Genomic DNA, 115,343 nt, shown 5'->3' with positions numbered 1-115,343 from the left:
CACCGTCAGATTGGCGCTGCCGCCCTCATCCTGGAGGGTGCGCATCAGCACCGCGGCGGGCTGGCTGGTGATGTCCCGCAACAGCAGGAACGGCAGCAGGAAGTTGCCCCACGCCTGCACGAACGACCACACCACGATGGTCGCGATTCCCGGCCGGGCGATGGGAAGCACCACGTGTAACAGGATCTGTCCGGGCGAGGCCCCGAACACCCGCGCCGATTCCTCATACGAACGCGGTACCGCGTCGACGAAATCCTTCAGGATGAAGATCGCCGCGGGCAGCATCCCACCCGCGATCACCAGCGCGGTGCCGTACTGCGAGTTGATCAGCCCGAGCTGGTACATCATCACGAAGATCGGCACCATCGCCGCAGTCCCGGTGACCACGCTGGACAGCAGCAACAGCACATAAAGCAGCACGTCCCGCCCGGGAATCCGGACGCGTGACAACGCGTATGCCGCACACGCAGCCAGAACCGTGGTGATCGCCATCGCGAGAACGCACAGCACCAACGAGTTCCAAAGCGAAGTCAACGCGTAAGGATGCTCGAACGTGGCCGCGATATTGTCGAAAGTCCAGTCCGGCCAACGAAATCCGATACCCGGCCTGCTGTCGAACGGGGCACTGGCCAGCCACAGCATCGGGATCGCGAAAAACGCCAGCACCACGGCGAAGAACACCGAGTAGCCGATCCGGCGCAGCACGAAGGAGGTCACGCGCGCCTCCGCAGCAGCCGCAGGTACACCAGCGCGACAATCAGGTTGACCAGCAACAGCAGGAACGAGATCGCCGAGGCGTAGCCGAGCAGGCCAGACCCCAGCGCCTGCTGGTAGATGAACACCGGCAGCGTCTCCGACGCGTGGTTCGGGCCGCCCGCGGTCAGGAGGAACGGCGTGAAGTCGTTCGCCGTCCACAGGCTGATGAGCAGCGTGTTGGTCAGCACGTGCCCACGGATATGCGGGAACACCACGTCCCGCAACGTGCTCAGCGTCCCGGCGCCGACCATCCGCGCGGTCTCCAGCTGCGACGGCGGCACCACAGCCAACGCCGAGCTGTACAGCAACATCGAGAATGCCGTGCCGCGCCACATGTTGAACACGATCAGGCTCGCCATCGGGTACTCGACAAGCCATGCGATGCCCGGCGTGTTCAGTAACGCGTTCAGCGTGCCGCCGTCACGGTCCAGCACCGCGATCCAGAGATACGCCACCACAGTGCTCGGCAGAATCCAGGCGAGCAGGACAAGTCCCTCGACGAGCCGACGCAGCCAGCGCTTGGCACCGCGCAGGGTCCACGCCAGCGCGAAGCCCAGGATGTTCTGGCCCAGCACCGCCGAGAAGAGCACGAACAGCAACGTCAGCCACAGCGAGTTGCCGAACAGCGGGTCGGCCAGGGCGCCGGTGATGTTGCCGGTCCCGACCATCCGCGGATTCACCGACGACGGCCCGGTCAGGGTGTAGTCGGTCAATCCGATGTAGATGCTCCACAGCGCCGGGAACACCAGGAAGATCGCGATCAGCACCAGCGCGGGCGCGACGAAGCCGAGCGCCCGCATACGCCCCAGCCCAGCGGAGTCGGACGCGTGACCGGCCCGCCGTTTCGCGGGCACGGCCGCGATGTCAGCCTGTGGCAACGTTGGCCTCGCCGACCGCCTTCACCACGGCCTGCTGGTAGGCAGCCGCGGCCTCATCGGGGCTCTTGCCGGTCACCACGTCCAGCGTGGCCTGCTGCAGCGCCGCTGAGACCTGCGTGTACTCGGCCAGGCCAGGCCGATAGCGAGTGATCGGCAGGACCTCTTTGGACACATACGTGAGCATCGGATCGGCCTTGAGGACCTCGTCGTTCACGTCCGTGCGCGTGGTCACCTGCGGGGTGCTGGACACGCGCGCCTTGGTGGCGTCGAACGAGTTCATGAACTGCAACAGTTCCCAAGCCTGCTGCGGGAACTTGGTGTTCGGGTTGATCACCCGGACGCTGCCGCCGGACATGCTCACGAAGTCCTGGCCGCCGACGCCCGCACCCGGCTGCCTGGCGGGGATCTTCGCCCAGCCGACCGCCGTGTCCCGGTCGGCCATCTTGGCGACACCGTTGGCCGGGTTGATCACCGCACGCCAGAAGTAGTCGCTCTCCAGCAGGATGCCGATCCTGCTGTCGGCGAACTGGCTGAACGACTTGTCCCGGCCCTTGGCCTCCTGCTGCAGCAACGGGTCACCCAGGCGGCCGGAGTAGATCTTCTGGTAGAGCCCGAGCGTGTCCTTGATGTTCTGGGTCGCGCCCTGCCACTTGCCCGAGTCGTAGATCGGCTTGCCCGTGCCCACGAGGACAGGCAGAACACCCTGCATGCTGGCCGCCTCGGTCATCGCGGTGCCCGCGTTGAGCTGGATCGGCACGATGCCCGGGACGGCTTTGAGCTTCTCGCCCGCCGACAGGACGTCGTCCCAGCTGCGCGGTTGCCAGTCGGCGGGTAACCCCTCCTGTGCGAAGAGCTTCTTGTTGAAGTACAGGACACGGCCGTCAGTGCCGACCGGAATGCCGTACCTCCTGCCGTCGAAGTCGGCGAGCGCGGCGACCGCCTGAGGGATCTTCGACCAGCCCTCCCAGGTGTCCACTTTGTCCTTGCCGACCAGGTCCGCCAGCGGCCTGGCCTGGCCCGCCTGCGCGAACTCGCCCAGCCAGATGCCGTCGATCTCCTGGATGTCGGCGCCACCACCGGTCTTGAGGTCCAGCGCGACCTTGGTCTTGTAGTCCTTGTCGTCCGCGCCGTTGCCCTCGAACTTGACCGTGGCGGTGACGCCCTTGGCCTTCTGGGCCTCGACGAACTTCGGGATCACATACTCTTCGGTCCACTTGGCGATGTTCGCGTTCTTGCCGCCCGCGATCGCGTTGGAGCTGATCGTCAGGCTGAACTGCTTGACGTCGGCGTTCTGGCCGGTGCTGGTCTCGGCGGGTTTGCCGACACATCCCGCAGACAGCACAGACAGCACAGTCATGACCGCCAGCAGGGGTAACAGGGGCTTAAGTCGCATCGTCGCGCCTCCCATGTGAAGATTTGACCAACACCGCTGACGGTAGGTGGCCCGTATCCTCTGCCAGATATTGATCAATGACAAGAGACCCGATCCGGCCCGTTCGGGCGAGGCCGTGCGGGGTTGCACGCGTTGATCACTGTGACGAGGTAGCGTCTCGAGTCGTGGTAGCCCCCGATCCCGTGGATGTCCGCCTGCTCAGCCTCGTCGCCGAGACGGGCCGGGCGGCTGTGCACGAGGTCGCCGCCCGGATGGGAATGGATCCCCGGGAGGTGGCCTCCCGGCTTGTCGCGCTGTCCGCCAACGGCCTGCCCTTGGTGGTGGGCGTGGAATGCGACCCGAACGGGATCCGTGCGGCGCTCGCCGCGGTCGCTCCGCCCGGCGGATACCCGTCCACCGCGTATCCGGTGCAGGGAACCCCCTCTGGCGCCTACCCGATGAGCACCCCATACCCGAACGCAACGCCCTCAGGGCCCTACCCGCAGGGCACTCCGTCCGGCGTGTACTCGACTGGCACCCCGTCAGGTGCCTACTCGGTGAGCACACCGTCAGGGCCTTATCCGACATCCGGGGGCCACCCGGCAGTCACGCCTTCCGGCCCTTATCCGGCCCCAGCTCCCTATCCGGTCAATGTGCACGCCGGGCTGCAAGCCGGGTACGCCCCGCCGCAGTACCAGCCCCCGCAGCCGTTCCCGCCCAGCCAGCCCGTCCCAGCTCAGCCGCCCGCGCCGCCGGACCCAGTGATGAGCACGTGGGGGCCACCCCAATCGTCCTCATGGGCACGCGGCGACCAACCGGCCGCTGCTGCCGCTGCCGTCCAGGTCCAGCAGCAAACCCGGCCGGTCCGCACGGTCCAGGCCCGCACCGGCAAGGTCGGCGGCACCCTCGAAGCCGAAGGGCTGGACGGCGAGCTCCTGGCGATCCAGCTGGTCGAACTGGTCGACCCCGCCGACTTCCTCTTCACCGCGGCCGGCTACCGCCTGCAGGACGGCGAACGCTCGGTGGTCGTGCACACCGAGATGGTCAACAAGGGAGCCCAGCCCTTCAACTCACTGCCCGACCTCTACCTGGTGCTGATCACCAAGGACGGCCAGACCGTCTCCAAGGCGCCCGTGTCGCTCTCCTCGCGCCCGCCCCACCGCATCGGCGTCGCCCCCGGCGAGACGGCCGGCGGCCACACCGTCTACGTCCTGCCCGAGAATTTCGAGGTCACAGCCATCCGCTGGAGCCCCCGTCCGGACGACAACAGCCGTGCGCTGACCTGGACCGTCGAGCTCTGAACCGGCAGGCTCCCTGCACGTTTGAGCCCGATCAGGACTCGGAGCGCAGCCGTCCCAGTGCGGTCGTGAGGTCTTCGGGATAGTCGCTGGTGAACTCCACCCAGCGGCCGTCCGAGGGGTGATCGAACCCGAGCGCCCGGGCGTGCAGCCATTGGCGCGTGACGCCGAGCCGCTTGGCCAGTACCGGATCCGCACCGTAAGTCAAGTCGCCGACGCATGGATGACGCAGCGCAGAGAAGTGCACCCGGATCTGGTGTGTACGTCCCGTCTCCAGTTTCACCTCCACCAGGGAAGCCGCCCGGAAGGCCTCCAGCACCTCATAGTGGGTCACGCTCGGCCGTCCGGACGCGACCACCGCGAACTTGTAGTCGTGCTTCGGGTGCCGGTCGATGGGGGCATCGATGGTGCCCGACGTCGGGTCCGGATGCCCCTGCACAACCGCGTGATAGATCTTCTCCACCGTGCGTTCCTTGAACGCCCGCTTGAGAACCGTGTAGGCATGCTCGCTCTTGGCCACGACCATCACGCCAGTCGTGCCGACGTCCAGCCGGTGCACCACACCCTGCCGCTCGGCCGCGCCCGACGTCGACACCCGCACGCCGGCCGCGGCCAGCCCGCCGATGACCGTGGGCCCGGTCCACCCTGGGCTCGGATGCGCCGCCACGCCCACCGGCTTGTCGACCACGACGATGTCGTCGTCCTCGAACAAGATCTGCAGGCCGTCGACCGGGACCGGCATCAGCTGGACCGGACGCTCCGGCGCCGGCAGCGTCACCTCCAGCATCGTCCCGGCCACCAGCCGGTCGGACTTGCCGGCCGGCCTGCCGTCGATCACGACGTCACCGGACTCGGCGATCGCCGCCACGGCCGTCCGGGACAACCCGAGCAGCTTGGACAGCCCGGCATCCACCCGCATGCCGTCCAGGCCGTCGGGAACTGGCAACGTACGCAGATCACTCACTGGCCGAGGCCTCCGGTTTCTTGTGCTTGGACCGGCGGCCGTCGTACTCGTGCCCGAGCAGGGACAACACGACGATCAAGATCCCGCCGGCCACGATGCTGGAGTCCGCGACGTTGAAGACCGGCCAGTACTCACCGTTGGGACCGAACAACGACACGAAGTCGACCACATGGCCACGCAACGGCCCGGGCGCCCGGAAGAACCGGTCGACGAGGTTGCCCAGCGCCCCGGCCAGCACCAGCCCGAGACCCACGGCCCAGCCGGTCGAACGCAGCTTCGGCAGGATCCAGATGATCGCGACCACCACACCCACGGCGACCAGGGCGAGCACCCACGTCATGCCGGTGGCTATCGAGAACGCGGCACCCGGATTGCGGACGATCTGCAGGTAGACCAGCCCGCCCAGGACCCGTACCGGCTCCTGGCCCTCCAGTTGCGCCAGCGCCACGACCTTGGTCACGAGGTCCAGCGCGAACACCACCACAGCCGTGCTCAGCAGGATCAATGCCTTGCGCGGTGGCCTGGGCTCCTCCGGGTTGCTCTCGGTACTCACCGGTTCATTGTCCACGTAACGTCAGAGCAGCCGAGACAAGGCCGGTCTCATACGCCACGATGATCAGTTGCGCACGGTCACGCGCCTCGATCTTCGCCAGCAAATGACTGACGTGCGTCTTCACCGTCCCGTGGCTCACGTGCAACTGCTCGGCGATCTCCGCGTTCGTCAGCCCCCTGGCGACCAAGGTCAGCACCTCCAGTTCACGCTCAGTGAGTTTGTCCAGTTCATGCGCTGCCCGCCGCGGCTCCGGCCGCCTGGCGAACTCGTCGATCAACCGGCGGGTGACCGTCGGCGCCAACAACCCCTCACCAGCCGCGACAGTCCGGACAGCGGCCAGCAGATCGGCCGACGGAGCGTCCTTGAGCAAGAAGCCACTGGCTCCGGCCCGCAGCGCGGAGTAGACGTAAGCATCGAGGTCGAACATGGTGAGGATGAGCACCCGCACCGACGGCTGTGCGGCACAGACCAGCCGGGTGGCCTCGATGCCATCCATCTCCGGCATCCGAACATCCATGAGCACGACATCAGGCTGCTCCCGTGCGGCCAAGTCGACCGCCTCCTGCCCAGTACCGGCCGCCCCCACCACGCAGAGATCCGGCTGGGCATCGATGACAGCCTGAAAGCTCTCCCTCAGCAACACCTGATCATCAGCAACAACAACACGGATCATGTCGCACACTCACCCCTGACCACATGCACACACGAATCACCCCACCCTTCATTGCCCCAATCCTTGCTCAGTACCGCTCTCCTGGTCGACGGCCCTTCCCCGCGCCAACGACACCACGGCCCACCAACGCATACAAGGTCAAGGGTCGTTCAGCCTATCGCGGCCCGGAATGTTTCCGGAGGCGGTGGGGCTGATGCCTCCGCACGAGTGCGTGTCGATAACTGTTGCCGTACATAAGAAATCCCGGGAAGGCTAGACATTGCCGGTGCTGCCGGCGTTTTCGCCTCAATGAATAGGCACACGTTTATCGGGTCTCCCTTGCGAAGAAAGCCGCCTCAAAGCCTGGACGGATCCATTCGGTCGTTGATCGGTGGCCAGGGTGACCTGGTCGTGCCCGTGGGGCAGGTGCAGCAGCAGGCAGTACCGGCTGCTGCGCTCGATCAAGGTGGCGATCGCCGAGCCGACGATCAGATCGCCTTCCCAGTGCCAGGGCACCGCCCAGTCGGCGGCCTTCGCAGGCCGCTGGCTGATCTCGACCAGATCCAGGATCCGCGGCGGCCGAGCCGCCCGGGCCTGGGTCTGCCAGCGGGGTTAACCCAGCGCTCGCCCGGTGCGCAGACACTGGGTCAGCTCTCGGCGCAGCGCACCCCGGCCCTGCACGAACAGCGACTGATAGATCGTCTCGTGCGACACCCGCATCTGCGGCTGGCCGGGAAACTCGGTGACCAGCCTGGCCGAGATCAGCTCCGGTGACCACCGATCCTCCCAGCGCGCCCGCGCATACTCCCGCAACCGGCTACTGCCCGGATCGGCCAGCTTCGCCGTCTTCGGCAGCCGCGCCCGCTCTCGTGCCGCAGCGTCGGCCACATACGCCGGATACTGCTCCCTGCCACCATTACCAGCCAACTCCGGTGGTTCTCCGTCCACAGTGTCGCCAGCTCGGCCTTCTTGTCGGTGGGCAGTCCATCGAGGTGTGTCCCGGCGGCGATCTTGGTTTGCGCGGTTGAACGGCGGATCGCCGAGTCCACTGGTGTCTGCGGTAGCTCAGTCATTGTGCTTCTCCATAAGGTAAACGAGCCTGGAGGCGGAAGCCTCTTTGTGGTTGTGGGCCGGCGGCGAATGTGCCGCCGTACATCATCACTCGCTCCCGGATGCCGATCAGGCCGTGGCCGGCTCGGCGAGGGAGCGTCCGGCTGCCAGGGCCATCGTCGGTCACATCGATCCTTACCTCCTTTCCGTCCGCCTCAACCACGATCCGGCATCTCGCCGGGGCCGCGTGCCTGACCACATTGGTCAGTGCTTCCTGCACTATTCGATAGACCGACAGCCCGATGCCCTCCGGTAATCGCTCCACGCCACTGGTTTCCAGCTCCACGCGGACGCCTGCCAGTCCGGCCCGCTCGGCCAGTTCGGGCAAACCGTTCGGGCCTGGCGCGGGTGTCAGTTCGACCTTGGTACTGCCGCCTGCTCGCAGCACGCCGAGCATGTGCCGCATCTCGACCAAAGCGTCACGTCCGGTCTTTTCTATGACACGTAATGCTTCCCGTGCCTGCGCCGGCTGTACGTCGACCAGATGGTTGGTGACGTCGGCCTTCACCACCATCAGTCCCATACTGTGTGCGATCACGTCGTGCAGCTCGCGCGCGATTCGCAGCCGCTCCTCGGTAACCGCGCGGTCGGCTTGACGGATGATGTTCGCCCGGCGATCACGTACTGTCCGGCCGAGCGTCCATGAACCACCCAGCCCGGCCAGCCCCACACTGATCAGCCCCAGCGTGGACCAGGTTTCGCGGATGGGCAGGGCCATCGCGACGAGCAACAGCATTGTCACGCTGACCAGAGCGATCCACAGTGTGGGCTCCCAGTTCGGTCTGCGTGCGGTCAGTGCCACAAGGTAGAGCGCAAAGGAAGGAGCGACAAAGGGATCACCGAGCATACCGAAACACAACGCGACTGTCGCCACGGCGAACACCCATAGGAACACCTGCCACGGCCAGCGCCTGCGGGCCATGAGCGGCAAGCCCATACCTGCCGCGAACAGCCACACCAGCCAGTCCGGCTGCTGGAACAGCTCCGTCGTCGCCAGGGGCGAGCCGAACAGCAGCGTGTAGGCCACGGCGCCCATGACGTCGAGGCTGTACCACTGCCGTTTCGAGAGCCCGTTGTAGAGCGGGCGGACATCGATTTCGTCCACGCCTGGCGACGCTACTGGGTGGGTCTGACATTTCGCGTCTGCCGCGAGATAGAGATCGAGGATCTGTCTGGCGGCAGATGCGCCGACCAGCCTCCACGCGGGAACGTGGACAGCGTGATCGAGACGACGCGCCTGACCAAGCGCTACGCAACCACGACGGCGGTCGACGAGCTGACCGTACAAGTAAGGCCAGGTCACGTGACCGGCTTCCTCGGCCCGAACGGCGCCGGCAAGTCCACCACGATGCGATTGTTGTTGTGCCTGGCCGCGTCCACGTCCGGTGAGGCGCTGGTCAACGGCCGCCGCTACGACCAGCTGAGCCACCCCATGCACGAGGTCGGCGCCCTGCTCGACGCGAACGCGGTCCATCCTGGACGGACAGCGTTCGACCACCTTCTCTGTCTGGCAAGCACCAACGGCATAGGAAAGTCGCGTGTGGTGTCCATTATGGAACAGGTCGGCCTTGCGGGCGTGGCGCGCCGCCGGGTCGGTGACTTCTCCCTCGGGATGCGGCAACGTCTCGGGATAGGCGCGGCGCTGCTCGGCGACCCCGGCGTGCTGATGCTCGACGAGCCGGTCAACGGGCTGGACCTCGACGGTGTCCGGTGGATCCGCAGGCTGACCCGATCCCTTGCCGACGAGGGCCGGACCGTACTGGTCTCCAGCCATCTGATGAGCGAGGTGGAGCAGACCGCGGACCGGCTGCTGATCATCGGCCGCGGCCGGTTGATCAGCGACACCACAGTCGATGAGCTGACACGCCGGTTCTCCCAGGGGGTGCTGGTGCGTTCACCGCGGGCGGCCGATCTCATCGCGGTCCTCACCGGTGCGGGAGCGGACGTCGAGCAAGACCCTGCCGGTGGGCTTTGCGTGCGGGGGCTGGAAGTGGCCACGATCGGCGATCTTGCCGCAGAACATGGCATCGCGTTGTACGAGGTGACTTCTCGGAGCGCGTCATTGGAAGAGGCGTACATGGCGCTCACCGCCGACAGCGTCGACTACCAGGCTGGGGAGAAGTAAATGAACGGGATTCTCGTATCCGAATGGTTGAAGATGCGATCGGTCAGGTCGACCCGGTTCGTCCTGGCTGCCGTGCTCGGTACAGCGGTGCTGGGCATGGTGCTGGCCTGGGCGTGGGGGCAAACGTGGGACGGAATGTCACCCGAGGGCCGGACTCGCCTCACATCCGGCTCGATCGAAGACACCACCGCGCCGTTGATCCAGTTATGTCTTGCTGTACTGGGCGTTCTCGCGATCACCGGTGAGTACTCGACCGGCCTGATCCGGACAAGCCTCACAGTCGCGCCCCGGCGTGTGACCGTGCTGGGCGCCAAGGCGGCTGTGGCCGCCGTGGTCGCTCTGCTCGCCGGGCTGCTGGTCACTTTACCGACGTACTTCGTGGCCCACTCGATTCTCGCGGACCGTGGATTTCCCGGCTATGCGAGGCCGATCTCGGCGGAGTTACCCGGACTGATCCACTCGTCGGTGCTGGTCATGGTGATCGCGCTTGTCGGACTGGGCCTGGGCACGGTCTTTCGATCCACGGCCGGCGCACTGTTCACGGTGGTGGCGTTGTTGTTCATCCTGCCGATCTTCGTGCGGTTCCTGCCCGGGCCGTGGGACGACCGGGTCAGTTCGGTGCTGCTGCCGAATGTGACAAACCCATTGGTGTCAGCCGCTTACGTCGTCGTGGCGCTTGGTGCGGCTGCCATCTCGATTCGCCGGAAGGATGTGTGACGAAGTGCGGAACTCACTCGCAGCCGAGTGGCTGAAGATCCGGTCAGTACGGTCGACGTACTGGATCCTGGCCGTGGTGATCGGGAGCGTGCTGCTGGGCGCGTGCTTGGCTTGGCTGGGTGCCCGGGGATGGGACGAGTTATCGCCCGACCGCCGGACCCGGTTCCAAGCGCCCGCGATGGAGCAGGCAATCCTCCCGTTGGCGCAGCTGTGCGTGGCAGTCCTGGGCGTTCTCGCGATCACAAGCGAGTACACGACCGGCACCATCACGAGCAGTCTCACAGTCCGTCCGCAACGGATGCGCTTGGCAGCCGCAAAGATCGTGGTCGTCGGCAGTGTCGCTCTCGTGGCAGGACTCGTCTTCCTGTTCGGCACATTCGGCGCAGCCCGGTGGATCGTCGGTGATCGGCCGCTGTCACCCGGCTACACCACATCGGTGTCCGAGGAGATCCCCATGCTGCTTGTCACCGGCCTTGTCATGACAGCGACGGCGCTGATCGGGCTCGGATTCGGCGTCATGCTCCGGTCGGCAGCCGGTGCCATCTCGGCCGTCGTGACTTTGCTGCTGTTCCTGCCGATGGTGAGCCGATTCGTCCCCCAGCCTTGGGATGTTCGACTGTCGTCCGTGATGCTGCCCAACCTGGCTGAGCACATCACCCACGGTTCATGGGCAGCAGCGACCGCGCTTGTCCTGTACGTCGCAGGCGCGTTAGGAGGTGCCGCAATACTTCTGAAGCGCAGGGATATCGCGTGATCTGAGCTTGAGCTTGGCCAGAGTTCACCGGTTGAGAAGTCCACCGGCCGAGGTCACCGCTCGTTTCCGGTGTCCACCAAGTTGTTTCGCCATCAACCAGCATGAGCACGCCCGGCCCAGAACCGGGCTGAGAGAACAGGAGAGTGAACTATGCTGCTGTGTCGTGCAGGAAACGCGCCTCGACATCGACCGGATCCAGGCGGCCCGACGGATGATCGACCCGATCTTCCTCGACACTCCGCTGTATCGCTGCGAGGCGTTGGAACCTGGCCTCGGGTGCGCAGTGAACATCAAGCTCGAAACGGCGAACCCGGTCCGTAGCTTCAAGGCCCGTGGCACCGAGCTGGTCGCCAGCCTGCTCGCCGACAGCGGCTCACGAGACGTGGTGTGCGCGAGTGCGGGCAACCTCGGCCAAGCTCTCGCGTGGTCCGGCCGGGACCGAGGGCTCAACGTCACCGTCGTGGCATCCCGCCACGCGACGGTGGCCAAGCTTGATCGCATCCGTGCGTTGGGCGCCCGGTTGGAGCTGGTGGACGGCGACCACGAGCTGGCTCGCGCGCGGGCGGCGGCCATCGCGCAGCACCAAGGCATCCGGCTGGTCGAGGACAGCCTGGACATCGAGACCTGCGAGGGCGCGGCGACCATCGGCCTGGAGCTGGTGGACACCATGCCGTCACTCGACGTTGTCCTGATAGCCCTCGGCGGTGGGGCGCTGGCCACCGGTGTAGGTCATGTGGTGAAGGCCTTGGCACCTGGAGCCGAGGTGATCTGCGTCCAGCCATCAGGCGCACCGGCGATGACGCGCTCCTGGCACGAGCGGCGCGTCGTCACCACCGACTCGACCGACACCATCGCCGACGGCGTGGCCGGCCGGTATCCCATCCCGGCCGTCCTGGACGACCTCCTCGTGGTCGCTGACGACGCTGTCCTGGTCCAGGAGGCATCGATCATCGCCGGTATGCGGATGCTCCTCGGCCATGCCGGCCTCGTCGTCGAACCGTCGGCCGCGCTTGGCATCGCGGCGATCCTCGAAGACCGCGACCGCTTCGCCGGCCGGCACGTGGTCACCATCGTGTGCGGTAGCAACGTCGACATGGACGCCTACCAGCGCTGGGTCGGCGCCTGAGGTTGAGCCGGCCGGCCACGGCGCATCGTGCCGGCGACAGTCGGCAGCAACACCATGATCTCAGCGATCAGCCACAGCACGAGCGACAACGCCAGCGCGGCGATGAACTCACCGCCGCCCTCGACCAGCACCTTGACAACTGCATAGGCCCCGGCTCGCCTGGTTCAGCCGGCAAGGAAGGACGGCAGGGGCCGGGTGTCGTTCTCCGGGACCCAGCGACCTTCTTCGAGGCGGTAGGCAAGCGCCGGTCCTTCGGTCACCAGCGTGCGAAGGGCGTTGACCAGACGGTCGACGTGCTCGGCGGTGCTGCCGAGGCCGAGGCTGGCGCGCAGTGCGCGCTGCTCTGTCGAACCCACCTTCGTGAGCAGGCGACGGGTGGCTATATGGGCGCAGAAGGCACCGTCGCGGACGCCGATTCCGTATTCCGCGGACAGGGCAGCCGCGATCAGGCCGGCGTCGTGGCCGTCGATCGTGAAGCTGACCACGCCGACTCGAGGGCCGTCGAAGATGCTGAGTTCAGCGAGGCCGGGGACATCGCGCAAACCTTTGCGCAAGCGGTGCAGCAGGGCGAGTTCGTGTGCCTCGATGTCGTGCCAGTTCTCGGCGAGGGTCCTGCAGGCGACCGCCAACGCGTGCACGCCGACGACATTGGGTGAGCCGGCCTCGTGGCGTTCGGGCACTGCCGACCAGGAGACGCCGAGCCGGTCTCCCCAGTTGACGACCTGTTTGGTCGCGCCTCCGCCGGCCAGGTACGGCTCGGCGGCCTGCAACCAGTCGGCGCGGCCGATCAGCGCACCCGCGCCGAAGGGCGCGTACAGCTTGTGACCGGACAGCACGACGTAGTCGACGTTCCACGCCTGGATGTCGATCTGGCGGTGCGGTGCGAGCTGGGCCGCGTCCAGCACGACACGCGCGCCGTGCCGTCGTGCGACCTCGGCGAGTTCCACGATCGGCCACAACTCACCGGTCACATTGGACGCACCGGTGAGCACCACAAGACGTGGACCTGTTGGCGCGGCAGCCAAAGCCGTGTCCAGGGCGAGAACCGCGTCGCCCGGTGACGGCGGGGTCTGGATCCGGCGGACCCACGGCCCCCGCCATGGCAGCAAAGCCGCGTGGTGTTCGGTGTCGAACAGCACCACAGCGGTCGTCTTCGGCAGCGAGCGGGCCAGCAGATTGAGGGAGTCCGTGGTGTTACGGGTGAAGACCACCGTGTCCCGGGTGCGGGCGCCGACGAACTCGCGCAGCACGTCACGGGCGCGCTCGTAGACCTTGGTGGAGACCTGAGAGGCGAATCCCGCGCCACGGTGGACGCTGGCGTACCAGGGCAGCAACTCGTCGACGGCGTCCTGCACCGCGCGCAGACAGGGAGCACTGGCCGCGTGGTCGAGGTTCGCGTACTGGATCTGCGCACCGGTGGCGAGCGGGACGGTCAGGCCGGCGCCGGTCACTGCCGGGACCTGGACGTCGGCACAGGTATCCACGCCGTCGAACGAACGTTGAGTTGGCAGTGCGAGCGTCATGGCGGACTTCCTCCGGGCCTCAGGGACCCGTCTTGGAAGGGTCCGCGCTTGCCCGACCACCTTGTGTGGCGGGCCTGGTCCTCACCCGGGGCACCCCACCGCGGTAGGAGGGTTGCCGGCCAGCAAGCCGGGGCTTGACGCTGGCACTCATGACCTTCGTTTCGACAGAGTAGCCGATAGTGGCCGTTCCGCGCGACCGTCTGCCCGCTCAAATGTGCTGCACACCACAGTCCAGGGCGACTGGACAGACCGGGCTCAGTGGCCCTGTTCGCCCCGCCAGCGTGCGAATTTGCCTGCTCGGTCGACGGCCCGGATCCGCCGCTCGGTCGCGGCTCTGGCCTGCCTGGTGGCCACGATGAGGATGTGGTCGTGGGTTTGCAGACGAGTGGTCGGCTCCGGGGTGAAGGCCGATCCGTTGCGTGTGACGAGGCTGACAGTCGCGCCTGGCGGGAGGCGTAGTTCGGTCAGGTAGATGCCGTGCAGCCGGGAGCCCTGCGGGATCTTCACCTGGATCAGCTCGGCTCCCAGCTCGTCCAGGGGCGCCGCGTCGACCTCCATCTCGGTCGACTTGGCGCCCTTGGCCAGGCCGAGCACCCTGGTCAGCAACGGCAGCGTGCTGCCCTGGACCAGGGTCAGCACGATCACCAGCACGAACACCGCGTCGACCAGTGACCGGGCGCCGGGCACGCCTTCACTGAGCGGGATCATCGCCAGCACGATCGGGACCGCGCCCCGCAGACCGGCCCACGACAAGAACACCTGTTCTCGCCAGGGCAGGCGGAACGGCAACGCGGACAGCAGAACCGACAGCGGGCGGGCCAGCAGGAGCAGGACAGCCGCAGCCACCAGGCCGGGAACGATGGCGTCGAGCAGCCGGGCCGGTGAGGAGAACAGGCCGAGCAACACGAACAGGCCGATCTGGGACAGCCAGCCGAGTCCTTCGGCAAACGAGAGCGTGTCCGCACGGTGTGGAAGCTCGGAATTGCCCAGTACCAGGCCGGCCACGTAGGTCGCCAGCAGTCCGGAGGCATGTGCGAGCTGGCCGGTGGAGAAAGCCGCGACGCACACGGCGACCGTCGCGAGCGGGTACAGACCCGTGGCCGGCAACGCGATACGTCGCAATGCGATCGCGCCCAGCCAACCGAAGAGCAGGCCGATCAGGGCGCCCGCCGCGAGCTCGTAGACCGCGAGCAGCGGGACCGTCCAATCGATCACGGTCGAGGTCGAGAGCAGGACGACGGCTATGTACGAGGGCGCGTCGTTGATCCCCGACTCGAGTTCGAGCGAACCGACGATCCGTTTGCTGACACCCAGGCTGCGCAGGACGCTGAACACTGCGGCGGCGTCGGTCGAGGCGAGCACGGCGCCCCAGAGCGCGGCCTGTTTCCAGTCCAGGCCAAGGATGTAGTGCAAACCGGTCGCAGTCACACCGATACTGACCGCTTCGGCCAAAGTGGACAGTGTGATGCCGATACCCAGGGATGGTCGGACGTCTGTCCAGCGAGTGGTCAGGCCGCCCTCGGTAAGAATCAGCACAAGTGCGGCAAGGCCGAGCGCTTTGGTCAGTTGGGCGTCGTCGAAGTGGATGCCAATGCCCGACTCGCCGATCGCGACCCCGATGGCCAGGTACAGCAACAGCGAAGGAAGGCCGAGCCGAACCGACACCCGGACCGCGAGCACGGCCACGAGCACCACGGCAGCCCCGATCCCCAGGGCAAGGGTCAGCCCGTCCACGCGGGCATTGTCGCATCTGTCCTAAGTGCTCTCGGCAAGCAGCATGTTGAGCCGTTCGGCCGCATCTGCCGGTGCGGGCGACAGCTCGATCACCTTGTCGCGGCCCCGATCACCTGCCACAACGGACACATCCCCTTTGCGGACACCAAAAGCCTTCGCCAGAACCGCCCTCAGCCGCTCGTTCGCCTTCCCTTCCACCGCGGGCGCCGCCACCGCGACTATGAGAGCGTTTTCACCCCACCGGCCACCCACCCGATCCTTTCGTGCCCCAGGCTTCACGCGCACACCGAACCGAAATCCCACACCGCATTATCAGCCACCGGACCCGGTCCCGCGCACCATCACCGCAGGCCGCGAACTGGAAAGGCACACAAGAACAAGAGATTCCCGATGAGCTGGACATGGCACGGCCCGGCTCTGGTGACGAGCCGGGCCGCGAGCGGGGATCAGGACAGGGCTGTTTCGATGATCTTCCGGATCTGGGCGACTATGTCGGTGCGGTTCTGTTCGAAGGTGGGGTCTGTCACCAGGGTTGTGTTGTCGGGCGCGAACAGGAGGACCGGGGTGTGGATGTGGCCGCCGGGGGTGGTGAGTTTCAGCGCGTCACGCAACAGGGTTGTGCGGTAGGCGATCTCGTTGGAGAGGTAGCTTCCGCCACCGCCTGCCCGGGCTACTGAGCCTGGAGTCGGGCCTGTCGGGGAGACGACCGGGGTGGTGGTACCTGCGGGGATCTCGGTCACCGATGTGTTGTCGAAGACCGGGAAACGGCCTGATGGGGCTGCGACGATCTTCGCGTAGGGCAAGGTCGTCGGTACGAATTCCGGCTGGGGTGTCACGGTCGGGATGCCCGAAGGGATGGGGATTGCGCTGGCGCGGTTCTCGTTGTCGTTGTCCGGGCCGGTGTGCCAGCGGCCGTTGTAGCGTTCGATGTCGATGCGGCCGACACGGCCCTGGCTGACGGTGGCGAACATGTCGAGTTCGGGCATCGCGCTCAGGAACGTGCGCTCGACTGTGCCGGCCTCGAACGGGCTCCACAGCACCGGGAACATCGCGGTCCGGATCATGGCGGGGCCGGTTGGCGTGCGGAGAATGACACCGTCCAGGGCCAAGGCGTTGGCGCCCGACGGGTTGCTACGCCGGATGTCGCCATCCAACTGGAATGGGTCGAAGCCGCTGACCAGTACCTTGCGCAGGCCACGCCCTGGCGGGAAGGTCACCGCGTCCTGACCGCGGGAACCGGCCTCCAGCGAATTGATCAACGCGGTCCGGGTTCCGGCCGTCAGATTGAACGACGGCCGCCATTGCCGGAGGGCCTTGGTCAGCTGCAGACGAGCCCAGTACAGCGGCCGGTCGTCCGCGCGGGCCAGGTCACCACCAGCGGGGCCACGGCCCTGAACACGGTCCACGGCAGCGCGCCACAGGTTGGCGCCTTCCGTCCGGACCAGCAGTTCGGCTGCATGCTTGGACCGTACGGCGCACAGCAGACGTTCGAAACGAGGGCTGAACCGGTCGAAACCGCTGCGGCGCAGTAACTCCTGTGGCACCGCCAAGTCGATGCGGCGCTCTGACACGGTCACCGCCACAGTGCGGTCGAAACAGTCGGTGCCATCGGTCTGCGCGACCGCGAGCGGTGCCGAAGCGATCAGCGAACCGATGACAATTCCGCAGGTCAACGCCCTACGAAGGACAATTTTCACAAACTCCTCCTCGCGCTCGTCCATATGCAACCAGGACGAGCGCGTGCATCACATGCGCCGAAAGTTCTGGAACGACCGTAGTGTCAGAGGCCGCCGAGGAAGGCCGCGGCCACATTCACGGCCAGACTGGACGTCTTGCCATCCACGACCAGCACGGCGAACGCCACATCCCCGCGGTAGCCGACAAACCAGCCGTGCGCGTTGTCGCCCTGGTTCTCGGTTTCCGCCGTACCGGTCTTCCCTGAGGCGTTGAACTTCGTGAGAGCTGTGGCGGTACCGGACGTGACGACCTCACGCATCATGGTCTGCAGCTGACCGAGGACAGCTGCAGAAGGCGCGTTGTAGCCAGCGACGACCTGGGTTTTCGCGTCGCCCCGCAGCTGCGGGGTGATGGGTCTCTTGGCGGCGACGGTCGCCGCGACGACGGCCATTCCCAACGGCGAGGCCTTGATGTTGCCCTGGCCGATGCTGTCCTCGACGCGCTGCACGATGCTGCCTGCGGGCTCGACCTTGCCGAGTTCGGTGGAGATCCCGGGAATCGAGTAGTCCGCGTTCAATCCGAACTGGTCGGCTGCTTTCTTCAGGTCGTCGGGCTGGAGATTGCCGGCGATCTCACCGAAGGTCGTGTTGCAGGACCTGGCGAACGCGGTCCGGAGTTTCACCGCGCCGAGGTCGAAACCGGCGTTCTTCAGCGTGCGGCCGCCGACCGTCACCTGGCCGGGACACTGGACGCCGGAGTCGAGTGACATGCCCTGCTGGATCGCCGCCGTGGCTGTGATGATCTTGAAGGCGGAGCCCGGCGGGTACAGGCCGTTCAGGGCATTCGACGCGGAGCCGGCCGCGCCATTGTGCGCCACGGCAAGGATGCCGCCGGTCGACGGCTTGATCGCGACGATCATGGTCTCCTGCGTGGCCTTGGCGACGGCGTTCTGCGCGGCGACGGAGACCTTCGCATTGACCGTCGACTTGATCGGCTCGGTCGACGCCGGCGTGGCGGCCGTCCCGAAGAGCGGCTGTCCTACTTCCTTGCCTGCCCCGTCGATGATCGAGATGTGCCGGGTGTCGGTATCGCCCGGCCCACCGCCGCCACCGCTCACCAGGGCCTTGAGCAGCAACGGGGAGATTTTCGGATCGGTGGGCTCAGCCGTCGCGCCCTGCCAGACCATGATCGGGTTGCCGTCCTCGCCGAGCACCGCGGGCTTGCCGGTCTGGCCGACCACCTGGCCGAGCACGGCGATGCTCTGCCCCTCCGCGAGCTGGGGGTGGATCACTGTGGGAGCCCACTTCACGACCCATTTGTCGCCGGTGCGGACCAGGTCCATCGAGCTTTTCCACTCGTTGGCGCTCGATACCGTGATGGTGACCCTGACCGGGACCTTGACCGCCCCGCCATCCGACTGCGCGCCGGTCGTGCCGTCCCGGGTGAACTTCATGGTGCCCGCGGGCACGTTCTTGGCAAGTGCGGCGATCGCCGTCTCCGCGGCTGCCGGGTTGTCGGTCATCGCCGCTGCCTGGGCCGCACTGCCCGCTGACAGGGCCTGCAGGAAGCTGTCGACCACCTGGACCGGTGACGGGCCCGCCGTGGGCTTCGGCGCGGCTGAGGTGGCACTGACCGGTTTGTTCTCCCCCTCCGGCCATAACAAAAGGACCCCGGCGAGGGTGGTCACCACCACCGCCAGGGCCCCGATGATCAGCACGATCCGTCTGTTCTTCGTGTTCACGACGACAACCCCCTGGTGTGAACCATTCCCGCCCGAGGCGAGAATGCCAGAGAGCCGCCGCCGTCGACTACATCCGCGTGACGAACACCCGAACTGTTACACCGTCGCCCACTGTGCCTTCGACCGCGTCATTGCCTGCCGGGCCATAGGAAACGGACTCCGCCAACGTTTCGGACGCGACAAACGACTCATGCGCCCGGGCCGAGGTTTCAACCTCACCGGAGACCTCAAGTACCAATGAGATCCGGTCGGCGACGTCGAGACCGGCCGTACGGCGAGCCTGCTGGACAACACGGACCAAATCGCGCACAAGCCCTTCGGCGGCCAGTTCCGGCGTCACGTCGGTGTCCAGCACGACAAGGCCCGAACCGCCGGGCAGCGGGGCCGCCACACCGTGGTCACCAGTGACCAGGCGCCGCTCGTACTCGCCTTCCTGCAGCTCGATCCCGGCGGCCACGACCGCACCCGATCCGGACGTGGACCAGTCGCCTGCCTTCACGGCCTTGATCACCGTCTGGACGTCCTTGCCCAGCCGGGGACCGGCCGCCCTGGCGTTCACCACGAGCTCGAAATGTCCGTGTGCGGCGACATCCCGAGTCAGCTCGACCTGCTTGACGTTGACCTCGTCGGCAAGCAGGGCAGTGAACGCCTCCAGCACCGGTGCGTCCTCAGAAGCGATCACCAAGCGCGCCAACGGAAGCCGCACGCGCAGCTTGTTGGTCTTGCGCAAGGACAACGCGGCCGAAGCCACCTGACGCACCCGGTCCATCCCGGCGACCAGCTCGTCATCGGCCGGCAGCAGGTCCGCCGAGGGCCAGTCCGCCATGTGCACGGAACGGCCACCGGTCAGCCCACGCCACACCGACTCCGCGGTCAACGGCAGCAACGGCGCGGCCAGCCGGCTCACGACCTCCAGCACGGTGTGCAAGGTGTCGATGGCGTCCTTGTCCCCGGCCCAGAACCGGTCCCGCGACCGCCGCACGTACCAGTTGGTCAGCACCTCCAGGTACTCCCGGACCGAGGCACACGCACCGGAGATGTCGTACGTCTCCAGCGAATCCCGCATCGTCGCGGCCAGATCGTGAGTCTTGGCAAGGATGTAGCGGTCCAGGACGTGCTGACTGTCGACGCGCCACTGCCCCTCGACGCCTTCCGCGTTGGCGTACAACGCAAGGAAGTAGTACGAGTTCCACAGCGGCAGCACCGCCTGCCGGACCGCGTCACGGATCCCGCGCTCGGTGACGATCAGGTTGCCACCACGCAAGATCGGCGACGCCATCAGGAACCAGCGCATCGCGTCCGAGCCGTCCCGCTCGAACACCTCGTTGACGTCCGGGTAGTTGCGCAGCGACTTGGACATCTTCTGCCCGTCGTCACCGAGCACTATCCCGTGCGCCATGCAGTTACGGAAGGCCGGCCGGTCGAACAGCGCCGTCGCCAGCACGTGCAGCGTGTAGAACCAGCCACGTGTCTGGCCGTTGTACTCGACGATGAAGTCGCCCGGGTAGTGGTCCTCGAACCAGTCGCTGTTCTCGAACGGGTAGTGCACCTGGGCGAACGGCATCGAACCGGACTCGAACCAGCAGTCCAGCACCTCGGGTACCCGGCGCATCATCGACTTGCCGGTCGGGTCGTCCGGGTTCAGCCGCACCAGCTCGTCGATCGCCGGCCGGTGCAGATCCGTCGGCCGCACACCGAAGTCACGCTCGAGGTCGTCCAGCGAGCCGTACACGTCCACGCGCGGGTACGCCGGGTCGTCCGACCGCCACACCGGGATCGGCGAGCCCCAGTACCGGTTGCGGGAGATGCCCCAGTCGATCGCGTTGGCGAGCCACTTGCCGAACTGGCCATCCCGCACGTGCCCCGGGAACCAGTTGATCTCCTGGTTGAGCTCGACCATGCGGTCGCGGAACTGCGTCACCGCGACGAACCACGACGACACCGCCCGCTGCATGAGCGGGTTGTCGCACCGCCAGCAGTGCGGGTACGGGTGATCGTAGGTCTCGTGCCGCAGCAGCAGGCCCGCTTCCTTGAGGTCGCGGATGATCACCTTGTTGGCGTCGAAGATGTGCATGCCCGCGTAGGGCGCGACTTCCTCGGTGAACTCGCCGTGCGGGTTGACCGGGCCGATGACCGTGATGCCCGCCTTGTCGGTGACGACCTTGTCTTCCTCACCGTAGGCGGGTGCGATGTGGACGATGCCCGTACCGTCATCGGTCGTGACGTAGTCCGCAGCCAGAACCTGGTGTGCGTTCGCCTGCTGGCCCTCGAAGAACGGGAACGGCGGCTTGTAGCGGCGGCCGACGAGCTCACTTCCCTTGTACCGCGCGACGATCCGCTCGACAGCGTCCTCGCCGAGTTCCCGCGAGTACGCCGCGACGCGTGCCTCGGCGAGCAGGAACTTGCGGCCCTCGTGCTCGACGGTCACATAGTCGACGTCCGGGTTCACGGCCGCGGCCATGTTGCTCGGCAGCGTCCACGGCGTCGTGGTCCAGACGAGCGCCTCTTCGCCGGTGTCCATCCGCAGGCTGACCGTGATGGCCGGGTCCTGCCGGTCGCGGTAGACCTCGTCCATTTTGGTCTCGGTGTTGGACAGCGGCGTCTCGCAACGCCAGCAGTACCACATCACCTTGAAGCCCTCGTAGATCAAGCCCTTGTCCCACAAGGACTTGAACGCCCACATGACGCTTTCCATGTAGTCGAGGTCAAGCGTCTTGTAGTCGTTGTCGAAGTCGACCCAGCGGGCCTGGCGGGTGACGTAGTCGCGCCACTCGGAGGTGAAGCGCAGCACCGACTTGCGGCAGGCATCGTTGAAGGCGGCCACACCGTAGGACTCGATGTCGGCCTTGGTCTTGAAGCCCAGTTCCTTCTCGGCGGTCACCTCGGCGGGCATGCCGTGGGTGTCCCAGCCGAACCGGCGCTCGACGTGCTTGCCCCGCATCGTCTGGAAGCGCGGCACGACGTCCTTGACGTATCCGGTCAGCAGGTGGCCGTAGTGCGGCAGGCCGTTGGCGAACGGCGGGCCGTCGTAGAAGACGTACTCGTTCGAGCCGTTGTCGCCGGCCGGCCGGGCCTCGACCGAGGCCTGGAAGGTCCGGTCGATCTCCCAGTACTGGAGTACCTCGGCCTCGAGCTTGGGAAAGGACGGCTGCGCGGGCACGGTCGCCTCGCCGCCGTGGGTGGCCTTGGGGTACGGCATCGCCGGGTACACCTCTCGCGTTCGTCAACCCAGACGTGGGGACGACAACGCCAGGATTGCCTGACGCGACCGCGGTACCACCCCGCTTGCCCTCGCGCGAGGGCCTCTCATTGACGGCTGTGACGGGCCTACCCGTCCGGTTCTACTGAGACCCCGCGTCTGTGGGACGCGGCGCCCGTTCTTCCGGAGGCTCCCCGGTGATGGCCGGATCTACGCCGTTGGTTCGCTGCCTGTGATCTTTATTGCCCTGATGCTCTCTAGGGTACAAAGCCCGGCAAACGGGTTATGAGCGAGCCCGCCGCCGGGCCGCGAGAGTCGAGTCGGGCGCGCACAGGGCGCACGGCGTGAAGCCCAGGTCCCGGGCCTCGGACACGGGCAATCCCATCGTCGGCCGGTTGTTGAGCCAGGCACACGTCACCAGGTGGTAGCGCGGCCGCTCGTCGATCACGACCACCTCGTCGGACAGCTCGCTGACAGTGAGCACGTCCGTCGCGTCGGTGTTCTCCTCGCCAGGTTCGGTGTCCATGTCGATCACGGGCTCTTGAACCGCGGTGACCGGCTCGTGGATCGCCGTGATCGGCTCAGGTGGTTCGACGGGAAGCGCGAAGGAGCCGGTGCTCGTTCCGAACGGTGGCTCACCCAGCTTCGGCTCGTCGAAGTCCCTGAACGACTCCTCGAACGGATCCGGGAACGCGTCCCCAGAGTCGTGTTGCCGCTCCTGGTGCCCGTGCTGTCCTTGCGCAGTCACAGCCTGCTGTTGCGCGGTCACATCCGTCTCGGGCGGCAGTGGAGCTGCTTCGAACGACGACGGCTCAAAGGACGACTGCTCACGCTCCCGGACGCCCGGCCCGGACGCCCGGTCGGCCGCGGGTTCCTCCCGCGACCGACGACGACGCCTGTTCCGAATCCAGTCGAGCACCAGCAGGCCGGCCGCGACCACGCTGATCAGCACCGAGATCCATGCCCACAGCGTGTTGGCCGTGGTCAGCGCCGCGATCAGCAAGCCGAGCGACGCCACCACGAGCAACAGGATCAGATAAAGCATCTTCGTTACGTCTGCTGACTAGCCGCGGGGCTCAGCCGGCTTCGGCCGCACGCGGCCCGAACGAGTAACCCTGCTGGCTGGCCGACCGGCTGCCCTCCGACGACGGCGGTGCCGCCGGAGCCCGGTCCTCCAGTTCCTGAAGCGAGGACTGCAGCAGGGTCTTCAGACGCGTCCGGTACTCGCGCTCGAAGGTCCGCAGCGTGTTCAGCTTCTTCTCGAGGGTGGAGCGTTCCTGCTGGGCCGAGCCGATCAGCTCGGTGTGCTTGCGCTGGGCGTCCCGCTCCAGCGCCGTGGCCTTCTCCCTGGCCTGCCGCTCAAGCGTGTCGGCCCTGGTACGGGCGTCGTTCAGCATGGTCTCGGCCCGCGTACGGGACTCGTTGATCATGGTGTCGGACTTCGCACGTGCCTCGGAGAGCAGCTGCTCGGCCTTGGTCCGCGCCTCGGCCAGCATCCCGTCGGACTCGGCCTTCGCCTCGCCGGTCAGCCGGTCGGCCATCTCCTGGGCAAGCCCCAGCACCTTGGCCGCCTGGACGTGGTGGTCTCCGCCACCGGCGCCCGGGTTGGTCTGCTCCATCGCGCTCGGCGGCGGAACGGGTGTCAGACGCCGCGACGGCGGCGCCTCGTCAACGACACGGGTGGGCGGGCCGGAGGAGAGGTTCGCCCTGGCGTCATCCAGATCCGCACGCGACGACTCCAGCTGGGCATCCAGCTGCTCGACCTGCGCGCGCAGATCGTTGTTCTCCTCGATCAGCCGGGCGAGTTCACCCTCGACCAGATCAAGGAAAGCGTCCACCTCGTCCTCGTTGTAGCCCCGCTTCCCAATAGGAGGCTTGCTGAACGCGACGTTATGCACGTCAGCGGGGGTCAACGACATCAGATCACCTCACGCACTCACGGCCTGCGGGCACCAGGGTTCCCCGTCACCCCGGATACACCAGTCGCATCCCGATGAACACGACCAGCAGCAGCACCATAATCGATAAGTCCAGTCCTACGCCTCCGATCCGAACCATCGGTATCAACCGACGGAACAGACGGACCGGAGGGTCGGTCACTGTGTAGATGGTCTCCAGCGCAACCGCAACCCCACCCGCCGGATGCCACTCGCGAGCGAACGCGCGGACGAGTTCGACGATGACACGAGCGGTGAGCAGCAGCCAGAACGCGAACAGCACGTACCAAGCAGCGAGAAGCACTGGTTCCACGCTACAACTCTGCCATTGGTCAGCCCCTGCTGGCGAACCCGCCCTCGGCGAGCCGGCGCCGGTCCTCGGCACTGACGTCGACGTTGGGCGGTGAGATCAAGAACACTTTGTTGGTGACCTTGTCCATCGCGCCTCGCATGGCGAAGGCGAGGCCCGCCGCGAAGTCGACCAGACGCCGGGCGTCCGAGTCGTCCATCTCGGTCAGGTTCATGATCACCGGAGTGCCCTCGCGGTAGTGCTCACCAATGGTGCGAGCCTCGATGTAGCTGGTCGGATGCAGTGTGATGATCCGTCCGAGCGGGGTGGCGGCCGGTGCGGACTCCGGCACGGGACGCAGGCGCCCGGCCGGCTCACGGTGCGGTTCCACCGCGAGCGCGCCGCGCGTCGGCGGCGTGTCCCCAGCCCATGCCGGCCGGCCCCTGCCCCGGTCGGATGGCTGGTAGTCCTGCTCCTCCGCGTCCTCGCGGAAGCCGGAACGACGCCGGCGACCGGCACGATCCGGATACGGAGAGTAGTCATCCTCGAGGTATTCCGAGCGGTAGCCGTCAGAGCGGTACGACGAGTAACGGTCGTCCTCGCCCTCGTACTCCTCGTCTTCCGCCGGGACCATCCCGAAGTAGGCCTTCAGCTTCTGCAGCGCGCTCATGCCTGTGTGCCTCTCCTCCGCGATCCCCGACACGTCATGCGGATTGCCCAATCCAAGTCTGTCCAAAACCGCCAGGGACCGGGCCGTGAATCGCACTCAGGGTGAGGTTAACGGCCGCTCCCCTAGCAGAGCGGTTCCGACACGCACGCAGGTGGATCCATGCGCGATGGCGGACTCCAGATCGGAGCTCATTCCAGCGGACATCTCGGTCACTCCGGGATGATCGTTACGGGTCTGTTCGAACACCTTTGCCAGCAGGTCAAAGGCTTGATCCGGAGTCCAGTCAAGCGGAGCGACGGCCATCAGGCCACGGAATTTCAGTTCACTCTTGTGGGCTACCCCATCTGCCAGGGCCGCGACGTCGGCGACCGGGCACCCGCCGCGGGCCGGATCGCCGTCCAGTGAGACCTGGATGAGGACCTCGAGTGGCGAGTTTCGGTCACCCGCTGTCAGCGCCGCGTCGACCGCCCGGGCGAGCGCGTCGACCAACCGGGAAGAGTCCACGGCTTGGGCCACGGCGGCCCACCGGGCCACCGAACGGGCCTTGTTGCGCTGGATCTGGCCGACCATGTGCCACCGCACATCGACGCCAGGCAGCAGTTCACCGACGGCCCGGGACTTCGGTCCGGCTTCCTGATCACGGTTTTCAGCCAGTTCGGTCAGCCCCAGCTCAGCCAGCAGCGCGGCGTCCGAAGCCGGGAAACGCTTGGTCACCGGAAGCAGCCGGACCTCGCTCACAGGCCGGTTGACCTGGGCACATGCCCGTTCGATACGATCTTGAACAGCCCGCACCGCGGCCGCCAGCTGATCACGGCGCCCGCTCATGCCGGATCGACCCATGTCAGGGCGGCCAATCGCCCAGTGGTCCCTTCCCTGCGGTGACTGAACAGCGAACGGTCCTCCACTGTGCATCGGGGATCGATCCCGACCTTGCCGACACCGATCGCGGCGAGCTGTTCCCAGAGCCCGGCCCGAAGATCAAGCCCGGGTGTTCCCGACCGGGTCCGGCTCGCACTGCCCGGTAGGTGTTTCTCTACATCAGCCTGCATGTCGGCAGGGACTTCGTAGCACTGGCCGCACACGGATGGGCCGAGGAGCACCTCGATCCGATTCATGCGTGCCCCTGCATCCTTCATCGCCGAGAGGGCCGCAGGCAATACACCGACCCGAGCTCCGACGCGCCCCGCATGGACGGCACCGACAACACCGGCCTCAGGATCGGCGAGCAACACCGGGACGCAGTCCGCGACGAGCACCGCGACCGCGATGCCCGGCTCGGTCGTGACCAAGGCGTCAGTCGCTTCGGCGGGCATGGAGCGCGGGCCGTCGACGGTCGTCACGGTCCGGCCGTGCACCTGCTCCATCCAGACGACGTGGTCCTCGGGCAGTTTCAGGTCACGCGCGAGCCGCCTGCGGTTGGCGGCCACGGCCTCGGGGTCGTCCCCGACGTGATCACCGAGGTTGAACGAGTCGTACGGCTTGGCGGAAACCCCGCCGGCCCGCGTTGTGACCACACGCCTGATCCGCAAAGTCCTACTCCCAAAAGACTCGTGAGTGGCCGGCCCTGGTTCCGGGCCGGCCACTCACGAGGATATTCAGATCAGCGGCGCATGAACGGCGGCACGTCGACCTCGTCGTCCGGGTCGTCGGTCACCGGGACCGCACGGCCGGGCAGGTGGCCTGGCCTGGCGTTCTCCAAACCGGTGGCGCGCTGGCCGGGCAGGTTCGGGTTGGCCGGCCGCTCCGACCGCGGAGCCGCGTACTGCGTCGGCGGCTGCTGGATGGTCGACGGCGGCGTGTACTGGGTCGTCGGCTGGACCGGTGGGGGCGGCGGCTGCACCGGCGGCGGGGGCGGCTGGATCGCCGGCGTCACAGGCTGCGCCGTCGGCGTGGCCGGAGCCGCGGGACGCGTGACCTCACCGGCCTGGGCGGTCGCGGTGGTGCTCGGCGTGCGGGAGCCGACGACGGTCGGGTCCAGCTTCTTGTGCGTCGGCGTGCCACCGTCGAAGCCCGCTGCGATCACGGTCACACGGACCTCGTCGCCGAGTGAGTCGTCGATCACCGTTCCGAAGATGATGTTGGCTTCCGGGTGCGCGGACTCCTGGACCAGCGACGCGGACTCGTTGATCTCGAACAGGCCGAGGTCCGAGCCACCGGCGATGGCCAGCAGGACACCGTGTGCGCCGTCCATCGAGGCTTCCAGCAGCGGCGAGTTGATCGCCTTCTGCGCCGCGGTGACCGCACGGCCCTCACCACGGGCCGAGCCGATGCCCATCAGCGCGCTGCCCGCGCCGGACATGACGCTCTTCACGTCGGCGAAGTCCAGGTTGATCAGACCGGGCGTGGTGATCAGGTCGGTGATGCCCTGGACACCGGACAGCAGCACCTCATCCGCCGAGCGGAAGGCGTCCATCAGGCTCACGCCCACGTCGCCGAGCTGCAGCAGCCGGTCGTTCGGGATCACGATCAGGGTGTCGCACTCGTTGCGCAGCTCGGTGATGCCCTCTTCGGCCTGCCGCGCACGGCGCTTGCCCTCGAAGGAGAACGGCCGGGTCACGACACCGATCGTCAGCGCGCCGAGCTTGCGCGCGACCGACGCGACGACAGGCGCGCCACCGGTTCCGGTGCCACCGCCCTCGCCCGCGGTCACGAACACCATGTCGGCGCCCTTGAGGACCTCTTCGATCTCTTCGCGGTGGTCCTCCGCGGCCTTGTGGCCGACCTCGGGATTGGCACCGGCACCCAGGCCGCGAGTCAGCTCGCGGCCGATGTCGAGCTTGACGTCGGCGTCCGACATCAGCAGGGCCTGCGCGTCGGTGTTCACCGCGATGAACTCGACGCCTTTCAGGCCGACCTCGATCATCCGGTTGACAGCGTTGACCCCGCCGCCGCCGATACCGACGACCTTGATCACCGCCAGGTAGTTGTGCGGGGGCGTCATCGGTTCCGCCTTCCTCCAGTCATAGGTTCACACGTGGATACGCCGTCTGCGTCCGGCGGCCACGCAAACCCTCAACCTCAACCAGAGATTCAGAGTCATGTCAACCCCGTACGTCCTCATGCTGGACGGTAGGGACGGAACGTGCTTCGGTCCAGCAGCCACGCCGTGTGTGACGAAAGCCGATGCCCGACGATCACTCGCCCGAACCAAATTATCCCGGTTTCCCGTCGTGCGCACGGCGAGTCTCGTTATCCGGACACAGTCGGCAGATCCGGGGCGGCGACGTCGAAGACCTTGCCCGGCCGGGTCAGGATCGCGGCCAGAACCAGCGCCTTGCGCCCCGAGTCGGCCGCGTTGCCCCACTTCACCAGCCGGCCGTCGTTGAGTTTGAGCTGCACGTCGCCCGGTGTCTTGGCGGCCAGCGTGACCACGCGTTCACGCAGCTGCGGCGGGATCTTGCCAAGCACGTCGACCACGGCCCGGGTGGCCGGGTCCTCCGGCGCGATCCTGGCCACCTCTATCGAGGGCAGGCCAGGTGGCGCCTGCGGCACGACCGCGTAGTCCCGGCCGGTGCCGTCCACCATGTGAGCGCCTTCCGGGCTCAGCGCGTACGCGACCGGATTGCGCTCGGCCACCGTGATCTCCACGGTGCCCGGCAATGACCGGTTGACCTCGACATGCGCGACCCTGGGCAGCGTCGCCACCCGGGCAGCGATCTCGTCGGTGTCCAGGCGGAGCAATGGCTTGCCCATCTCCACGGCCGCGACCTTGCGCACCTCGTCGGGGGTCAGGCCTTGTGCGCCATGGACTTCCACATCGCTGGCCCCGAGTACGGGGGTGAACAGCACCACGTACACCAGCCCGACGATGCCCAGGAACACCAGCAGCACCGTCCACCGGCGCATCAACGCGCGGCGCCGCGTGGGCCTCAGCAGTTCACGCTTTTCCCTGCGCTCGCGAGCCGCCGCGCCCGCACTGCTGGCGGGGCGGCGGCTTTCCGGGCGCGTGGGACTCGTCATTTACGGTCCAGCGCCGCAATCAGCTCAGGACCGAGCGACGTGACGTCACCCGCACCCATCGTCAGCACCAGATCTCCGTCGTTGACGAGCGAAGCGACCAGATCCGGGACCTTGTCGAACGCGGGCTCGTAGTGCACGTGCTCCTTCTCCAGCGGCACGGCATCGGCGATCAGCGCGCCGGAGACGCCTGGCTCCGGGGCTTCACGCGCGCCGAACACGTCCAGCACCACGACCTCGTCAGCCAACGCGAGCGCCTCGGCGAACTCCTTGGCGAACATGCGAGTCCGCGAGTAGAGGTGCGGCTGGAACACGACGAGCACGCGGCCACCCGCAGCAGCGGGCCGTACGGCGTGCAACTGCGCGGCGACCTCCGTCGGGTGGTGGGCGTAGTCGTCGTACACGCGAACGCCGTGCGAACGGCCCTTGAACTCGAACCGCCGCCGGACACCGCCGAACGCGGCAATGCCTTCCAGCAAGCCTTCCAGCGGCGCACCCAGCTCCAGCCCGGCCAGCAACGCGGCCAGGCCGTTGGCCGCCATGTGCTCACCAGGCACCGCGATGCCGACTTCGATCTCCTTGTCCTCCAAGGAGATCACCGCACGACCGGCACCGTCGACCGGATCGTACGACAGCAACTTGGCCGCGTCGTTGCCTTCCGCGTTCCGGCCGTAGCGCCGCACGCGGATGCCGCGGGCCTCGGCCCGTACCGCGAGCGCGGCGGCGCCCGGATCGTCGGCGCACACGATCAGCACGCCGTCCGGGTTCAGCCGATCCACAAAGGACTCGAAGACCGCCGCGTACGCCTCCGGAGTGCCGTGGTGGTCAAGGTGATCGGCCTCGACGTTGGTCACCACGGCGACCGACGGCGTGAACACCAGGAACGAGCCGTCGCTCTCGTCCGCCTCGGCGACGAAGATCCCGCCCGTCCCCTGGTGCGCGTTCGCGCCGGATTCGTTGAGGTCGCCGCCGATCGCGAACGACGGGTCCAGCCGGCAGTGTTGCAACGCGACAGTCAGCATCGACGTGGTCGACGTTTTGCCGTGTGTACCAGCGATGCAGGCCACCCGGTGGCCGACCATCAAGCCAGCCAACGCCTCCGAGCGGTGCAGCACCGTGATGCCGCGCCGCCGCGCCTCGGCCAGCTCCGGATTGGACTCCTTGATCGCGGTGGACACCACCACCGCGGTCGGCCCGTCCGCCAGCAGATCGAGATTCTTCGCGTCCTGGCCGACGGCGATCATCGCGCCCTGCGCCCGCAGCGCAAGGAAGGTACGCGACTCCTTGGCGTCCGAACCGGACACCTGCAGACCGCGGGCCAGCAGGATCCTGGCGATCCCGCTCATCCCGGCACCACCGACACCGACGAGGTGCGCCCGTCGCAGGACCGGAGGCGTTTGCGTGGTCGTGCTCGTCACTTGCCCACCACATCCAGCACCATGCGCGCGAGCACGTCGGCCGCGGCGCGATGCCCGGTTCCCTGTGCGGCGGCGCCCATCGCGCTCAGCCGTCGCGGATTCGTCAGCAGCGGCAGCAGAGTCTCCTTGATCTTCGCCGGGGTCAGCTCGTCATCGTTGATCATCAGCGCACCGCCCGCGGTGACCACGGGACGGCCGTTGAGCGCCTGCTCGCCATTGCCGTGCGGCAACGGCACGAACACCGCAGGCAGGCCTACGGCGGACACCTCGGCCACAGTCATCGCGCCGGAACGGCACAACACCGCGTCGGCCGCCGCGTACGCGAGGTCCATCCGCTCCAGGTACGGCACCGGCACATACGCGGGCGCACCCGGGACCTGCTGCACGGCGAGAGTGTTCTTCGGGCCGTGCGCATGCAGCACACCGACGCCTGCCGCGGCGAAGTCACTTGCCAGCGGCGCGACCGCGTTGTTGATCGACTGCGCACCCTGCGAGCCACCGAATACCAGCAGCGTCGGCGCATACGGGTGCAGGCCGAAGAACTGACGCGCCTCGTCCCGAAGGGCCTGACGGTCCAGCTCCGTGATCGACGCCCGCAACGGGATCCCGATCACCTCGGCGTTCGACAGGCCCGAGTCCGGCACCGCCGCGGCGACCTTCACGGCGTAACGGGCGCCGACCTTGTTGGCCAGCCCGGCACGCGCGTTCGCCTCGTGCACCACGATCGGCGTACGGCCTCGCGCAGCCAGGTACGCAGGCAGCGCGACATAGCCGCCGAACCCGACGACCACATCCGCGCCGACCTTGTCCAGCACCGCCCGGGTCTGCTTGATCGCGTTGCGCACGTTCAGCGGCAGTTTGAGCAGGTCCATCGTGGGTTTGCGGGGCATCGGCACCGGCGGGATCATCTCCAGCGGGTAGCCCCGCGCCGGCACGATCTTGCCCTCGAGGCCACGCTGCGTACCCAGAGCCACCACGCGGGCGTCGGGCCGGGCACGCATCACCGCGTCAGCCAACGCGAGTGCCGGTTCGATGTGCCCGGCCGTGCCCCCACCGGCCACCACGACACACGGTCCCTGGTTAATGACGTCCTCCTTCGTCCGCACGGGGGTGGCCGGCGCGGCCGCGTGCGGAACGCCTGTGTTCCCGACGGTGTTCCGGAATCGGAACGCTACGACGAGTCCTGCGACGCTCCTGCAGCTGCCGCTCCGCCGTGCCGGTCCGCCCAGTGCCTGAGCCACGGCGTCCGGCCGCTCGTGGCGGCGTGGACGGTCGCACCGGCTTTCGCTTCTGCGGCGGGTTGTACACGTCGGGGGCGGGCAGCTTCATGAGCCGGCCGAACCGACCTGGTCCCTGCGAGCGTAGTGCGGCCACGGATTCGGGTTCATGGCGAGCACAGTTTGCGAGCACGCCGAACACGAACATGGTCACCACGATGGAGGTGCCGCCTGCGGAAATCATCGGCAGTGTGATGCCGGTGACCGGCAGCAGGCCGACCACGTAGGCGATGTTGATCGCGGCCTGGCCGACCAGCCAGACGGTCAGGGTGGCGGCCACCATCCGGATCCACGGGTCGATGTTGCGCGCCGCGATCCGCAGGCCGACCACCGCGAGCATCGCGAACAGGCCGAGGACCAGCATGCACCCGAGGAATCCGAGCTCCTCGCCGATCAGCGCGAAGATGAAGTCGTTGTGCACGTTGGGCAGGTAGCGCCACTTCGACGGGCCCTGCCCGAGGCCCTTGCCGAACAGCCCGCCGTCGGCCAGCGCGTAGAGCGCCTGCAGCGCCTGGTGGCCCTTGCCGTCCGGATCCTTCTCCGGGTTGAGGAAGGCCACCACGCGGTCGAGCCGGTACGCCTTGTTGAGCGACAGGACGAGGATGCCCGCGACACCACCGATCGCCGCGGCGCCGAAGATCCGCATCGGCGCGCCGGCGAACCACAGCAACGCGAACAGCACGAGCACGAGCGTGACCGTTCCACCCAGGTCAGGCTGCATCATGACCAGCGCGAACATCAGCAACGCGACCGGCACGAGCGGAACCAGCAGATGCCGGTACTGATGCAGCACGGCCTTCTTCTGGACAAGCACGTGCGCGCCCCAGAGCACGAGCGCGAGCTTGGCGACCTCGATGGGCTGGAACGAGATCGGCCCGATCACGAACCAGCTCGTCGTGCCGTTGATCTCGGCACCGAACGGCAGTACGAGCACAAGCAACGCGAAGCACACAGCCAGCGCCGGTCCGCAGAACTGCCGCATGAGCCGCAACGGCAGCCGCAGCGCGACCCAGAACATCACCGCGCCGATCAGCACGAAGAGCAACTGCTTCTTGAAGACCGCGTACACCGACTGGCCGGACTGGATGGACACGACCGCGCTGGCCGACAGCACCATCACCAGGCCCAGCACCGTGAGCAGGCCGAACACCGCGAGAACGAGGTGGAAGCTGGCCAGCGGACGGCCAAGCCAAGCTGTCAGCACGGTGTAGACGCTGGCGCGCTTGCGGCGTTCCTCCCTGGCGCGCTTACGCTCCTCGGCCGTGCTGAGGGTGGCTGTCACAGCGTTGCCTCCCCGTTTTAAGCCGATGCCTGGACAGCCTTCGTGAACGCCTCGCCGCGGTGCACGTAGCTGGTGAACATGTCGTGCGACTTCGCGGCAGGCGCCAGCAGCACCACGTCACCCGGGCGTGCGAGATCGCGGGCCGCGCGTACCGCTGCAGTCATAGGCTCATCGTCTCGTGAACCAAGCCTCTTGACGGGGACCTCCGGGGCGTGTCGCCGCAACGCGTGCGCGAAAACTTCCTGATCAGCGCCCAGCAGCACCACCCCGCGCAACCGGCCGGCCACCCCCGCGACAAGATCATCGACTTCGGCCCCGTGCAGCAGACCGCCCGCGATCCACACAATCGAGTCGTACGCACTCAGTGACCCGGCGGCAGCATGGTTGTTGGTCGCCTTGGAATCGTTGACGTACTGGACGCCGTCGATCTCGCCGACCAATTGGACCCGGTGCGGCTGCGGCTGATAATTGCGCAGACCCTCGCGGATGGCTTCCGGCGACACCCCGTAGGCCGTGGCCAACGCGGCAGCCGCGAGCGCGTTGCTGATGTTGTGCATACCAGGTGGGCGGACTTCGTCAACCGGGCAGAGCCTCCTGAGACCCGAGTTATCCACAGCCCCTTGCTCTGTCCACAGGCCAGCCTCATGCCCTTCCCCAGCCCCGCTCCCCCGATAGACTGGAACAGGGCCGCCCCCCGGAGAGGGTGGGGGCTGGTGTTGTGGGGTATGGGGGGTTCCGGCGGGTTTTTCTGCTGGTGAGGGCTGGTTTTTCCGGGGGTCGGGTTGGTTTGGCGGCTCGGTTTGGGTCCGTGACTCGGTTTGAGCTGGGAACGCAGCCGGGCTTCGGACCTCCACCAGCCAGTTGTTCAGGATGCCGAAGCGGTTGGGGCCTGGGGCGCTGGTTGTGAAGCCGATGCCGCCGCCTGCCAGGCGGGCTGACCATTCGTCGTCGGCGTTGAAGATGCGGGTTTTGGCGCCGGTGTAGATCTTGGCTTTGGCTGCCGCGTATTCGGCCATGGTGCCGTGCCATTCGAGGTGGTCCTCGGCGAGGTTCAGCACCACCGCTGCTTCCGGGGCCAGGGAGTCCTGCCAGTAGAGCTGGTAGCTCGACAGCTCCACGGCCAGGACTTCGTAGCCCGCGCGGACTGCGTCGATTACCGGCAGGCCGACGTTGCCGCAGGCCACGGCTTTCAAGCCGGCCGCGAGCAGGATCGACTCCAGCATTCCCACTGTTGTGGTCTTGCCGTCGGTTCCTGTCACGGCCAGCCAGATTTGGCCGGAGGAGAGCCGCCAGGCCAGTTCGACCTCGCCTATCACTTCGATTCCCGCTGCCTGGGCCGCCACGAGCAGGGGGCTGGCCGGTTTCCAGCCGGGGCTGGTCACCACCAGGTCTGTGCCGGGCGGGGGTTCGGTCAGGCCTGGGGCCGCCATCGGGCCGAAGTCCGTCAACGCCTCGGGGCGGCCGTCGGTAATGGTCACCTGCGCGCCGAGCTCCAGCAGGGCGGCCACGGTCGACCGGCCGGTCACGCCCGCGCCGGCGACCAGGACCTTGCGGCCACGCAACTCAGCCACCACCGGCGGTCAGCCATTCGCTGTAGAACAGGCCAAGGCCGAACATCGCGCAGACGCCGCCCAGCAGCCAGAATCTGATGATCACTGTGGTCTCGGCCCAGCCGGCCAGTTCGAAGTGGTGGTGGAAGGGCGCCATCCGGAATATACGTTTCCCGGTCGCGCGGAACACCGCGATCTGCAGGATCACCGACAGCATCTCCACCGCGAAGATGCCGCCGATCACGATCATCAGCAGCTCGGTGCGGGTCATCATCGACAGGCCGGCGACCAGGCCGCCCAGCGCGAGCGAGCCGGTGTCGCCCATGAAGATCTTGGCGGGCGCCGCGTTCCACCAGAGGAAGCCGATGCAGCCGCCCATCGCGGCCGCCGCCACCACTGCCAGGTCCAGGGGGTCGCGCACGTCGTAGCAACCGGCTGAGGCGAAGCTCGTGCAGTCGTTGCGGAACTGCCAGAAGCAGATGACCACGTATGTGCCGAACACCATCGCCGCCGAGCCGCCGGCCAGGCCGTCCAGGCCGTCGGTGAAGTTCACCGCGTTCGACCAGGCCGCGATGATGCCGTAGCAGAACACCACGAAGCCGATCGTGCCGAACGAGATGAACGAGATGTCCCGGATGAACGACAGGTTGTAGGTCGCCGGGGTCTGGTTGTAGTTGTCGGCGAACCGCAGGGCGAGGACCGCGAACGTGATGCCGACGACGAGCTGGCCGACCAGCTTCGCGGTCTTGTTCAGGCCGAGGTTGCGCTGCTTGCGGATCTTGATGAAGTCGTCGAGGAAACCGACCAGGCCCAGGCCCGTGGTCAGCATCATCACCAGCCAGCCGGACGCGCTGGGCCGGTCGCGCAGGCCCATCAGCATGATCACGCCGTACGCGCCAAGATATCCGGCCCACATCGCGACCATGATCGCCACGCCGCCCATGGTCGGGGTGCCGCGCTTGGACTTGTGCCCCTGCGGGCCCTCCTCCCGGATCTCCTGGCCGAAGCCTTGGCGGGAGAACACCCGGATCAGATAGGGCGTGAACAGGATGGAGATCAGCAGGGCGATCGCGCCCGCCAGGCCGATACCGATCACTTCTGGGCCTCCAGCAGGGCATCAGCCACACGCCACAGTGCCTCGGACTTCGAGGCCTTCACGAGCACCACGTCACCGGGGCGCAATTGTGCTCCAAGCAGCGCGACAGCCGCGTCGACGTCCGGCACCAGCACGGATTCCTCTCCCCACGAGCCTTCGAGGTGGGCGCCCTGGTGCATCGGCCGCGCCTGGTCACCCACCACCACGAGCCGATTGATGTCCAGCCGGACCACGAGCCGGCCGATGTCGTCGTGCGCGGTGACGTGCTCAGCGCCGAGCTCGCCCATCAATCCCAACACCGCCCAGCTGCGGCGGCCGCCTTGTCTGGCCATCTCCGCGAGGCTCTTGAGCGCTGCGCGGACGGACTCAGGGTTGGCGTTGTACGAGTCGTTCACGACCGTCACGCCGTCGGCGCGGGTCGTGACCTCCATGCGACGAGCCGACACGGCCCTCGCCGAAGACAGTCGTGACGCGACCTCTGCGGGCGTCGCGCCGAGTTCCAACGCGACGGCGGCCGCGGACAGGGCGTTGCCGACGTGGTGTTCGCCGTGCAGCGCCAGCTTCACGTCCGCGTCGCCTTGCGGCGTGACGAGCGTGAAGGATGCGCGTGCTTCGTCGTCCAGGGTCACGTTCTCCGCGCGGACCTGGGCGTCAGCGCTCTCACCGACAAGCACCACGCGGGCGCGCGTGCGAGACGCCATCGCGCGCACCAGTGGGTCGTCGGCGTTGAGGATCGCGACGCCGTCTTCTGGCAGGGCCTCGACGAGCTCGCCCTTGGTCTTCGCGATGCCTTCCCGGGAGCCGAACTCGCCGACGTGCGCGGTACCGACGTTGATCACCACGCCGATCTTCGGCGGCGCGATCTCACAGAGCGATGCGATATGGCCGGGGCCACGGGCAGACAGCTCGAGCACCAGGTGCTTGGTCTGCTCATTCGCTCGCAGGACGGTCCACGGGTGGCCAAGCTCGTTGTTGAACGAGCCAGGCGGCGCGACGGTCTCGCCCATCGGCTCGACGACCTGCGCGATGAGGTCCTTGGTGGAGGTCTTGCCGGACGAACCGGTCACCCCGATCACTGTCAGACCTGGAAGCCGGTCGACGACGTATCGGGCCAGCGCGGCCAAGCCCGCCAGGACCGCGGCACCCGCACCGTCCTTGTCGCCGGTCAACGCCACCGAGCGGGTATGCGCGTCGGTGACCGGCGGGACGATCACCGCTGGGGCGTCGACCTCGCGCGCGGCCAGGGTGAGCCGGGCACCGGACGACTTCGCGAAGTCGTGGCCGTCGACCTTCTCACCGGGCATGGCGACGAACAGGCCGTCCGGCGTGACCTTGCGGGAGTCGAATTCCACGCTTCCTGAGACGGTTGAGGCACCGTCGGCGTTGTGCAGTCTGCCGCCGACCGCCTGGGCGATCTCCGCGGCGGTCAACGGAATCACAGACTCACCTCACGGATGGCCGCGGTCAGCTCGTCGCGGTCGGAGAAGGGGTGCACCACGCCGGCGATCTCCTGGCCGGTCTCGTGGCCTTTGCCCGCGATCACCACGGCGTCGCCTGGCCGGGCCTCGGCGACGGCCGCCGCGATCGCCTCGCGGCGGTTGCCGATGTCGAGAACCTCACCGCGCGGTTCGACGGCCAGCGCGCCGTCGACCATCGCCTTGCGGATCTTGGCGGGGTCCTCGCTTCGGGGGTTGTCGTCCGTGACGATGAGCAGGTCGGCTCGCGAAGCGGCCTCCTTGCCCATCAAGGGCCGCTTCGCCGCGTCACGGTCGCCGCCGCAGCCCAGCACCACGATCACGCGGCCGGAGGTCTTGGCCCGGATCGCGTCCAGCGCCAGGGCGACCGCGGCGGGCTTGTGGGAGTAGTCGACGACCGCGGTGAACTGCTGGCCGAGGGCGATGCGCTCCATCCGGCCGGGCACCTGGACCCCGCTGAGGCCCTGGGCGATCGCCTCGGGCTCGATGCCGACCGCGGTCAGGCAGGCGGCCGCCAGCAGCGCGTTGGCCACGTTGAACGTTCCCGGCATCGGCAGCCGGACCGGGAAGCTCGTGTGCGGGCCGTGCACGGTGAACGTTTGCTCGCCGTCGACGGATGACTTGATGTCCGTGGCAGTCCAGTCGGCCCCGTGCTCGGTGGACACGGTGATCGTGTCGGTCTTCACCAGGCGCGCACCCCACTGGCCGTCGGTGTTCACGACCTCGCGGGTGGACCGGCCGTCGAACAGCATGGCCTTGGCCAGGAAGTAGTCCTCCATGTCCCGGTGGAAGTCCAGGTGGTCCTGCGACAGGTTGGTGAAGGCGCCGACGGAGAACCTGGTCCCGCTCACGCGGCCGAGCGACAACGCGTGGCTGGAGACCTCCATCGGCACATGCGTGACACCCTGCTCGACCATCACGGCGAACAGGGCCTGCAGGTCGGGCGCCTCGGGCGTGGTGAACGCACTGGCCAGTCGCTGACCGGCGATCCGGGTTTCGACCGTGCCGACCAGGCCCGTGGTGTGCCCAGCGGCCCGCAGACCGGCTTCGAGCATGTACGTCGTGGTGGTTTTGCCTGATGTGCCGGTTATGCCCAGGATGGACAGTCGCAGCGACGGCTCACCGTAGATCCACGCGGCGATCGACCCCAGCACGCCGCGCGGGTCGTCGTGCACGAGCACCGGGACGGTTGCGTCCTTGAGAAGGTCGGCGCCCTTCCGGTCGGTCAGGACCGCCGCGGCACCGGCCCGGATCGCGTCCTGGGCGAACTGCGCACCATGGACTCGAGCGCCGGCCAATGCGGCGAACAGGTCGCCAGGCTGGACATGCTGCGCCCGCAAGGTGGCGCCGGTGACCATCCCGTCGAGGTCGCCTGAGACGGGATGCGCGTCCGCACGTGCCACCAACGTGGCCAGCGGGACGGGTTCTGTTTTGGCAGGGCGGGGCGGCGCGTTCACGGCCTTGCCCTCGAGCTTCGCGGGCACGCGCGAGAGGCTACCTTCGCCCGTTCGGACGCCACCCAGCGGTGCACGGACAGTCCATTTCTTGATCGTGCTAGAGGAACTAGTTCAGTACCAACGGGACGATCGGGGTCTGCTCGGGCGACAACGGCAGGTTGGCCCGCTGTGCCAGATAGGAAGCGATGTCGTGGAACAGCGGCGCGGCTGTGCGGCCGAACTCGTTGCCGCTGTAGTTCGGCTTGTCCAGCACGATGCCGACCACGAAGCGGGGGTTGTCGGCGGGCAGGATGCCGGCGAACGTGATCCAGTACAGCGAGTTGCTGTACTTGTTGGTCGTCGGGTCGACCTGCTGCGCGGTGCCGGTCTTGCCGGAGATCTGGTAGCCGGTCAGCGCCGCGCCCGGCCCGGTGCCGCTCTGGCCGTTCGGCGCTTTCTGGGTGACCGCACGGAACATGTTCCGCACGGTGATCGCGGTCTGGTCGCTGACCACACGCACGCCCTCGGGCCGTGGCTCCACGTGCCGGTTTCCGTCACGGTCCACGATGGACTTGATGATCCGCGGCGAAACCCGGACACCGTTGTTGGCGATGGTCTGGTACATCCCGGCCATCTGCAGCACGGTCATCGAAAGGCCCTGCCCGATCGGCAGGTTGCCGAAGGTCGAGCCGGACCACGCCTTGCGGTCGGGCACCGAGCCCGCGCTCTCACCGGGCAGGCCGACACCGGTCTTCTGGCCGAGGCCGAACTTCTTGAGCATGTCGGCGTACCGGTCCGGGCCGACCTGCTCGGCCAGCAGCAGCGTGCCGATGTTGGAGGACTTGGCGAACACACCGGTGGCGGTCATGGTCAGCGTGCCGTGGTCCCAGGCGTCGCCGATCACCCGGTCGGCGACCTTGTGCGTGCCCGGCACACGCAGGGTGTCGTCCGGTTTGGTGATGCCGTCCTCGATCGCGGCCGCGGCGGTGACGATCTTGTTCACCGAACCGGGTTCGTACGGTGTGGTGACGGCCGGGTTCCCGGTCGCGTCCGTGTCGCCCAATCCGTTGGGGCCCTTGGGGTCCGCCGGGTCGAAGCTCTTGTCGTTGGCCAGTGCGTACACCTCGCCGGTGTGCGCGTCGAGCACGACCGCCGAGCCGCCTTTCGCACCGGACTTGGCGACATAGTCTGCCAGTTTGCGTTGCACGTCGTACTGGATGTCCGCGTCGATGGTCAGCTCGATGTCCGACCCGTCCTTCGCCTCGCGCAGATTGCGTTCGGTGCCGGGGATCACCACGCCGTCGGCGCCGCCCTCGGTGTCGACGGTCTGGCTGCCGGCCTCACCGGCGAGCTCGGTGTCGCGGTCGTTCTCCATGCCGAACAGGCCGTGCACGCTGTTGCGGTCTTTGCTTTCGCTGCGCCAGTTCGCGAAACCCAGGATGTTGGACGCGATCGTGCCGCCGGGGTACTCACGACGGGCGCGGGGCTCGGACGTGACCTCCGGGTACTTGCGCCGGATCTCCCGCTCCTGAGCGGGCGTGATGTCCTGCAGCAGATAGGTGAAGTTGCCCGAACGCATCTTGTTCAGCAGGTCCTGCTGGTCGGCGGCGGGCACGACGTCCTTGATCTTGGCCGCGATCTCCTGGATCCGGGTGTCGTAGTCGACCTTGGTCTTCTCGTACTCCCGCTTGACGCTCTTGGGCGCCCACGACAGCGCACGGGTCTCCACGCTGAACGCGAGCTGCTTGCCGTTGCGGTCGACGATCTCCCCGCGCTTGGCCGGGATCGGGATGGTCAGCGAGCGCTGCTGGTCGGCCTTCTGCGACAGCGCCTCGGCCTCGAAGCCCTGCACCTGGATCAGTTTCACGCCCGCCGCGACCAGGGCAGCGATCAGCACGAACCGGACCGACAGGATCCGCAGCCGGTTGTTGGCCACCGGACGCTTACGCCGGGCCATCGACGGCCGCTTCGCCGGTGGCTTGCGTGCTGCCCCGCCAGCCGGTTTCCCGGCCGGCTGGCGGGGCGAGCGATGCATGGTCTGCCGGAGTGGTGGTGGCTTGCGAGTGACCGGCTTGTCCCAGTCCCTCGGCATCAGCCGGTCCCACCCGGCGTCGCAGGCGGAGTCGCGTTCTCCGTCGAGGTCGCGGGCGGCGGTACCGGGGGCGTGACCGGCTTGGGCTCGCCGACCACGCTGACCTTGCCGTCCTGCCCGACGATCAGCCGGGATGGGTCGCCGGCCGGGATCATGCCCATCTGGCGCGCCATCTCGGCCAGGGTGGACGCGGACTCCAGCCCGGCCACCTCGCGCTGCAGCACCTCGGCCTGCTCGGCCAGTTCGGTCGCGGCCTTCTTGGCCTGGTCGAGCCGGTACGAGTCGGCGATCGCCTGCGTGGACAGCCACAGCGTGGTGATCACACCAGCCGCGAGCAGCCCCATCACGAGCATCACGAACGAAGCCCGCGACGCGGTCCCGCGCTCGTGCTTCTGCTGCGGCTTGCGACGCGGGTGCCGCTGGACGGGCTGCTCTCCACCTGCCCGGCCCTCACGCTGAGCACGACGCGCGTACGCACGCTCAGCCGCAGCCGTACGAGGGCGCCGTTGCGTGCGCGTGGGCGCAGCAGTGACCTCAGACGTGGTGTCTGGCTTCTCCGTTGTCTCGGTCGAGGCAGCAGCAGCAGCCTTACGGCGCGCTTGTGACGTGCGGCCACGCGAGGACGATCCACCCACTCTTGCTGGTGCGCTCATTGGTGCACCTCCTTGATGCGCTCGGCTGCGCGTAGGCGGACTGAGGCCGCTCGCGGGTTGTGCTCGGTCTCGGTTTCGTCCGCCTGCTCGGCCCCTCGCACGAGCAGACGCAGTTCAGGACCCAGTTCCGGCAGTTCCACCGGCAGGCCCTCCGGGGTCCGAGACTTGGCCAGCTCCGCGAACGCGCGCTTGACCAGCCGGTCCTCCAAGGACTGGTACGACTCCACGACGATCCGGCCGCCCACGGCCAGCGCCGAGATCGCCGCGGGCATGGCCCGCCGCAGCACCTCGAGCTCGCCGTTGACCTCGATCCGCAACGCCTGGAACGTGCGCTTGGCCGGGTGCCCGCCGGTCCGCCTGCTCGCTGCGGGAACGGCGTTGTACAGCAGCTCGACCAGCCGCTCGCTGGTGCTGAACGGCTCACGCTTGCGTTCTGCCACAACGGCTTTCGCGATCTTTCCGGCGAACCGCTCCTCGCCGTAGTCCCGCAGGATCCGCGCCAGGTCGGCGGCCTCGTACGTGTTGAGCACGTCCGCCGCGGTGATCCCGGTGCTCTGGTCCATCCGCATGTCCAGCGGGGCGTCCTTGGCGTACGCGAAACCGCGTTCTGCCTCGTCGAGCTGCATGGACGACACCCCGAGGTCGAACAGCACACCGTCCACCGTGGACATCCCGAGATCCGCCAGCACCTGCGGCATCTCGTCGTACACCGCGTGCACGAGATGGATCCGGTCGGCGAACGGCGAGAGCCGCTCACGGGAGAACGCCAGCGCGTTCGGGTCCCGGTCGAACCCGACGAGCGTCAGCCGCGGATGCGCGGACAGCAATGCCTCGGAGTGACCGCCGAGGCCGAGAGTGGCGTCCACGAGGACCGCGGGACGTTCGGTGAGAGCGGGCGCGAACAATGCGAGTACCCGCTCCAGCAGCACTGGCAAGTGCCGCGGGTTCTCGCGCGTCATCGTCTCGACCCCTCTGTAGTACCGCCTGGATCCACCCCCGAGAAAGCAGATGCCGTCAGGTCCCAGCCCGGAGAAGCGAACCTGGCGCCGGGGAAGGTGCGCCAGGGTCGATCGCCACCGGGCCGAGGCCTCACGGCATCCCGCTGACTAGAAGAATCCGGGCAGTACCTCCTCCCGCGCCTGCGAGTAGCTGTCCTCGTGCTCGTCCAGATATGCCTGCCAGGCCTGGGCGTCCCAGATCTCCAGCCGGGTGATCGCGCCGATCACCACGCACTCTTTGGTGAGCCCGGCATAGCGCCGGAGCTCAGGCGCGATCGCGACCCGTCCCTGGCCATCGGGACGCTGCTCGTCGGTTCCGGCGAACAGGTACCGCTGGTAGGCACGGACCGCCTCGTTGGTCAGCGGGGCGGCGGCGACTTTGCGTGCCATCTCCTCGAACTCCGCCCGGGGGAAGACGTAGAGACAGTGATCCTGACCCTTCGTGACCATCAGACCCCCCGCGAGCGCGTCGCGGAACTTGGCCGGCAGCGTCAGCCTCCCCTTGTCGTCCAGTTTGGGGGTGTGGGTACCGAGGAACACCGGCGGCCACCTCCCCACCGACCCTACGGACCGGCAATGAGGCACCCGTCTGCCCCACTTGCGGCCACAGTACCCCACTTTTCACCACAGTCAACGCGGATCTGCCGCGCTTCGCCCGGTCGATTGACGCGTTTTCGCAGGTAACCGGAGTGGGGGCGAGGTGGGGGACGCCTGCGGGCCTCCCCCGGGCGAGTGCTGCTCAGCTGCTGTTCAGAAGGTGTTCAGTTGTCCACAGTGGGCATCCAGGGCCTTCCCGGGGCCGGTCGCGGACCACGGGTGGGTGAAAGTGGGGAGGCAGGTACGGACCGGGTCAGCGCCACCCGCCCAAGTGATGACAGTCCGTCACCGGCACGAGTTCACGGTCACACGACGGCCCGGCACGGCGTTTGAACCCATTGGCCCGGTCATCACGTGTGGACCTCATGCGGGGAACATCGGGTCACGGCGGGTGCCGTGCTGGGCGGAAACTCGCGGAAACCGGACAACCCTGGGCACGCCCGTGCGTCAGGTCAGGTGTGCAGTGGATTACAGCTGGTCATTGTCGCCAACTGTTCTGCACGTCGGGCGCGTCTTGCCGGATACTGGTACCGAGTGCAGAACCCGGGGCACTTCGCCCTGGTTTGACACCAATCGTGTCAAGCTGTGCCGCCCCTGTACGCCCTATCGGGTATACGGGGCGCCGGCATCGCATCGGTGGGATCAGGCAGAGCACCACCGAGGAGCATCAGGAGGTCGAGTGACGTCTTCTACCCCGCCTGCCGCGCTGCCAGGGCACCCGTACGGGAGCAACGGCGCAGGGCCCGACCCCTATGCGCAGCTACGAACTGGGCATGACCCGGAAGCGATGCCGGGCAACGGCAGCGCGCCCAGCCCGATGCCACGCCCCGGCAAGGCGCTGGACGAGGTGCACGGCACCGCGCAGCGCATCGCCGCGAACGTCGAGCGTGTGCTGGTGGGCAAGCCCGAGGTGGTGCGGATCGCGCTGGTGACGTTGCTCGCCGAGGGCCACCTGCTGGTCGAGGACGTGCCCGGCGTCGGCAAGACGTCACTGGCCAAGGCACTGGCCAAGTCGATCGACTGCTCGGTCAGCCGGCTGCAGTTCACCCCTGACCTGCTGCCCAGCGACGTGACCGGCGTGTCGATCTTCAACCGGCAGACCACCAACTTCGAGTTCCGGCCCGGCCCGGTGTTCGCCAACATCGTGGTCGGCGACGAGATCAACCGGGCGTCGCCCAAGACCCAGTCCGCCCTGCTGGAGTGCATGGAAGAGCACCAGGTCACGGTGGACGGCAACACCTACCGGCTGGACTCGCCGTTCATGGTGATCGCGACCCAGAACCCGATCGAGATGGAGGGCACGTACGCGCTGCCCGAGGCGCAGCGGGACCGGTTCACCGCGCGTGTGTCGATCGGCTACCCGGACCCGAACGCCGAGCTGGCGATGGTCGACGAGCACGCCGGCCACGACCCGCTCGCCACGCTGACGCCGGTGTCCGACGCCGCGCAGGTGCGCGCGCTCGTCGAAGCCGTACGTGCCGTGCACATGGCTCCGGAGATCAGGCGGTACGCGGTCGAGCTCGTCTCGGCGACGCGGCGGCTGCCAGAGATCCGTCTTGGCGCTTCCCCCCGGTCCACCCTGCATCTCGTACGGGCCGCGCGTGCACAAGCCGCGCTGTCTGGCCGTGACTTCGTGGTTCCCGACGACATGCACGCCGTCGCAGTGCCCGTGCTGGCGCACCGTCTGGTACTCACCGCGGAAGCCCAGGCTGCGCGTAGGTCTCCTGCGGACATGATTCGAGGGCTCCTGCAGCGGGTGCCCGTGCCACACGGCACGGACCCGGCCGGGCAGTGGGTCTCCGACTCACGCGGGAACAGGCAGTAACGCATGGGAGGTCCGCTGGCGGGCATGACCACCCGTGGCCGGTGCCTGCTGGCCGCGGGATTGGCCGCGGCCTTGTGCTCCGCGGTGCTGAACGAGCGGGACCTGCTGCGGGTCTCGGTCTTCGTGATCGCGATGCCGATCCTGGTGTGCGTGCTGGCCGGGCGGTCCCGGGTCGGACTGCACACCGAACGGCACGTCAACCCGCTGCGGACGCCCGTCGGCGGGCGAGCCGAGGTGTCACTGAACGTCTGGAGCACCGGCCGGCTACCGACCGGCGGCCTGCTGCTGCAGGACGGCGTGCCGTACACGCTGGGTGGCCGGCCGCGGTTCGTGATCGAGCATCTGCCTCGCAACAACGGGATCCAGCTGCGCTACACGGTCGAGCCGACCATGCGTGGCATCCAGCATCTGGGGCCGTTGCGGGCCAAGGTGACCGACCCGTTCGGCTTGTCCGAGTTCGACCGTGAGCTGGCCGGAGTGACCCGGCTGATCGTTGTTCCACGCGTGGTGCCGTTGATCGGGATGCCCGGCGGTTCCGGGATGGGGGCAGGTGAAGACGGCTCGGTCCGGCTGCACTCCGGTCAGGGCGAGGACGACGCGGTCGTCCGGCCGTACCGGCAAGGCGACGACCTGCGCAAAGTCCACTGGCGTTCCACCGCGCGCCGCGACGAGATGATGGTCCGCGTCGAAGAGCGCCCGTGGCGCGGCGGCACAACAGTGCTGCTGGACCACCGCGAGCACGCGCACAAAGGCAGCGGCCCGACCTCGAGCATGGAATGGGCCGTCTCGATGGCCGCGAGCGTCAGCCTGCACCTGCTGCGCAACGGCCACCGCGTACGGCTGGTGTCCGAGGACGCCAAGCCGATCGCGCCGGAAAGCGCGGACGGTATCCACAGCGACTTCCTGGTGCTCGACTCGCTCGCCGCGCTGCCGACGTCGCACCAGAAGGACATCGCGATCACCGGCGACCCCGGGCAGGGCCAGGAGCTCGTCGCGATCCTCGGCTCGATCGACCCGGAGTCGGCCGAGCAGTTGATCCGCTACCGGCCCCGGGCCAGCCGCAGCCTGGCGATCCTGATGGACACCAGGGCATGGGCGGCACAGGACTCCACGGCGCTGGATCCGGAGGCGGCGGCGACGCTGTTCGGCGGAGCCGGCTGGAGCACCGTGATCGCCCAGCCCGATGTACCAATGCACCAGATCTGGAACAACCTCTGCCGCGCCAGCCATAACCGCAGCGCGATGCACGCGAGTGGGTGGTCATAAGTGGTGAACGCCCCTGCCCGGGAGACCCCGCCCCGGACGATCTACCGCGGGACTGACCAGCTGACCAACAACGTCACCCCCGTCTTCGCCGCGATCACCACGCTGTGCGCGTCCACCGCGCTCGCCGGTGTGATCGACGGCAGCGTATGGCTCGGCCACGCGGCCATCGCGATCATCGTGGTGGCCGGGTCCGGGATCGGGCTGCGCGCCATCCGGATGCCGATCCTGCTGATCGGCCTGGCTCAGCTGTTCGCGTTGATGTGCCTGGTCGTGGCCCTGTTCACCAGCGAGGGCATCTTCGGGTTCATCCCAGGGCCCAAGGCCGTCGACCAGATCGGCGACGTGCTGCGGGACGCGGTCGAAGTCGTGCAGACCGGGGTGCCCCCGGTCGAACCGACAACGCCGATCCTCTGTCTGGTCGTGATCGCGATCGGGCTCGTCGCCGTGCTCGTGGACTCGCTTGCTGTGGCGGCGGGGACACCGGCGGCCAGCGGGCTTGTGCTGCTGTGCGTCTACGCCGTACCCGCGTCGCTCGCCGACGAGATGCTGCCCTGGTGGTCGTTCGTGCTGGGTGCGGCTTCGTACGCCGTGCTGCTCGCCGTCGACGGGACGCACAAGCACCAGCAATGGCGTGGCCGTTCGCCGCGCTCCAGCGGTGGCAATGGCAACGCGACGGCGCCCGTGGCTTTGGTTTCGGTCTCGCTGGTGCTCGCGTTGATATTCGGCGCGATCTTCACACCGATCGGCACCGTGGGACAGCTGCCCGGCAACGTCGGCGCAGGCGGGATCGGGGCAGGTGGCTTCTCGCTGAAGGCCTTCACCAGCCTGCGCGGCATGCTGGACCAAAAAGGCAACCAGGAGATGTTCCGCGTCCGTGGGCTGCCCGACGACAACCGCTACCTCAAAGCCACGACGCTGAAGTCGTACGCCACCAACGAAGGCTGGAGCCTCGGCGGCGGCATGCCGAGCGGGACGTCGCTGAACAACGAGCTCCCGCTCGAACCCGGCCGCAGCCCGGACGGGCAGACGGTGCGCATCGAGATCGAACCGGTGAACTCCGAGGACAACTGGGCTCCGGTGTACCCGTCGCCCCGGCGGATCGAAGGCCTGTCCAGCGAAGTCCGGTTCGACGAGGCGAGCGGCGCGGTCTACGCCCGCAAGCAGCGCCGGTTCCCCCGGTACGTCGAATACGCCGACCTGGCACAGCCCACCTTCGAACAGTTGCGCGCTTCGCCCGCGGCCGTCAACGAGGTCGGCTCGCAGTACCTGGAACTGCCGCCGCTCAACGCCCGGATCACCGGGCTCGCCCGGGATCTGGTCGCCGGCAAGTCCAGCCAGTGGGACAAAGTCATCGCGCTGAAGAACTACTTCTTGCCGGACAACGGGTTCTCCTACCGGACCGAGACCGCGCCCCGCAACGACGAGGACGCACTGGTCGACTTCCTGTTCAACGGCAAGACCGGTTACTGCGAGCAGTACGCGTCGGCGCTGGCAGTCCTCGTGCGCGCCGCGGGCATCCCGTCCCGCGTCGCCATCGGCTACACATCCGGCTACAAGGTGACCGACTACCGCTCGATCACCACCCAGGACGCACACGCGTGGGTGGAGGTGTTCTTCCCGCAGTACGGCTGGATCACCGTCGACCCGACGCCGTTGTCAGACGGCCGCGCCTACGTCCCGCCCTACATGAATCCGCAGTCCTCACAGACCGGCCGTCTCCCAGACGGCGGAGAGAACTCGTCAACGCCCACGACCACCTCCGAAAGCGAAGCCGCAGCGAACTCTCCCCGGCCCGAAGCCGGGCAGAACGACACTCCCGCAGCAGACGAGAGCAACCAGATCACGTGGGTGGGACTCACCAGCGGTGCTCTCGCCGGAGGGGCGACGCTCGTGTCAGTGCTGTTGCTGACCGGACTGGGAGTCGCCGGGCTCGGCCTGACCGGAGCCGGGCTGACCATGCGAAAACGCCGGCAGAGAACGATCGTCGCGTTTATCGCAGTGCTGTTGTGGCTCTCGGCAGCCGTGTTCGCGGCGGCGATGGTGAGCTGGTGGATCGCTGTGCCGCTCGGGTTGATCGGGCTGGGGCTTTTCCCGGCCTTCACCCGGTACTGGCGACGGCGTGACCGGCTTCAGGTGGTGGTCGGCAACAGTCCAGAGGCTCCGGTGGCGGCTTGGGAGGAGCTGATGGCCGAGTCCTGGGACCGCGGCGCCTCGGCTCCCGACACCGACACGATCCGGATGACCGCGCGCCGGTTGGTCCGGGAGCACGATCTGGACGACGAAGGCAAGGAAGGGCTTCGGACTGTCGTCTCCGTCATCGAACGGTCGTGGTACGGGCCAGGGGTGGCGCCTGGGCCGGAGTTGCCCGATGCGCTGAATGACGTTCGACGGAGCATGCGGCGGAACGCTCCGCTGGCTTTGAAGGCGAAGTTGCTGCCTCGGTCCGTGCTGAAGCCTCGCAAGAAGAAGCCCAAGCAGGACGACGACTGACGGCTGGGGCCACCGCCTCCTTGGCGGGCGGTGGCCTTGGGTTCGGTGTCTGCGACTGGGCCCTGTTCAGGTTTTGCTTCGGTGTCGTGTGGTTGGGCGCTCTTGTTGGGTTTTGGTTCGGTGTCTCGGGCTGGGACGGCTCGATTTGACACGGGAACCCCTGAGGCGGCCACGTCAGGACTAAAGGGCAGGCCCATGGATCAAGGCTGGGTTCTCGGCCAGAGCCATGAGAGGCCTGCCGCGCCGCCGAGCTTAAGGCCGCCTCCACCCCGCGTAGAATCGAGCCTGGAAGGGCCTTCGGCCGACCTTCCAGCCGGGTTCAGGATCGGTCTTGTTGCTCTGGCCCTGGCCCTGGCCCTGGCCCTGGACCAGGCTCATTCGTACGAACGGCTCCAGTCGCAAATCTGGTTGTCCACAGCCCGCCCGAGTCCCACCCTCGACCACGCTCCCCCGATAGACTGGAACAGGGACGCCCCCTGGGAGTGGCGGGGGCTGCTCTCTTGTGTAGGGGCGGCTTTCTGCGCTGGGTGTTGATCTGTTCGCGCTCGTGACCTTGGTGGGAACTGGGGCGCGCCTCTGGTGGGAAACTGGGGCGTGGAATGACCGGTTTCGCATGCTCTGGGTGCATGCGTTAAGGGCCACCGGGGTGCCGGCGGCCCTCAGCGTGGGGACTCTCTGGGTCTCTAGTCCTGTTCGAAGCGCTTGCGGAAGCGCTCCTCCATTCGTTGGGAGAAGGAACTGCGGCCGGGGGCACGGTTCTTTCCGTCTCCCTCAGCCGGAGTAGCGCCCTCAGCGCCCCGCCGGATGGCGGTCAGCGTGATGAGCGCGCCGAAGAACATGACAAGGAAGCCGAGCAGGCTGACGGCAGGGAATCCGCCGAACCAGAACTCTTGCACGACGACACCCAGTACCAGCAGGGCGACGCCAACCACGAACAGCGCCGCGCCCTGCACCCGCCGCCTGCGCGACGGCCGTCGTAGGCGCGCACCGCGCACAGTGGAAGCGAACTTGGGGTCTTCGGCATAGAGCGCGCGCTCGATTTGATCGAGCAGTCGCTGCTCGTGCTCGGAGAGTGGCATCTTTCCTCCTCCGGCACAGCTCTCACGGGCGCCGGGCGTCTGCGGCCGCCGTACCCGGCGGGCGCCCCATCCCTGGGGCGTCACCTCAAGGATACGAGCCCTGCGCCTGCGCGACTACCCGATCCGGCACTCTCCTGCTGGCTCTTGCGAAGAGATCGCGACTCAGGCGAGGATGCCCGCCGGGCGCAGAGACGCGATCGGCGCAGTCAATCCGGCGTTCGGGGGCGCCTGATCCGGCATGTCCTGCGGGTATGGCTTTCTGTAACCGTGAGTGTCCGGTACGCAGCCACTGCCCGTCGGGCGGGTGAACCTGTCGATTTGCTCAAGTGACCTGCGGCACCCTGACCGCTGCCCGTCCAGACGGCACCTTCGGGCAGACGGCGTGCGCCGTCGCGGCAGTTGGACGCGGCGAATTCGCGCCAATGGTCAAAAACTGTGCCACTACAAATTGCGGAGGCCGACCAGGACTCTTTCCATCATCGCGAGGTCCGGTTCATAACCGGCCGATGTCTTGGTCCGGTGCACGTCGACCATGCCGGCCGAGGCCATGTCCCCGAGAACGACTCGGGCCACGCCGAGCGGCAGTGAGCACAGCGCCGCCACTTCGGCCACGGAGCGGGTCGCCAGGCAGAGATCGGCTATCGAGCGGTGGTCGTAGGTCATCCGGGAGCCGAGCCGCTGCATCGTCGCCCGGTTGGTGGAGATCAACGCCTCCAGCGGCAAGTCGTACGCCGTCTCGGTCCGCCCGCCGGTCCACGCGTAGGGCCGGACGATCGACCGGGTCCGGTCCACCTCGACCCACTCGGGTTCCGGCTCCGGTTGCGGTTGCGGCCGGGGCGCGACGTGCTGACGCACCTGCTGAGGGATCTGCACCGACGGCCTGCCCTGCTCGGCCGATCCGAACCGGGCCCCAGTCCTGCCGGTTGATGGCTTAGCCGCAGACACGGCCTGCTCACCCCGCTCCTCTTCGTCATCGTCACGCGCCCGATTGGCGGGCATGTGGCCGAACCGCGCCCCCGTGCGGCCGACTTCGGACTTGTCACGCCGATCAGATCCCGCCACGTCACTTCCCCCGCGCCGGATATCCCGAACGAAGCATCTGAAGAGGAGGCCAAAACGTTAGCCAGAAATCTCCATCCGCAGGTAACGCGCACGTTTCCAGGCAGTTTTGTCCCAGTTGCCGAAATCGCGTACCCGGCCATTCGGCGGATTAATATGATGATGTACCAAATATAATTCAGGGGCGATCCGGGCGGGGCTCGGTCGCGCCTGAGCGCTCCGGCGCCTCCTGCAGCAGCGACGCCGGGCGGATCGCACCGAACCCGAACTTGGCGCGGGCCCGGTCGGCCGCCTGGTCGGCTTCGCGCCAGCCGCTCTCCGGCGCGTCCAGCAGCAACTGCTCGGCGCCGTCCTGGCTGAGTTGTTCGACCCGCACACCGATCAGCCGGATCGCGCCGGGCGGCGTCTGCTCGTCGAGCAACTGGCAGGCGAGTTTGAAGATCTCCTGGGTCACGTCGGTCGCCACGAGCAGCGTCCTGGACCGGCTGATCGTGGTGAAGTCGGCGAACCGGACCTTGATCGACACTGTCCGGCCGCGCAGGCCTCGCCCGCGCAGGGCGCTGGCGGTCTTCTCCGAGAGCCGCAGCAACTCACGCTTGAGCAGCTTGCGGTCCCAGTGATCGACTTCGAACGTCTCCTCCGCGCCCACCGACTTGTCGACCGACTCAGGTACGACGGCTCGGTCGTCATAGCCGAGCGCCAACGGATGCAGGTGCTCGGCGAGCGCGTTGCCGATGATCCGGCGCAGCCGGGGCAGGGGCGCCGCCGCGACGTCCGCGACACGTTCCAGGCCGACCTCGACCATCCGCTCCGCCGTACGCTTGCCCACACCCCACAGCGCGGACACGGGCAGCGGGTGCAGGAAGTCGAGCACGTTCGCCTTGGGCACGACGAGCATGCCGTCCGGCTTGCAGAGCCCGGACGCCAGTTTGGCCACGAACTTGGTCGGCGCCACCCCGACCGAACAGGTGATCCCGTGCTCGGCTTCGACGCGTTCCCGGATCAGCGCGCCGATCTGACCGGAGGTCATGCCCATCCGCCGCAGCGCGCCCGCCACGTCCAGGAAGGCCTCGTCCAGGCTCAACGGCTCGACCAGCGGGGTGATGTCCCGGAAGATCGCCAGCACTCCCCTGGACACCTCTTGGTACAGCCCGAACGTCGGCGAGACGTACACCGCGTGCGGGCACAGCCGACGGGCCCGGCTGGTCGGCATCGCCGAACGGACGCCGTACTTGCGGGCGATGTAGTTCGCCGAGGAGACGACCCCACGGTTGCCGACACCGCCGACGACCACCGGCTTGTCCTTCAGATCCGGCCGTTCCCTGATCTCGACCGAGGCATAGAACGCGTCCATGTCCACATGCAGGATCGGGCAGCCGGTGTCGTCCGGCCACTGCCCGTCACGTGCCACAAACCGCTCGACCAGCCCACGCGGCAAGTCCCCACTACGTCCCACGCGTGAAACTTAACCCGCCCCTCCGACAGTGTTTGATGGCCTCGCTTCGCTCGGCGGGCTTTGTCGCCAAAGCCGGCCGTTTCCACCCCGCCCCACGCAACCGACATCTTCATGGCGGGGCACTCCCAGCGTGGCCGGGGCGATGTCGGGCGCGTTGCGGTGCGTAAACGACCAGCACGACAAAGCCACCCCGGGAAGTCAGCGGTTACGGTCATGGCGTGACGCGTTGGCCCCGCAGTGTGTACGAGGCAGGCGACGAGCCGGACCCGAGATTCTCGCTCGCCAATGAGCGGACGTTCCTGGCGTGGTTGCGGACCTCGCTCGCCTTGATGGCTGGTGGTGTGGCCTTCGCGGCGCTCGGGCCGACTGGTGACGTGCTGGAACTGGTCGTGGCTCTCGCATTGCTGGTCACCGGTATCACCTGCAGTCTGAGCGCTCTGCAGCACTGGATCGCGTGCGAACGCGCGCTGCGGACGAACCAGCCACTGCCGTCGCCGTGGATGGCGGCTGTACTCGGCATTGGGCTGGGCATCACCGGTGTGCTGGCGTGCGTGCTGGTGCTCAGCAGTTGACGTCCTCCCCACGGCTGAAGCCGGGGGATTCCAACCCACCACCCACCACTCAGGGAGCGGAGGTAGCGAGGTGAGGTTCACGGTTCACAGCCCCGCCCAACGGCTGGAGGGCTCCCCGCGCTGTCACCGCCCGCCCGGCGGCGATGTTACGAGCCGCGTTCACGTCAGCATGGCAGGCGAACCCGCAGGCGACGCACCGGAAAACCGCTTGGCTCTGACGATTCTCCGGCGCGATATGCCCGCAGGCAGAACACTGCTGCGACGTGTACGCGGCCCTGACTTTCCTCACCCGGCCGGCAGCCTTGTGCTGCAAGCGGGCCACCAACAGTCCCCAGCCGTTGGCCAGGATGCCCCGATTCAATCCCGCCTTCTGCCCGACATTGCGCCCCGGCCGCTCGACGGTTCCTTTCGCCGAGCGGGTCATGCCCCGGATATCGAGATCTTCCACCCGGATCAGATCGAACCGGCGGGCCAGATCGGTCGAGATCTTCTCCACCCAATCCTTACGCCGCTCCGTCACACGGGCCTTGACTCTCGCGATCGCCGCCTTGACCCGCGCGCGCCGGTTCGACCCGCGCGCGCAGCGAGCAAGCCTGCGCTGCAGACGCCGAAGCCGCCGCCGCTCACCCTGACTGAACCCCGCAACAACCAGCAGCTCACCAGTCGAGAGCGCGGCCGACACGGCAATACCACGGTCCAGCCCGACGGTCTGGCCATTGCCAGGGGCAGGGATCGGATCAGGGATCGCGGCGAAGGCAACATGCCACCGGCCCGCCCGATCACACGTCACCCGATACGACTTCACCCCCTCCGCACGCGACCAACGAAACCGCACCCACCCCACCTTCAGCACCCACACCCGGCCATACCGGCGGTTGAGCCGCTGAACATGCTCCGACTTCACCCCGACCTGCCGGAACCCCTCATCCCGGCCCGCCTTTCGCCAGGACGGCCTGCGATGGATTCCGCGAAAGAAGCTGCTCATAGCTTGAGCAAAATCACGCAACGCCTGCTGTTGCACCGTCACGCTCCCCGCCCGCAACCACGCAAACTCCGCCCGCGCCTCCGTCAACTGACGCGCCTGCTCGTTGTAGCCTGGCGCTGCGGCACGCCCCGGCCGCCAATGCGCGTGCTGCTCGCAGGCCAGATTCCACACGAACCGGGCCTGCGCACAATGCTCCAGCAACTCAGCCACCTGCTCAGGTGCAGGCAACAGTCGGTAGCGAGACACGGACCCAACGTTAACGGCCGACACCGACAAAACCGGGCACACCATGCCCAGACCAACAGAATCGGCTTCCTCCCCACGCCCGAAGGCGGGGGTCCCCGCCGATGAACAAGATGAACCGTCAGCCGTGGGACCCCGGCCTGCAGATCGAGCGGACAGCGCTCGCATGGATACGCACGTGCTTGTCGCTGATCGCCGTCGCGCTCGTCGCGTTCCGGTTCGCCGCGCACCAGAGCCTGCCGCTCGCCCTCGGGCTGGCGGCGGCCATCCTGCCGCTGGCGTTCGCGACGATCTGGCTGGCGTGGCGCAGGTACCGGACGAGCGCCGCCCGGTTGGACGCCGGTGAGCGCCTGCCTGGCGGGTTGCTGGCGCTCATGATGACGGCCGTGACGGTGCTGACCGGCGTGTTGGGGCTGGCGTACGTCTTGCTGGAGCGCTAACGGCGCGCGAGGACGTGCAGGCGGGCGGCGACGTCTCGTAGCGGCGGGGTGGTCGACGCAGCGAGCTCGAGCTGGGCGAGGGCTTCCGCGGCCCCCGGATTGGCCTCCAGGACCGAGCCCGGCACGAGATCGGCCACCACTCCGTGGCCTTGCACCAGCTCGACGGTGAGGCCGCCGTCGATCAGCAGCTGGGTCAGCCCGGCGACGTCGAACCTGCGCGACAGCGTCTCCTCCGGCAGCTGACCTGCGGGATCGTCGAGCAGGCGGCGAGCCTCGACGAGCCGGCCCGTGATCGCGCGGTGTAGGACCGCCGCGTACCGGTTGGCGACAAGCACCGACACGACACCACCCGGAGCCGCGGCCTCGGCCATGGCGGCGACCGTCGTTTTGGGGTCGTCCACGACCTCAAGCAGGCCATGCCCGAGGACCAGGTCCGCGGAACCCGGAGACACCAGCTGGCCGAGCGCGTCACTGTCGCCTTGCACGGCCGTGATGGCGTCGCGCACGCCTGCGTCCTGCGCGCGACGATGCAGCGTCGCGAGGGCGTTCGGACTCGGGTCGACAACGGTCACGGCGCAGCCCGCGGCAGCGAGCGGGACCGCCCACACACCGCTGCCGCCACCCACATCGAGCACGCGTGGCGGCTCGCCCGCGCGGCGTTCACGCGCTGCTGCCAGTTCGGCGTTGAGCGCGCGGCGGACGGCATCTGGTCGCATGTTCGAAACCCTAATCGGTGGTCATGCCTTTGGAGGATGGGACCCGAGACGGCGAGGCTCCCAAGACCGTAGGCTTCGTCCTCGTGCAGACGGTCGCAGTGCTCAGCCTCAAGGGCGGTGTCGGCAAAACGACGGTGGTGCTCGGCCTGGCGTCGGCCGCCCTGCGACGGGGTGCACGGACCCTCGTAGTCGACCTGGACCCGCAGTGCAACGCCACCGCGACCCTTGATCCTGAAGAGACCGAGACAACGCTCGCCAACGTCCTGGAGAGCCCCCGTCTGCCCGTAGTGCGCGACGCGATCGCGGCAAGCGCATGGGGTGACGGCGTGGACATCCTCGTCGGCTCCGAGGACGTCGAGGAGCTCAACCACCCCAACCCCGGCCACCGCAGGCTGGGCAACCTAGGGCGGGCGCTGCAGGAGGTCCAGAAATTCATCGAGGACGGCGAACTGCCGTACGAGTTGGTACTGCTGGACTGTCCGCCGTCACTCGGCCGTCTGACCCGTTCGGCGCTCGTAGCCGCAGGCGGCGCTTTGCTCGTCACCGAGCCAACCTTGTATGCCGTGTCAGGCGCACAGCGGGCCTTCGACGCCATCGCCGAGACACGTGAGCAGTACAACCCCGAGCTGACCACATTGGGTGTCGTGGTCAACCGCGTACGGCCACGGTCATATGAGCACCAGTTCCGCATCGGTGAGCTGCGCGAACACTTCGGCTCCCTCGTCATGCCAGTCGCGCTACCGGACCGTCTCGCCGTACAGCAGGCCCAGGGCGCGTGCATGCCTATCCACCAGTGGGGCACACCCGGCGCGCGTGAGGTCGCGCTCGCATTCAACCTCGTACTCGCGCGGGTCCTACGGTCCGGACGGCGAGGCCGTCACCACGAGTTCGCGTGGCCCGAGAACGACAACGACGAAACCACTGATGCCTGAAGGCGACACCGTCTTCCTAACCGGCCGTCGACTCGCTCAGGCGCTTGTTGGACAGGCCCTCAAACGGGGTGAGCTACGTCACCCCAGACTGTCGACGATCGACCTCGCCGGGCGGACTGTCATAGGCGTCCGGACCGTCGGCAAACACATCTTCGTACGTTTCGACAACGGCACGAGCCTGCATAACCACCTCCGCATGGACGGCTCCTGGCACGTGGACCGTGCCGGCTCACGCTGGCGCGCGCCCGCGCATCAAGTCCGCGCCGTACTGGCCAACGCGTCGGCCCAAGCCATCGGAGTCCGCCTGCACGACATGGAATTGGCCAGCACAGACAAGGAATCCGCCCGCGTCGCACACCTCGGACCAGACCTGCTCAATCCAGAATGGACAGACTCGGACCTCGCGCGAGCCGCACAGGCCCTGGCGGCCCAGCCCGCACGAGAGATAGGGCTCGCCCTGATGGACCAGACCGTGATGGCCGGGGTCGGAAACGTATACAAGGCAGAGGTTTGCTTCCTGCTCGGCGTCTCCCCATGGGCACCGGTATCCTCGGTGGACACAGCACAGGCCGTAACCCTGAGCCGAGATTTGTTGCTGCGCAACGCTTTGCGCCCCGACCGCAGCACAACCGGCCAACGCGACCGCGGCCGCCGACTGTGGGTGTACGAGCAGACCCGCCGCGGCTGCCTACGCTGCGGCGGCCGCATCCACGTCGCCGACCAAGGCAGCGGCCTGGACATCCGCAAGACGTACTACTGCCCCACCTGCCAGCCCCGGCGATAAATCGCGTTGCCGCCCGGTGCCCTCTCGACATAGGTTTCAGGTACACGAGAGAGGAGGTGGTCCAAAGTTGTATACCAACAGGACACGTGAGGTGGCTGTCCGCTAAGGACCACCATCAAGGCTCAGCCGGCCGGCGAACACGGCAGACGCTGGTAGAACCAGCGCCGTTGACGCGGGCGTGTGGTCGGCGAATCCAAAGCAGCCACCGGCCCCCGGGGTTTCTGGGATCGTCCAATCCCAGGCCTCGTACCCTCGGTACGAGGAGTCACCCCGGGGGTTCTTTACGTCTGGGCTCGCCCTCCGTACGAACGGATCCACTCGCAAATCTAGTTATCCACAGGTCGCTTCTCCCCCCATGTTGATCACACTCCCCCGGCAGACTGGAGCAGGGACGCCCCCTGGGTGGGGGATGTTCGAGGTTGGGTGGGTGGCAAGGCAGCATGTAGGGCGTGTACAAGCTGATTCGACGTGGTCTTTTCCGGGTTGGTGGTGGGGACGCCGAGGTGGCGCACCATTGGACTACCGCTGTGCTGGCGAAGGTTGGGCCTGCGTTGGGGCCTGTGCGGAGGGTTCTGGGTGTTGAGGCGCCGGTGACTGTGTTCGGGGTGCGGTTTCCGAATTCCGTGGGGCTGGCGGCGGGGATGGACAAGGATGGGGTGGCGCTGGCCGCGTGGCCGGCGTTGGGGTTTGGATTTGTCGAGGTGGGGACGGTCACCGCGGTCGCGCAGGCTGGGAATGAGAAGCCGCGGTTGTTTCGGCTGCCGGAGAGTGCGGCGATCATCAATCGGATGGGGTTCAACAATTCTGGGGCCGAGGCTCTTGCCGAGCGGCTGGCCCGGGGCCCTCGCTTGAGGGTTCCGTTGGGCATCAGTATCGGGAAGTCCAAGGTTGTGCCGGTTGAGCAGGCTGTTGAGGACTATCGGACTTCGTTGCGGGCGCTTTATCAGTACGGTGACTATTTCGCGGTGAATGTCAGCTCGCCTAATACTCCAGGGCTGCGGGGATTGCAGGATCGGGCTGCCCTCAGTGAGTTGTTGGCTGAGCTTTCGTTGGAGTGCAAGGCGCTGGCTGAGCGGGAACGGTCTGTGCCGCGGCCGTTGCTGGTGAAGATCGCGCCTGATCTCACTGACGATGCCATCGGTGAGGTGCTGCAGGTGTGCGATCAGCACGGCATCAGCGGAATCATCGCGACCAACACCACGCTTTCGCGGGACGGTCTGGCTGCTGATGATCAGCATCTGGCGGGGCAGGCTGGCGGGTTGAGTGGGCGGCCGTTGACTGAGCGGGCGCGTGAGGTTGTCACGTTCGTGCACAAGGAGACGGGTGGGCGGCTGCCGATCATCGGGGTCGGCGGGATCATGGAGGTCGACGACGCCGCCCGGATGTTCGACGCCGGCGCGAGTCTTGTTCAGCTGTACACCGGGTTCATCTACGGCGGGCCCGGCCTGGTGCGCCGGATCAGTCGATACCGTAGGGATTCACCAGCGAGTCGGGGCTGAGCCGGACTGGGTACGGTTCGGCCAGCTCAGCGAACTCCTCGCCGGCCAGCGAATGGGTTTCGACGTAGCGGCCGTCGCGCAGCGCCAGGCAGCGCACGGTCGGGATGTCCGGGTCGACCAGCCAGTAGTGCGGGCAGCCGGCTTCCTGCAGGCGGGCACGTTTCAGCTCGAGATCCACCAGCCGGGTGCTCGGCGAGTGCACTTCGACCGCCAGGACCGGCGGACCGGCCAGGCCGCGGTCGGTGAAGTCCGCCCGGCGGCCCACGATGACGTCGGGAATCAGGACGGTGTCCTCGGCGAGCACCACGTCCACCGGTGCCGGGAGGACCTCGAGGTCGGCGGGGCAGTCACGGGTCAGCGCCGCGAGCAGTCTGGCCACGGCGCGCTGATGCACAGGACGTGGTGACGGGCTCATCAGCAGAACCCCGTCCACCAACTCGAAACGGTGCCCATCATCAGGCATCGACTCCAGGTCGGCCCGCGTCAACGGTCTGCCGGAGGGGAACGCGGGGACTGCCTCCATGGTGCGCAGTACCTCCTCAAAACGTCCAGGAAAGGCTTCTACCTGCACAAACAACGGGACCATGAAGTCGGGTCAAACGACTGGAGTCTAACGACCCGACCGTCGGAACGTCGCGTGCTCTTGCGTGCGCCCCACTCAGCGGAATGATCACCGTGAGTACGACCAGTCGCGGGGGAATTCGTCCCTTCGGGGGCATCTCGGCCATTCAGGTGAATTTCCCGGATTATTTGTCCCGTCGGGCCCGCAGGCGCCGTATCACCGGGTAGACGATCACGATGACGGCTGAGCCCCAGGCCACGCCGTGCAGCTCCAGGCCCCAGATCGAGATGGTCAGATCGCCGACTCCGGCAAGCACCGCGGTGCCCGCGACCATCAGCGTGACCGGGCTGGACAGATCCACCCCCGCCTGCGACCAGATCCGCACACCCAGCATCCCGACCAGGCCGAACATCCCCAATCCCAGCCCGCCGACCACACCGGGCGGCATGGTGTCGATCACGGCCGTGACCTTCGGGACGAACGCAAGCAGCATGGCGAAGCCCGCGGCCACCGCGCATGCCGCCGTCGACAGGACCTTGGTCGCGGCCATCACGCCCGTATTGGCCGGATACGCCGTCGTGCCTGTCCCGCCGGCGGCACCGGCCAATGTGGTCGACAGGCCGTTGGCGATCAGCGCGTCGCCGATGCTGGGAGCAAGATCCTGGCCGCTGATCACGGAAATGGCTTTGACGTGCGCAACGGTCTCGGCGACCAGCACAAGCACCACCGGAACCGACAGCACCATGACCGACGGCAGCAGTTCAGGCGCGTGGAACTCGGGCCAGCCCAGCCAGGCCGCGTTGAGTACCGCGTCCACTTTGCCCGACTCGATCTGACCGGTCATGGCCGCCAGCAGCCAGCCCGCGCCGACTCCCAGCAACACCGACAACCTGGCCAGCAGCCCGCGCGACAGCACCAGGCACAGCAGGATCGTGCCGATCGTGACGGCCGCGATCCCCGGCTGGGCCTGGAACGGATCGGCCGCGTAGGGCGCCATGCTCAGCCCGATGAGCAGCACGAGACCGCCCGTGACCAGCGGCGGGAGCACCGATTCGAGCAGCCGGACACCGAGCGCCTTCACCGCGATCCCGAACACGATCAAGATCCCGCCGGCGACGACCACCGCGCCGAGCTGCGCGGCGATGCCGTGCTGCTTGGCCGCGAAGAGCGGGGCGATGAACGCGAACGAGGAACCGAGGTAAGCCGGCACCCGGTTACGCGTGATGATCAGGAACACGATGGTGCCGACGCCGGAGAACAGCAACGCGGTCGACGCCGGCATGCCGACCGCGACCGGGACGAAGATGGTGGCACTGATCATGGCGGCCGCGTGCTGCAGGCCGAACCCGACCATCAGCGGCCAGCTGAGGCGCTCTCCAGCTGCGATGAGCTCACCGTCGCGTACGCGGCGACCGTCGCCGTGTACGGACCACAGCATCACCGTCGAGTCCCTTCCCCGCTTTACCTTGCGGGAATACTGCCACGGCAGGTAGCCGCCGGTGCTACGTGACCCTCCCGTTATCACACGTTTGCCCTAACGACACGCGAAACAATGCCGTACGGGAGCAAAGCGATCACAGGGAGTTACGTCAACGGCGGTCGGGAAAGATCTCTCGGAGAGCGACGGCCAAGCCGTGCAGACGGTCGGTCGCATCGGTCAACGCATGACCATCAGGACCGCCTGACGAGCTGGCCGCGACTAAGCGACCTGCTGCGGCGATCAACGTGCCGTACCCCTCAAGGCCCGCGTCAAGTTGCTCGCGGAGCCGCTGGACACCGTCCTCCAGGGCGGCACGGTCGGCTGACGGCGCCATGTCACGCGCACGCTCGACGGCCTGCAACTCGCCCGCGACCTCACGCAGGGCGCTGGCGGCCTCAACCCCGGTGCGGCGGGCGTCCTCCACCGAATCCTGCGGAACGGAGCTACGCGGCGAGCTGAGCTGGCGCAACAGGTCGGCCAGCACGCGCTCGGCGTCTCCTAGGCGCTCCATCGGCTCACGGGCCGCGGACCGAGCAGGCGGCATGGCCGGTGCGGCCGACGGCAGCACCACCCTGTTGAGCTGGCGAAGCCGGCCGCCGGACTTGATCCCCAGGGCGAACGATCCCAGCGCGAACACACCGACGACCGCGCCGGCCAGCGTCGCCTCTATCCCGGCAGTGCCGGTCGCGATCACCGCACCGACGACGCCGAGCAGCAACCCCAGGAAAATGAAGAACCACATGGCGCCGGCCACGCGCTTCTTGCGGCGCTCATGCTTGGCGACCGGATCCGTCCAGCGTGACAGCTGGCTGCGGACCTGATCACGGACGTGGTCGGCGACCGGGCCGCGTAGTTGCCTTTCCACAAGCTGTTTCAGCTCGGCGAACTCGCCTCTACGCGGCCTGTCCACGTCGTCCATGCCCCCTCGTCGTCCGGGAGATCAGGAATTGCCCTGCGGGTTGGCCCGCTGCTCCTGGGCCACCCGCTGCTGGATCTCGGCCTGGATGTTGGCCGTCGGCTGCGAACCGCTGGTGACCTGCTTGGCCCCGCTCGCACCGCCGGCCATCGAGGCGCGGATCTGCTCCAGGCGCGACTGCCCGGCCATCTCCGTGGTGGAGGCCTGGACCTCCATCATCCGGCCCTGCACGGAGTTCTGGGCCAGTTCGGCCGAGCCCAGCGCGGTGGTGTACCGCTTCTCAATCTTGTCGCGGACCTCCTCCAGCGACGGCGTGTTGCCCGGCGCGGCGAGCTCGCTCATCTGGTTGAGCGACTTGGAGACCTGCTCCTGCATCTTGGCCTGCTCGAGCTGGCTGAGCAGCTTGGTGCGCTCGGCGAGCTTCTGCTGCAGGACCATCGCGTTGCGCTCGACGGCCTGCTTGGCCTGCGCCGCGGCCTGCAGCGACTGGTCATGCAGCGTCTTGAGGTCCTCGATGCCCTGCTCGGCGGTGACCAGCTGGGTGGCGAACGACTGCGCGGCGTTCTCGAACTGCGTGGCCTTCGCGTCATCGCCCTTGGAGCGGGCCTCGTCGGCCAGCACCAGCGCCTGACGCGCGGACGCCTGCAGCTTCTCCACCTCACCGAGCTGGCGGTTGAGCTTCATCTCCAGCTGACGCTGGTTGCCGATCACAGCGGCGGCCTGCTGCGAGAGGGCCTGGTGCTGGCGCTGCGCCTCCTCGATGGCCTGCTGGATCTGTACCTTCGGGTCAGCGTGCTCGTCGATCTTCGACGAGAACGACGCCATGAGGTACTTCCAGAACTTCACAAAAGGGTTGGCCATCTCCTCCGCCTGCCTTCTTGCGTGCTACGGCTGCCCACAGGCAACGACCCGGTACCTGTCCTGGTTCCATCGTGTCAGGTGCGCGATTGTCGTTCCACCGGGCCCAGGGGTAAATCAGGGATGGCCCTGATCGTTCATGCCTGCCAACCCTTGTTCCAGGCAGAACGAAAGGGGCGCCGATGTGGCGCCCCTAACAATTCGGCTACGAACTCATGCGGCGAATACCCTCGCCCGGGCGATCTCCGGACCGATCCGGTGCGACAGCGCCGGCTGGATCCGCAGGTCTGACAGGGTGTCGCCGACCACGGTGTCCATGGGGTCCAGCCCGTCCAGCCCGATGTCACCGGCACCGAGCAGTTCGCCCGCCGCCAGCAGCTCTTCGGGCACCAGGGCACCGCCGTCCAGCCCGGCCGCCGACATGCTCGCGTCGCCGCTGCCCGACGAGGCAGGCGCGCTCGGCGCGGGCTGCTCGTTGATCGCGGGCTCCAGCAGCTCGCTCGGATCGATCCCGCTCATGTCGTTCGCGACGTTGTAGAGCAGCTCGGGCATCGGTAGCTCGAGCGCGTCGCAGATCGCTGCCAGCAGCTCGCTGGACGCCTCTTTCTGACCGCGTTCCACCTCGGAGAGGTACCCCAAGCTGACCCGCGCGGTCCGAGAGACCTCGCGCAGCGTGCGGCGCTGGATCGTGCGGGCATGACGGAGCCGATCACCGATCGCCTCACGCAACAGCACACTCATCGCGCCTCCCTTCACCGGCGGGCCCGTGCCGACAACGTTACCGAGGTCCGGCGACATCACGCACCGACTTGACCCGTCGTACGCCAAGGGCGAACGACTCAGCGTGGCTGAATGTTCCCCCGTCAGGGTGCAGCGGGCCGGCCTGCAAGCAGGTCGACGGCGGCACGCACGGCTGCGGCACGCACTTCGTGCCGATCACCCACGACAGTGATCGTCAACACATTCACGCTGGCGGGACCCGCGATCCCGATATGGACGGTGCCCGGTGGCACGCCGTCCTGCGGGTCCGGGCCCGCTACGCCGGTCAGCCCAAGGCCCCAGCCGGCCCCGCACCTGTCCCGTGCACCTGTCGCCAGTTGGACGGCGACGTCCGGGTCGACCGCGCCCCGAGCAGCCAACAGTTGGGGATCGACTCCGGCCAGGCCCCATTTGAGGTCGGTCGCATAGACCACGAACCCGCCCCGCACGACCGCACTCGCCCCCGGAACGCTCGTCAGGGCCGCGCAGACCAGCCCGGCGGTGAGCGACTCGGCCACCGCGACGGTCTCCTGGCGTTCCCTGAGGGACGTGATCACGGCCTCGAGCCGGCCGGCGGCGAAACCGAGGGTGTCCCCTAGGACGTTCACACGGCCCGCCGTGCGCGAATGCCCTGGGCCCGTAGCCGCAACGCGCGGAAGACATAGTCGAGGCCGGTCACCACGGTCAGCGCGACCGCGGTACCCATGATGATCCACTCGACCACGTCGAACGGGCCGGTGGGCAGCGGTGCCAGGAAGAACCCGATCGCCACGATCTGGGTCAGCGTCTTGAGCTTGCCGCCGCGGCTGGCCGGGATGACGCCGTACCGGATCACCCAGAACCGCAGCAGGGTCACGCCGACCTCGCGGGCGGCGATCACGAGCGTCACCCACCACGGCAGCTCGGCGAGGATGCTCAGGCCGAACAGCGCGGCGCCGGTCAGCGCCTTGTCCGCGATCGGGTCGGCGATCTTGCCGAAGTCGGTGACCAGCCCGTGCCTGCGGGCCAGCCAGCCGTCGAGCTGGTCGGTGACCGACGCGACGGCGAAGACGATGGTGGCGGTCAGCCGCCAGCCGAACGAGTGACCGCCCTCGGTGAACAGTGCGACCAGGAACACCGGCACCAGGACAAGCCGGGACACCGTGAGGATGTTGGCCACGTTCAGCAGCGGGACCGGCGTCGGCGGGGTCGCTTCGGGCACCTGTTGCGGCACCTCTTGTGAGGGGTCGGCGGGCGCGGTGCTCACGGCAGCACCTCAAGCGCGCGGACAAGCAGATCGACGCCCTCGGTCTCCTCCACGACGCATCGCACGAAGTCGCCCACGGCCAGTTCGAGGTCGCCTTCGATCAGGCATTCGCCGTCGACCTCCGGCGCCTGATGCGCGGCACGGCCGACGACCTCGTCGTCCTGCACCTGCTCCACCATGACGATCACCTCGTCGCCGATCCGGTCCTCGGCCCGTTGCATGGTCAGCTGCTCGACCAGCGCGGAAATCCGGGACACCCGTTCGGTGACGGTGTCGGCACTGTGTTTCTCGGTCTCCGCGAAGCCGGCAGCCTCGGTGCCATCTTCGTCGGAGTAACCGAACACGCCAACAGCATCGAGCCGGCCACCGACAAGGAATCGTTCGAGCTCCTGCAAGTCCTCTTCGGTCTCGCCCGGGAAGCCGACGATCACGTTGGTGCGGATGCCCGCGTCCGGCGACAGTTCCCGGATCTGCTCGATCAGGGCGAGGAAGTCGTCGCATCCGCCGAACCGGCGCATCCGGCGCAGCACCGCGTTGCTGCCATGCTGGAAGGACAGATCGAAGTAGTCGGCCACACCGGGCGTCGTGGCAATGGTCTTGACCAAACCAGGGCGCGTCTCGGCGGGCTGCAGATAGGACACGCGGACCCGCTCGATGCCCGGCACAGCGGCCAGCTTGCGCAGCAGCTTCTCCAGCGCGTCCGGCCCGCCGTGCTCCCGGCCGAGATCCTTGCCGTACGAAGTGGAGTTCTCGCTGACCAGGAACAGCTCCTTGGCGCCGTTCTGGGCCAGCCACGCGGCCTCCGCCACGATCTCGTCAGGCGTACGTGAGACAAAAGCGCCCCGGAACGACGGAATGGCGCAGAACGTGCACCGCCGGTCACACCCCGACGCGATCTTCAAAGCGGCCACAGGCGACTCGTCCAACCTGGTCCGCAGCACCCGCGGCCCCCAGCCGTGCCCAGGCACAGCCAATTCGGCCTCCTGGCGCTGAACCGGACTGATCGGCAGCAACGTGCGCCGGTCGACCGGGACATGCGACTCAATGGACTTGCCGTGCAGCACCTCGTCGAGCCTGGCCCCAAGCTCGGGGTACTCGTCGAAGCCAAGGACGGCGGCCGCCTCGGGCATGCTCTCGGCCAGCTCCTTGCCGTACCGCTCAGCCATGCAGCCGACCGCCACCACCTTGGCCCCGGTATCGGCGGCCGCCAGCAGGGTGTCGACCGAATCCTTCTTGGCCTGCTCGACGAACCCGCAGGTGTTCACCACGATCACCTCGGCGTCATCAGCCTCGGCAAGCTCCCACCCACTCCCGGTCAACCGCCCGGCGAGCTCTTCGGAGTCGACCTCGTTACGCGCACAACCCAGGGTGAACATGGCGACGCGCCGCTTCGCGGTGGGAGAAGACACCGAATCAGGGTAACCGCCCGCGATCTGTGCCTATCACGTCAGCACTCACCCAGGACTCGCTGCACCAGCCGCCACACGTCAGTCGAGGGGTTGACGGCCAGATCGATCTTGCGCGCCCGCTCGATCGCCGCTGGAACGCGGTCTGCGAAGCAGGCGAAGTCCAGCTTCGTCTTGTCGTAGCCGGTGAGGCACTTCGAGAGGTGGCTCACAATCTCTCTGCATGCGCTGGCAGGCCCGCATGGATCGCGGAAGTGCAACAACAGCCAGAGCTCGAAGCACGGGTTGGAGATCGCAAGCTCCATTGAAATAATCGGCCTCGGTTTTCTCACCGCCGCACAGGATCAGCGTTTGAGATCGCTCTTGCCTCCCGCGACCGCCTGCCCGACGGGTGGAGTTCTCATATCTTGTCATCGGGAACGCTTCGAATCGCGGAAATGAAGTCCTCTTCCAGGGAATTCGGAACCGCGCCGTACTTACCCGCCAGGTAACGTCGCTCCAGGTTGTCCTCTGCCCTCGGTTTGAAGTCGGTCAGCGGATACAGCGAACTGGCCCCGGTCGGTTCTTTCTCGATGAACCAGATCTCGTCGCGGGCAAGCGCCTCCTCGGCGAGCGGCGGATGCAGCAAGGTGGCGTCATGAGTCGTGAAGATCAACTGCGCGCCTGCCGGGTTGGTCTGCCTGTCATGGAAAAGCTTCACCAAGCGGAGGACCAGCACTGGATGCAGACTGGTGTCGATCTCGTCGACCACCAGCGTCCCACCGTCGGCCAGGGTGGTGAGGACAATCGGCAGCATGGCCAGCCAGGACCGCGTACCCGCCGACTCTTCCTCCAGATCGAACTTCTCACCGGAGTCGCCGTGCAGCAGCCGGACGACCCCATCCGGAGAGAAAGCGATCTTCCAATCGCCTTCCGGGTGATCCTCGACAATCACATCGGAAATACCAAGATCGGCGACCCGGAGAAGCTCGCGCATCTGAGCAAGCCCTGACTGGTTTGTTTTCACGAACGTGGCAACATGGGAGCTACCGAGTGATTGCGAATTCAGAAAGGACACCGTCCGGGTGAACCAGCGGTAGACCGGAAGCAGCGTTTCCACGTTCGACTGCGCGGCGAGGCTGAGAAATAACGCATTCGATCGAAGCAGATCGGCCAGCACTTCCAGCTTTACCCGAAGCTCCGCAACCGTGCTGCCGAACTTCACCTCGTTCCGCTCCCGCTCGAACAGCACCCGCTTGCGCTTCTCTGGATAGCTGTAGAGCCACTCCTCCCGAACCTTGTGGTCGTCCACGACAAAGCCGTAGGTGTAGCGCACGTCGGAGATGACCAGCTCGACGACGAAGGTCGACGGCTTCTCCCGAGCAGCCGGATCCAGCCGGAACGGCCGTCGTGGCATCCCTCCATCCGGCGGCCAGCTCGCGAAGGAATCCCGGACCGCCGATGCCATGAACTCCAGGCCGTCGAGCAGGTTGGACTTGCCGGAGGCGTTCGCGCCGTAGATCGCGGCGACCGGGACCACCGACGTGTTCTTGTCGTAGGACGGCATCAGCAGGAGCTCTTGCTCATCCCGGAACGACCGGTGGTTGCCCAACCTGAAGCTCCTGAGCATCTGATACCTCCATGCAGGCAGTTTCAACCCGTTCTGTGCTAGTAAACCGCACAGAATCGCCTCCGGCTCGCCTAGATGAGATTTTAGGCGATCAGGTGGTGCGTGTGTGGCGATGGCGACAGATCCGGCGGCAGGCCTGGGCTGGGGATAAATTAGGAGGGGTTTGGCCGACAGCCTGGTTGGGGCACGTGAACGACAACATGGTTGTGCGGCGCGCACGCGCCACTGATGTCCGCGAACTGAAGTCGATCATCGACCGGTACGCGGGCAAGGTTTTGCTGACCAAGCAGTTGGTCACGCTGTATGAGGACGTCCAGGAGTTCTGGGTGGCCGAGCGGGACGGGCGGCTGGTGGGGTGCGGGGCCCTGCACGTGTTGTGGGAGGACATCGCCGAGATCCGGTCGATCGCGGTCCTGCCGGAGGCGCTCGGGTTCGGCATCGGGCACGCGCTGATCGACCGGCTGATCGACACGGCCAAGGAGCTGGGCATCACCCGGCTGTTCGCGTTGACCTTCGAGGTGCGGTTCTTCGAGCGGCACGGGTTCGTGCAGATCCAGGGCACGCCGGTGAGCCCGGAGGTCTACGAGGAGATGCGCCGCTCGATGGACCAGGGTGTCGCGGAGTTCCTGGACCTGCCGTACGTCAAGCCCAACACGCTCGGCAACAGCCGGATGGTCCGCGAACTCTAGGTCACGAAGACTGTGAACGCGGCGGTGCGGATCTTGCCGCCGGTTTTGAACTCGAGGAACAGCCGGTGCTCGCCGCGTTCGGCGAAGACGGTTTGGAAGGTCAGTTCGCCGCTGGGCAACGCGGTGCCGGGGCGTTGCAACGGATGCAGGTGTGTGACCGACAGCTGGATCGCGTTGAACCCGGTCAGATGTCCGTATGCACCAAGGTATTCCTCGGGTTCGATCTGCGGTGTGATCCGCAGTTTGATGACGGAAGGTTTGCCGACCAAGGGCTTGACTGCGCCATCTGGCCGGGTCACGGTGAACCCGTCCGTTTCGGCGCGATCGGACGGTGGCGGCAGCGGCACGAACGCGGTGTCGCCCGGGATGATGAATGCGGAACCCAGAACTGTGGGGTGCGTGGGATCTCTGCCGATGAACTCGGCGTACATCCGGTATGTACCGCCGTCGGGGACGGAAACCGTTGTGTGCCAGATATCTTCACGGAGCTCGGGGTGAACGTGTTGGTAGGACTGCATGTCGTCGCGGACGACGAAGAAGTGCAGCTGCTTGGTCTGGTTCTCGGGGAACTTCGTCTCCGGGCGGCCGGCGGGGCCGATGATCTGGAACGACAACGGCACGGCGGAGCCGCGTTCGGCCGGCACAGTCACCGGCCGCAGCTGGAATCCGTCCTGCACGTCGGACCGGCCGTCACTGTGCGGCGCGGCCACCGGCTGGACGTGATGCACCACAGTGGACGGTCTGGTCACCACGTAGCCGACCGCGCCGAAAACGACCAGTATCAGGGCCAGCAGACCGATCCGGGCCGGCCATCCCATCCGCCGCAACGCTCATGGCTCCTTTCAGACACCCGCCAATAACCGCCAAACGATGGTCCCCCTGTCAAGCCAAAGTACCTGTGGGGTCTGACAGTTTGCGGGGATTGGGCAACGGCCTGACGGAGGGGATCGGCAGGGTGGTCGCCTCCGCCAGGCCGGTGCCGGGTCAGCTGGTGAGGTTGGGTTTCACCAGCACTAGTCCTTGTTCTATACCGCTGATCGCGACGGTTCCGCTGGCGTAGAAGGGATGGACGTTCCAGGCGCCGTTGAAGCCGGTGGCGTTGTTGGCCGGGTAGATGTCGAAGTAGGCCACTTCGGTCAGCTGGTTCTGCGCTATCCCGGTGATGTCCAGGATGCGCAGGCCCGCGCGGTAGTTGGCCTGGTAGGAGTACTTGCCGATGATGTACTGGTTGTGGTCGGTCGCGGTGATCGCCGGCGAGACGTGCACGCCGGTGTTGATCGGGTCGTCCAGGTCGGCGACGTCCCAGATGAAGGTCTTGGTGCCGGGCGAGTTCGTGTCGAGCTCGTCGTCCAGCAGCAGCCTGCGGTGATCGTCGGTGAGCCAGCCCTGGTGGCTGTAGCGCACGCCGGTGTAGCCCTTGCGGGCGATCTGGCGCGGGCTCGACTTCACGGTCACGTCGACGATCGTGAGAGTGTCGACGTTGTAGTTGAAGCAGATCTCCCGGCCTTGGTAGGTCGTGTCAGGGCCGTGGTAGACCACGCACTGGTTCTCGTGGACGTAACCGTCGTTGCTGACACAGCCCGCGTTCACAGGGTTCTTGGGGCTGCGCACGTCGACCATGTGCACGCCGCCGTTGCACGTGTTCGAGCCGACTGCGTAGATGAAACCTGTGTCGGTGTTGACCGCGAGCGTGTGCGACGGACCGAAGCCTGTGTAGCGCGCGTCGGCGGTGAAGGTCTGGGGTGAGCCGACATTGCGCAGACGCGTGAGGTCGAAGACCTGCATGCCGTGGCCGCTGATGTTGTCGGCACCGATGTAGGCGTGGTTGCTGTAGACCTTGATGTCACGCCACGAGCTGCTCGTGCCGTTGTGCGACGGCAGGTTGCCGAGGTACTTCGGGCTCGTCGGAGTCGAGATGTCGATGAAGCTCGTGCCGTTGGACCGGCCGAAGATCGCGTACTCCTTGCCGGTGGCCGAGTCGGTCCAGCCCCACATGCTGTTGCCCTGGCCGCCACCGATGCTCGACAACGGCAGCACGGACAGCAGGTCGATGTTCTTGCACGGGTACTGGCCCGCCATGCCGTTCGTGCACGACACCGCGGCCGCGCCGATCACCGCGGGTGAACGGTCCGGCGGCTCAAGGTCAGCCGCGAACGCCGCGTGCGCGGCCCGGCCTTCCGGGGAGTTGGGATCGTGCGCCGACGCCGGGCTGGACATGATCGCTACGACACCGGCAGCCAGCAGGGCCAGCCCGGTGAGCCGTTCCGGAAAACTCATGGTCTACTCCATCCGCGCGTTGGCAGGGACGCGTTGGACCTTGAAGGTAAGTCTCCGGCACCCAGCGTGTGATGCTCCGTACGTTCTGTTAATTCACCAGTTTTCGGTCGTTCCGGGGCTGAACGGTCATCGGGAGCGCATCGGGCCGCAGGAACGCCCTGGCCACCTCGCGTACCTGCCGACCTGGCACAACCCGGAGGCGCCAGTTCGCGTACACCGTCGCCAGAACAGTCGCCATCTCCGCCCACGCGAACGTGTCACCGATACATCTGTGGCCGCCCGCGCCGAACGGGATGTACTGAGCCTTCGGCCATTCCGCCGCTTCTTCGGCGAGCCAGCGATCCGGATCGAACCGGAGCGGGTCAGGGAACAGTCCTGGGTCGCGGTGCAGCGCGGGCATACTGATCAGCACCTGCGCCCCAGGCTCGATGGTCACCTCACCAAGCGATACGCGCTCGACGGCCTTGCGCATCACCAGCCACACCGGGGTGTGCTTGCGGACCGTCTCCCGCAGCACTCTGTCCATATAGGACAAGCCGGCCAGCGTGGCGGCGGTGACCGGCTCACCACGCAGGACCGAATCGATCTCCTCGCACACCCCGCGCTCGACCGTCGGGTCATTCGCGATCTCGTAACAGGCCCAGGACAACGTGATCGCCGTGGTGTCGGTGCCTGCCATCAGGATGTTCATCACCTGGGTCCGCACTTCGGCATCCGTCATCTCGCTTGCCACGAGCATCGACAACAGATCACCGTGATCGGTGCCCGATGCCCGGTAGGCCTTGATCACCTCGTCGACGATCGCCATCAACCGGGCCAGTGATGTGTCGAATCGGCGATTGCCCGGCGTGGGAATTCGCCCGAGAATGTCCGGCAACAGGGCACGCGTGGTGACACCGTTGAGAATCGGCCCGAGTGAACGGCAGACCTCCGCCACCGCGGTGGCGCCGAGATCCGCACGGAACAGCGCCTTCGCGGTGACGGTGAGTGTCAGCCTGGATATCTCCTGATCCATTGCGATCACCTGACCGGGTCGCCAGGTGCTGACAAATTCTCGCGTTTCCGAACGCATCACGCCGACATACTTCTCGACCCGGGCGCAGTGAAAGGCGGGTTGCATGACCCGTCGCTGCCGCATATGCAGCGGTTCATCGGCGGTCGCCAATCCGTCGCCGAACAATTGCCGAGCCTTCGCAAATATCCGGCCGCGGCTGAACCTGCGCGCGTCGGTAACCAGCACCCGGCGAATCAGATCTGGCGAGTTGACCAGATGAATCGGCTTGGTGCCCAGATAAAACGTGACAATATCGCCCAGCATCCGCAGATCCTGGATGAACGCCATGGGATCACGCCCCATCGCCAGGGCATGACCGACCACCGGTACACGGCCAGGCGCGACCGGCGCAGCCGCCACGGCTCACCCCCGAATTCACGACCACGATCAGGGCTTACGAGCCACCGCCGCCAGCAGGGACGCCTGCGCCGGCAACTCCTTGACCAGCCTGAGCTGCTTGTCCGGGCGCCACTGTGACGTGTAGACCACGCCAGGTTTCACCACGTCCAGGCCGGCCAGCAAGCCCTCGATCCACTCCCGGGAGCGCGCGACGCCCGCACTCGAGGTGGTCTTGGACAGCTCCACCAGGCGTTTCACCTCCTCGGACCCTTCTGCCTGGTTGTCACTGATGTGCGAGAGCACGAGATGACTGCCCGGCGCGACGGCGGCCATGTACCGCTCGACGGTCGCCACGGCCTCGGCGTCGTCCAGCACGTAGTGCAGCGACGAAGCCATCAGCACCCCGACCGGCTGTTCGAAGTCCAGCCGGGACGCGGTGGCCGGGTGGGTCAGCACCGTGTCCACGTCACGCATGTCCGCGCCGATCATCTCCGCCCCGTCGACACCGGCCAGGATCAGCGCGCCGTGGGCAACGGCCACCGGTTCCTGTTCGACATAAACCACCCGGCAGCTGGAATCGGTCTCCCGGGCTATCTCGTGCACACTCTTGGCCGTCGGCATCCCCGATCCGAGATCAAGGAATTGCCGGATGCCCGCCTGGGCGCAAAACCGCACGGCACGTCCGAGGAACTGCCGGTTGTGCCTGGCCAGATCGCCCACCCACGGCATGCTTCGCACTGCCTGCTGCGCCATCATTCGGTCGACGTCGAAATTCCAGCCACCGCCGAGCAGGTAATCGTAGACCCGCGCCGGACTCGCCCGTTCGACATCGATGTCCGTCGGTATCCAGTTCGCATGATCCGTCACTACCGCTTCACGTCCCGTCACCACTACCCTCGGTCGGAATTGAAAGCACAAAACGCTACCGCTAGCAGAGCATCAACACAAAAACACTACCCGATCGGATGATTGAAGCGGCCACACGCTTCTACCGGAGGTAGCATCCTCGCCTCACTTTCATCACCAATTCGGGAGACGACGCTGCTGTGCGACTGCGACGAACTCTTGCCGGTGTATTGATCTCCGTTCTTGCTTTTCCGCTGATGACAGTGCCGGCGGCCACCGCCACTACTGCTGACACCGGCACGGTGCGATGCTCCACAGTCAGCGTGCCGGTCATGCTCACGCTGCTCCCCCAAACCGTGCGCGGCCAGCTCTGCCTACCCGCCGACCACACTCCGAGAACCGTGCAGCTGCTTGTCCACGGTGGCACGTACAACCGGACGTACTGGGACATCGGCGACGAGCGCTATTCCTACCAACGCGATATGGCCGCTGCGGGGTTCGCGACGTTCGCGATCGACTGCCTCGGCTCGGGCCAAAGCTCACAGCCGTTGAGCACACTGCTCACCGGGACGACTCAGGCGGCGGTGGTTTCGCAGGTCGTCACGAAACTGCGGTCCGGTGCGGTCTCCGGGACAACGTTCGACAAGGTGATTCTCGTCGGGCATTCGATGGGCTCCGGCATCGTCGTCGTGACGGCCGCGACCTTCCACGGCGTCGACGGCGTGATCCTCACCGGGATGACCCACTCGATGGACCTGTTGCGGCTCACCGGGATCTTCGTCGACGGCGTCCGGCCCGCGATCCTGGATCCGCGGTTGTCCCAACGCGGCAGCGATCCCGGCTACGTCACCACGATGCCCGGCACCCGCGGCGTGTTCCATGACCCGGGCGACGTGACCCAGGCGATCGTGAACGCCGACGAGGCGGTCAAGGACCAGGTTCCCGCCACGGTCGTCCCGGACCTGATCTCACTGGCGTTCGCAGGCCCGCTTTCGGCCGGTATCAACGTTCCCGTGCTGATCGCCAACGGCACCGACGACACGTTGTTCTGCGCCTTCGCCTGCGCCGGGGAGTCCGAACTGCGAACCGCCGAGGCACCGTACTTCAGCCCGGCCGCCCAGCTCACAGTGCATCTCACCCCGCACGCCGGGCATTCCGTGGCCTTGTCGGAGCACGCCGCACAACACCGGACAGCCATCCGTAACTGGATGAGCGAGCGTTTTGGCAGCTAGATGACCGCTCCAGAGCCCAACGGCGTCCCATCCCGGACCAAGATCGTCCGCCGGTGGGCGAACGCGCTCACGGCCACCACTCACGTCCCGCTGCCGACCGGCGAGCTCGAACACCAGCTCGCCGGTCTGCTCGACGTTCTGCTGGAAGCCTTGAGCAGCGAGCCGTTCACGCCGGACCCGGCGGTCGGATGCGGTGCGGCCCTGGTGGATTTGCACTGCACCGGCCGGGACAGCCTTCGGTCCACTATGGATGCTCTCGGCACCGGGCTGGCGACATTGCCGGAGGCGGCCGGCCTGTCCCGGCGGACCGAACGGATCGTCTCCACACTCGGCGCGATGGCAGCGGGCTACTGCGAGGCGATCCGGGCGTCCACGCTGACGCAGCAGGACACCGTGCAACGCGCGTCGCTCACCGCACTCGGCGACGTGCACCGCAAACTCCGGGAGACCACGGCCGAACTCGATCATGTGCTGACCGGCTGCCCGAGCGGCGTCGCCCTGACCACTCAGGACGGCCGGTTCGCCCGGGCCAACGCGGCGCTGGGCGACATCCTCGGGTACCCGGCCGGTGAGGTCACCCGGATCTCGTTGTTCGACGTCCTGCCGGCCGAGGATGCCGATCTGTACCGGTCGTTGCTGGCCGGACCGCCTCGCCAGTTCGAACGCCACCAACGGTTGTTGCGCAAGGACGGCGACCAGGCATGGGCGCACCTGACCATGTCCACGACGCCGCATGGCACGTGCGTCACCGTGCTCGAAGACCGCACCGAGCTGAAACTGTTGCAGAGCCACGTGAACCACATGGCGTTGCACGACTCGCTGACCGGCCTGCCCAACCGGCAGTTCTTCTCGACCAGGCTCGAAACCATGCTCGGCCGCGGTGTCACGGTCTGCCATCTCGATCTCGACGCCTTCACGTCGATCACCCGCGGGCTCGGCCGGCAGGTCGGCGACTCCGTGCTCACCCATGTCGCCCAAAGACTCGAGGCCGCGGTAGCCGATCAGAAGGCCATGGTCGCCCGCTTCGGCGCGGACGAGTTCGCGGTCCTGGTCCCGTACACGCCGCCGGAGACGATCACCGGCCGCATCCGGGACGCGTTGCGGGACCCCATCGCCGGTATCACCGTGACCACCTGCATCGGCGTGGTCAGCACCAGCACCATGACGCCGGCCGAGGTGCTCGACGCGGCCGAGATGGCGCTGGCCGAGGCCCGCCGCGCAGGCCGTGACCAGTGGGCGGTCTTCGACGCCCACAAGGACGCCCATGACCGGGATCGGCTCGGACAGCTCGCCAGCCTGTCCACCGCTGTGCGGGCCGGCCAGATCAACGTCACCTACCAGCCACTGCTGAGACTGGAAGGCAAACAGATCGCCGGACTGGACGCCACCCTGTGGTGGGGCCGGCTCAACCATGCCGACTGTGCCGGGCCCGCCCAGGAGTGGGTGCTGCGCGAGATCTGCTCAGTGCGGCGCGGGCTTCCGGTGCACATCGGTCTGACCACCCCTGATGCTCAGTTGATCGCGCGAGTCCTGGACGAGACCGAACGTGCCCCGGAGACGCTCTGCGTCGGCGTGCGAGCCAGGGATTTGGCCGCAGTCTCCGATTTGGGAGTACTCGTCGAGATTCGCGACTTCGGCATGGACGATCTCGGCTGCCTTGGCACCGTCCCCGTGCACGCGGTCCGGTTGGCCCGTCGTCTGCACGATCCCGGTGCACTCACCGGCCAGGCGTTGCGACACGTGCTGGAGCTCGTGCACTCCGCCGGGGCCGATGTGATCGTCGACCACGTGGCCGACTGGGACCAGGCCGAACGGTGGCAGGACCTGGGTGCCGACATCGCCCACGGCGAGTTCTTCACGACCTGACACCGGTTAACAACTCCCTGCATCGCAACCAACACTGATGAGTGAGCCCCTAAAGGGGGTTTCGCGGCGAGCGCTTGGTCAGCATGCTGTTGCTCAGCCTGTCAGTCCACAGAGGAGCCCACGTGCCGAACCTGCTCAAACGCGCCTCAGTCCTCGCAGCCAGTGCCGTCACCGCGGTCGTGCTCGGTACCGGAACAGCACACGCGGCGTTATCGCCGTCCCAGCTGGCCACCGTGACCGACGACTACTCGTTCTCGAAGTCGTTGTCGCAGTTCTCGTCCATCCGCAACGGCAGACCGTACGCCGACCAACTGGACTGGTCGTCGGACGCCTGCTCGTGGTCGCCGGACAAGCCGCTGGGATTCGACTTCAAACCGGCCTGCCACCGCCACGACTTCGGCTACCGCAACAACAAGCGGCAGGGCCGCTGGGACTCGGCGAAGAAGCTGCGCGTGGACGACAAGTTCAAAGCCGACATGTACTCGATCTGCGGCGGCAACATCATCTGCAAAGGCACCGCGAACATCTACTACGCCGCGGTCCGCAAGTGGGGCACGTGAGTAACGTGACGGGGTGCTCGAATCGCTTGCGCTCAACGTCGGCCGGCAAGTCGCCCTGCACGTCACCCGTGCCTGGCTCGGGCACCGCAAAAGCGTGGCGGAGCAGAACTCCTCGCTGACCGACCTGCTGGCGACCGGGGTGACCGACCGGTTCGCCAGGCGCAGGCTCGAGCGTCAACTCGAAGACATCGGCGACCAGATCGCCCAGCGGATCACGCCGCTGACCCGTGAATTCCCCGATTTGCCGGAGAACGAACGGGAAGCGGCGCTCGACGCTGTGGTCGATTCCCTGGAGGAAGCCGATCTGACCGATGCGTTGCTGCTTGGCGCCGACATGGACGGCGCCAAGCTCGCACGTTCGGTCCGCCAACGCATCACACTCAACCCAGGCCTCAACGAGTCCGCGCGGGTCCTCTACAACCGTGTGCTCGACGAGACATGTGTGTGCCTGGTCAACGTGGTCAAAAACCTGCCCGCCTTCCAGCCGCGAGCACTGACAGAGGTGCTCAGCCGCCTCACGCACATAGAGACGGTGCTGACCCAACTCCCACGCACCTCCCTGGACTCCGCCGACGAGTTCACCGGCAGATATCTGGGGTTCATCAGCAAGACCCTGGACTCGCTGGAGCTCTTCGGCGTCGACACCCGTCGATACAAACCCCAGATCTCGGTGACGGTCGCCTATCTGAGCCTGTCCGCGTCCTCATCGACAGACACGCACAGTGGCGATCTCCGGATCGAGTACGCGCTCAGTCAACGCACGTTGGTCCGGGGTCAGGCCGGGTCCGGCAAAACGACGTTGCTGCAATGGATCGCGGTGAACGCGGCCCGAGGTGCTTTCACCGGCCCGTTGGATTCCTGGAATGGCTCGGTCCCGTTCCTGGTCCGGCTGCGCAGCTACTCGGACGGTAAGTTGCCGCAACCAGAAGACCTTGTCAGTGCCAATGCAGGGCCGATCGCGGGCGGGGCCCCAGACGGCTGGGCCCACGAACAGTTCACGAGCGGCAAGGCATTGCTGCTGGTCGACGGCGTGGACGAGTTGCGTGCCGACCGGCGGCCCAAGGTCCGCAAGTGGCTAACCGAACTGCTCACGGCATTCCCGCATCTGCAGGTCGTGGTGACATCCCGGCCCAGCGCGGCGGAACCAGCCTGGCTGACGGGCTTCCAGTCGTTGGAGCTGGAACCCATGACTCCGTCTGACGTAACGGCGTTCTGCCATCGCTGGCACACCGCGATCGCCGAGACAGGAGCTTTCCCTGTAACTGAACTGGATGAGTACGAAGTCGCGCTGGCCCGGAATCTGGAAGCCCGGCCACACCTGAGGTCCTTGGCCGCGACTCCTTTGCTATGCGCGATGTTGTGCGCGTTGAACCTGGACCGGCATAAGCAACTGCCGCCGGATCGAATGAAGCTGTACGAAGCCGCGTTGGAGTTGCTGCTCGACCGCCGCGACGCTGAGCGCGAACTCCCAGTGGCGCAGGACATCCGGCTGGACACCAAGTCGAAGATCGCGATCCTGCAGCATGTGGCCTGGTGGCTGACCCTCAACGGCCGCTCGGAAGCCAGTGCCGGCGAGGTTGCCGTTCAGGTGGAGTTCGCCATCCGGCGGATGCCTGACGTGACCTCGGACGCGCCGCTGATCTTGCGATACCTGCTGGAACGCAGCGGCGTGCTCCGTGAGCCGGTGCTGAGCCGGATCGACTTCGTCCACAAGACTTTCCAGGAGTACCTGGCTGGAAAGCAGGCAGCTGAGGAACACCACACCGGCCTGCTGGCCGAGAAAGCCCATCTCGATCAGTGGCGGGAGACCGTGGTGATGGGCGCGGGACACGCCACGGTGCCAGTGCGGACAACCCTGATGAACGCGTTGCTGGACAGGGCGGACAAGGAGCCCCGGCACGCGAGGCGGCTCAAACTGGTGGCTGCGACCTGTCTGGACACGGCTCGTTCGATGGAACCGGAAGTGATCGAGCGGGTGGACGCGGCGATCGACGACCTGATCCCGCCGCGCAAGTCAGTGGAGGCTCGATCACTGGCGCTGGGCGGAGAACGCGTGTTGAGGCGGCTACCGAGAACACTCGACGGCCTCAGTTCCGCACAGGGAGTGGCGTGCGTGCAGACCGCCGCATTGATAGGCGGGCCCCTGGCGCTACAGGCCCTTGCGGGCTATGCCGAGACCAGGGATGACGAGATCCAGGAACAACTGGCGGAAGTCTGGCAGTACTTCCCGGCTGAGCAGTATGCGGTCGAAGTCCTCGCAAACGCGCCACTGCGCGACGGGCGCATCACGATCATGCAGACCGAGCACCTCCCCTATCTGCGATGCCTGACCCGGCTCACCGCGACCGACGTCAGTCTGATCTTCCATTTCAACGTGGAAGATCTGGAGTTCCTGGCCGGGATACCTTGCCTCCGGCGTTTCGCAGCGACCTGCAAGACAGATGCTGTGATCGACCTGGGACCGGTGACCGAACATCCTCACCTTGAGGAACTCCTCCTGTTTTTCGACACCGGACATGTGACGAACCTCGGGGCACTGGCGAGCCTGACCGCACTGACTGACTTGGCCATCTCCTTGCCCGAGATCAACAACCTCGAATTTCTCCGGCTGATCACCACGATCGAAGTGTTGATCCTCGAGTTGTCGAACTGGTCCTTGGACGCCCACGATCTCTCCGCCCTTGCGACGCTACCGAAGCTGCACACGCTGAGGATCTTGAGCGCACCGATGCTTCTTGGGCTTCCTTTGTTGCCGAATGTGCGAAACCTGATCCTGAGCGGCACGTCCTTGAGTGCGGTCGCCAAGGCTCTCGCACAGGCCCCACGCCTCGAATCCCTCTCCATCGGTGGCTGCAAGCCGGACAGCGCCCCGAAGCCGACTCATTCCACACTGTCCAAACTGGACGTCCGGGCAGAGTCCGTGAACCTGGGGTTCTTCAGCCGGCTGGCCGCCTTGACCAAACTGGAACTGAGCGCAGGCCCGAGCACGGATCTGAGTCCGCTGCCTGCCTATCCAGCCTTGCGCGAAGTCACCATCGTCGGTGACGGCAAAGCGGATCTCACACCGTTGGCCGACTTCCCGAGACCATTGGTGATCACTGTGAACACTGAGGTCGAACTGCTGGGAGCAGACACCCTCGGCGACCACGTCACGCTCAAAAGGCGTTAGTCCTCGTCGTCGGGATCTGGCGCGCCGCCTCCACCGCCGCGGATCGTGTAGAGCACCGAGTCCAGCTCGTCCGGCTTCACCAACACCTCGCGGGCCTTTGAGCCCTCCGAAGGGCCGACGACTCCACGGCTCTCCAACAGGTCCATCAACCGGCCTGCCTTCGCGAAGCCGACCCTCAACTTGCGCTGCAGCATCGACGTCGACCCGAACTGTGAGGTCACGATCAGCTCTGCTGCCTGCAGCAGTACGTCCAGGTCGTCGCCGATGTCGGCGTCGATCTCCTTCTTCTCGCCCGCGGAGGCTGTGGTGACGCCGTCCTGGTACTCCGGCTGGGCCTGTTCTTTGCTGAAGGTGACGACCGCGTTGATTTCCTCGTCGCTGACGTACGCGCCCTGCACACGTAGCGGTTTGGACGCGCCCATCGGCAGGTAGAGGCCGTCGCCCATGCCGATCAGCTTTTCGGCTCCCGGCTGGTCCAGGATCACGCGGGAGTCCGTGAGCGATGAGGTCGCGAACGCCAGGCGGGACGGGACGTTGGTCTTGATCAGGCCCGTGACCACATCCACCGAGGGCCGCTGGGTCGCCAGGACCAGATGGATTCCGGCCGCACGGGCTTTCTGGGTGATCCGGACGATCGCGTCTTCCACGTCTCTCGGCGCGGTCATCATCAGGTCCGCGAGCTCGTCGACGATCGCCAGGATGTACGGGTAGGGCCGGTACTCGCGTTCGCTGCCGGGCGGAGCCGTGATCTCGCCGGACCGGACCTTCTTGTTGAAGTCGTCGACGTGGCGCACCCGGTTTGCCTGCATGTCCTGGTAGCGCTGCTCCATCTCCTCCACCAGCCAGGTCAGCGCGGCCGCCGCCTTCTTCGGCTGGGTGATGATGGGCGTGATCAGGTGCGGGATGCCTTCGTAGGGCGTCAGCTCGACCATCTTGGGGTCGATCAGGATCATCCGGACCTCGTCCGGCGTCGCCCTGGCCACCAGCGAGACCAGCAGCGAGTTGACGAAGCTGGACTTACCGGAACCGGTCGAGCCCGCGCACAGCAGGTGCGGCATCTTGGTCAGGTTCGCGGTGATCATGTGGCCTTCGATGTCCTTGCCGAGGCCGACCACCATCGGGTGGGTGTCCTTGACCGCGGTCGACGAGCGCAGGACGTCGCCGAGCCGGACCATCTCGCGGTCGCTGTTGGGCACCTCGATACCGACCGCGGACTTGCCGGGGATCGGCGCGAGCAGGCGCACGTTGTCCGTGGCGACCGCGTAGGCGATGTTCTTGGTCAGCGCGGTGATCTTCTCGACCTTCACGCCCGGACCGAGCTCGACCTCGTAGCGGGTCACTGTCGGGCCGCGGGTGAAACCGGTGACCTGGGCGTCGATCGAGAACTGCTCGAGCACGCCGGTGATCGCCTCGATCATGGTGTCGTTGGCGCGGCTGCGGGTCTTGGGCACGTCGCCCTCTTCCAGCAGCGACGGCGGCGGCAGCTGGTAGTCGCCTTCCACGACCCGCGCCGTGGCCAGTGGCAGCTGGGGCTGCGTCTCCTTCTTCGGCTTGGGTTCCTTCGCCGGTTTGGCCGGCGGGGGTGGCGGCGGTTCCTCCATCGCGGCGGGTGGCGGCTCTTCGGCCGGCTCGGCCATCGCCGCCTGACGGCGCCGGGACGGCCTGCGCAGCTTGACCTCGGGTTCCGGGGCGGGCTCCTCAGCCTCGGGCTCCTCGACGTCCTCCGGCAACCGGCCCAGCTCACGCAGCCGGTTGGGGATCTGGCGGATCGGCGTGCCGGTGAACACCAGCAGGCCGTAACCGAGCGCCAGGATCAGCAACGGCAACGCGACCCACGCGGTGACGCCCTTGGCGAGTAAACCACCGGAGACCCATCCGAGCGCGCCGCCCGCGTACATCTGCTCAAGGTTGGTCTCGCCGCCGTTGAGCAGGTGCAACATGCCGAGCAACGAGAATGTCACGAGCAACGAGCCGACCGCGAACCGTGGCCGCGCGTCAGGCCTAGGGTCGGACCGCATCATCGAGATCCCGACGACGATGAGCACAAGCGGGAACGCGACGGCGGCCGCGCCCATGACAGAACGCACGCCGATCTCGACCCACCGGCCAATCGGACCGGCCGCGCGCCACCAGACGGCCGCCGCGATGATCACAGCGAGCGCGATGTACGCGAATGCCAGACCGTCGCGGCGGTGCGCGGGGTCGAGCTCCTTGGTCCGGCCCAGGGTGCGGGCCAGCCCACCGACGCCCTTCGCGATCAGATTCCAGGTGCCGCGGACGGCTTTACCTGCGGTTCCTTTGGATTTGCGGGGCGCGGGCTTGGCCGGTGTACGGGCAGGCGCCTTCGCCGCGGGTTTGGCCGCGGGTTTCTTGCGCGGTGTGCCACGCTTGGCCGTTGTGGACCGGCTTGTCGCCATGCGTCCCACGGTAGTCGCCCCAGCCTCTCTGGTCACAGAAGTAACACCTGTCGGGGGGTTTGGGGGGCTCGGCCCCCCAAAATTATCCGCGCAACGACCCGGCGAGGTTGCGCAGCAACCGAGCAGGGTCGCCCCGAGTGGAGGCGCCCAGGTCGCAGGGCCATGACTCGGGCATGCCATGCTCCCGACCATGGTTGCGCTGTACCGGGATGGACACGAGCCGACACGCCGGGTGGAGCCCCAAACGGGCGTGCCGCCGATCTGGCGGGCGATGCTGCAGATCGACCGCGCGGTGGTCGCTGGCGTTGGCAAGCTGGAGGTCACCGGTTCGGTGCCCCACGAGCTGCGCAACGGCCCTCTTGTGATGGCCGCGAACCACATCGGTGTGTTCGACGCGCTCGTGCTGATGAAGGCGTGTCACGCGATCGGCATCGCACCGCGGTTCATGCTGGCGGGTGGCCTGCTCGACACCCCGGTGCTCGGCTGGGCGCTGCGCGAGTCCGGCCACGTGCGAGTCGAACGCGGCAAGGCCACCGTGCACGAGTCCTTCGCCAACGCGGTCGACGCCGTCAAGCAGGCCGGGGCGCCGCTGCTGGTCTACCCCGAGGGCCGGATCACCCACGACCCGGGGATGTGGCCGGAACGCGGCAAGACCGGCGTCGCCCGGATCGCGCTCGCCGCGAACGCACCCGTGATCCCCATTTCGCAGTGGGGCGCCCATGAGGCCGCGTACTGGGGCACCGAGGTTGTCACCGGCTGGCAGGACATCAAGCCCGTCCTGACCTCGTTCATGCGCGCCCTACGCAAGCGCCCCACATTCAAGGTGCACTTCGGCGACCCGGTCGACCTCGCCGACCTCTCGGCGACCAAACCCGGCGACGCCGTCCGCGCCCACAAACGGATCATGCAGGCAATCACCGACAACCTGGCGACACTGCGCCCGGACGAGCCCGACATGCCGAAGTTCCACGACCCCACCCGGCCGACCGACACCAAGTCGCCGTGGCGGCCCTGACTTCTGTGGCCGAATACACAGACAGACGGTTTGAGGGCGGCCACGATGACGGGGCCAGTGGTGGCCCAGGACCCCGGCACGCTGGAGATGGAGCTGCAGCATGCCGGGGAGTCCGGCCGGAATGATCTTTCTCACCTCTTGGGAAATCGTTCGTCCGCACACCTGTAAGGCACGCAGACTCATTTAGGTGATTACCGGTTCTGAGCGTGCACAGGGGACGACCCTGCTGATCGTGGCGTCGGCGTTCTTCGCCAGTTCGGGGCCGCTGGCCAAGCCGGCGATGATCGCGGGACTGACTTCGACACAGGTGGTCAGTGTGCGGATCGGGCTGGCGGCGGTCATCCTGCTGGCCGGGGTCGCGGTGCTCAAACCGGGACTGCTGCGGGTCCGGGCGCGCGACTGGCGGCTGCTGGCGGGTTTCGGGCTGTTCGGCGTCGTCGGTGCCCAGACGATGTACTTCGCGGCCGTGTCGAAACTGCCGGTGGGCGTCGCGATGCTGCTCGAGTTCATGGCCCCGGTACTGGTCGCGCTCTGGGTCCGGTTCGTGCGCGGCACGATCCTGCCCGCGAAGGCGTGGCTCGGTACGGCCATGGCGCTGGCGGGACTCGCGATGGTGGCCCAGGTCTGGGACGGGCTGCGACTGGATGTGGTCGGCGTCCTCGCCGGGATCGGCGCGGCGCTGTGCGCGGCCTGCTACTTCCTGGTCGGCGAACGCGCGATGGCCGAGACGCACCCGTTGACGGCGGCGACCTGGGGCATGGTGATCGGTGCCGTGGCCATCGCGATCATCGGACGCCCGTGGGAGATCCCGGGCAAACTGCTGGTCAAGCAGACCTCGCTCGGTCCTGTGTGGATACTCCTGGTCGCGGTCGCGGTGCTGTCCACGACGATCGCCTACGTCATCGGGATGATGGCGCTGAAGCGCTTGCCGTCCAATGTGGCCAGTGTGCTCGCGTTGGCCGAACCGGTCTTCGCCATCGTGATCGCGTGGGTGCTGCTGGCCGAGACGCTCAGCGTGGTGCAGATCATCGGCAGTGTGACGCTGCTCGTCGGAGCCTTCGTGGTGCAGCGCGCGTCCCAGCCCAAAGCGGAAAGTGGTGCCCCCAAAGTGGCGTTGGGAGCGCTGGACGCTCCGAAAGCCACTTTGGGGGCAAGCCCGGACCGTTAGACCGGGATGACGGTCGGGACGATCATCGGGCGGCGGCGGTACTTCTCGGCGACCCAACGGCCGACGATGCGCCGCACGATCTGGGCGATCCGGTGGGTGTCGGTGATGCCCTCGGCCTCGGTGCGCGACAGCTCCATCTCCACCAGCGCGACGACCTCGTCCAACGCCTTGGGGTCGTCGGAGAAGCCACGCCCGGAGATGGTCGGCGGGGCCACGGCCCGGCCGGTGCTGCCCTCGACGGCCACGGTGATCGAGATGAACCCGCCCTCGCCGAGGATCAGGCGGTCCGACAGCGTCGACTCGCCGACGTCGCCGACGGACAATCCGTCCACGTAGACGTGCCCGACCTCGACCCGGCCGGTGATCCGGGCGCGGCCGTCGATCAGGTCCACGACGACGCCGTCCTCGGCCAGCACGACATGGCTGGCCGGAACGCCCGTGCTCACTGCGAGATCCGCGTTGGCCCGCAGGTGCCGCCACTCGCCGTGCACCGGCATCACGTTCGACGGCCGGACTGCGTTGTACAGGAACAAAAGCTCGCCCGCGGACGCGTGGCCGGAGACGTGCACCTTGGCGTTTCCTTGGTGCACAACGTGCGCACCAAGCCGGGCGAGTCCATTCACGACACCGAACACCGCGGTCTCGTTGCCCGGGATCAACGAGCTGGCCAGGACGACCGTGTCACCGGGCAGGATCGAGATCTGCCGGTGGTCACCCCGGGCCATCCGCGACAGCGCGGACAACGGCTCGCCCTGGCTGCCGGTGGACACGAAGAGCACCTCGCTCTCCGGCAGCTCCATCGCGTCGTTGAGGTCGATGAGCAGGTTCGGCGGCATGTTCAGCAGCCCGAGATCGCCCGCGATGCCCATGTTGCGGACCATCGAGCGGCCGACGAACGCCACCCGCCGGTCGTGCTTCACCGCGATGTCGAGGACCTGCTGCACGCGGTGCACGTGGCTGGCGAAGCACGCCACGATCACGCGCTGGGTCGCGCGGCCGATCACGTTCTCCAGCACCGGGCCGATCTCCCGCTCCGGCGTGACGAAGCCGGGGACCTCGGCGTTGGTCGAGTCGACCAGGAACAGGTCCACGCCCTCGTCGCCGAGCTGGGAGAAGCCGCCGAGGTCGGTCAGCCGGCCGTCCAGTGGCAGCTGGTCGAGTTTGATGTCGCCGGTGTGCAGGATCAGGCCGGCGGGCGTGCGGATCGCGACGGCGAGGGCGTCCGGAATGGAGTGGTTGACCGCGAAGAATTCCAGGTCGAACGGGCCCGCGCTGTGCCGCTCCCGTTCCTTGACCTCGACGAGCACCGGTTCCTGCCGGTGCTCCTTGCACTTGGCGGCCAGCAGCGCGAGGGTGAACCGGGAGCCGATCACGGGCACGTCGCCACGCAGCTTGAGCAGGAACGGCACTGCGCCGATGTGGTCCTCGTGGCCGTGCGTCAGCACGATGGCGTCGATGTCGTCGAGCCGGTCCTCGATCGCACGGAAGTCCGGCAGGATCAGGTCGACACCGGGTTGCTGGTCCTCCGGGAACAGCACTCCGCAGTCCACGATCAGCAGCCGGCCCTCGTACTCGAAGACCGTCATATTCCGGCCGACCTCGCCGATACCGCCGAGAGCGACCACACGGAGACCGCCCTCCGCCAGTGCGGGCGGGGGTTTCAGCGAGGTTTCGATCACCTACTAACCGTCTCAGATGACGTTCGTACCGTGTCAGGCAGTCCGAGTGACACGCCGGCGACGGCCAGATCCGCGGCGATCGCGGCGGTCTGTTCCTCGGTCGCGGGCATGATCGGCAGCCGGGGGTCGCCCACGTCAAGGCCTCGCAACCGGAGTGCCGACTTGACGAAGGCGAGGCCGAGGCCGGGCCCGGTCCGGCTCATCGCACGGTTGACAGGCAGCAACGCACGGTTGTGCGCCAGCGCGCCCGCAACGTCGCCACGCTCGTACGCGTCGAGCATCAGCCGCAGCCGGTCGGCCACCACGTGCCCGATCACGCTGGCAAACCCGACGGCGCCCATGGAGAGCCACGGCAGGTTCACCACGTCGTCGCCGGAGTAGTACGCCAGGTCGGTGTTGGCCATGACCTCGCACCCGGCGGACAGGTCGCCCTTGGCGTCCTTCACCGCGACGATCTGCGGGTGCTCAGCGAGGCGGAACAGCGTCGCCGTCTCGATCGGTGTGACCGCCCGCGGCGGGATGTCGTACAGCATGACCTGCAGGTCCGTCGCCTCGGCGATCGCGGTGAAGTGCGCGATCAAGCCGGCCTGCGACGGCCGCGAGTAGTACGGGGTGACGGCGAGCAGGCCGTGCGCACCCGCGCGCTCCAGTTGCTTGGCCACACGCACGCTGTGCGCGGTGTCGTACGTGCTGCCGCCGCTCACGATCGTGGCGCGGTCGCCGACTGCCTCGACCACCGCGCGGACAAGGTCCGCCTTCTCGTCGTCGGTCGTGGTCGGCGCTTCGCCGGTGGTGCCGTTGACGACCAGCCCGTCGTTGCCGAGGTCCACCAGGTGCTTGGCCAGCTGCTGGGCCTTGGCCAGATCGAGCGCGCCGCTCGCGTCGAAAGGGGTGACCATGGCGGTCAGAACGCGGCCGAAAGGGCGGCCTGGCGCAGCGGAAGGACATCTGGTCATGCCGCTGACGGTACCCCGTCCACCTGCGGGGATGACCTTTGACTCAGCGGAGCGGAAATTCGACGGCCACCGGCGCCGGATGCCTTAAAAGCTTCGCTTGGAGCCCCTGATCTCGGCCACCGCGGCCTCGTCGCCGCTGAACTGGACACGCGCCTCGTCCCGGCCGAACGCGTGCAACAGCAGTTCGCCAGGTTCGCCCGAAATGGTGACGGCCTTGGGCGCCTGCTTGCCCACGATCACCTCACCGTCCGGGCGGCGCAGCAACACGCCGACCACACTGCGGCGGTACGACCGCTTGACGGCGAACCGCAGCGTGCGCCACAGCGCGTCGTCACGCTTGGGGTCGGCCGGACGCGGCTCCCAGCCGTCGACCGCGCGGCGGACGTCCTCGTGGTGGATGAAGTACTCGGCGCCGTTGACCAGGTCGTTCACCGGACCGAGGCTGAACGGCGACCAGCGCGGCGGGCCCGTACGTACGAGGTCGACCAGCTCTTCCCACGGCTTGGCCGCGAACTCGGCCTGCACACGTTCGGTCCGCGCGGCCAGCGCCGGGACCATAATCCCGCCCGACGCATCCGGCCTACGGTCCCGCAGCACCAGGTGGGCAGCCAGATCCCTGGTCTGCCACCCCTCGCACAAAGTCGGCGCGTCCGGCCCTACCTCCAGGAACAGATCGCTCAGTTGCTCGCGTTCGGCGCTCGCCACACCCATACGACAACCGTACTCACGACTCGGCGTTCGCGACGATCGTGCCGGTCATACTGCTGCCGTCGGTGGGCCACGCCGCACAGAAGATCGACCGCGGCGGGCTCGACTTGTCGCCCCACACCTGCTGCGACGGGACCAAGGCCACGTAGTTCATGGTCTTGTCCTTCTTGACGTCGGATGAGGAGAACTGCATCGTGCACGAGGCCTCGGCGTACTTGGCCAGCGAGCCGTCGGCCGGATAGCCCGCGCCCGGAGTGTTCTTCTCCTTGTCCGGTGTGGACAGTCCGGTCTTGAACTCGGCGAACACCTCGGCGCCGTGTGCTTCCTTGGTGCAGTCGACGATGTCGGCCGACTCGTACTGCAGCTTGTCCGCGGGCGGCTTGTTCAGGCAGGACTTGCCGGAGTTGAAGTACAGCTCCAGAACCGGGATGTTGCCGCCCTCGCCGTAGGTCATCGTCTGCTGGATGCTGCCGGTACCGCCGGCGCCGAACACGTCACGGCCGAACCAGCCCGCGGTCAGCATCGCCGCGGCGAGCACCACGACCATCACGATCGCCAGCACCCGGCGGCTCTTGGGCGGGGCGCTCGGCTGGGTCGGGTTCGGCGCCCACGTCTGCGCGGTCGGCCCGGTGTTCATGGCGACCTGTGTGGCCTGGCCGAGCAGCGCCCGCACCTGCGGCGCGGTCGGCCTGCCTTCCGGGTTGCTGTTGAGCAGGCCCATGATCAGCGACGCGAGCGGGCCCCGGCACCGGGTCAGGAACGCGACCTCGTTCATGATCGCCTGGATCGACGCGGCCGTGGTCTGCCGGTCGTACGCGCCATAGCCCTCGACCGCGTAGAACAGGGTCGCGCCCAGCGCCCACAGGTCCGACGCGGGCACGGCCTCCTTGCCCTGCAGGCGTTCCGGCGACATGTAGGTGGGCGACCCGATCAGTGTGCCGCTTGTGGTCAGCCGTGGGTCCTCGGTGGACTGCGCGATGCCGAAGTCGGTCAGCTTGACGCGGCCGTTCCCGTCGACCATCACGTTGCTGGGCTTGACGTCACGGTGGATGACGCCGGCCCGGTGCGCGGCGTCCAGTGCGGACACCAGCTGCGTGGCGATCCGGGCCGTGAATTCCTCGCTCAACGCGCCGTTCTGCCGGACGATGTCGGTCAGCGTGGGCGCCTCGATCAGTTCCATCACGATGAACGTGTTGCCGTGCTCCTGCACGACGTCGTACACGGTGACGATCGCCGGGTCGTTGAGACGGCCCGCGGTGCGTGCCTCACGCAGCACGCGCTCCTCGAAGATGTGGCGCTCCTGCGGGTCGATCCCGTCCGGCAGGTGCAGTTCCTTGATCGCCACCCGGCGGCCGATCGTGCGGTCCTCGGCGAGCCACACCACGCCCATACCGCCGCGGCCGATCTCCCGAACGATGAAATAGCGGCCGGCCACGACCCGCTGCTGCGCGTAGTCCTGCGTCACGGCAAGAGGGTAACTCCCACGGGCCACGGGACTGGAGCGGTTACCGCAGGTTGCCCAAAAGGGCGCCCGCGTTAGTTTCCGGCGACAGAGCCCTTCAGTTTGCCACCGTCCGCCCGGGCCACCACGCACAACGCCTTGCGCTTGCCACCGTTCCAGCCTTGTTGGGTGGGTACCAGCACCAGGAAGCGAAGAACTTCGTCTTTGTCCTTGATGGTCACTTCGGAGGCGTACGAGTCCACGCACCCGGACTCGCCGATGGCCTTCACCTCGTCCGGCCCTGGCCACGTGGTCGAGTCGCCGGTCAGGTCGACCTGGTCGAAGATCTCGATGTCGTGCGGGTCGTCACAGCTGTCGACGGGTTCATCGTCGTCGTTGTAGCAGTCGCCTTTGCGGCCGTCGTCCACCGTGACCTCGCCGCCGGGGCCGTAGGTCTTGGTCCCCAGCATGGATTTCGGCTTGTCGTAGTCGGTGTTCACCGAGCTCTTGGTCTTCGACGTCGTCTGCGGGGCGGAGGACTGGCCACCGGTCTGGGGATCGGCCGTGCTCTCGGACCTGAAGACACCGGTCATGGCGAACACCGCGACCAACGTGCCGACCAGGAACACCGAGACCGCGGCGATCGCGAGCACGCGGCGGCTCTTCTTCACAGGTGGTGGTGGCGTGGCGCCGGTGTACGGACCTATTGGCACGACCTGGAACGGTGTACCGGGAGTGACCAGCTGACCGACGGGCTGACTGATGGGCTGGTGGGCGGGATGACTGACGGGCATGCCCATCGGCGGGGACACCGGCGGCATCGACATCGGGCCGGTGGAGATCCGCACCCTGGCCTGGTCGATCAGATACCTCGCCCGCGCGGCGTCGACCCTGGTCATCGGGTTCGAGTCGAGCAGACCCATGATCAGATCGGCGAGCGGGCCCTGGACCTTGCGAACGTGTGGACGCTCGTTCATGACCGCCTGGATCGTCGCGGCCGTGTTCTGCCGTTCGTACGCGCCGAAACCCTCCGCGGCGAAGAACAGGGTCGCACCGAGTGACCACAGGTCCGAAGCAGGCACGGCATCCTGGCCGAGCAACCGTTCGGGCGAGATGTACGACGGCGACCCCACCAACAGCCCGCTGCTGGTCAGCCGCGTGTCCTCAGTGGATTGCGCGATCCCGAAGTCGGTCAGCTTGACCCGGCCGTTGGCGGCGAACATCACATTGCTGGGCTTGACGTCCCGATGCACGACACCGGCCGCGTGCGCGGTCTGCAATGCCGACAGCAACTGGTCGGCGATCTTGACGAGCTGCTCGGCCGGCAACGCACCGTTGCGCAGCACCACATCGGAGAGGTTCGGCGCCTCGATCAGTTCCATCACAATGAAAGTGGCGCCGTCCTCCTGCAGGACGTCATGCACCGTAACGATTCCCGGGTCGCTCAACCGCCCGGCAGTGCGCGCCTCACGCAGCACCCGCTCCTCGAACACATGCCGTTCGTCCTGCGGGATACCCGCGGGCAGCAGAAGCTCTTTGATCGCAACGCGACGCCCGATCGTGCGGTCTTCGGCGAGCCACACCACGCCCATACCGCCGCGGCCCAGCTCGCCGACAATGACGTAGCGGTTCGCCACGGTCCGCTGCGGTTGTGCGTTGTCCTCCGTCACGGGCACGAGGGTAACTCCCGAAGGCCGTAAATTGGCCGTGTTATGCGGATATGCCCAAAAGGGAAGGCCGGCGCCGATGGCGGCCGGCGCCACGGCTCTCCCGAAAGGGCAGCTAGGCGTGCACCTCGTGGCCCGCTTCACGCAACGCGTGCACCGCTCGTTGCACATCCGTCTGTTTGACCAGAATGTGGTCAGTGTCGAATGTGGACACTGCGAACAGCGAGACACCGGCCGCGGCAAGCGAACCGGCAAGCGACGCCATGATCCCGGTGAGCGTGAACTCCAGCGGCCCGCGCACGGTCAGCAGCCGCCATCCGCCGTCGACCTTGGCCCCGGCCGGCTCGTGCCCGGCCGGGGTCACCAGCGAGATCTCGTCCGGCGTACTCGTGACCGACACGAAACCGCTGCCTGTGGGCAACGCCGGCAACGACGATCCCCCGGGCAACCTGGACAGGACGTACTCGTCCGGCCGCAGGTCGATGGTCAGCCGCTTCATCCCTCCGTCACCAGCGGGCTGGAGGCCGTCTCGGTGCCGTCCGGCAGCGAGGTGATGACGAAGTCGTCGAACACGTTCGCGGCGGCCTTCTGCAGCTGGCGCAGGCATTCCACAGCAAGTGCACGGATCTCGACGTCGGCGGCCTCGGTCGCGCGCATGGCGATGAAGTGCCGCCAGGCACGGTAGTTGCCGGTCACGACGATGCGTGTCTCGGTCGCGTTCGGCAGCACCGCGCGGGCGGCCTGACGAGCCTGTTTGCGGCGCAGGGTCGCGCTCGGCTCGTCGGCGAACTTCTTCTCCAGACCGGCCAGCAGCTCGTTGTACGCCTCGACGGCGGCGTCCGCCGCGGCCATGAACTTGGCGTGCAGCTCGGGGTCTCCGGCGATGACATCCGGCTCGACCATCGCGGCCTCGCGCTCGGGCACGTAGCGCTGGGACAGCTGCGAGTACGAGAAGTGCCGGTGGCGGATCAGCTCGTGGGTCAGCGACCGGGAGATCCCGCTGATGTAGAAGCTCACCGAGCCGTGCTCGAGCACCGAAAGGTGGCCGACTTCGAGGATGTGCCGCAGGTAGCCGGCGTTGGTCGCGGTGGCCGGGTTGGGCTTCTTCCAGGACTGGTAGCACGCCCGGCCGGCGAACTCGGCGAGCGCTTCGCCGCCGTCGCTGTCGGTCGACCAGGGCACGTCCGCCGGGGGGAAGAACTCGGTCTTGGCGATCAGCTGCACCTTGGGGGCCACGGTCTCGGTCATGGCGAAGAGCCTAACGGGCCAGGTCCGAGACGTCAGCGACCGGCGCGTGACATCGCAGTGCTGTCTTGAGGATGTCGCTACGCCGTCGCGGTGATGTCACCGCTTCCTTGACTGACACCACAGGTGATGTCATAGTGACGTCATGGATCTCACGCCGTATGTCGAATCACTGCGCGAGGACCTCGCAACCACCGCTTCAGCTGGGGATGAGCAGACCCGGCGGGCGGCGGCTGTGTTGTCCGCCGCACTGGAACCCGCCGTCCGCCTGGCGATCATGAACGCGCTGTCCGACCTCGCCGCCGAAGTCACCGCCGCCCTCGACGACCATGTGGTCGAGGTGCGCCTGGCCGGCCGCGACGTGCAGGTCGTGGTCAGCGGTTCGGCCCGCCGCGACCCCGAGCCCGAGCAGGAACAGCCGTTGCCGCCGCCTACCGGTGACAACAGCGCCGAGAACATCAGCCGGATGACGCTGCGGATGTTCGAGCAGATCAAGAGCCAGGCCGAACAAGCCGCCGCCGCCCAGGGCGTGTCGTTGAACACGTTCGTGTCGCAGGCCGTACAGGGCGCGCTCGGCCGCAAGATGCAGAGCCGCGGCTGGCACCACCATCACCGCGAGGAAGACGACAAGGGCAAGCGTGAGGGCGGCCCGTCGTCACGCGTGCACGGCTGGACGGAGGGGGCATGATCGTGACAGACGAAACGGCTGACGAGACCACGACCAAGGTGCGTGAAGTCAACTTCGACGCCGACGGTCCACAGGACATCAGCATCACCATCAGGTCGGGTTCGGTCGACGTGCTGCTGACCGACGAGCCCGGGATCAGCGTGCGGATCCGCCACCGGCCGGACGTCGAGGCCCCGTGGGCCGAAGGCCTGGCGCAGCTGGCGGGCTGGATCTCGCGGTTCGCCGACAACCCGGCCGGGCCGACGTCGGACGAGGCGATCGAGCTGACCCTGGTCGAGCAGAACGGCAACCGTCTTGTCGTGCGCTCCCCCGAGAGCGCGCTGCGCAACATCCCGCTGGGCGTGACCGTCCGTGCGCCGTCCGGGTCGAACATCGAGGTCCGTGCAGGCGCGGCTGACGTACTGGTCACCGGGCCCGCGGGCAGGATCAACCTGCGTACTGGGTCCGGCGAGGTCAAGGCCGACCGCGCGGACGGCGCGGCCACCATCACCACGGGCACCGGCGCGGTCCGGCTCGGCCCGATGCTGGGCGGCCTGCAGGCCCGCACGGGCAGTGGGGACGTCGAGGTCTCGTCGGTCGGTGGCGACAGCGCCGCGCTGGTCACCGGCAGCGGTGACGTATGGCTGGGCGCCGTCTCCTCAGACGTCATGGTCCGCACCGGCACCGGCGACCTGACCGTGGCCGACGCGGCCGCGGGCAAGATCGAGCTGAACACCGGCTCCGGCGAGATCCGGGTCGGCGTGCGCCAGGGCATCCGGGCCGAGGTCGACCTGTCCTCCGGCACCGGCCAGGCCCGCAGCGAACTGGAGCTGTCCGGCAAACGGCCGGAGGGCGAGGTCAAGCTCCGCGTTCGCGGCCGGACCCGGTCCGGATCCGCCGTGGTGAGCGCGGCCTTCGACGGCTGACACAGGTTTCGTGAGCGCCTTCATGGCACTCACGTGAGGGGGTGGTTGGGCTCCCCGGGCGCGACGCCTGGGGAGCCCTGCCCTATTTGGTCAGCTTTCCCAACGCACTCGCGATGTTGCCCTTCCGGCCCACGGCCACCCCGGAAAGCCCGAGCCACCCGGCCATCAGCCGCAGTTCGCCGGCCAGCTCCACCAGCACCCGCGCAGTGTCCACTCCGGACTCCGCGAACGCGCCCTGGACGCGTAACAACCCGGCGGCGCGATCGGCCTTCAGATCGACCCGGGCGACCAGCTCACCGTCGAGCAGGAACGGGAAAACGTAGTAGCCGTACTCCCTTTTCGGCTCCGGGACGTAGATCTCGATGCGGTAGCGGAAGCCGAAAATCCGCTCGGTCCGGTCGCGTTCCCAGATCAGCGGATCGAACGGGCACAGCAGCGCCCGGCCCTTGATCTGCCGTGGTGTCCTGGCGTCGACATGCCGGTAGGCCTTGCGGTTCCAGCCCTCCACCAGCACCGGTTCGAGCACACCGGCCTCGACGAGATCGATGACCGCCTGCCGGTTGGCATCCGGCGCCAGCCGGTAGTAGTCCCGCAACTCCGGCTCCGTAGCGATGCCCAACGCTCGCGCCGAGCGTTCGACCAGCTGGCGGGCGCACTCGTCGGCGGGGAGCTGACGGCCGAGAACCTCGGCGGGCACGACCCGCTCGGTCAGGTCGTAGAGCCGTTCGAAGCTCCGCCGCGTCCCAGTCGTGAGCTCGCCCAGGCCGAAGAGGTACTCACAGATGTGCTTGACGTCCGAGCGCTCCCACCACGTGCCTTTCTCCCTTTTGTCACCCTCGCCGAGAATCTCGCGCTCCAGAGCGCCCGCGCCGATCGGACCGCGTTCCTTGACCGCCGCGAGGATCTCCTGGACCAGGCCGGGTGAACGGGTGACGGCCTTCTCGTAGTGCCGCCACCAGCCGGCCCGCTTGCCGGTGTGCAGCAGCGGCCAGTCCTCGACCGGGATCAGGCTCGCCTCGTGCGCCCACTTCTCGACCAGCAGCCGCGGCTTGCGCGCCGAGTGCGACCAGGCCGCGTCGTCGACCAACTCCGCCGGGTACGCGCCCAGCCGGCTGAACAACGGCATGTAGTGCGCCCGGACGGCGACATTGACCGAGTCCAGCTGAATCAGCTGAACCCGCGACAACACACGCAGTAAATGGCGTCTGGACGGCACAGCTGTCGGGCGCGGATCAGCAAACCCCTGGGCAGCGAGCGCAGTCCGCCGGGCCGCCCCCTCGGTCATCGTCAACACGCTCCGCATAGTGCCATCGAGGTACGACAGTTCTTGTGCCCCCAAAGTGGCGTTGGGAGCACTGGATGCCCCCAACGCCACTTTGGGGGCACATTGGATAGGTTTTCGTCCCATGGCTGAGGCAGCGGTGCACACCGCCGAGGTGCAGGACATCGAGCACATCGCGCGGATCCAGGTGGACACCTGGCGGGCGGCGTACGCCGATCTGCTGGGCGAGGATGTGCTCGCCGGGCTGGACGCCGACGAGATCGGCCGGGTCTGGGCGATGACCATCGACCAGGGCCAGGCGACTGTGCACGTGGCCACGGAAGGGCCGTGGGTGGTGGGGTTCTGTGCGGCTGGGCCTGCACCAGAGGAGGAAACCGCCGATGCGAAGGGCGATCTCCCTGAAGACGCGGCCACCGTCGGACTGATCGCGACCTTGCTCGTGGAGCCGCGTTGGGGCCGGCGCGGGCATGGCGGGCGGTTGCTGGCGACCGCCGCCGCCGGACTCAAAGCAGCTGGCGGGACGCGCGGCGTGGTGTGGGTGCCGGAGAATGACGATGTTTCGGTCGCCTTCTATGAGCGGGCCGGGTGGGAACGCGACGGAATGGTGCGTACCTTGGATGCCGGCGGCCGGCTACTGCGGGAAGTGCGGCTGACCGGTGATCTGGACCTTCGGCTGACATGACTCGTCCGGAAGACCGAGGCCGCCCCACTCTCAGCTCGGTTACTGTGGAACGACTGGGTCTACACAAAGGGGTACACGCTTGTTCGCGAGCCTGCTTGTGGCGGCTGGTGTCGCCTTCGGCTCCGCAGTCATGCCCCTGATCAGCATCGAAGTCTTTGTCATCGCATTGGTCGCGCGTGAACCCGGGCTGCCGTGCCTGGCGCTCGGCGCGGTCGTCGCGGTCGCCCAGATAGCCGGAAAACTGCTGTTCTACCTGGCCGCGCGCGGGTCGCTGCGGTTGCCGTCGTTCATGCACCGCAAACCGAAACCGATGACTGATCGCAGGCTTCGCTGGCAGCAGCGGACAAAGCGGCTGCGTGCCTTGGTCGACCGGCTGACCGAGAAGTGCCACCGCCATCCGCACTGGATGACCGGCACGTACGGGGTCAGCGCGGTGATCGGCTTGCCGCCGTTCATGGCGACGACCGTGCTCGCCGGCCTGGCCAGGATGTCCATGGCCACGTTCCTGGCAGCCGGTTTCATCGGCCGGTGCATCCGGTTCACCCTGCTGGCGATGTCACCCGCGCTGCTGTCGGGCTGGCTGCTCTGACCTGGGCAAGCCGCTGAATCCCTTCTGCCAGCGTGTGTTCCGGCGCGCCGCCGAACGTCAGCCGCAGGCACGTCACCGGACTCTCCCCGGTGAACCAAGGCCTGCCGGGGAAAACGACCACGTCGTGGGCAGCGGCCGCGGTGGTCAGCGCCAGATCGTCCACACCTTCGGGCAGTTCGGCCCACACATGCAGCCCACCAGCCGGAGTCGCGGCTTGGAAGTCCGGCAACTCCGCGCGCATCGCGCTCAGCAAAGCGTCACGCCGCGACCGCAAGGCGACCCGTAGATCCCGCAAGTGCCGTCGCCACGCAGGCGAGGTGACGAAGTCGATGGCGGCTTCCTGCAACGGACCGGATACGTAGAAGTCGTCGAGCGTGCGAGCGGTACGCAACCTGATACCGGCGGCGCCACGAGCTCCGACTGCGGCGACCCGCAGTCCTGGCGCGGCGACCTTGGTCAACGACCTCAGGTACACCACATGACCGTCAACGTCTTCGGATGCGAGCGTTGGTGGTTCGTCGCCGTCGATGGTGAGCCCGCGTGCCCAGTCGTCTTCGATCAGGAACGCTCCTGCGGCACGGACAACCTCGAACACCTCGGGCCGTCGTTCTGCCGACAGCACGGCGCCGTGAGGATTCGCGTACAGCGGTTGGCAGTAGAACAGCCGCGCGCCAGTACGCGCGAATGCCGAGGCGAGAAGATCGGGGCGTACACCGTCGGAATCCGCGGGCACAGGCACCACACGCAACCCCGCGTCCCGCGCGGCGGCAATGGCACCCAGATACGTCGGTGACTCGACAAGCACGACATCACCTGGCTCACCAAGGCCACGGAACAACGTCGCCAGAGCGGGCTGCGCACCTGGGCATACGGTCATGTCGCCGGCGCGCAGCTCGCCACCAGCCTCACGCGCGAACCACGCCCGCAACTCTTCCCTGCCTTCGACCGGGACACGCCCCCACGCTGACGGCCGGCGCGCCGCACGCGCCAGAGCCGCGCCGAGTGCGTCGACGGGCTGCAGATCGGGGTCGAGATACCCGCTCGAGAGCTGGATGACCTCGGCACGAGGCACCGCGATCAGGCTCGACAGCAGCTCCTGGCCCGGCCGGCCCGCGCCGAGCGCCACTGTCTGCCAGGACAGATCCGGCGTCCGGGCCGGAGCGGGCCTGGCCGCCACGAAACTGCCCCGGCCTGGGCGGACTTCGACCAGGCCTTCGCCTTCGACCGCGCGGATGGCCTGCTGCACCGTCACCGGCGAGGCCCGGTGGCGGGCCATCAGGTCGCGGACCGAGGGCAGCCGTTCGCCCGGCTGGCCGGTGTGCGCCAGGGAACGAAGCTCCTCGATAACGCGAAGGGCGGCGTTATCCTCATACATGAGAGTAGAGAGTAACGTTATCGCGCCCGCGGGGATAACACTCGGCGCGCTCGGAGTACTGGCGTTCAGCTTCTCCCTGCCGGCCACCCGGCTCGCCGTGGCCGATCTCGACCCGTGGTTCGTCTCGTTCGGCCGGGCCGTCGGCGCGGGCCTGCTCGCGGTCGCCTACCTCATGTTCGTGCGCGCACCGCGTCCCAGCCTGGCCCAGATCCGGCGGCTGCTGGTGGTCGCGTTGGGCATCGTCGTCGGCTTTCCGCTGTTCACATCGCTGGCGCTGACCACGCAAACGTCTGCGCACGGCGCCGTCGTGATCACCTGCCTGCCGATGTGCACGGCCGTCTGGGCTGTGGTCCGGGCCGGTGAACGGCCACGAAGCGGCTTCTGGCTGGCCAGTGGCGTGGGTTTCCTCGCGGTTCTGGTGTTCGTCATCGCCAACGGCGGGGTGTCCGGCGGCCTGGAACTTGCGGACGTGTTCCTCCTGATCGCCGTCGTGCTGTGCGGCCTGGGTTACGCGGAGGGCGGCGCCCTCGCCCGTGACCTCGGAGGTGCGCGAACTGTCTGCTGGGCGCTTGTCGTGTCGTTGCCCGTAACTGTCCCGGTGACCGGGTTTGTCGCGGCCACCCGGGATTTCTCCCACGTGAGCGCCTCGGCATGGTCCGGATTCGCCTATGTGACGGTGATTTCCATGTTCCTGGGGTTCTTCGCCTGGTACGCCGGACTGGCCGCGGGCGGAGTCGCGAAGGTGGGCCAGGTCCAGCTCGCACAGCCCGTCCTGACCTTGTTGTGGTCGGTTCTGGTGCTGGGTGAACCGGTGGGCGGGTTGACCGTTTTCGCCGCAGCAGCCGTGCTGACCTGCGTAATCTGGACGCAACGCGCCAGGACTTGAGGCCTGAGGGGCCAGAATTTTGGTCACGGTTAGGTAACGAACGGGCCACGTTTGAACGTCCGGAGCCAACGCGCTCGTATCCCCCATCGAGAGCGCAGAATCCCCGACAGCTTTTCGCCCACAACCCAGGCATACATCATTTCGTAGCCGCCGAGCGGCTTCGGCGCACTCGCCTGGCCAAAATCCGGAACGAGGTGAGAAATCGATGGCCCGTACCAGTGGGCGTCACCGAATCTCCCGCAGAACAAAGATCGCAACCGCAGGCCTCGGCCTCGCACTAGCGATAGGCGGCATTGTCGTCGTGACGACCGCGGGTGATCCTGGTCAGGCCAGAGCAGATGGCGCGGACAGCAAGTTCTTCGTGGACATCACGACTGTCCAAGCCAATGTTCGGCAACCACAGCCACAAGGGGATGCCTCCACAGGAACGTTCACCGTCGATTGCGGCACGAACGAGAACCAGCACTTCAACCCGGACAACTTCATCGCCCAGCCGGGTATCAAGAACGGTGCTCAGCACCTGCACGACTACGTCGGCAACCTGACCACCAACGCCGACTCGAACAACCAGAGTCTGCAGGCCGGTGGCACCACCTGCAAGAACGGCGACAAATCAGCCTACTTCTGGCCGGTCATCCGCATTGTGGATGAAGAGGAAGCCGCCCAGGACGAGGCTCAGCAGCAGAACAAGGGTCAGAACAACAACAACCAGGGCCAGAACAAGCAGAACAACCAGGGCCAGGGTCAGAACAACAACCAGAACAACCAGAACAAGAACAACCAGAACCAAGGTCAGGGTCAGAACAACCAGGGCCAGAACAACAACCAGCAGAACAACAACGGCCAGCAGCAGGGTCAGAACAACCAGCGCGGCCAGCAGGGCCAGAACGGCCAGAACAACGCCCAGCAGCAAGGTCAGCAGCAGAACCGGAACAACCAGAACAACAACGGCCAGAACGAGCAGCAGGGCCAGAACAACAACCGGAACAACCTGATCCAGGGCAACCTGGCGCAGAACCAGAACCGGGACAACGACCAGCAGGGTCAGAACAACAACCAAGGCCAGAACCAGGGCCAGAACAAGCAGAACCAGGGCCAGAACAACAACAACGGCCAGAACAACAACCAGCAGAACAACAACAACCAACAAGGCAACCAGGGCAACAACAACAACAAGAACCAAGGCAACAACCAGCAGGGCCAGAACAACCAGGGCAACAACAACCAGCAGCAGGCCGAGCTGGAGGCCCCGGACGAGAACAACGAGCTCGCCGGCAACGACGGTGAGATCCAGCGGCCGGCCAAGGCGGAGCTCACCTTCCGCGGCAGCCCGGTCGGCAACGTCGAGGCGATGCCGAAGTTCCTCCGGATTCTCTACGGTGACGCCAAACCGTCGGTCAACGGCAACAAGAACACCAAGGCCTCGTGGACCTGCGCCGGTTTCGAGGACAAGGTCCTGATCGACAAGTACCCGATCTGCCCGAACGGTGCCGCTGTCAAGCGAATCCACGACTTCCCCAGCTGCTGGGACGGTCAGAACATCGACTCCGAGAACCACCGCGACCACATCGTTTTCCCGAACCAGAACGGTCAGTGCGGCAACGGATTCAAGGCGGTCCCGCAGCTTCGCATCACCCTCACGTACAACATCCCGCAGGAAGTTCAGCAAAAGCGTCTGTACAAGGTGGACTCCTTCCCCGAAGAGGAGCACAACCCCCTTTCAGACCACGACGACTTCGCCAACGTGATGTCCAACCAGATCATGAACCGCGTCGTCAACTGCATCAACACCGGCAAGAAGTGTAACGAGTAATTCCCCGAGAGCCGTGAGTGCCGCCCCTGGCGGCACTCACGGCGTTGTACCGTTTCATCCCCCGCCACGTTCAATCCCAAAATTGAACAAAAGAATGAAAAAACGAGGTGAGTAGTCGATGGCCCCGAGTAAAGGGCGGCACCGCATCTCCCGCCGGACCAAGATCGCTACTGGTGCGTTAGCCCTGGCGATCGCAACCGGCACCATAGTCGTGATCACGACTACCGGCGGCGATCCGGACGCGTCCGCGGCCATTGCCGACAAGTCCTTCTTCGTCGACATCACCAAGGTGCAACCCAACGTGCCGCAGGTGCGCAACCAGCGCAACGCGAGCTTGGGCACCTTCACGGTCAACTGCGGCAAAAACGAGAACGGCCACTTCAACGCCGACAACTTCATCGCGCAGCCCGGCATCAAGATGGGTGCCGAACATCTGCACGACTACGTTGGAAACCTGAGCGCGAACGCCGACTCGAACAACAAGAGCCTCGCCAAGTCCGGCACGACCTGTAAGAACGGCGACAAGTCGGCCTACTTCTGGCCTGTGGTGCGCATCAACAGCGCGAACAAGGACGCCCAGAAGAACGGGACCCGGGCCTCCGAGGGCAACTGGCAGCGTTACCAGGAAGACCAGCAGGCCGCCGCCGTTGAGAAGCGCGAGCCCCGCGTGGACTGCAAGGACGTCGCCAGCGAACTGCCCGAGGAACTGCCCGACGACGCCAACCAGGTCGTCGAGCAGGAGCTGGACAACATCGACAAGCAGAAGGAAGAGGCCGAGCAGAAGCTCGAGAAGGCCAAGAACGTCGACCAGGAGGTCGTCAACCCGCTCACCGAGAAGCGCAAGCAGTCCCTGGACAAGATCAGCCAGGCGGTCAACAAGAACGGCCAGCAGCCCAAGGACTTCGGCCAGCTCGCCCCCTGCGGCATCAAGCAGCAGAACAAGGGCGGTGTCAACAACAACGGTGACCAGAACAACGAGGTCAACACCGAGGGCAAGCAGGAGCACCAGCACAAGAAGGGCAACCAGGACCCGAACCTGGCGATCGGCATCAACGACGGCACCATCCAGCGCCCGGTCAAGGCCGAGCTGACCTTCCGCGGCAACCCGTCGGCCAAGATCAAGGCGATGCCGAAGTTCCTGCGCATCCTCACCGGTGACGCCAAGGTCTCCACCAACGGCCCGAAGAACGCCCGCAAGGTCTGGACCTGCTCGGGCTTCCAGGACAAGGTGCTGCTCGACAAGTACCCGATCTGCCCGCAGGGTTCACAGGTCATGCGTGTGCACGACTTCCCGAGCTGCTGGGACGGCAAGAACGTCGACTCGACCAACCACCGCGACCACATCCTGCACCGCCAGGAGAACGGCCAGTGCGCGCGGGGCCTCGTCCCGTTGCCGCAGCTGCGGATCAGCCTGACCTACGACATCCCGCGGGATGTCCAGCAGAAGGGCCTGTACTCGGTCGACTCCTTCACCCAGGAGAAGAACAACCCGGCTTCCGACCACAACGACTTCGCCAACGTGATGTCCGAGCGCATCATGTTCCGCCTGGTCAACTGCATCAACAAGAACAAGAACTGCAAGGAATGACCCGGTAGCCACGAAGAAGACCGCTGGGAGTGTCCGATTCGGACACTCCCAGCGGTCTTTTCACGCCAGGGCGAAACGAACCGCCTCAGGCTCGTAGCGGTTGCGCGGCACAGCGAACACGGCCGTTGCCCGCTCGCCGTCACGTTCGGCGGAGTACGTGAGTATCCGCCAGTCGCCTTCATCCCACGTGTCCAGCAGGTCGGACCGCAGGATCGGATACACCGACTGATAGGTCTGGCTCTTGTGCAGCTGCTGCACAGTCGACGCCACCGGAACCACGAACTCGCCGCCGGCCAACGGATGCCGAAGCCGGACCTTCAACCGCCGCAACCCAAGCAGCCAGTAGTCGTCCAGCTCGGCCGACAGCACGAACACCAGCACCGCGGCGGGGAAAACCGAGTACCACGGCAGAAGATCAGCTGTGACGACCATTCCCGCGAGCAGCACGGCCCGCGCCAGTGCCCGTGCACCGACCGGCGCGTACTTCTCCGACAGGCAGCCACACGAGGATTCCGGTTCCGCGACCCGGGCCCACGACAGATACCCCAGCATCCCCAGGAACCAGGCGAACGTCACCCACTCGCCCACCCGCGTGAACAACGCCGCCGCCAGCACAAGCTCCACGACACCGATCACCCGGAACACAGCGACCACATGCTCTTTGCCCACGAGACGGCTCAGCGCGGACCGCTGCGTGCCGCCGCGGAACTTGAACACGGCCGCCCACACAAGGACACCCGCGACGAGTACTTTCATCACGCCGCCGCAGCGTAGACCGTCGCGATGTCGACCTCATTGGTATCCGGCCGCCACGCGCCGATGACTTGCGCATGTCTGCCGACTTGCAGTAACGAAAGGTCACTGACCGCAGGCGTGTTGTTGTACACGGCCGCCGTGGTGCCCGCCACCACGTGCCCGACCACGCGGCTTCCCTTGTGGTCGAGGTGAAGCACGTTGTGGTTGATCGCGACGATGTGGGCCTGCAGGTTGACGATGTTGAGCCAGATCGCGTCCGCCGCGAGCACGCCGTCCGGCATACGCGCGCCACGGGCGTACAGCCCGTCGCCCACTTTCGCGTCGTCGAAGGTGGTGTTGCGTAACTTCCAGAGGCTCGTGCCGCTGGTGACCATGATCCGGTGCAGAGTGCGGTCCGACCCGGTGACCATCAGCATCGTGCCGTGGATACCGGTGATCCGGCCCTCGGCGAAGTTCGGGTCCACCGCATCCGGGTCAAGCGTCCAGCTGTCATCCGCGAACGCGGCCTCAGGCGCGAGGGAGCCAAGCGTGGTCGCGCCGACAACGGCCGTCGTCCCCGTCAGCACAGCCCTGGTCAGGAATTTCCTACGGTCCATTGCAGGCACCTCTCAGCTTCGGATGGTGACAGGGATCAGGCCGGCGGAAAGGTTGCCCAGCCTGCTGAAAGCAGCGGGGGTGAAGTCGATCAGCCGGTTGGTCACGCAGTTGCCGCTACAGCACTTCTGCTCACCGCACCACAGGTCGGTCTGCGGCCCGCAGTCGGTGATGGTGACCGCGATTTCCGTTGTGCCACATAGGTGTTTGACGTAGAACTGATGCCCGCAAGTGCGCCTCAGCAGGTTGTCGCCACACTTGTCCGGCCGCGTGATGTCGAAGCAGGCATCGGATGCGTTCGGCCAGGCGCAATGCAGGCTGGCCGACTTACAGTTGGTGCAGGACCCGCCGCCGGCCGTGCCACACGGGCCCCACGCGGCGCCACAGCAGAACCAGGACGCTTCCGACGTGGCCGGCGCCATGATCTCGTTCGGTGGTGATGCCACTTCTCGCTCCCTTCAAGGCTCCCCCAGCACGCGCAGGTTCTTGAAGCGGGAAAAGGGCAAGACGCATCGCGAGCCCGGCGGCACCGAGCCCGTGGCGCTCTCGTCTGGCCCTCATCGCACGATCGACTACAGGGTTGGACTTTCGCGCGAACAGACGGGAGTTGGTTACGATCTGACATAAAGCACGCTACAGCGCGCCAGCCGATCCCACAGTCACCCGCCCGGGCGAGTAAGGCGCCGCCACCCGGCCTACAACTTCCGGCCTGGCTTGACAGCTGTCCTCAGGACAGTGCCTGCTCGCGGAACTCCGCGGGGGTCAGGCCGATGGCGTTCTTGAAGACGTACCCGAAGTGGGACGCGTTGCCGAAGCCCCATCGGGCGCCGATGGCCGCAGCCGGGATGGCGCGCGTCGCGGGATCGGCGAGGTCGCGTTTGCAGGCCTCGATCCGGCAGTGCCTGATCCAGCCGGCCGGCGTGTGTCCACTGTGGCTGAAGAGCTTGTGCAGGTAGCGCACGGAGACGAAATGGGCCGCCGCGATGGATTCGACTCGCAGGTCCGGGTCGTGCAGCCGCTCGTCGATGTAGGCGTGCACCGAGCGTAACCGGCGAGCCTGATCGTCGCGCCCGTCCGGGCCGGTGATCCCGGCCTGGGTCCGCAGCATGGTGGCCGCCATGTCGATCACGTTGCCCGCCAACAGGATCGCGCTCGCACCGTTCGCCGGGCTCAGGGCGCCGAGGCTCAGGATCGTCGACCACACCACAGGCGCGATGCCCTGCTCGCCGGAGAACGTCCGGGCCACCAGGTGGGCGAAGGCATCGGCGTCGTGCGCGCCAAGGATCTCCTTGCGGAACTTGACGTTCACTGACCGGTAGTCGTCGCTGACGTCGAGTGTCAGTGGCTGTTGCGAGTCGTAGAGCGCGAACTCGCCGGCGCGGATGGTCGCCGACCGGCCGTCCTGGGTGACTTGCTTGTCCCCCGCGATCTGCAGCGTCAGCAGGAAGTAGGCGTCGCTGCCGAGCTCCAGGTCACTCGGCCGGCGGTGCACGGTGTGCCGCTGGCAGGCCACGCCGAACATGCCGAGCTCCCCCAGGGAGCGGTGCTTGATCGTTCCGGCGAACGCCGCCGGGTTGTCGAATTCGAAGCTGAAGTGCAGCGAGACACCCGTGTTGACCTGCTCCTGCCAGATTCCCGTGCCGACCTTGGCGCGCTCGGCAGGCACCAGGCTCAGCATGACCGCTCCTGTGGAGGATTTCGTGGGTCGGCAACGCGATCAAGGCTACGCCTGGATCGCAGCCGTGCACATCCTCGACATAGTCGTGCATTTCTCGCCGATGCGCGGCCGGACGGCCCGTTCGTAACGTGGGCCGGAAAGCTGTCGCAGCTCGACGAGGAGACGCCGTCATGGCCTACATCGAAGGCTCCCATCACATCACGCTGTCGGTCGGCCACGCACAGGAGGACGTCGACTTCCACGTCAAGGTGCTGGGGATGCGGTTCATCAAGCGCACCGTGCTGTTCGACGGCTCGACACCGATCTACCACCTGTACTACGCGAACGCCAACGGCGATCCATCCAGTGTGGTCACCACGTTTCCCTGGGCGCAGGTCGGTCTGTACGGCAAGCGGGGCACCAACCAGGGCCGTGAGGTTCTGCTGTCAGTTCCGCAGGACAGCCTCAACTACTGGCACAAGCGCCTGACCGAGCATGACGTGGCGGTGACCGACGTCGAGGTCTTCGGCCGGCGGCGCCTGGCGTTCGAGCACCCGTCAGGTATCGAGTACATGTTCGTTTCCAGCGAGGGAGACGACCGGGTCGGCAACACCGGGTACGGGGTACCGCAGGAGCACGCGATTCACGGACTGCACGGGCTCGGCGTGCACGTGATGACACCCGATCGCACAGTCGAATTCGCCAACGACACCTTCTGCGCCCAGGACGGACTCGCCGAGGAAGGCGACCGGGTCGCGTTACAGATCGGGAAACAGGCGCACGGCAACCACCTGGAGATCACGGTCAACCGCCGCGACGACCAGGGGACGTGGCACTACGGCGCGGGCACCCACCACCACTTCGCCTGGAACGTCGACACCCTGCAGAACCAGGACGAACTCAAGTTCGAGGTCGAAGGCCGCGGCTACACCGACATCTCGGAACTCAAGGACCGCAAGTACTTCAAGAGCGTCTACGTACGCTCCCCAGCGGGGTCGCTCTTCGAGCTCGCGGTAACCCACGCCGACGGCGGCTGGGACTGCGACGAGTCACCCCACGAGCTGGGCCAGCGGTTCCAGCTGCCCGAGCAGTTCGAGCACCGTCGCGACGAACTGCTCAACGCCCTCGAACAGATCGACATCTGACGCCGTGATTCTGCGTTGGGGCCCAGCCGAAGCGCCGACAGTGGTGCTCGCGATCCATGGTCGTGGCCAGAAACCCGAATTCATGCGGGATCTCGCCGACCGCTTCGGCCCGCTGCCGGCACGATTCGTCGCGCCGGCAGCACCTGGCAACAGCTGGTACCCACTGCCATTCCTGGAGCCCATCGAGCAGAACCAACCGCATCTCGACAACGCACTCACCGCCGTCGAGCAGCAGATAGACCAGCTCCTCGAATCCGGAACACCAGCACACAACCTGGTGTTGTTCGGATTCTCACAGGGCGCCTGCCTGCTCACGCACCTGCTGCTCACCAGACCGCGGCGGCTCGGCGCCGCGGTCCTGTTCACCGGCGGATTCATCGGCCCCGCCCCAATCCCGCCTCCAGACAACGCCGCGCTCGAAGGCATGCCAGTACTACTCCGCAGCATCCAGGACGACCCGTGGGTCCCCGCCCACCGAGTCCTGGACAGCGCCCGGCTGTTCCAAGCAGCAGGAGCACTGCCAGACGTGCGCATCGACCCCGGCACCGAGCACATCGTGACCGACGAGGCCTGCTCCGCCGCCGCTGCGCTACTCCGTAGTCTCGCCTGACTCAACGAGCTCCGTTGAAGTTGACGCGCAGCGTGTAGACCGAGCTCGACGCCGTGATGAAGAGTTCATTGCGGCGCGATCCACCGAAGGTCAGGTTCGAGCAGACCTCGGGCACCCGAAGTTTGCCGATGCGGGTGCCGTCCGGGGCGAAACAGTGCAGGCCGTCATAGGCGGCCGCCCAGACCCGTCCGGCAGTGTCCACCCTGATCCCGTCGAACACCCCGCTGTCGCAGGTGCCGAACACCTCCCCGCCGGTGAGCGCGCCGTCGTCGGTCACGTCGAACACCCTGATATGACTGGGGTTCTGCCGCGTGTCCGCGATGTAGAGCCGGCTCTCGTCAACCGAGAAGGCGAGCCCGTTGGGCCGCTCGAAGTCGTCAGCGACGATCCGGACCTCCCCGTTCGCCGGGTCGACACGGTAGACGTGGCAGGCGCCGATCTCGCTTTCCGCGCGATATCCCTCGTAGTCGCTGTCGATGCCGTAGCTCGGGTCGGTGAACCAGATCGATCCGTCGGACCGTTCGACGACGTCGTTGGGGCTGTTGAGCCGACGACCACGATAACGCTCCGCGAGCACGGTCACGGTGCCGTCGGGCTCGGTGCGGGTGACCCGACGGTGGCCCTGCTCGCAACTGACCAACCGGCCCGCCTGGTCCCTGGTGTGGCCGTTGGCATACCCTGCGGGCTGCCGGAACACGCCGACCTGATCGGTCGTCTCGTCCCAGCGCAGGGTGCGGTCGTTCGGGATGTCGCTGAACACGAGGTACCGACCGGCCGGGAAATAGACCGGCCCCTCGGTCCAGCGGCACCCGGTGTGCAGCCGCCGCATCCACTGGTCCCCGCCGCAGCGCGCGAACCGCTCGTCCAGCAGCACAAACTCGGTCTTAACCAGATCCATGCGTTCCCCATAAATGCCGAACATCATCTGACATACAGCTTCACCACTGAACTTGGTATCGTCAAATCATGGATGACCTGGATCGAAAACTTCTCGCCGAGTTGCAGCGCGACGCCACCCAGGCCTACGCCACGCTGGGGCAGGCAGTGGGACTGTCCACGGGGGCCGCGCACGAGCGAGTGCGAAAGCTACGCGAGCAGGGCGTCATCCGGCGGACCACCATCGACGTCGACCCGTCGACGGTCGGCCGTGGAGTTGCGGCGTTCGTGCTGGTCGATGCCAACGCCTGGATGGGCGACTCGCCGGTGGGCGAAGCACTCGCGGCACTGCCCGAGGTCGTCGAAGCACACGTCATCGCGGGCCCTGCCACCCTGCTGGTGAAAATCCGGACGGCGACGACAGAGGAGCTACAAGCATCGCTTCGCCGGCTCTTCGCGATCGACGGAGTCACCGGCACCCAGACGATCGTCGTCCTGGAGAGCTTCTTCGAACGTCCACTCGACACTGTTTCCGGCAGCGCCTGCCAGGATTAGCAACAGGTCCGGATCGTGGCGTACGCGACCCAGGCGCCGGCAATTCACCCCTGTTCGAGCAGATCAGCCAGCCCGAACGTGGTCGCGTCCAGCGCCTGAGCCAACCCTCGCACCAGCGGTTTGAGCGAGCCGGGTTCGGGTTTGGCCCCACCAGTCTCCCAACGCGAGATCTGATATCGCGACAGGCCGCATGCGTCAGCGAGTTCCTGCTGAGTCAACCCAGCCTGCTCACGCCAACGGCGAAGCCTCATCCCGCAGAACGGAAGACTCAGACTCGTCCTGGCCACTACCCAACTCCGATGATCGGTCCACCCACACAAGATGCGGCGTCGTGCCAGTCAGATTGCGCACATACTTCAACGCGTTCTCAGGCTCAGCCAACGCATACTGATTCCGACCATCCACAGTGGTCACATACGCACCTTCGTCAAGCGCCAACCCCCAAGCGACAATTTGAGCGTCAAGACGATCACCGAACTCCAGCACCACCGCGAAACACCCGCGGCGCCTGATCCGCAACCATCTCGGCGACCAGCGCCGCGAACTCCGCAGGACCAGCGAACGGCTCCGGCTCGACAGTGGACTGATCAGTCGTATTGGACATGGTTGAGCTCCACGAGGTTGTTGTCAGTGCAGTTCATGGTGTTGTGGAAGAACGAAGCGCCCAGCCGATGCGTAACCACTCGACAGCACGCACCCACTGCGGCAAGAATCTCCGCCGCACTGCCTCGAACCTCACGAACAACCAAGTCACACCTGGTTTCAAGGTTCGCTGGGAAAGTACTCGTCTCTTCAACGCGCTCCACAGTTCGGCATGCGACGGGACGTCCGTCCGACAGACCAAGCCTTGACGATCAGCTCGGCGAGCGGGAGGACTGATGTGCGTCTGTCAGGGGGCAGATTGAGGGCAGATCGGCAACCATTTCCAGTTCCCGCCTTGACCACACTGTGTGCGACTATCGTCACTGTCAGCACGAAGGGGATCGCCATGCCGGAAGCGGACGGATTCCCCGGGCGCACCTGGTGAACCACTCAGCCGGCAGGAACTGGCCGAACTGGTCAACGCGTGGGTCTATCAGCATCGCAAGCGCGTTGTTGAGCTGACCGCCAACTACATCGGGAAGATTGAGCGGGGTGTTGTCCGCTGGCCTGGCAAGGACTATCGCGACGGCCTATGCGCGGTACTCCGCGTGGTCGCATACGGTGAACTTGGTTTCCACCGGCCGTGCCGACTCCCCTCTACTGTGGCATCTGTGGATCGCAAGGAGTTCCTTCGTGCAGCCCTCGCGCTCGGCGCCACAGCCGCAACAGGGCCGCTCGCGTTTGCGGATCTCATCGGCCCCTCGCGCCCCACTCCGGTGCCCTCGGTCATCGGTGTTACTGAGATCAACGAGGTGCGAACGACCGCACGCGTCTTCTCGTCGTGGGACCACACTTACGGCGGTGGCTTGGTTCGCGAGGCCGTTGCCGCTCAACTTCGTTACGCGGTCAAGCTGCTTGGTGCTCGTTGCCCAGAACGGCTACACGGAGAGTTGCATTCCGCAGTCGGTTATCTCGGCAACACCGCCGCGTTCATGGCGTTCGATGCCTACGCCCATGACGACGCACGTGACATGTTTCGGCTCGCGTTGGCATGCGCTGACGAAGCCGGAGACTGGCATCTACGGGCCAAGGTGCTGTCCTGCATGGCTCGGCAGGCGATCTGGTGTGGTGATGCGGAAAATGGGCTCACGTTGGTTGAACTTGCGATGGTCAGGTCGGACCGCCTGACCCCGGCAGAACGCGCGATGCTGTTGTCCGCTCGTGCTCGCGCCCTGGCGAAGTTGGGACGTGTGCAAGACACCATCGCCACCGTGGGGTTGGCCGACGACGAGTTCAGCAACATCAGTGCCGACAACGAGTCGGCCTTCATGCGGTACTACGACGCGGCACAGCACTCCGGCGACACTGGCCACGCATTGTGGGATCTCGCCGTGCGCGGCAAGTTCATCGGTGAGGCACGCAAGCGGTTGGCAGCAGCAGTGGCGGGTCACGGTGATGCGTATCCACGCTCCCGCGCGATCAGCGGAACGAAACTGGCATCCCTCAGCCTGTCATGCCGCCGAGATATGCGCGTTGACAGTTCGGGCAAACTAGCGGGGTGAATATGGAAGAAGTTGGTGCGCGGTTGGTCCGTCGATTTGGTCCCAAGGCCGAGGGGTGGCTTGCGGAAGCCCCGCTCGTCGCCGAACGGCTGGCCGCCCGGTGGGGCCTCGTACTCGGTGAGCTTTTCGAGAGCGGCGCCTCATCTGTGGTCATGCGCTGTCAATGGTCCGACGGAACGCCGGCGGTGCTCAAACTCAGTCCGGATCGGACACTGCTGACCAAGCAAGTGGAGATGCTGCGTGTGTTCGCGCCATCGGGCCGGGTGCCGGCCGTACTGGCCATCGACGCGGCTGTCGGAGCAATGGTGTTGGAGGAGATCCTGCCCGGCACCGAAGCCGAAGACCTGCCAGATGCAGCATTGCCGCGGCAGTGGGGAGAGTTGCTGGCCGCACTGCACGCCGTGGCTCCGCCCACGGACTGGCCGTGGGATCTGCGCGGTCGGCTTGACGAGGCCTTCATCCGGATCGGCCGGAGGCTGACCGAACCAGCCATCGGTGCACGGATCGATCAGACCACGTGGCAGCGGGCGCTGCGACGCTGCGCGACGTTGCTGGACACTCAGACGAGGCTCGTGTTACTGCACGGCGATCTGCACCTCGCCAACGTCCTCGACGGCGGCCCGTCGCGGGGTCTGGTCGCGATCGACCCGAAGGCGTGCATCGGTGATCCCTGCTTCGACGCCGTCGACTACGTGGTCGCCGGTGCCGGACACGAGGGCGTCGAGGCCCGTTGCCAACGAGTCGCCACTGCATGCGGGCTCGACGGGGACAGGCTGTATTCCTGGAGTCAGGTGATCGCACCCATGTTCGTCATCGCGCACCTCACCCATGGTGGGCCAGAACCGGTGATCGACGAACTGCTCGCACTGGCTTCCTGATTCCATGCGAATATCCACCCATACCCATTGAGCGCGTTGTCAGCTGTGGACGGCTGGCAGCCGACGCAGACTAGGCGCGAGTGGGCGCAAGTTCAGAGAACATGTCAAGGTCGGCAAAGCCCTGTATTCGGTGCCGTGGCGGCTGATCGGCCAATCCGTCCATGCCCGCCGTTGCGGTGACATCGTGCAGATCGTGCATGACGGCGGCGTCGTGGCCACCCATGTGCTGCGTTTGTCGGGCCGGGCCACCGATTTCGAGCACTATCCACCGGAGAAGATCGCCTTCCAGATGCGTAACCCGACCTGGTGCCGGCGCATCGCCGCCGAGGTCGGACCCGCGTGCGTCGCGGTGATCGCCGAGTTCATGGAAGTCAACGCGATCTCTCGGCTCCGCAGTGCGCAAGGAGTTCTCGCGTTGCGCACACAACCGTGGGGAATCAACGACTTGACGCCGCCTGCGCGCGAGCCCTGCAGGTCGGCGACCCGAGCTACCGCACTATCAAAGGCATCCTCGCCGCGGGCACGGAACGCGACGGCATCACCGAACCTGCCGCGCCGACCGTTGCGGCGTTCCTGCGGGGACCGGGCGCGTTCGGCGTCGATACCGCCTGACAACGCGTTCGGTTGTCACACAACACTATTCGATCCAGACCCGGGAGAACTACGTCATGACCATTCTCGATCCGGCGCTGCGGACGCTGAAACTGACCGGCATGCTCGACACCCTCGATGCACGGCTGGCCCAAACCCGCGATGGCGGCCTCGGCCACCTCGAATTCCTGCAAGTGCTCTGCGAAGACGAGATCGCCCGCCGCGAAACCGCCGCTCTGGCAAGGAGAATCCGGCGAGCGAAGTTCGAAGAACAAGCCACCTTCGAAGAGTTCGACTTCACCGCCAACCCGAAACTCCCGGCAGCCATGCTGCGCGACCTCGGCGCGCTGCGTTGGCTCGAGGCCGCCGAGTCGGTCATCCTCTACGGCCCGGTCGGTGTTGGGAAAACCCATGTGGCACAGGCACTCGGCCACGCCGTGGCACGCCGCGGCGGTGACGTGAGGTTCGCGAAAACCTCCCGCGTTCTGTCCGACCTCGCTGGCGGGCACGCCGATCGGTCATGGGGACAACGCATCCGCGAATACACCAAACCACTGGTACTGATCCTCGACGACTTCGCCATGCGCGAGCACACCGCCATGCACGCCGACGACCTCTACGAACTGATCTCCGACCGTGCCGTCAACGGCAAACCCCTGATCCTCACCAGCAACCGAGCCCCGAAGGACTGGTACGGGCTGTTCCCCAACCCCGTCGTCGCCGAATCCCTGCTCGACAGGCTCATCAACACCAGCCACCAGATCCTGATGGACGGACCCAGCTACCGCCCTCGGAAACGACCCGGCCACACCACCAAGTAGACAACCGCCAACAGGCCCGGTAGACCTACACCGAGGCCCACAACCTGGGGAATTACGTGACGGCAGCCCCTGGGGAATTACCTGACGGTCGACAACCAAACGCGAACTACGACGAACACCCAGGTTTTGCAGCCGTGGAGAAGCAGTAGTGCCCGGATCAGAAGCCACGGACGGCGAGCCCGATGGCAGCTGCGGCACAGCTCGCGTTCGAGATCCGAAAACTGCGGAAAGCCGCCGGACTCAGTCACGCCCAGCTCGCTTCCGAGATCGGGTACGCACGCCAGCACGTGTCCATGGCAGAGCGGCCGGTCGAGGCCTTCCGGCTGAGCCGCTGGTGCGAGCACTCGACGAGGCTTTGGGCGCCAACGGCTGCCTCACCAAACTCAGGCACCAGGCGAAGGCCGACGACGAAGCTCTCCGCGCACCGGCCAGTCTGACTGAACGAGTCCGCAAGAGTCAGAGCGATTGGCTCGCTGTAAGGCAAGCAACCAGCGTCCGCGGCCGGGAACTGAGTGAACTGGCCGCCTGGCTCTATCCGGAATCGCAGCGAGCTCCGGGAGGACATGTCCTGGCCGGACCAGGATGGCTGCTGGACAAACCGGTGGATCTGGACCGCATCCGTCTGATGTGGTCAGAAAACCAGGAGCCGGTCCCGCGGTTCGGCAATCTCGATCACGTCCTGCCGCTGACCGACCGAGGCGAAATGTACCGCGGGTACAGCAGAGCTGTGCGCGACCTCGTGCGTCCCCGGCTGCTGGAAAATCGGCTGAGCTACCGCCTCCTGGACATCAAGCAGGAAGACGGGCTGACGCTGACGTTCGGGACGACCACCTTCGTCGATGTCTTCGATGTGAAACAAGTGCTTGCTCACGAGTTCAAGGCATCGTGGTCGCGCTCGGGCAGATCGATCCCCGAGTGGACCGATCTGCCGTTGCGCACGGCGATAACCGACCCGTTCGATCCGAAGCGCCTGATCATGTCACCGGAAATCAGCACGCTGACTGTCTGACGTTCCAGCTCTGGTGACCACCGATTCGTGTTGCACGAACGTGACGGTGGCAAAGTCGCTGACGGTGGCGGGTTGTGCCACGTCATGCCTGCCGGAGAGTTTCAGCCGTCATCAGTGGCACCAGCCGACGTCCGCGAAGATTTCTCGTTGTGGCGCAACATCATGCGCGATTTCTCCGAAGAGTTCCTTGGCAACCCCGAGCATGACGGCGGCGGCTCGATCGTCTACACGGACGATGAACCGTTCCGATCATTCGAGCAGGCACGGGCCGCCGGAGCATTCCGGCTGTGGCACTACGGCCTCGTGCTGAAACCTCTCGAGCTGGGCGCGATCCAACTGACCGTCGCCGTGATCGATGACAGCACTTTCGACCAGCTCTTCGCCGATATGGTCACTACGAACGATGAAGGCCGAATCGTTGCCAGCAAAGGCATTCCCATCACCGGCGAAGCCATCGAGCGCCTGAATCCACGCTTGTCGGCAAGCGCCTGACTCTCCTGCAGCTGGCCTGGCGAGATCGAACGTTACTGCTTGACTAGGAGGCTGGTTCCAGGGCCGGCCAAACTGGTACCACGCGAGGCTCCCTTGACAGCGGCACAGGCGACCAGGGTTCAGCCCTGGCTGAAACCGTTGGCCCCGCTGGGCGGCGGACCCTACTGTAGGTGATCAAGGTACCCGGTTCGCCGGCTGCCCACCTGACCGTGTCGTGTCGACCACGCTGCACGTGTTTTCGCAGAAAAAAGGGGGAGATATGAAGTCGCTGATCGGTGCTGCCGTCACGGCCGTTGCCATCCCATTCCTTGTCGTACTTGGCGCAACACCCGCCCAGGCGGAAGTGTGGGGCTGTACTGCGACTGTGGACAAGCAACAGAACATCGGTTACGGATACTGCCGCGAGGGCTTCGGAAGCTATCACGTAAGGGTTGAGTGCAACTCGGGACACTGGCCTTACACGAGGAATATCGACGGGGCCGTGGTGTACAAGCCCCAGACAGGCCGAGGGCCGTTCTCCGATGTCAATGGCACGGCGAATGGTTGCCATGTAGTGAAGGCGTGGGTCGTGACCCTCTAGCAGCTGGATTGAACCTCTGATCAGGAGGCGAGTTCCAGGGCTTTGCGCATGGCTTCGCGGGCTCGCCTTCTGTCGCCGGCTATGTCGTAGCCGTGCGCCAGGCGGAACCAGGCACGCCAGTCTTCGGGGGCACCCTCGACCTCCGCACGGCGTTCTTCGAACCAGGCGTCGGCGGCAGAGCGGTCGATACGGCCGGAAGGCATGCGGGGCAGGTCCGAAGTGTCGGGGAGGGTGCCTTCGGCGGCCAGACGCTGGGCCAGTTGTTCGATTCGCAGGCCGAAACGGATCGTGGCGTACACCACCCAAGCGCCGACGATCGGAAGCAGGAGAACACCGACGCCGAGGCCGATGCCTACGCCAGTGCCGGTTCTCAGTAGAGCTACTGCCCGCCCGGTCAACAGGACGAAGTACAGCGCCAGCGCCGCTGTCAGGAGCAGCGCTGTTGTCCGGGCGGACAGTTTCATAGGTCCATGAGCTTGTCGAGGCCGACGATCAGGCCAGAGCGGCCCATGATTGACCGCACGGCCAGCAGGACGCCGGGCATGAAGGATGTCCGGTGCAGCGAGTCGTGCCGGATCGTCAGGGTCTCCCCTTCACCGCCGAAGAGCACTTCCTGGTGGGCGACCAGGCCGGACAGCCGGACTGAGTGGACGCGGACGTCGTCGACCAGGGCTCCGCGCGCGCCATCCAGTTCCTGGGTGGTCGCGTCGGGGGCTTTGCCGAGGCCTGCGGCTGTGCGAGCGGCCTCGATCAGGCGGGCGGTGTGCGCGGCCGTGCCGGATGGAGCGTCGACCTTGCGCGGGTGGTGCAGTTCGATGATCTCGACTGACTCGTAGTACTTCGCGGCCAGCTCGGCGAAGCGCATCGACAACACAGCACCGATGGCGAAGTTCGGCGCGATGACCACGCCGACCCCGGGCTTGTCCTCCAGCAGCTGCGTGACAGCCGCCTGCTTGTCCGCAGAGAAGCCGGAAGTGCCTACCACACTGTGGATTCCGTGCTCCGCGGCGAACCGGACGTTGTCCAGCGCCGCGTCCGGGTGCGTGAAGTCGACGACGACATCGGCACCGGCGTCGGACAGGTCCGTCAGCTCGTCGCCGATGTCGATCTGTGCGACGAGTTCCATGTCCGGGGCGCCGGACACCGCTTGGCAGACCTCGGTGCCCATCCGGCCCCGGGCACCCAGGACGCCGACGCGGATCATCGAATCACCTCATGCACTTCGACCGGCACGTCGTCGGTGTGCGCGTACGGGCCGACAACGGCGGCTGCTATCGGGCGGGACAGCAATTCCTTTGCCAGCAACGCGATGTCCTCACCGGTCACCGCGTCGATCCGGCCGAGGGTCTCGCCGACGGTCAGGTAGTTGCCGTACGTCAGCTCGCCCTTGCCGATCCGCGACATCCGGGAA

The 115,343-nt window shown here is 66.8% G+C and carries 109 protein-coding genes, 2 pseudogenes and 1 riboswitch (2 of these 112 running past the window's edge); of the genes and pseudogenes, 38 read left to right on the top strand and 73 right to left on the bottom strand.

What is annotated here, in order from left to right; translation table 11 throughout:
- The 3 genes in view from JOF56_RS58120 to JOF56_RS22000 are tightly spaced (at most 10 nt apart) and all read right to left on the bottom strand, a layout consistent with a single transcriptional unit that may run on beyond the window.
- Nucleotides 1-717, bottom strand: partial view of a carbohydrate ABC transporter permease gene (locus tag JOF56_RS58120; protein WP_209641089.1) — the 5' portion only. 102 nt of this gene lie to the left of the window's left edge; only the first 717 of its 819 coding nucleotides appear in the window; its start codon is at nt 715-717; its stop codon lies off the left edge, out of view.
- Nucleotides 714-1,610, bottom strand: a complete 897-nt coding sequence (locus tag JOF56_RS22005) for a carbohydrate ABC transporter permease (RefSeq protein WP_209641087.1) — start codon at nt 1,608-1,610, stop codon at nt 714-716. The genes JOF56_RS58120 and JOF56_RS22005 overlap by 4 nt, the downstream gene beginning before the upstream one ends.
- Before the next feature lie 10 nt (nt 1,611-1,620).
- Nucleotides 1,621-3,027 carry an extracellular solute-binding protein gene (locus JOF56_RS22000; RefSeq protein ID WP_209641085.1) on the bottom strand — a complete coding sequence of 469 codons (1,407 nt, stop codon included), beginning with the start codon at nt 3,025-3,027 and terminating at the stop codon, nt 1,621-1,623.
- A gap of 164 nt (nt 3,028-3,191) precedes the next feature.
- On the opposite strand from JOF56_RS22000, the gene JOF56_RS21995 reads away from it, so the two are divergent.
- Nucleotides 3,192-4,307 carry an Lrp/AsnC family transcriptional regulator gene (locus JOF56_RS21995; protein ID WP_209641083.1) on the top strand — a complete coding sequence of 372 codons (1,116 nt, stop codon included), beginning with the start codon at nt 3,192-3,194 and terminating at the stop codon, nt 4,305-4,307.
- A 31-nt stretch (nt 4,308-4,338) separates the two neighbouring features.
- On the opposite strand, the gene JOF56_RS21990 is transcribed toward JOF56_RS21995, so the two are convergent.
- The 5 genes and pseudogenes from JOF56_RS21990 to JOF56_RS58110 form a co-directional block, all read right to left on the bottom strand.
- On the bottom strand, nt 4,339-5,223 hold the full coding sequence (locus JOF56_RS21990) for an RluA family pseudouridine synthase (RefSeq protein WP_209648405.1): 885 nt from the start codon (nt 5,221-5,223) through the stop codon (nt 4,339-4,341).
- 37 nt (nt 5,224-5,260) lie between these two features.
- Nucleotides 5,261-5,821: a signal peptidase II gene (gene lspA, locus JOF56_RS21985; RefSeq protein WP_209641081.1), complete on the bottom strand. Its 561-nt coding sequence runs from the start codon at nt 5,819-5,821 to the stop codon at nt 5,261-5,263.
- A 4-nt stretch (nt 5,822-5,825) separates the two neighbouring features.
- Nucleotides 5,826-6,494, bottom strand: coding sequence for a response regulator (locus JOF56_RS21980; protein ID WP_209641079.1), 669 nt, complete (start codon nt 6,492-6,494; stop codon nt 5,826-5,828).
- Nucleotides 6,495-6,869: 375 nt separating this feature from the next.
- Nucleotides 6,870-7,448 (bottom strand): annotated as a pseudogene (locus JOF56_RS61105) (IS30 family transposase); the annotation flags it as partial.
- Between the two features lie 94 nt (nt 7,449-7,542).
- The gene (locus JOF56_RS58110; protein ID WP_209641074.1) at nt 7,543-8,688 is read right to left on the bottom strand and encodes a sensor histidine kinase; all 1,146 of its coding nucleotides are present in this window, start codon (nt 8,686-8,688) and stop codon (nt 7,543-7,545) included.
- Between the two features lie 114 nt (nt 8,689-8,802).
- Between JOF56_RS58110 and JOF56_RS21960 the strand changes: the two genes are divergently transcribed.
- The 4 genes from JOF56_RS21960 to JOF56_RS21945 all read left to right on the top strand — a co-directional run bounded on the left by JOF56_RS21960 (nt 8,803) and on the right by JOF56_RS21945 (nt 12,305).
- On the top strand, nt 8,803-9,708 hold the full coding sequence (locus JOF56_RS21960; protein WP_209641072.1) for an ABC transporter ATP-binding protein: 906 nt from the start codon (nt 8,803-8,805) through the stop codon (nt 9,706-9,708).
- The gene (locus JOF56_RS21955) at nt 9,709-10,425 is read left to right on the top strand and encodes an ABC transporter permease subunit (protein ID WP_209641070.1); all 717 of its coding nucleotides are present in this window, start codon (nt 9,709-9,711) and stop codon (nt 10,423-10,425) included.
- Between the two features lie 4 nt (nt 10,426-10,429).
- Entirely contained in the window at nt 10,430-11,179 is a 750-nt protein-coding gene (locus tag JOF56_RS21950; protein ID WP_209641068.1) for an ABC transporter permease, read from the top strand.
- 163 nt (nt 11,180-11,342) lie between these two features.
- Nucleotides 11,343-12,305, top strand: coding sequence for a threonine ammonia-lyase (locus JOF56_RS21945; protein ID WP_209641067.1), 963 nt, complete (start codon nt 11,343-11,345; stop codon nt 12,303-12,305).
- Here the strand turns inward: JOF56_RS21945 and JOF56_RS21940 are convergent.
- The 26 genes from JOF56_RS21940 to mraZ all read right to left on the bottom strand — a co-directional run bounded on the left by JOF56_RS21940 (nt 12,281) and on the right by mraZ (nt 42,849).
- Nucleotides 12,281-12,436 carry a hypothetical protein gene (locus JOF56_RS21940; RefSeq protein WP_209641064.1) on the bottom strand — a complete coding sequence of 52 codons (156 nt, stop codon included), beginning with the start codon at nt 12,434-12,436 and terminating at the stop codon, nt 12,281-12,283. The two genes, JOF56_RS21945 and JOF56_RS21940, sit on opposite strands and share 25 nt — an antisense overlap.
- 33 nt (nt 12,437-12,469) lie before the next feature.
- Complete coding sequence (locus JOF56_RS21935) at nt 12,470-13,828, bottom strand: aminotransferase class V-fold PLP-dependent enzyme (protein WP_209641062.1); 1,359 nt, start codon at nt 13,826-13,828, stop codon at nt 12,470-12,472.
- 39 nt (nt 13,829-13,867) lie between these two features.
- Nucleotides 13,868-13,983: riboswitch (SAM riboswitch) on the bottom strand.
- A 100-nt stretch (nt 13,984-14,083) separates the two neighbouring features.
- The gene (locus JOF56_RS21930) at nt 14,084-15,562 is read right to left on the bottom strand and encodes a potassium/proton antiporter (protein ID WP_209641061.1); all 1,479 of its coding nucleotides are present in this window, start codon (nt 15,560-15,562) and stop codon (nt 14,084-14,086) included.
- A gap of 21 nt (nt 15,563-15,583) precedes the next feature.
- On the bottom strand, nt 15,584-15,865 hold the full coding sequence (locus JOF56_RS21925) for a DUF167 domain-containing protein (RefSeq protein WP_209641059.1): 282 nt from the start codon (nt 15,863-15,865) through the stop codon (nt 15,584-15,586).
- 143 nt (nt 15,866-16,008) lie between these two features.
- The gene (locus JOF56_RS21920) at nt 16,009-17,259 is read right to left on the bottom strand and encodes a pyroglutamyl-peptidase I (RefSeq protein ID WP_209641057.1); all 1,251 of its coding nucleotides are present in this window, start codon (nt 17,257-17,259) and stop codon (nt 16,009-16,011) included.
- A gap of 83 nt (nt 17,260-17,342) precedes the next feature.
- Nucleotides 17,343-18,980, bottom strand: a complete 1,638-nt coding sequence (locus JOF56_RS21915) for a penicillin-binding transpeptidase domain-containing protein (protein WP_209641055.1) — start codon at nt 18,978-18,980, stop codon at nt 17,343-17,345.
- A 67-nt stretch (nt 18,981-19,047) separates the two neighbouring features.
- The gene (ileS, locus tag JOF56_RS21910; RefSeq protein ID WP_209641053.1) at nt 19,048-22,179 is read right to left on the bottom strand and encodes an isoleucine--tRNA ligase; all 3,132 of its coding nucleotides are present in this window, start codon (nt 22,177-22,179) and stop codon (nt 19,048-19,050) included.
- 283 nt (nt 22,180-22,462) lie between these two features.
- Nucleotides 22,463-23,224 carry a hypothetical protein gene (locus JOF56_RS21905; RefSeq protein WP_209641051.1) on the bottom strand — a complete coding sequence of 254 codons (762 nt, stop codon included), beginning with the start codon at nt 23,222-23,224 and terminating at the stop codon, nt 22,463-22,465.
- A 31-nt stretch (nt 23,225-23,255) separates the two neighbouring features.
- Nucleotides 23,256-24,098, bottom strand: coding sequence for a DivIVA-like cell division protein Wag31 (gene wag31 / locus JOF56_RS21900; RefSeq protein ID WP_209641049.1), 843 nt, complete (start codon nt 24,096-24,098; stop codon nt 23,256-23,258).
- A 46-nt stretch (nt 24,099-24,144) separates the two neighbouring features.
- Complete coding sequence (locus tag JOF56_RS21895) at nt 24,145-24,420, bottom strand: YggT family protein (protein ID WP_209648404.1); 276 nt, start codon at nt 24,418-24,420, stop codon at nt 24,145-24,147.
- A 28-nt stretch (nt 24,421-24,448) separates the two neighbouring features.
- Entirely contained in the window at nt 24,449-25,075 is a 627-nt protein-coding gene (locus tag JOF56_RS21890; RefSeq protein ID WP_209641047.1) for a cell division protein SepF, read from the bottom strand.
- A 96-nt stretch (nt 25,076-25,171) separates the two neighbouring features.
- Nucleotides 25,172-25,900: a YggS family pyridoxal phosphate-dependent enzyme gene (locus tag JOF56_RS21885; RefSeq protein WP_209641044.1), complete on the bottom strand. Its 729-nt coding sequence runs from the start codon at nt 25,898-25,900 to the stop codon at nt 25,172-25,174.
- Entirely contained in the window at nt 25,897-26,604 is a 708-nt protein-coding gene (gene pgeF, locus JOF56_RS21880) for a peptidoglycan editing factor PgeF (protein ID WP_209641042.1), read from the bottom strand. Before pgeF ends, JOF56_RS21885 begins: the two co-directional genes overlap by 4 nt.
- Before the next feature lie 71 nt (nt 26,605-26,675).
- Nucleotides 26,676-28,016, bottom strand: a complete 1,341-nt coding sequence (gene ftsZ / locus JOF56_RS21875) for a cell division protein FtsZ (protein ID WP_209641040.1) — start codon at nt 28,014-28,016, stop codon at nt 26,676-26,678.
- A gap of 248 nt (nt 28,017-28,264) precedes the next feature.
- A complete protein-coding gene (locus JOF56_RS21870) occupies nt 28,265-29,035 on the bottom strand; it encodes a cell division protein FtsQ/DivIB (protein WP_209641038.1) in 771 nt (256 codons plus the stop codon).
- Nucleotides 29,032-30,378, bottom strand: coding sequence for a UDP-N-acetylmuramate--L-alanine ligase (murC, locus tag JOF56_RS21865; protein ID WP_245379875.1), 1,347 nt, complete (start codon nt 30,376-30,378; stop codon nt 29,032-29,034). Before murC ends, JOF56_RS21870 begins: the two co-directional genes overlap by 4 nt.
- A gap of 68 nt (nt 30,379-30,446) precedes the next feature.
- Nucleotides 30,447-31,514: an undecaprenyldiphospho-muramoylpentapeptide beta-N-acetylglucosaminyltransferase gene (gene murG / locus JOF56_RS21860; RefSeq protein ID WP_372448069.1), complete on the bottom strand. Its 1,068-nt coding sequence runs from the start codon at nt 31,512-31,514 to the stop codon at nt 30,447-30,449.
- Between the two features lie 16 nt (nt 31,515-31,530).
- On the bottom strand, nt 31,531-33,009 hold the full coding sequence (ftsW, locus tag JOF56_RS21855; RefSeq protein WP_209641033.1) for a putative lipid II flippase FtsW: 1,479 nt from the start codon (nt 33,007-33,009) through the stop codon (nt 31,531-31,533).
- Between the two features lie 17 nt (nt 33,010-33,026).
- Nucleotides 33,027-34,580, bottom strand: coding sequence for a Mur ligase family protein (locus JOF56_RS58105; protein ID WP_307855203.1), 1,554 nt, complete (start codon nt 34,578-34,580; stop codon nt 33,027-33,029).
- Nucleotides 34,573-35,655 (bottom strand): phospho-N-acetylmuramoyl-pentapeptide-transferase, encoded by a 1,083-nt coding sequence (mraY, locus tag JOF56_RS21840; RefSeq protein ID WP_209641032.1) that lies wholly within the window; start codon nt 35,653-35,655, stop codon nt 34,573-34,575. The genes JOF56_RS58105 and mraY overlap by 8 nt, the downstream gene beginning before the upstream one ends.
- Complete coding sequence (locus JOF56_RS21835) at nt 35,652-37,094, bottom strand: UDP-N-acetylmuramoyl-tripeptide--D-alanyl-D-alanine ligase (RefSeq protein ID WP_209641030.1); 1,443 nt, start codon at nt 37,092-37,094, stop codon at nt 35,652-35,654. The genes mraY and JOF56_RS21835 overlap by 4 nt, the downstream gene beginning before the upstream one ends.
- Nucleotides 37,091-38,614, bottom strand: coding sequence for a UDP-N-acetylmuramoyl-L-alanyl-D-glutamate--2,6-diaminopimelate ligase (locus tag JOF56_RS21830; protein WP_307855202.1), 1,524 nt, complete (start codon nt 38,612-38,614; stop codon nt 37,091-37,093). Before JOF56_RS21830 ends, JOF56_RS21835 begins: the two co-directional genes overlap by 4 nt.
- Nucleotides 38,615-38,693: 79 nt before the next feature.
- Entirely contained in the window at nt 38,694-40,601 is a 1,908-nt protein-coding gene (locus JOF56_RS21825; RefSeq protein WP_372448389.1) for a peptidoglycan D,D-transpeptidase FtsI family protein, read from the bottom strand.
- A gap of 56 nt (nt 40,602-40,657) precedes the next feature.
- A complete protein-coding gene (ftsL, locus tag JOF56_RS21820) occupies nt 40,658-41,311 on the bottom strand; it encodes a cell division protein FtsL (protein WP_209641028.1) in 654 nt (217 codons plus the stop codon).
- Nucleotides 41,308-42,270: a 16S rRNA (cytosine(1402)-N(4))-methyltransferase RsmH gene (gene rsmH, locus JOF56_RS21815; protein WP_209641026.1), complete on the bottom strand. Its 963-nt coding sequence runs from the start codon at nt 42,268-42,270 to the stop codon at nt 41,308-41,310. The genes ftsL and rsmH overlap by 4 nt, the downstream gene beginning before the upstream one ends.
- 147 nt (nt 42,271-42,417) lie before the next feature.
- On the bottom strand, nt 42,418-42,849 hold the full coding sequence (mraZ, locus tag JOF56_RS21810; RefSeq protein WP_209641025.1) for a division/cell wall cluster transcriptional repressor MraZ: 432 nt from the start codon (nt 42,847-42,849) through the stop codon (nt 42,418-42,420).
- Nucleotides 42,850-43,585: 736 nt separating this feature from the next.
- On the opposite strand from mraZ, the gene JOF56_RS21805 reads away from it, so the two are divergent.
- From JOF56_RS21805 to JOF56_RS21795, 3 genes are read left to right on the top strand one after another with little or no spacing between them, the layout of a single operon-like run.
- Nucleotides 43,586-44,731 (top strand): AAA family ATPase, encoded by a 1,146-nt coding sequence (locus JOF56_RS21805; RefSeq protein WP_307855201.1) that lies wholly within the window; start codon nt 43,586-43,588, stop codon nt 44,729-44,731.
- 3 nt (nt 44,732-44,734) lie between these two features.
- Nucleotides 44,735-45,997: a DUF58 domain-containing protein gene (locus tag JOF56_RS21800; protein WP_209641023.1), complete on the top strand. Its 1,263-nt coding sequence runs from the start codon at nt 44,735-44,737 to the stop codon at nt 45,995-45,997.
- On the top strand, nt 45,998-48,487 hold the full coding sequence (locus tag JOF56_RS21795; RefSeq protein WP_307855200.1) for a transglutaminase TgpA family protein: 2,490 nt from the start codon (nt 45,998-46,000) through the stop codon (nt 48,485-48,487).
- A gap of 683 nt (nt 48,488-49,170) precedes the next feature.
- Here the strand turns inward: JOF56_RS21795 and JOF56_RS21790 are convergent.
- The 3 genes from JOF56_RS21790 to JOF56_RS21780 form a co-directional block, all read right to left on the bottom strand.
- The gene (locus JOF56_RS21790; protein WP_209641021.1) at nt 49,171-49,566 is read right to left on the bottom strand and encodes an SCO2097 family morphological protein; all 396 of its coding nucleotides are present in this window, start codon (nt 49,564-49,566) and stop codon (nt 49,171-49,173) included.
- A 441-nt stretch (nt 49,567-50,007) separates the two neighbouring features.
- On the bottom strand, nt 50,008-50,628 hold the full coding sequence (locus tag JOF56_RS21785; RefSeq protein ID WP_209641019.1) for a DUF742 domain-containing protein: 621 nt from the start codon (nt 50,626-50,628) through the stop codon (nt 50,008-50,010).
- 175 nt (nt 50,629-50,803) lie between these two features.
- The gene (locus tag JOF56_RS21780) at nt 50,804-52,081 is read right to left on the bottom strand and encodes a DNA polymerase IV (protein ID WP_209641017.1); all 1,278 of its coding nucleotides are present in this window, start codon (nt 52,079-52,081) and stop codon (nt 50,804-50,806) included.
- A gap of 218 nt (nt 52,082-52,299) precedes the next feature.
- Here JOF56_RS21780 and JOF56_RS21775 point away from each other — a divergent pair, with 218 nt between their 5' ends.
- Nucleotides 52,300-52,653 carry a YidH family protein gene (locus JOF56_RS21775; protein ID WP_209641015.1) on the top strand — a complete coding sequence of 118 codons (354 nt, stop codon included), beginning with the start codon at nt 52,300-52,302 and terminating at the stop codon, nt 52,651-52,653.
- A gap of 49 nt (nt 52,654-52,702) precedes the next feature.
- Here JOF56_RS21775 and JOF56_RS21770 read toward each other — a convergent pair whose 3' ends face one another.
- Nucleotides 52,703-53,929: an RNA-guided endonuclease InsQ/TnpB family protein gene (locus tag JOF56_RS21770; protein ID WP_281065468.1), complete on the bottom strand. Its 1,227-nt coding sequence runs from the start codon at nt 53,927-53,929 to the stop codon at nt 52,703-52,705.
- Nucleotides 53,930-53,985: 56 nt separating this feature from the next.
- Here JOF56_RS21770 and JOF56_RS21765 point away from each other — a divergent pair, with 56 nt between their 5' ends.
- Nucleotides 53,986-54,321: a YidH family protein gene (locus JOF56_RS21765; RefSeq protein ID WP_245378346.1), complete on the top strand. Its 336-nt coding sequence runs from the start codon at nt 53,986-53,988 to the stop codon at nt 54,319-54,321.
- Here JOF56_RS21765 and JOF56_RS21760 read toward each other — a convergent pair.
- Entirely contained in the window at nt 54,318-55,037 is a 720-nt protein-coding gene (locus JOF56_RS21760) for a class I SAM-dependent methyltransferase (protein WP_209641011.1), read from the bottom strand. The two genes, JOF56_RS21765 and JOF56_RS21760, sit on opposite strands and share 4 nt — an antisense overlap.
- An 83-nt stretch (nt 55,038-55,120) precedes the next feature.
- On the opposite strand from JOF56_RS21760, the gene JOF56_RS21755 reads away from it, so the two are divergent.
- The 3 genes from JOF56_RS21755 (at nt 55,121) to JOF56_RS21745 (ending at nt 58,252) form a co-directional block, all read left to right on the top strand.
- Complete coding sequence (locus JOF56_RS21755) at nt 55,121-55,969, top strand: ParA family protein (protein ID WP_209641009.1); 849 nt, start codon at nt 55,121-55,123, stop codon at nt 55,967-55,969.
- Nucleotides 55,962-56,753 carry a DNA-formamidopyrimidine glycosylase family protein gene (locus JOF56_RS21750; protein ID WP_209641007.1) on the top strand — a complete coding sequence of 264 codons (792 nt, stop codon included), beginning with the start codon at nt 55,962-55,964 and terminating at the stop codon, nt 56,751-56,753. Before JOF56_RS21755 ends, JOF56_RS21750 begins: the two co-directional genes overlap by 8 nt.
- A 449-nt stretch (nt 56,754-57,202) precedes the next feature.
- Entirely contained in the window at nt 57,203-58,252 is a 1,050-nt protein-coding gene (locus tag JOF56_RS21745) for a quinone-dependent dihydroorotate dehydrogenase (RefSeq protein ID WP_209641005.1), read from the top strand.
- Here the strand turns inward: JOF56_RS21745 and JOF56_RS21740 are convergent.
- The 10 genes from JOF56_RS21740 to JOF56_RS21695 form a co-directional block, all read right to left on the bottom strand.
- A complete protein-coding gene (locus tag JOF56_RS21740) occupies nt 58,212-58,775 on the bottom strand; it encodes a Uma2 family endonuclease (protein ID WP_245378345.1) in 564 nt (187 codons plus the stop codon). The two genes, JOF56_RS21745 and JOF56_RS21740, sit on opposite strands and share 41 nt — an antisense overlap.
- Before the next feature lie 223 nt (nt 58,776-58,998).
- Nucleotides 58,999-60,252: a uracil-xanthine permease family protein gene (locus JOF56_RS21735; protein ID WP_245378344.1), complete on the bottom strand. Its 1,254-nt coding sequence runs from the start codon at nt 60,250-60,252 to the stop codon at nt 58,999-59,001.
- 151 nt (nt 60,253-60,403) lie between these two features.
- Nucleotides 60,404-61,213: a phage shock envelope stress response protein PspM gene (pspM, locus tag JOF56_RS21730; RefSeq protein ID WP_209641001.1), complete on the bottom strand. Its 810-nt coding sequence runs from the start codon at nt 61,211-61,213 to the stop codon at nt 60,404-60,406.
- Between the two features lie 21 nt (nt 61,214-61,234).
- The gene (locus JOF56_RS21725) at nt 61,235-62,071 is read right to left on the bottom strand and encodes a PspA/IM30 family protein (RefSeq protein ID WP_209640999.1); all 837 of its coding nucleotides are present in this window, start codon (nt 62,069-62,071) and stop codon (nt 61,235-61,237) included.
- A gap of 210 nt (nt 62,072-62,281) precedes the next feature.
- Nucleotides 62,282-62,809, bottom strand: coding sequence for a helix-turn-helix domain-containing protein (locus JOF56_RS21720; protein WP_209640997.1), 528 nt, complete (start codon nt 62,807-62,809; stop codon nt 62,282-62,284).
- A gap of 122 nt (nt 62,810-62,931) precedes the next feature.
- Entirely contained in the window at nt 62,932-63,384 is a 453-nt protein-coding gene (locus JOF56_RS21715; RefSeq protein WP_209648396.1) for a CinA family protein, read from the bottom strand.
- Nucleotides 63,385-63,431: 47 nt separating this feature from the next.
- A complete protein-coding gene (pgsA, locus tag JOF56_RS21710) occupies nt 63,432-64,073 on the bottom strand; it encodes a CDP-diacylglycerol--glycerol-3-phosphate 3-phosphatidyltransferase (protein ID WP_209640996.1) in 642 nt (213 codons plus the stop codon).
- Entirely contained in the window at nt 64,070-65,449 is a 1,380-nt protein-coding gene (rimO, locus tag JOF56_RS21705) for a 30S ribosomal protein S12 methylthiotransferase RimO (RefSeq protein ID WP_209648395.1), read from the bottom strand. Before rimO ends, pgsA begins: the two co-directional genes overlap by 4 nt.
- Nucleotides 65,450-65,520: 71 nt before the next feature.
- The gene (locus JOF56_RS21700; RefSeq protein WP_209640993.1) at nt 65,521-65,784 is read right to left on the bottom strand and encodes an RloB family protein; all 264 of its coding nucleotides are present in this window, start codon (nt 65,782-65,784) and stop codon (nt 65,521-65,523) included.
- A gap of 95 nt (nt 65,785-65,879) precedes the next feature.
- Nucleotides 65,880-66,998, bottom strand: coding sequence for an AAA family ATPase (locus tag JOF56_RS21695; protein WP_307855199.1), 1,119 nt, complete (start codon nt 66,996-66,998; stop codon nt 65,880-65,882).
- A gap of 290 nt (nt 66,999-67,288) precedes the next feature.
- Here JOF56_RS21695 and JOF56_RS21690 point away from each other — a divergent pair, with 290 nt between their 5' ends.
- The gene (locus tag JOF56_RS21690) at nt 67,289-67,777 is read left to right on the top strand and encodes an amino-acid N-acetyltransferase (RefSeq protein WP_209648393.1); all 489 of its coding nucleotides are present in this window, start codon (nt 67,289-67,291) and stop codon (nt 67,775-67,777) included.
- Here JOF56_RS21690 and JOF56_RS21685 read toward each other — a convergent pair.
- From JOF56_RS21685 to JOF56_RS21670, 4 genes are all read right to left on the bottom strand, one after another.
- Nucleotides 67,774-68,595, bottom strand: a complete 822-nt coding sequence (locus JOF56_RS21685; RefSeq protein WP_209648392.1) for a DUF8832 domain-containing protein — start codon at nt 68,593-68,595, stop codon at nt 67,774-67,776. The genes JOF56_RS21690 and JOF56_RS21685 overlap by 4 nt on opposite strands.
- A gap of 166 nt (nt 68,596-68,761) precedes the next feature.
- Entirely contained in the window at nt 68,762-70,054 is a 1,293-nt protein-coding gene (locus JOF56_RS21680; protein ID WP_209640991.1) for a choice-of-anchor B family protein, read from the bottom strand.
- Between the two features lie 88 nt (nt 70,055-70,142).
- Nucleotides 70,143-71,468, bottom strand: coding sequence for a cytochrome P450 (locus tag JOF56_RS21675; RefSeq protein WP_209640989.1), 1,326 nt, complete (start codon nt 71,466-71,468; stop codon nt 70,143-70,145).
- A 27-nt stretch (nt 71,469-71,495) separates the two neighbouring features.
- On the bottom strand, nt 71,496-72,314 hold the full coding sequence (locus tag JOF56_RS21670) for an SAM-dependent methyltransferase (RefSeq protein ID WP_209640987.1): 819 nt from the start codon (nt 72,312-72,314) through the stop codon (nt 71,496-71,498).
- A 236-nt stretch (nt 72,315-72,550) separates the two neighbouring features.
- On the opposite strand from JOF56_RS21670, the gene JOF56_RS21665 reads away from it, so the two are divergent.
- From JOF56_RS21665 to JOF56_RS21650, 4 genes are all read left to right on the top strand, one after another.
- Nucleotides 72,551-73,525 carry an alpha/beta hydrolase gene (locus JOF56_RS21665; protein ID WP_209640985.1) on the top strand — a complete coding sequence of 325 codons (975 nt, stop codon included), beginning with the start codon at nt 72,551-72,553 and terminating at the stop codon, nt 73,523-73,525.
- Nucleotides 73,526-75,391, top strand: coding sequence for a diguanylate cyclase domain-containing protein (locus JOF56_RS21660; RefSeq protein WP_209640983.1), 1,866 nt, complete (start codon nt 73,526-73,528; stop codon nt 75,389-75,391). It begins immediately after the preceding gene.
- A 122-nt stretch (nt 75,392-75,513) separates the two neighbouring features.
- On the top strand, nt 75,514-75,951 hold the full coding sequence (locus tag JOF56_RS21655) for a phospholipase (RefSeq protein ID WP_307855198.1): 438 nt from the start codon (nt 75,514-75,516) through the stop codon (nt 75,949-75,951).
- Nucleotides 75,952-75,964: 13 nt separating this feature from the next.
- Nucleotides 75,965-79,120, top strand: a complete 3,156-nt coding sequence (locus JOF56_RS21650) for an NACHT domain-containing protein (RefSeq protein WP_209640979.1) — start codon at nt 75,965-75,967, stop codon at nt 79,118-79,120.
- Here the strand turns inward: JOF56_RS21650 and JOF56_RS21645 are convergent.
- Nucleotides 79,117-81,537: an FtsK/SpoIIIE family DNA translocase gene (locus JOF56_RS21645; protein WP_209640978.1), complete on the bottom strand. Its 2,421-nt coding sequence runs from the start codon at nt 81,535-81,537 to the stop codon at nt 79,117-79,119. The genes JOF56_RS21650 and JOF56_RS21645 overlap by 4 nt on opposite strands.
- A gap of 190 nt (nt 81,538-81,727) precedes the next feature.
- On the opposite strand from JOF56_RS21645, the gene JOF56_RS21640 reads away from it, so the two are divergent.
- On the top strand, nt 81,728-82,552 hold the full coding sequence (locus JOF56_RS21640; protein WP_245378342.1) for a lysophospholipid acyltransferase family protein: 825 nt from the start codon (nt 81,728-81,730) through the stop codon (nt 82,550-82,552).
- Nucleotides 82,553-82,739: 187 nt separating this feature from the next.
- The gene (locus JOF56_RS21635; RefSeq protein WP_307855197.1) at nt 82,740-83,720 is read left to right on the top strand and encodes an EamA family transporter; all 981 of its coding nucleotides are present in this window, start codon (nt 82,740-82,742) and stop codon (nt 83,718-83,720) included.
- Here the strand turns inward: JOF56_RS21635 and JOF56_RS21630 are convergent.
- From JOF56_RS21630 to thyX, 7 genes are all read right to left on the bottom strand, one after another.
- Nucleotides 83,717-85,399, bottom strand: coding sequence for a ribonuclease J (locus JOF56_RS21630; protein WP_307855196.1), 1,683 nt, complete (start codon nt 85,397-85,399; stop codon nt 83,717-83,719). The two genes, JOF56_RS21635 and JOF56_RS21630, sit on opposite strands and share 4 nt — an antisense overlap.
- Nucleotides 85,396-86,355 (bottom strand): 4-hydroxy-tetrahydrodipicolinate synthase, encoded by a 960-nt coding sequence (gene dapA, locus JOF56_RS21625; RefSeq protein ID WP_209640973.1) that lies wholly within the window; start codon nt 86,353-86,355, stop codon nt 85,396-85,398. The genes JOF56_RS21630 and dapA overlap by 4 nt, the downstream gene beginning before the upstream one ends.
- A gap of 84 nt (nt 86,356-86,439) precedes the next feature.
- Nucleotides 86,440-87,066 carry a TIGR03085 family metal-binding protein gene (locus JOF56_RS21620; RefSeq protein ID WP_209640971.1) on the bottom strand — a complete coding sequence of 209 codons (627 nt, stop codon included), beginning with the start codon at nt 87,064-87,066 and terminating at the stop codon, nt 86,440-86,442.
- A gap of 13 nt (nt 87,067-87,079) precedes the next feature.
- Nucleotides 87,080-88,528 (bottom strand): serine/threonine-protein kinase, encoded by a 1,449-nt coding sequence (locus JOF56_RS21615; protein WP_209640969.1) that lies wholly within the window; start codon nt 88,526-88,528, stop codon nt 87,080-87,082.
- Between the two features lie 71 nt (nt 88,529-88,599).
- Nucleotides 88,600-90,174, bottom strand: coding sequence for a serine/threonine-protein kinase (locus JOF56_RS21610; RefSeq protein ID WP_307855195.1), 1,575 nt, complete (start codon nt 90,172-90,174; stop codon nt 88,600-88,602).
- 112 nt (nt 90,175-90,286) lie between these two features.
- Nucleotides 90,287-90,670: an ACT domain-containing protein gene (locus tag JOF56_RS21605; protein ID WP_209640965.1), complete on the bottom strand. Its 384-nt coding sequence runs from the start codon at nt 90,668-90,670 to the stop codon at nt 90,287-90,289.
- The gene (gene thyX, locus JOF56_RS21600; protein ID WP_209640963.1) at nt 90,667-91,419 is read right to left on the bottom strand and encodes an FAD-dependent thymidylate synthase; all 753 of its coding nucleotides are present in this window, start codon (nt 91,417-91,419) and stop codon (nt 90,667-90,669) included. Before thyX ends, JOF56_RS21605 begins: the two co-directional genes overlap by 4 nt.
- Before the next feature lie 142 nt (nt 91,420-91,561).
- Between thyX and JOF56_RS21595 the strand changes: the two genes are divergently transcribed.
- Entirely contained in the window at nt 91,562-92,104 is a 543-nt protein-coding gene (locus JOF56_RS21595) for a toxin-antitoxin system HicB family antitoxin (protein ID WP_209640961.1), read from the top strand.
- Nucleotides 92,101-93,009, top strand: a complete 909-nt coding sequence (locus tag JOF56_RS21590) for a DUF4097 family beta strand repeat-containing protein (RefSeq protein ID WP_209640959.1) — start codon at nt 92,101-92,103, stop codon at nt 93,007-93,009. Before JOF56_RS21595 ends, JOF56_RS21590 begins: the two co-directional genes overlap by 4 nt.
- Before the next feature lie 82 nt (nt 93,010-93,091).
- Here JOF56_RS21590 and JOF56_RS21585 read toward each other — a convergent pair whose 3' ends face one another.
- Nucleotides 93,092-94,312: a winged helix-turn-helix domain-containing protein gene (locus JOF56_RS21585; protein WP_209640956.1), complete on the bottom strand. Its 1,221-nt coding sequence runs from the start codon at nt 94,310-94,312 to the stop codon at nt 93,092-93,094.
- Between the two features lie 103 nt (nt 94,313-94,415).
- Here JOF56_RS21585 and JOF56_RS21580 point away from each other — a divergent pair, with 103 nt between their 5' ends.
- On the top strand, nt 94,416-94,973 hold the full coding sequence (locus JOF56_RS21580; RefSeq protein WP_209640955.1) for a GNAT family N-acetyltransferase: 558 nt from the start codon (nt 94,416-94,418) through the stop codon (nt 94,971-94,973).
- Nucleotides 94,974-95,052: 79 nt separating this feature from the next.
- Nucleotides 95,053-95,562, top strand: coding sequence for a YqaA family protein (locus JOF56_RS21575; RefSeq protein ID WP_245378341.1), 510 nt, complete (start codon nt 95,053-95,055; stop codon nt 95,560-95,562).
- Here JOF56_RS21575 and JOF56_RS21570 read toward each other — a convergent pair.
- Nucleotides 95,513-96,937: an aminotransferase-like domain-containing protein gene (locus tag JOF56_RS21570; RefSeq protein ID WP_209640954.1), complete on the bottom strand. Its 1,425-nt coding sequence runs from the start codon at nt 96,935-96,937 to the stop codon at nt 95,513-95,515. The genes JOF56_RS21575 and JOF56_RS21570 overlap by 50 nt on opposite strands.
- Between JOF56_RS21570 and JOF56_RS21565 the strand changes: the two genes are divergently transcribed.
- From JOF56_RS21565 to JOF56_RS21555, 3 genes are all read left to right on the top strand, one after another.
- Nucleotides 96,936-97,823: a DMT family transporter gene (locus JOF56_RS21565; protein ID WP_209640952.1), complete on the top strand. Its 888-nt coding sequence runs from the start codon at nt 96,936-96,938 to the stop codon at nt 97,821-97,823. The genes JOF56_RS21570 and JOF56_RS21565 overlap by 2 nt on opposite strands.
- A 205-nt stretch (nt 97,824-98,028) precedes the next feature.
- Nucleotides 98,029-99,636 (top strand): DUF1996 domain-containing protein, encoded by a 1,608-nt coding sequence (locus JOF56_RS21560; protein ID WP_209640950.1) that lies wholly within the window; start codon nt 98,029-98,031, stop codon nt 99,634-99,636.
- Nucleotides 99,637-99,754: 118 nt separating this feature from the next.
- Nucleotides 99,755-101,224 (top strand): DUF1996 domain-containing protein, encoded by a 1,470-nt coding sequence (locus tag JOF56_RS21555; protein WP_209640948.1) that lies wholly within the window; start codon nt 99,755-99,757, stop codon nt 101,222-101,224.
- A 60-nt stretch (nt 101,225-101,284) separates the two neighbouring features.
- Here JOF56_RS21555 and JOF56_RS21550 read toward each other — a convergent pair whose 3' ends face one another.
- From JOF56_RS21550 to JOF56_RS21535, 4 genes are all read right to left on the bottom strand, one after another.
- A complete protein-coding gene (locus JOF56_RS21550) occupies nt 101,285-101,980 on the bottom strand; it encodes a MauE/DoxX family redox-associated membrane protein (RefSeq protein ID WP_372448388.1) in 696 nt (231 codons plus the stop codon).
- Nucleotides 101,980-102,576, bottom strand: a complete 597-nt coding sequence (locus JOF56_RS21545; RefSeq protein WP_209640944.1) for a cell wall protein — start codon at nt 102,574-102,576, stop codon at nt 101,980-101,982. Before JOF56_RS21545 ends, JOF56_RS21550 begins: the two co-directional genes overlap by 1 nt.
- Before the next feature lie 12 nt (nt 102,577-102,588).
- Entirely contained in the window at nt 102,589-103,020 is a 432-nt protein-coding gene (locus tag JOF56_RS21540; RefSeq protein ID WP_307855193.1) for an RlpA-like double-psi beta-barrel domain-containing protein, read from the bottom strand.
- A gap of 281 nt (nt 103,021-103,301) precedes the next feature.
- A complete protein-coding gene (locus JOF56_RS21535) occupies nt 103,302-104,252 on the bottom strand; it encodes an AraC-like ligand-binding domain-containing protein (RefSeq protein ID WP_209640942.1) in 951 nt (316 codons plus the stop codon).
- On the opposite strand from JOF56_RS21535, the gene JOF56_RS59535 reads away from it, so the two are divergent.
- The 3 genes from JOF56_RS59535 to JOF56_RS21525 are packed head-to-tail and all read left to right on the top strand — an operon-like array spanning nt 104,251 to nt 105,986.
- The gene (locus JOF56_RS59535) at nt 104,251-104,379 is read left to right on the top strand and encodes a hypothetical protein (RefSeq protein ID WP_281065465.1); all 129 of its coding nucleotides are present in this window, start codon (nt 104,251-104,253) and stop codon (nt 104,377-104,379) included. The genes JOF56_RS21535 and JOF56_RS59535 overlap by 2 nt on opposite strands.
- 43 nt (nt 104,380-104,422) lie before the next feature.
- Nucleotides 104,423-105,376 carry a VOC family protein gene (locus JOF56_RS21530; protein ID WP_209640940.1) on the top strand — a complete coding sequence of 318 codons (954 nt, stop codon included), beginning with the start codon at nt 104,423-104,425 and terminating at the stop codon, nt 105,374-105,376.
- 4 nt (nt 105,377-105,380) lie between these two features.
- Complete coding sequence (locus JOF56_RS21525) at nt 105,381-105,986, top strand: alpha/beta hydrolase (protein WP_307855192.1); 606 nt, start codon at nt 105,381-105,383, stop codon at nt 105,984-105,986.
- A gap of 1 nt (nt 105,987) precedes the next feature.
- On the opposite strand, the gene JOF56_RS21520 is transcribed toward JOF56_RS21525, so the two are convergent.
- Nucleotides 105,988-106,884 carry an SMP-30/gluconolactonase/LRE family protein gene (locus tag JOF56_RS21520; protein ID WP_209640938.1) on the bottom strand — a complete coding sequence of 299 codons (897 nt, stop codon included), beginning with the start codon at nt 106,882-106,884 and terminating at the stop codon, nt 105,988-105,990.
- Between the two features lie 68 nt (nt 106,885-106,952).
- On the opposite strand from JOF56_RS21520, the gene JOF56_RS21515 reads away from it, so the two are divergent.
- Nucleotides 106,953-107,417 (top strand): Lrp/AsnC family transcriptional regulator, encoded by a 465-nt coding sequence (locus tag JOF56_RS21515; RefSeq protein WP_209640936.1) that lies wholly within the window; start codon nt 106,953-106,955, stop codon nt 107,415-107,417.
- A 44-nt stretch (nt 107,418-107,461) separates the two neighbouring features.
- On the opposite strand, the gene JOF56_RS21510 is transcribed toward JOF56_RS21515, so the two are convergent.
- Both JOF56_RS21510 and JOF56_RS59530 read right to left on the bottom strand, forming a co-directional pair.
- Nucleotides 107,462-107,668 carry a helix-turn-helix domain-containing protein gene (locus JOF56_RS21510; RefSeq protein WP_209640933.1) on the bottom strand — a complete coding sequence of 69 codons (207 nt, stop codon included), beginning with the start codon at nt 107,666-107,668 and terminating at the stop codon, nt 107,462-107,464.
- A gap of 218 nt (nt 107,669-107,886) precedes the next feature.
- Nucleotides 107,887-108,021, bottom strand: coding sequence for a hypothetical protein (locus JOF56_RS59530; RefSeq protein ID WP_281065464.1), 135 nt, complete (start codon nt 108,019-108,021; stop codon nt 107,887-107,889).
- A 346-nt stretch (nt 108,022-108,367) separates the two neighbouring features.
- Here JOF56_RS59530 and JOF56_RS21505 point away from each other — a divergent pair, with 346 nt between their 5' ends.
- From JOF56_RS21505 to JOF56_RS58095, 7 genes and pseudogenes are all read left to right on the top strand, one after another.
- Nucleotides 108,368-109,561 (top strand): NsdA family TPR-like regulatory protein, encoded by a 1,194-nt coding sequence (locus JOF56_RS21505; protein WP_504739838.1) that lies wholly within the window; start codon nt 108,368-108,370, stop codon nt 109,559-109,561.
- A gap of 23 nt (nt 109,562-109,584) precedes the next feature.
- Entirely contained in the window at nt 109,585-110,439 is an 855-nt protein-coding gene (locus tag JOF56_RS21500) for an aminoglycoside phosphotransferase family protein (protein ID WP_245378340.1), read from the top strand.
- Between the two features lie 100 nt (nt 110,440-110,539).
- A pseudogene (locus JOF56_RS21495) lies at nt 110,540-111,051 on the top strand (Mu transposase domain-containing protein); the annotation flags it as partial.
- 56 nt (nt 111,052-111,107) lie between these two features.
- Nucleotides 111,108-111,851: an IS21-like element helper ATPase IstB gene (gene istB, locus JOF56_RS21490; protein ID WP_209640927.1), complete on the top strand. Its 744-nt coding sequence runs from the start codon at nt 111,108-111,110 to the stop codon at nt 111,849-111,851.
- Nucleotides 111,852-112,033: 182 nt separating this feature from the next.
- Nucleotides 112,034-112,288 carry a helix-turn-helix domain-containing protein gene (locus tag JOF56_RS60725; protein ID WP_209640925.1) on the top strand — a complete coding sequence of 85 codons (255 nt, stop codon included), beginning with the start codon at nt 112,034-112,036 and terminating at the stop codon, nt 112,286-112,288.
- Nucleotides 112,186-112,860: a hypothetical protein gene (locus JOF56_RS58100; protein WP_245378339.1), complete on the top strand. Its 675-nt coding sequence runs from the start codon at nt 112,186-112,188 to the stop codon at nt 112,858-112,860. The genes JOF56_RS60725 and JOF56_RS58100 overlap by 103 nt, the downstream gene beginning before the upstream one ends.
- 27 nt (nt 112,861-112,887) lie before the next feature.
- Nucleotides 112,888-113,352, top strand: coding sequence for a hypothetical protein (locus JOF56_RS58095; protein ID WP_245378338.1), 465 nt, complete (start codon nt 112,888-112,890; stop codon nt 113,350-113,352).
- A gap of 600 nt (nt 113,353-113,952) precedes the next feature.
- On the opposite strand, the gene JOF56_RS21475 is transcribed toward JOF56_RS58095, so the two are convergent.
- The 3 genes in view from JOF56_RS21475 to JOF56_RS21465 are tightly spaced (at most 2 nt apart) and all read right to left on the bottom strand, a layout consistent with a single transcriptional unit that may run on beyond the window.
- Nucleotides 113,953-114,390 carry a hypothetical protein gene (locus tag JOF56_RS21475; RefSeq protein WP_209648387.1) on the bottom strand — a complete coding sequence of 146 codons (438 nt, stop codon included), beginning with the start codon at nt 114,388-114,390 and terminating at the stop codon, nt 113,953-113,955.
- 2 nt (nt 114,391-114,392) lie between these two features.
- Entirely contained in the window at nt 114,393-115,136 is a 744-nt protein-coding gene (dapB, locus tag JOF56_RS21470; RefSeq protein ID WP_209640923.1) for a 4-hydroxy-tetrahydrodipicolinate reductase, read from the bottom strand.
- A protein-coding gene (locus JOF56_RS21465; protein WP_209640921.1) for a M16 family metallopeptidase crosses the window boundary here: on the bottom strand, nt 115,133-115,343 show its 3' portion. Its footprint extends 1,166 nt past the window's final position; only the last 211 of its 1,377 coding nucleotides appear in the window; its start codon lies off the right edge, out of view; it ends in the stop codon at nt 115,133-115,135. Before JOF56_RS21465 ends, dapB begins: the two co-directional genes overlap by 4 nt.

The sequence above is a fragment of the Kibdelosporangium banguiense genome (assembly GCF_017876405.1).
Lineage (GTDB): Bacteria > Actinomycetota > Actinomycetes > Mycobacteriales > Pseudonocardiaceae > Kibdelosporangium > Kibdelosporangium banguiense.
The sequence above is the reverse complement of the archived record's forward strand: the minus strand, read 5'-3'. Positions and strand labels throughout refer to the sequence as shown.

What these genes read in the sequence shown, in the direction of transcription:
- JOF56_RS22000 (WP_209641085.1), bottom strand. Translation starts at nt 3,027, where the DNA reads ATGCGACTTAAGCCCCTGTTACCCCTGCTGGCGGTCATGACTGTGCTG.
- JOF56_RS21990 (WP_209648405.1), bottom strand. Translation starts at nt 5,223, where the DNA reads ATGCGGGTGGATGCCGGGCTGTCCAAGCTGCTCGGGTTGTCCCGGACG.
- JOF56_RS21980 (WP_209641079.1), bottom strand. Translation starts at nt 6,494, where the DNA reads ATGATCCGTGTTGTTGTTGCTGATGATCAGGTGTTGCTGAGGGAGAGC.
- JOF56_RS21955 (WP_209641070.1), top strand. Translation starts at nt 9,709, where the DNA reads ATGAACGGGATTCTCGTATCCGAATGGTTGAAGATGCGATCGGTCAGG.
- JOF56_RS21935 (WP_209641062.1), bottom strand. Translation starts at nt 13,828, where the DNA reads ATGACGCTCGCACTGCCAACTCAACGTTCGTTCGACGGCGTGGATACC.
- ileS (WP_209641053.1), bottom strand. Translation starts at nt 22,179, where the DNA reads ATGCCGTACCCCAAGGCCACCCACGGCGGCGAGGCGACCGTGCCCGCG.
- JOF56_RS21905 (WP_209641051.1), bottom strand. Translation starts at nt 23,224, where the DNA reads ATGCTTTATCTGATCCTGTTGCTCGTGGTGGCGTCGCTCGGCTTGCTG.
- wag31 (WP_209641049.1), bottom strand. Translation starts at nt 24,098, where the DNA reads ATGTCGTTGACCCCCGCTGACGTGCATAACGTCGCGTTCAGCAAGCCT.
- JOF56_RS21890 (WP_209641047.1), bottom strand. Translation starts at nt 25,075, where the DNA reads ATGAGCGCGCTGCAGAAGCTGAAGGCCTACTTCGGGATGGTCCCGGCG.
- JOF56_RS21885 (WP_209641044.1), bottom strand. Translation starts at nt 25,900, where the DNA reads ATGAGCGGGCGCCGTGATCAGCTGGCGGCCGCGGTGCGGGCTGTTCAA.
- ftsZ (WP_209641040.1), bottom strand. Translation starts at nt 28,016, where the DNA reads ATGACGCCCCCGCACAACTACCTGGCGGTGATCAAGGTCGTCGGTATC.
- JOF56_RS21870 (WP_209641038.1), bottom strand. Translation starts at nt 29,035, where the DNA reads ATGACGAGTCCCACGCGCCCGGAAAGCCGCCGCCCCGCCAGCAGTGCG.
- murC (WP_245379875.1), bottom strand. Translation starts at nt 30,378, where the DNA reads ATGAGCGGGATCGCCAGGATCCTGCTGGCCCGCGGTCTGCAGGTGTCC.
- JOF56_RS21825 (WP_372448389.1), bottom strand. Translation starts at nt 40,601, where the DNA reads ATGCATCGCTCGCCCCGCCAGCCGGCCGGGAAACCGGCTGGCGGGGCA.
- ftsL (WP_209641028.1), bottom strand. Translation starts at nt 41,311, where the DNA reads ATGAGCGCACCAGCAAGAGTGGGTGGATCGTCCTCGCGTGGCCGCACG.
- rsmH (WP_209641026.1), bottom strand. Translation starts at nt 42,270, where the DNA reads ATGACGCGCGAGAACCCGCGGCACTTGCCAGTGCTGCTGGAGCGGGTA.
- JOF56_RS21800 (WP_209641023.1), top strand. Translation starts at nt 44,735, where the DNA reads ATGGGAGGTCCGCTGGCGGGCATGACCACCCGTGGCCGGTGCCTGCTG.
- JOF56_RS21790 (WP_209641021.1), bottom strand. Translation starts at nt 49,566, where the DNA reads ATGCCACTCTCCGAGCACGAGCAGCGACTGCTCGATCAAATCGAGCGC.
- JOF56_RS21770 (WP_281065468.1), bottom strand. Translation starts at nt 53,929, where the DNA reads ATGGTGTGCCCGGTTTTGTCGGTGTCGGCCGTTAACGTTGGGTCCGTG.
- JOF56_RS21765 (WP_245378346.1), top strand. Translation starts at nt 53,986, where the DNA reads ATGAACAAGATGAACCGTCAGCCGTGGGACCCCGGCCTGCAGATCGAG.
- JOF56_RS21760 (WP_209641011.1), bottom strand. Translation starts at nt 55,037, where the DNA reads ATGCGACCAGATGCCGTCCGCCGCGCGCTCAACGCCGAACTGGCAGCA.
- JOF56_RS21750 (WP_209641007.1), top strand. Translation starts at nt 55,962, where the DNA reads ATGCCTGAAGGCGACACCGTCTTCCTAACCGGCCGTCGACTCGCTCAG.
- JOF56_RS21740 (WP_245378345.1), bottom strand. Translation starts at nt 58,775, where the DNA reads ATGGAGGCAGTCCCCGCGTTCCCCTCCGGCAGACCGTTGACGCGGGCC.
- JOF56_RS21735 (WP_245378344.1), bottom strand. Translation starts at nt 60,252, where the DNA reads ATGCTGTGGTCCGTACACGGCGACGGTCGCCGCGTACGCGACGGTGAG.
- pspM (WP_209641001.1), bottom strand. Translation starts at nt 61,213, where the DNA reads ATGGACGACGTGGACAGGCCGCGTAGAGGCGAGTTCGCCGAGCTGAAA.
- JOF56_RS21725 (WP_209640999.1), bottom strand. Translation starts at nt 62,071, where the DNA reads ATGGCCAACCCTTTTGTGAAGTTCTGGAAGTACCTCATGGCGTCGTTC.
- JOF56_RS21720 (WP_209640997.1), bottom strand. Translation starts at nt 62,809, where the DNA reads ATGAGTGTGCTGTTGCGTGAGGCGATCGGTGATCGGCTCCGTCATGCC.
- rimO (WP_209648395.1), bottom strand. Translation starts at nt 65,449, where the DNA reads ATGTTCACCCTGGGTTGTGCGCGTAACGAGGTCGACTCCGAAGAGCTC.
- JOF56_RS21700 (WP_209640993.1), bottom strand. Translation starts at nt 65,784, where the DNA reads ATGGAGCTTGCGATCTCCAACCCGTGCTTCGAGCTCTGGCTGTTGTTG.
- JOF56_RS21690 (WP_209648393.1), top strand. Translation starts at nt 67,289, where the DNA reads ATGGTTGTGCGGCGCGCACGCGCCACTGATGTCCGCGAACTGAAGTCG.
- JOF56_RS21685 (WP_209648392.1), bottom strand. Translation starts at nt 68,595, where the DNA reads ATGGGATGGCCGGCCCGGATCGGTCTGCTGGCCCTGATACTGGTCGTT.
- JOF56_RS21680 (WP_209640991.1), bottom strand. Translation starts at nt 70,054, where the DNA reads ATGAGTTTTCCGGAACGGCTCACCGGGCTGGCCCTGCTGGCTGCCGGT.
- JOF56_RS21665 (WP_209640985.1), top strand. Translation starts at nt 72,551, where the DNA reads ATGACAGTGCCGGCGGCCACCGCCACTACTGCTGACACCGGCACGGTG.
- JOF56_RS21660 (WP_209640983.1), top strand. Translation starts at nt 73,526, where the DNA reads ATGACCGCTCCAGAGCCCAACGGCGTCCCATCCCGGACCAAGATCGTC.
- JOF56_RS21645 (WP_209640978.1), bottom strand. Translation starts at nt 81,537, where the DNA reads ATGGCGACAAGCCGGTCCACAACGGCCAAGCGTGGCACACCGCGCAAG.
- JOF56_RS21640 (WP_245378342.1), top strand. Translation starts at nt 81,728, where the DNA reads ATGGTTGCGCTGTACCGGGATGGACACGAGCCGACACGCCGGGTGGAG.
- dapA (WP_209640973.1), bottom strand. Translation starts at nt 86,355, where the DNA reads ATGACCAGATGTCCTTCCGCTGCGCCAGGCCGCCCTTTCGGCCGCGTT.
- JOF56_RS21620 (WP_209640971.1), bottom strand. Translation starts at nt 87,066, where the DNA reads ATGGGTGTGGCGAGCGCCGAACGCGAGCAACTGAGCGATCTGTTCCTG.
- JOF56_RS21605 (WP_209640965.1), bottom strand. Translation starts at nt 90,670, where the DNA reads ATGAAGCGGCTGACCATCGACCTGCGGCCGGACGAGTACGTCCTGTCC.
- thyX (WP_209640963.1), bottom strand. Translation starts at nt 91,419, where the DNA reads ATGACCGAGACCGTGGCCCCCAAGGTGCAGCTGATCGCCAAGACCGAG.
- JOF56_RS21595 (WP_209640961.1), top strand. Translation starts at nt 91,562, where the DNA reads ATGGATCTCACGCCGTATGTCGAATCACTGCGCGAGGACCTCGCAACC.
- JOF56_RS21590 (WP_209640959.1), top strand. Translation starts at nt 92,101, where the DNA reads ATGATCGTGACAGACGAAACGGCTGACGAGACCACGACCAAGGTGCGT.
- JOF56_RS21585 (WP_209640956.1), bottom strand. Translation starts at nt 94,312, where the DNA reads ATGCGGAGCGTGTTGACGATGACCGAGGGGGCGGCCCGGCGGACTGCG.
- JOF56_RS21580 (WP_209640955.1), top strand. Translation starts at nt 94,416, where the DNA reads ATGGCTGAGGCAGCGGTGCACACCGCCGAGGTGCAGGACATCGAGCAC.
- JOF56_RS21565 (WP_209640952.1), top strand. Translation starts at nt 96,936, where the DNA reads ATGAGAGTAGAGAGTAACGTTATCGCGCCCGCGGGGATAACACTCGGC.
- JOF56_RS21570 (WP_209640954.1), bottom strand. Translation starts at nt 96,937, where the DNA reads ATGTATGAGGATAACGCCGCCCTTCGCGTTATCGAGGAGCTTCGTTCC.
- JOF56_RS21560 (WP_209640950.1), top strand. Translation starts at nt 98,029, where the DNA reads ATGGCCCGTACCAGTGGGCGTCACCGAATCTCCCGCAGAACAAAGATC.
- JOF56_RS21555 (WP_209640948.1), top strand. Translation starts at nt 99,755, where the DNA reads ATGGCCCCGAGTAAAGGGCGGCACCGCATCTCCCGCCGGACCAAGATC.
- JOF56_RS21550 (WP_372448388.1), bottom strand. Translation starts at nt 101,980, where the DNA reads ATGAAAGTACTCGTCGCGGGTGTCCTTGTGTGGGCGGCCGTGTTCAAG.
- JOF56_RS21545 (WP_209640944.1), bottom strand. Translation starts at nt 102,576, where the DNA reads ATGGACCGTAGGAAATTCCTGACCAGGGCTGTGCTGACGGGGACGACG.
- JOF56_RS59535 (WP_281065465.1), top strand. Translation starts at nt 104,251, where the DNA reads ATGACCGCTCCTGTGGAGGATTTCGTGGGTCGGCAACGCGATCAAGGC.
- JOF56_RS21535 (WP_209640942.1), bottom strand. Translation starts at nt 104,252, where the DNA reads ATGCTGAGCCTGGTGCCTGCCGAGCGCGCCAAGGTCGGCACGGGAATC.
- JOF56_RS21530 (WP_209640940.1), top strand. Translation starts at nt 104,423, where the DNA reads ATGGCCTACATCGAAGGCTCCCATCACATCACGCTGTCGGTCGGCCAC.
- JOF56_RS21520 (WP_209640938.1), bottom strand. Translation starts at nt 106,884, where the DNA reads ATGGATCTGGTTAAGACCGAGTTTGTGCTGCTGGACGAGCGGTTCGCG.
- JOF56_RS21515 (WP_209640936.1), top strand. Translation starts at nt 106,953, where the DNA reads ATGGATGACCTGGATCGAAAACTTCTCGCCGAGTTGCAGCGCGACGCC.
- JOF56_RS21510 (WP_209640933.1), bottom strand. Translation starts at nt 107,668, where the DNA reads ATGAGGCTTCGCCGTTGGCGTGAGCAGGCTGGGTTGACTCAGCAGGAA.
- JOF56_RS59530 (WP_281065464.1), bottom strand. Translation starts at nt 108,021, where the DNA reads ATGTCCAATACGACTGATCAGTCCACTGTCGAGCCGGAGCCGTTCGCT.
- istB (WP_209640927.1), top strand. Translation starts at nt 111,108, where the DNA reads ATGACCATTCTCGATCCGGCGCTGCGGACGCTGAAACTGACCGGCATG.
- JOF56_RS60725 (WP_209640925.1), top strand. Translation starts at nt 112,034, where the DNA reads ATGGCAGCTGCGGCACAGCTCGCGTTCGAGATCCGAAAACTGCGGAAA.
- dapB (WP_209640923.1), bottom strand. Translation starts at nt 115,136, where the DNA reads ATGATCCGCGTCGGCGTCCTGGGTGCCCGGGGCCGGATGGGCACCGAG.